This window comes from Streptosporangium lutulentum, assembly GCF_030811455.1.
Classification (GTDB): Bacteria; Actinomycetota; Actinomycetes; order Streptosporangiales; family Streptosporangiaceae; genus Streptosporangium; species Streptosporangium lutulentum.
In genome coordinates, this window is sequence record NZ_JAUSQU010000001.1 from 9,385,776 (window position 1) to 9,500,317 (window position 114,542).

103 protein-coding genes, 3 tRNA genes and 1 riboswitch (2 of these 107 cut by a window edge) are annotated in these 114,542 nt (G+C 69.8%); of the genes, 65 read left to right on the forward strand and 41 right to left on the reverse strand.

The features are described from left to right. Together J2853_RS42290 and J2853_RS42295 are read left to right on the forward strand one after the other, a co-directional pair. Positions 1-573 carry the 3' portion of a type VII secretion target gene (locus J2853_RS42290; RefSeq protein ID WP_307567232.1) on the forward strand. It extends 567 nt beyond the left edge of the window, so the window shows 573 of its 1,140 coding nt (coding positions 568-1,140); its start codon lies beyond the left edge, outside the window; its stop codon occupies positions 571-573. A 42-nt stretch (positions 574-615) separates the two neighbouring features. Then, the gene (locus J2853_RS42295) at positions 616-1,356 is read left to right on the forward strand and encodes a hypothetical protein (RefSeq protein ID WP_307567234.1); all 741 of its coding nucleotides are present in this window, start codon (positions 616-618) and stop codon (positions 1,354-1,356) included. A 95-nt stretch (positions 1,357-1,451) separates the two neighbouring features. On the opposite strand, the gene eccB is transcribed toward J2853_RS42295, so the two are convergent. The 3 genes from eccB to J2853_RS42310 are packed head-to-tail and all read right to left on the reverse strand — an operon-like array spanning position 1,452 to position 6,465. After that, positions 1,452-2,876 carry a type VII secretion protein EccB gene (gene eccB / locus J2853_RS42300; RefSeq protein WP_307567235.1) on the reverse strand — a complete coding sequence of 475 codons (1,425 nt, stop codon included), beginning with the start codon at positions 2,874-2,876 and terminating at the stop codon, positions 1,452-1,454. A gap of 59 nt (positions 2,877-2,935) precedes the next feature. Further along, positions 2,936-4,093, reverse strand: coding sequence for a type VII secretion-associated serine protease mycosin (gene mycP, locus J2853_RS42305; protein ID WP_307567237.1), 1,158 nt, complete (start codon positions 4,091-4,093; stop codon positions 2,936-2,938). A gap of 56 nt (positions 4,094-4,149) precedes the next feature. Beyond that, on the reverse strand, positions 4,150-6,465 hold the full coding sequence (locus J2853_RS42310) for a serine/threonine protein kinase (RefSeq protein WP_307567238.1): 2,316 nt from the start codon (positions 6,463-6,465) through the stop codon (positions 4,150-4,152). 366 nt (positions 6,466-6,831) lie between these two features. On the opposite strand from J2853_RS42310, the gene J2853_RS42315 reads away from it, so the two are divergent. The 3 genes from J2853_RS42315 to J2853_RS42325 all read left to right on the forward strand — a co-directional run bounded on the left by J2853_RS42315 (position 6,832) and on the right by J2853_RS42325 (position 12,448). Next, the gene (locus tag J2853_RS42315; RefSeq protein ID WP_307567240.1) at positions 6,832-7,845 is read left to right on the forward strand and encodes a methionine synthase; all 1,014 of its coding nucleotides are present in this window, start codon (positions 6,832-6,834) and stop codon (positions 7,843-7,845) included. A gap of 193 nt (positions 7,846-8,038) precedes the next feature. Further along, on the forward strand, positions 8,039-10,216 hold the full coding sequence (ligA, locus tag J2853_RS42320) for an NAD-dependent DNA ligase LigA (protein WP_307567241.1): 2,178 nt from the start codon (positions 8,039-8,041) through the stop codon (positions 10,214-10,216). A gap of 132 nt (positions 10,217-10,348) precedes the next feature. Beyond that, a complete protein-coding gene (locus tag J2853_RS42325) occupies positions 10,349-12,448 on the forward strand; it encodes a putative bifunctional diguanylate cyclase/phosphodiesterase (protein WP_307567243.1) in 2,100 nt (699 codons plus the stop codon). Positions 12,449-12,603: 155 nt separating this feature from the next. On the opposite strand, the gene J2853_RS42330 is transcribed toward J2853_RS42325, so the two are convergent. Beyond that, entirely contained in the window at positions 12,604-14,286 is a 1,683-nt protein-coding gene (locus J2853_RS42330) for an ISAzo13 family transposase (protein WP_307553887.1), read from the reverse strand. A gap of 135 nt (positions 14,287-14,421) precedes the next feature. On the opposite strand from J2853_RS42330, the gene gatC reads away from it, so the two are divergent. The 5 genes from gatC to gatB all read left to right on the forward strand — a co-directional run bounded on the left by gatC (position 14,422) and on the right by gatB (position 19,596). Further along, positions 14,422-14,721, forward strand: a complete 300-nt coding sequence (gene gatC / locus J2853_RS42335) for an Asp-tRNA(Asn)/Glu-tRNA(Gln) amidotransferase subunit GatC (protein WP_307567244.1) — start codon at positions 14,422-14,424, stop codon at positions 14,719-14,721. Further along, positions 14,718-16,208 (forward strand): Asp-tRNA(Asn)/Glu-tRNA(Gln) amidotransferase subunit GatA, encoded by a 1,491-nt coding sequence (gene gatA, locus J2853_RS42340; RefSeq protein WP_307567245.1) that lies wholly within the window; start codon positions 14,718-14,720, stop codon positions 16,206-16,208. Before gatC ends, gatA begins: the two co-directional genes overlap by 4 nt. Positions 16,209-16,255: 47 nt before the next feature. After that, complete coding sequence (locus J2853_RS42345) at positions 16,256-17,344, forward strand: AAA family ATPase (protein WP_307567247.1); 1,089 nt, start codon at positions 16,256-16,258, stop codon at positions 17,342-17,344. Next, the gene (locus J2853_RS42350; RefSeq protein WP_307567249.1) at positions 17,341-17,919 is read left to right on the forward strand and encodes a hypothetical protein; all 579 of its coding nucleotides are present in this window, start codon (positions 17,341-17,343) and stop codon (positions 17,917-17,919) included. The genes J2853_RS42345 and J2853_RS42350 overlap by 4 nt, the downstream gene beginning before the upstream one ends. A 171-nt stretch (positions 17,920-18,090) precedes the next feature. Then, on the forward strand, positions 18,091-19,596 hold the full coding sequence (gene gatB / locus J2853_RS42355) for an Asp-tRNA(Asn)/Glu-tRNA(Gln) amidotransferase subunit GatB (RefSeq protein WP_307567250.1): 1,506 nt from the start codon (positions 18,091-18,093) through the stop codon (positions 19,594-19,596). Positions 19,597-19,813: 217 nt separating this feature from the next. On the opposite strand, the gene J2853_RS42360 is transcribed toward gatB, so the two are convergent. The 4 genes from J2853_RS42360 to J2853_RS42375 all read right to left on the reverse strand — a co-directional run bounded on the left by J2853_RS42360 (position 19,814) and on the right by J2853_RS42375 (position 24,662). Further along, positions 19,814-21,418 (reverse strand): hypothetical protein, encoded by a 1,605-nt coding sequence (locus J2853_RS42360; protein ID WP_307567252.1) that lies wholly within the window; start codon positions 21,416-21,418, stop codon positions 19,814-19,816. A 251-nt stretch (positions 21,419-21,669) separates the two neighbouring features. Beyond that, on the reverse strand, positions 21,670-23,163 hold the full coding sequence (locus tag J2853_RS42365; RefSeq protein WP_307567254.1) for a tripartite tricarboxylate transporter permease: 1,494 nt from the start codon (positions 23,161-23,163) through the stop codon (positions 21,670-21,672). After that, complete coding sequence (locus J2853_RS42370) at positions 23,164-23,700, reverse strand: tripartite tricarboxylate transporter TctB family protein (RefSeq protein ID WP_307567256.1); 537 nt, start codon at positions 23,698-23,700, stop codon at positions 23,164-23,166. Continuing rightward, positions 23,700-24,662: a Bug family tripartite tricarboxylate transporter substrate binding protein gene (locus J2853_RS42375; RefSeq protein ID WP_307567258.1), complete on the reverse strand. Its 963-nt coding sequence runs from the start codon at positions 24,660-24,662 to the stop codon at positions 23,700-23,702. Before J2853_RS42375 ends, J2853_RS42370 begins: the two co-directional genes overlap by 1 nt. 168 nt (positions 24,663-24,830) lie before the next feature. Between J2853_RS42375 and J2853_RS42380 the strand changes: the two genes are divergently transcribed. The 8 genes from J2853_RS42380 (at position 24,831) to ilvC (ending at position 37,347) form a co-directional block, all read left to right on the forward strand. Then, positions 24,831-26,546, forward strand: coding sequence for an ATP-binding protein (locus J2853_RS42380; RefSeq protein ID WP_307567260.1), 1,716 nt, complete (start codon positions 24,831-24,833; stop codon positions 26,544-26,546). Next, on the forward strand, positions 26,543-27,214 hold the full coding sequence (locus J2853_RS42385) for a response regulator (protein ID WP_307567262.1): 672 nt from the start codon (positions 26,543-26,545) through the stop codon (positions 27,212-27,214). Before J2853_RS42380 ends, J2853_RS42385 begins: the two co-directional genes overlap by 4 nt. 249 nt (positions 27,215-27,463) lie before the next feature. Continuing rightward, positions 27,464-29,641, forward strand: coding sequence for a VanW family protein (locus J2853_RS42390; protein WP_307567264.1), 2,178 nt, complete (start codon positions 27,464-27,466; stop codon positions 29,639-29,641). A 173-nt stretch (positions 29,642-29,814) separates the two neighbouring features. Then, positions 29,815-30,723: a 2-hydroxyacid dehydrogenase gene (locus J2853_RS42395; RefSeq protein ID WP_307567266.1), complete on the forward strand. Its 909-nt coding sequence runs from the start codon at positions 29,815-29,817 to the stop codon at positions 30,721-30,723. A gap of 257 nt (positions 30,724-30,980) precedes the next feature. Next, positions 30,981-33,653 (forward strand): putative bifunctional diguanylate cyclase/phosphodiesterase, encoded by a 2,673-nt coding sequence (locus tag J2853_RS42400; RefSeq protein WP_307567268.1) that lies wholly within the window; start codon positions 30,981-30,983, stop codon positions 33,651-33,653. 289 nt (positions 33,654-33,942) lie between these two features. Next, entirely contained in the window at positions 33,943-35,736 is a 1,794-nt protein-coding gene (locus J2853_RS42405) for an acetolactate synthase large subunit (RefSeq protein ID WP_307567270.1), read from the forward strand. Positions 35,737-35,803: 67 nt separating this feature from the next. Beyond that, complete coding sequence (ilvN, locus tag J2853_RS42410) at positions 35,804-36,328, forward strand: acetolactate synthase small subunit (RefSeq protein ID WP_307567272.1); 525 nt, start codon at positions 35,804-35,806, stop codon at positions 36,326-36,328. A gap of 38 nt (positions 36,329-36,366) precedes the next feature. Further along, the gene (ilvC, locus tag J2853_RS42415) at positions 36,367-37,347 is read left to right on the forward strand and encodes a ketol-acid reductoisomerase (RefSeq protein WP_307569004.1); all 981 of its coding nucleotides are present in this window, start codon (positions 36,367-36,369) and stop codon (positions 37,345-37,347) included. A 104-nt stretch (positions 37,348-37,451) separates the two neighbouring features. Here the strand turns inward: ilvC and J2853_RS42420 are convergent, their stop codons facing one another. The 4 genes from J2853_RS42420 to J2853_RS42435 form a co-directional block, all read right to left on the reverse strand. Further along, positions 37,452-38,294, reverse strand: a complete 843-nt coding sequence (locus J2853_RS42420) for a CAP domain-containing protein (RefSeq protein WP_307567273.1) — start codon at positions 38,292-38,294, stop codon at positions 37,452-37,454. Positions 38,295-38,504: 210 nt separating this feature from the next. Then, positions 38,505-38,780, reverse strand: a complete 276-nt coding sequence (locus tag J2853_RS42425; protein WP_307567274.1) for a hypothetical protein — start codon at positions 38,778-38,780, stop codon at positions 38,505-38,507. 20 nt (positions 38,781-38,800) lie between these two features. After that, positions 38,801-40,249 (reverse strand): MFS transporter, encoded by a 1,449-nt coding sequence (locus J2853_RS42430; protein WP_307567276.1) that lies wholly within the window; start codon positions 40,247-40,249, stop codon positions 38,801-38,803. A 43-nt stretch (positions 40,250-40,292) separates the two neighbouring features. Continuing rightward, entirely contained in the window at positions 40,293-40,856 is a 564-nt protein-coding gene (locus tag J2853_RS42435; protein WP_307567278.1) for a nuclear transport factor 2 family protein, read from the reverse strand. Positions 40,857-40,925: 69 nt separating this feature from the next. Here J2853_RS42435 and J2853_RS42440 point away from each other — a divergent pair, with 69 nt between their 5' ends. Both J2853_RS42440 and J2853_RS42445 read left to right on the forward strand, forming a co-directional pair. Beyond that, entirely contained in the window at positions 40,926-41,822 is an 897-nt protein-coding gene (locus J2853_RS42440) for a LysR family transcriptional regulator (RefSeq protein WP_307567280.1), read from the forward strand. 107 nt (positions 41,823-41,929) lie between these two features. Beyond that, the gene (locus J2853_RS42445) at positions 41,930-43,024 is read left to right on the forward strand and encodes a M20 family metallopeptidase (protein WP_307567281.1); all 1,095 of its coding nucleotides are present in this window, start codon (positions 41,930-41,932) and stop codon (positions 43,022-43,024) included. Between the two features lie 327 nt (positions 43,025-43,351). Here the strand turns inward: J2853_RS42445 and J2853_RS42450 are convergent, their stop codons facing one another. The 3 genes from J2853_RS42450 to dacB all read right to left on the reverse strand — a co-directional run bounded on the left by J2853_RS42450 (position 43,352) and on the right by dacB (position 46,796). After that, positions 43,352-43,948: a CAP domain-containing protein gene (locus J2853_RS42450; RefSeq protein ID WP_307567282.1), complete on the reverse strand. Its 597-nt coding sequence runs from the start codon at positions 43,946-43,948 to the stop codon at positions 43,352-43,354. Between the two features lie 335 nt (positions 43,949-44,283). Further along, positions 44,284-45,108 (reverse strand): CAP domain-containing protein, encoded by an 825-nt coding sequence (locus J2853_RS42455; RefSeq protein WP_307567283.1) that lies wholly within the window; start codon positions 45,106-45,108, stop codon positions 44,284-44,286. Between the two features lie 143 nt (positions 45,109-45,251). Beyond that, complete coding sequence (gene dacB, locus J2853_RS42460) at positions 45,252-46,796, reverse strand: D-alanyl-D-alanine carboxypeptidase/D-alanyl-D-alanine endopeptidase (RefSeq protein ID WP_307567284.1); 1,545 nt, start codon at positions 46,794-46,796, stop codon at positions 45,252-45,254. A gap of 126 nt (positions 46,797-46,922) precedes the next feature. Between dacB and J2853_RS42465 the strand changes: the two genes are divergently transcribed. Together J2853_RS42465 and J2853_RS42470 are read left to right on the forward strand one after the other, a co-directional pair. Further along, positions 46,923-47,078 carry a hypothetical protein gene (locus J2853_RS42465; protein ID WP_307567286.1) on the forward strand — a complete coding sequence of 52 codons (156 nt, stop codon included), beginning with the start codon at positions 46,923-46,925 and terminating at the stop codon, positions 47,076-47,078. Between the two features lie 12 nt (positions 47,079-47,090). Continuing rightward, a complete protein-coding gene (locus J2853_RS42470; protein WP_307567287.1) occupies positions 47,091-48,281 on the forward strand; it encodes an MFS transporter in 1,191 nt (396 codons plus the stop codon). Here the strand turns inward: J2853_RS42470 and J2853_RS42475 are convergent. Continuing rightward, positions 48,262-48,807, reverse strand: a complete 546-nt coding sequence (locus J2853_RS42475) for an FHA domain-containing protein (RefSeq protein WP_307567289.1) — start codon at positions 48,805-48,807, stop codon at positions 48,262-48,264. The genes J2853_RS42470 and J2853_RS42475 overlap by 20 nt on opposite strands. 88 nt (positions 48,808-48,895) lie before the next feature. Here J2853_RS42475 and J2853_RS42480 point away from each other — a divergent pair, with 88 nt between their 5' ends. The 7 genes from J2853_RS42480 to J2853_RS42510 all read left to right on the forward strand — a co-directional run bounded on the left by J2853_RS42480 (position 48,896) and on the right by J2853_RS42510 (position 59,552). Then, entirely contained in the window at positions 48,896-49,423 is a 528-nt protein-coding gene (locus J2853_RS42480) for a PadR family transcriptional regulator (RefSeq protein ID WP_307567290.1), read from the forward strand. Continuing rightward, a complete protein-coding gene (locus tag J2853_RS42485; protein WP_307567291.1) occupies positions 49,420-50,124 on the forward strand; it encodes an ABC transporter ATP-binding protein in 705 nt (234 codons plus the stop codon). The genes J2853_RS42480 and J2853_RS42485 overlap by 4 nt, the downstream gene beginning before the upstream one ends. A 109-nt stretch (positions 50,125-50,233) precedes the next feature. After that, positions 50,234-52,864, forward strand: coding sequence for an FtsX-like permease family protein (locus J2853_RS42490; protein WP_307567292.1), 2,631 nt, complete (start codon positions 50,234-50,236; stop codon positions 52,862-52,864). A gap of 408 nt (positions 52,865-53,272) precedes the next feature. Further along, positions 53,273-55,882 carry an ABC transporter permease gene (locus tag J2853_RS42495; RefSeq protein ID WP_307567294.1) on the forward strand — a complete coding sequence of 870 codons (2,610 nt, stop codon included), beginning with the start codon at positions 53,273-53,275 and terminating at the stop codon, positions 55,880-55,882. A 170-nt stretch (positions 55,883-56,052) separates the two neighbouring features. Next, positions 56,053-56,223, forward strand: a complete 171-nt coding sequence (locus tag J2853_RS42500; RefSeq protein ID WP_307567296.1) for a hypothetical protein — start codon at positions 56,053-56,055, stop codon at positions 56,221-56,223. A 61-nt stretch (positions 56,224-56,284) separates the two neighbouring features. Beyond that, positions 56,285-58,912, forward strand: coding sequence for an FtsX-like permease family protein (locus J2853_RS42505; protein ID WP_307567297.1), 2,628 nt, complete (start codon positions 56,285-56,287; stop codon positions 58,910-58,912). A gap of 67 nt (positions 58,913-58,979) precedes the next feature. After that, positions 58,980-59,552 (forward strand): hypothetical protein, encoded by a 573-nt coding sequence (locus J2853_RS42510; RefSeq protein WP_307567299.1) that lies wholly within the window; start codon positions 58,980-58,982, stop codon positions 59,550-59,552. A 221-nt stretch (positions 59,553-59,773) separates the two neighbouring features. Here J2853_RS42510 and J2853_RS42515 read toward each other — a convergent pair whose 3' ends face one another. Then, positions 59,774-60,634, reverse strand: a complete 861-nt coding sequence (locus tag J2853_RS42515; protein ID WP_307567301.1) for a hypothetical protein — start codon at positions 60,632-60,634, stop codon at positions 59,774-59,776. Between the two features lie 205 nt (positions 60,635-60,839). On the opposite strand from J2853_RS42515, the gene serA reads away from it, so the two are divergent. Continuing rightward, entirely contained in the window at positions 60,840-62,429 is a 1,590-nt protein-coding gene (gene serA, locus J2853_RS42520) for a phosphoglycerate dehydrogenase (protein ID WP_307567302.1), read from the forward strand. A 656-nt stretch (positions 62,430-63,085) separates the two neighbouring features. Here the strand turns inward: serA and J2853_RS42525 are convergent. Beyond that, positions 63,086-63,817 (reverse strand): C40 family peptidase, encoded by a 732-nt coding sequence (locus J2853_RS42525; RefSeq protein WP_307567304.1) that lies wholly within the window; start codon positions 63,815-63,817, stop codon positions 63,086-63,088. Between the two features lie 2 nt (positions 63,818-63,819). Further along, positions 63,820-64,051, reverse strand: a riboswitch (cyclic di-AMP (ydaO/yuaA leader). Positions 64,052-64,194: 143 nt separating this feature from the next. Here J2853_RS42525 and J2853_RS42530 point away from each other — a divergent pair. After that, on the forward strand, positions 64,195-65,244 hold the full coding sequence (locus J2853_RS42530; RefSeq protein ID WP_307567306.1) for a 3-isopropylmalate dehydrogenase: 1,050 nt from the start codon (positions 64,195-64,197) through the stop codon (positions 65,242-65,244). A gap of 170 nt (positions 65,245-65,414) precedes the next feature. After that, positions 65,415-66,509, forward strand: a complete 1,095-nt coding sequence (locus tag J2853_RS42535; protein ID WP_307567308.1) for a branched-chain amino acid aminotransferase — start codon at positions 65,415-65,417, stop codon at positions 66,507-66,509. 150 nt (positions 66,510-66,659) lie between these two features. On the opposite strand, the gene J2853_RS42540 is transcribed toward J2853_RS42535, so the two are convergent. Further along, positions 66,660-67,313, reverse strand: coding sequence for an O-methyltransferase (locus J2853_RS42540; RefSeq protein ID WP_307567310.1), 654 nt, complete (start codon positions 67,311-67,313; stop codon positions 66,660-66,662). Here J2853_RS42540 and J2853_RS42545 point away from each other — a divergent pair. Beyond that, a complete protein-coding gene (locus tag J2853_RS42545; protein WP_307567312.1) occupies positions 67,312-67,554 on the forward strand; it encodes a hypothetical protein in 243 nt (80 codons plus the stop codon). The two genes, J2853_RS42540 and J2853_RS42545, sit on opposite strands and share 2 nt — an antisense overlap. Before the next feature lie 38 nt (positions 67,555-67,592). Further along, positions 67,593-69,170: a citramalate synthase gene (gene cimA / locus J2853_RS42550; RefSeq protein WP_307567314.1), complete on the forward strand. Its 1,578-nt coding sequence runs from the start codon at positions 67,593-67,595 to the stop codon at positions 69,168-69,170. 195 nt (positions 69,171-69,365) lie between these two features. On the opposite strand, the gene J2853_RS42555 is transcribed toward cimA, so the two are convergent. The 3 genes from J2853_RS42555 to J2853_RS42565 form a co-directional block, all read right to left on the reverse strand. Further along, positions 69,366-71,051: a heparinase II/III family protein gene (locus J2853_RS42555; RefSeq protein WP_307567316.1), complete on the reverse strand. Its 1,686-nt coding sequence runs from the start codon at positions 71,049-71,051 to the stop codon at positions 69,366-69,368. 173 nt (positions 71,052-71,224) lie between these two features. Then, entirely contained in the window at positions 71,225-71,728 is a 504-nt protein-coding gene (locus tag J2853_RS42560; RefSeq protein WP_307567318.1) for a cysteine hydrolase family protein, read from the reverse strand. A gap of 173 nt (positions 71,729-71,901) precedes the next feature. Next, a complete protein-coding gene (locus J2853_RS42565) occupies positions 71,902-72,915 on the reverse strand; it encodes a helix-turn-helix domain-containing protein (RefSeq protein ID WP_307567319.1) in 1,014 nt (337 codons plus the stop codon). A 71-nt stretch (positions 72,916-72,986) separates the two neighbouring features. On the opposite strand from J2853_RS42565, the gene J2853_RS42570 reads away from it, so the two are divergent. Continuing rightward, positions 72,987-73,583 carry an HD domain-containing protein gene (locus J2853_RS42570; protein ID WP_307567321.1) on the forward strand — a complete coding sequence of 199 codons (597 nt, stop codon included), beginning with the start codon at positions 72,987-72,989 and terminating at the stop codon, positions 73,581-73,583. 28 nt (positions 73,584-73,611) lie between these two features. On the opposite strand, the gene J2853_RS42575 is transcribed toward J2853_RS42570, so the two are convergent. The 7 genes from J2853_RS42575 to J2853_RS42605 all read right to left on the reverse strand — a co-directional run bounded on the left by J2853_RS42575 (position 73,612) and on the right by J2853_RS42605 (position 76,912). Beyond that, positions 73,612-73,974 (reverse strand): antibiotic biosynthesis monooxygenase family protein, encoded by a 363-nt coding sequence (locus tag J2853_RS42575; RefSeq protein WP_307567323.1) that lies wholly within the window; start codon positions 73,972-73,974, stop codon positions 73,612-73,614. Between the two features lie 60 nt (positions 73,975-74,034). After that, positions 74,035-74,628 carry a hypothetical protein gene (locus tag J2853_RS42580; RefSeq protein ID WP_307567325.1) on the reverse strand — a complete coding sequence of 198 codons (594 nt, stop codon included), beginning with the start codon at positions 74,626-74,628 and terminating at the stop codon, positions 74,035-74,037. Next, on the reverse strand, positions 74,625-75,278 hold the full coding sequence (locus tag J2853_RS42585; RefSeq protein ID WP_307567327.1) for a DUF6286 domain-containing protein: 654 nt from the start codon (positions 75,276-75,278) through the stop codon (positions 74,625-74,627). Before J2853_RS42585 ends, J2853_RS42580 begins: the two co-directional genes overlap by 4 nt. Positions 75,279-75,379: 101 nt before the next feature. Beyond that, a complete protein-coding gene (locus J2853_RS42590) occupies positions 75,380-75,946 on the reverse strand; it encodes an Asp23/Gls24 family envelope stress response protein (protein WP_307567329.1) in 567 nt (188 codons plus the stop codon). Beyond that, positions 75,943-76,131 carry a hypothetical protein gene (locus J2853_RS42595; RefSeq protein WP_307569061.1) on the reverse strand — a complete coding sequence of 63 codons (189 nt, stop codon included), beginning with the start codon at positions 76,129-76,131 and terminating at the stop codon, positions 75,943-75,945. The genes J2853_RS42590 and J2853_RS42595 overlap by 4 nt, the downstream gene beginning before the upstream one ends. Next, positions 76,128-76,415 (reverse strand): hypothetical protein, encoded by a 288-nt coding sequence (locus J2853_RS42600; RefSeq protein ID WP_307567330.1) that lies wholly within the window; start codon positions 76,413-76,415, stop codon positions 76,128-76,130. Before J2853_RS42600 ends, J2853_RS42595 begins: the two co-directional genes overlap by 4 nt. After that, positions 76,412-76,912, reverse strand: a complete 501-nt coding sequence (locus J2853_RS42605) for an Asp23/Gls24 family envelope stress response protein (RefSeq protein WP_370879493.1) — start codon at positions 76,910-76,912, stop codon at positions 76,412-76,414. The genes J2853_RS42600 and J2853_RS42605 overlap by 4 nt, the downstream gene beginning before the upstream one ends. A gap of 276 nt (positions 76,913-77,188) precedes the next feature. On the opposite strand from J2853_RS42605, the gene J2853_RS42610 reads away from it, so the two are divergent. Beyond that, positions 77,189-77,965 carry a fumarylacetoacetate hydrolase family protein gene (locus J2853_RS42610; RefSeq protein WP_307567331.1) on the forward strand — a complete coding sequence of 259 codons (777 nt, stop codon included), beginning with the start codon at positions 77,189-77,191 and terminating at the stop codon, positions 77,963-77,965. A gap of 28 nt (positions 77,966-77,993) precedes the next feature. Continuing rightward, complete coding sequence (gene gltX, locus J2853_RS42615) at positions 77,994-79,325, forward strand: glutamate--tRNA ligase (protein ID WP_307569007.1); 1,332 nt, start codon at positions 77,994-77,996, stop codon at positions 79,323-79,325. Here the strand turns inward: gltX and J2853_RS42620 are convergent. Then, entirely contained in the window at positions 79,219-80,586 is a 1,368-nt protein-coding gene (locus tag J2853_RS42620) for an MATE family efflux transporter (RefSeq protein ID WP_307567333.1), read from the reverse strand. The two genes, gltX and J2853_RS42620, sit on opposite strands and share 107 nt — an antisense overlap. 55 nt (positions 80,587-80,641) lie before the next feature. On the opposite strand from J2853_RS42620, the gene J2853_RS42625 reads away from it, so the two are divergent. Next, the gene (locus J2853_RS42625; protein ID WP_307567335.1) at positions 80,642-81,178 is read left to right on the forward strand and encodes a PadR family transcriptional regulator; all 537 of its coding nucleotides are present in this window, start codon (positions 80,642-80,644) and stop codon (positions 81,176-81,178) included. A 269-nt stretch (positions 81,179-81,447) separates the two neighbouring features. On the opposite strand, the gene J2853_RS42630 is transcribed toward J2853_RS42625, so the two are convergent. Then, on the reverse strand, positions 81,448-83,178 hold the full coding sequence (locus J2853_RS42630; RefSeq protein ID WP_307567336.1) for a carboxylesterase/lipase family protein: 1,731 nt from the start codon (positions 83,176-83,178) through the stop codon (positions 81,448-81,450). 242 nt (positions 83,179-83,420) lie between these two features. Beyond that, positions 83,421-85,400, reverse strand: a complete 1,980-nt coding sequence (locus J2853_RS42635) for a M3 family metallopeptidase (RefSeq protein WP_307567338.1) — start codon at positions 85,398-85,400, stop codon at positions 83,421-83,423. Positions 85,401-85,575: 175 nt separating this feature from the next. On the opposite strand from J2853_RS42635, the gene J2853_RS42640 reads away from it, so the two are divergent. From J2853_RS42640 to J2853_RS42650, 3 genes are all read left to right on the forward strand, one after another. Continuing rightward, positions 85,576-85,647 (forward strand) — tRNA-Gln (locus J2853_RS42640). A 62-nt stretch (positions 85,648-85,709) separates the two neighbouring features. After that, a tRNA-Glu gene (locus tag J2853_RS42645) sits at positions 85,710-85,785 on the forward strand. 16 nt (positions 85,786-85,801) lie between these two features. Then, a tRNA-Glu gene (locus J2853_RS42650) sits at positions 85,802-85,874 on the forward strand. A 124-nt stretch (positions 85,875-85,998) separates the two neighbouring features. Here the strand turns inward: J2853_RS42650 and J2853_RS42655 are convergent. Beyond that, complete coding sequence (locus J2853_RS42655; RefSeq protein WP_307567340.1) at positions 85,999-87,729, reverse strand: hypothetical protein; 1,731 nt, start codon at positions 87,727-87,729, stop codon at positions 85,999-86,001. A 276-nt stretch (positions 87,730-88,005) separates the two neighbouring features. Further along, positions 88,006-88,722 carry an IclR family transcriptional regulator gene (locus J2853_RS42660; RefSeq protein WP_307567342.1) on the reverse strand — a complete coding sequence of 239 codons (717 nt, stop codon included), beginning with the start codon at positions 88,720-88,722 and terminating at the stop codon, positions 88,006-88,008. A gap of 71 nt (positions 88,723-88,793) precedes the next feature. Between J2853_RS42660 and leuC the strand changes: the two genes are divergently transcribed. The 4 genes from leuC (at position 88,794) to J2853_RS42680 (ending at position 91,446) form a co-directional block, all read left to right on the forward strand. Continuing rightward, positions 88,794-90,170, forward strand: coding sequence for a 3-isopropylmalate dehydratase large subunit (leuC, locus tag J2853_RS42665; RefSeq protein WP_307567343.1), 1,377 nt, complete (start codon positions 88,794-88,796; stop codon positions 90,168-90,170). Positions 90,171-90,182: 12 nt separating this feature from the next. Further along, positions 90,183-90,770, forward strand: a complete 588-nt coding sequence (gene leuD / locus J2853_RS42670) for a 3-isopropylmalate dehydratase small subunit (protein ID WP_307567344.1) — start codon at positions 90,183-90,185, stop codon at positions 90,768-90,770. Then, on the forward strand, positions 90,749-91,003 hold the full coding sequence (locus J2853_RS42675; protein WP_307567346.1) for an SCO5555 family protein: 255 nt from the start codon (positions 90,749-90,751) through the stop codon (positions 91,001-91,003). The genes leuD and J2853_RS42675 overlap by 22 nt, the downstream gene beginning before the upstream one ends. Before the next feature lie 143 nt (positions 91,004-91,146). Next, positions 91,147-91,446 (forward strand): HU family DNA-binding protein, encoded by a 300-nt coding sequence (locus J2853_RS42680; protein WP_307567348.1) that lies wholly within the window; start codon positions 91,147-91,149, stop codon positions 91,444-91,446. A 288-nt stretch (positions 91,447-91,734) separates the two neighbouring features. On the opposite strand, the gene J2853_RS42685 is transcribed toward J2853_RS42680, so the two are convergent. After that, positions 91,735-91,938, reverse strand: coding sequence for a hypothetical protein (locus J2853_RS42685; protein ID WP_307567350.1), 204 nt, complete (start codon positions 91,936-91,938; stop codon positions 91,735-91,737). A gap of 94 nt (positions 91,939-92,032) precedes the next feature. Here J2853_RS42685 and J2853_RS42690 point away from each other — a divergent pair, with 94 nt between their 5' ends. Continuing rightward, on the forward strand, positions 92,033-93,265 hold the full coding sequence (locus J2853_RS42690; protein ID WP_307567351.1) for an MFS transporter: 1,233 nt from the start codon (positions 92,033-92,035) through the stop codon (positions 93,263-93,265). Here J2853_RS42690 and J2853_RS42695 read toward each other — a convergent pair. Further along, the gene (locus J2853_RS42695) at positions 93,180-93,944 is read right to left on the reverse strand and encodes a TetR/AcrR family transcriptional regulator (RefSeq protein ID WP_307567352.1); all 765 of its coding nucleotides are present in this window, start codon (positions 93,942-93,944) and stop codon (positions 93,180-93,182) included. The genes J2853_RS42690 and J2853_RS42695 overlap by 86 nt on opposite strands. A gap of 211 nt (positions 93,945-94,155) precedes the next feature. Here J2853_RS42695 and J2853_RS42700 point away from each other — a divergent pair, with 211 nt between their 5' ends. Continuing rightward, the gene (locus J2853_RS42700; RefSeq protein ID WP_307567354.1) at positions 94,156-95,610 is read left to right on the forward strand and encodes an MFS transporter; all 1,455 of its coding nucleotides are present in this window, start codon (positions 94,156-94,158) and stop codon (positions 95,608-95,610) included. 15 nt (positions 95,611-95,625) lie between these two features. On the opposite strand, the gene cofC is transcribed toward J2853_RS42700, so the two are convergent. Beyond that, positions 95,626-96,276 carry a 2-phospho-L-lactate guanylyltransferase gene (gene cofC, locus J2853_RS42705; RefSeq protein WP_307567356.1) on the reverse strand — a complete coding sequence of 217 codons (651 nt, stop codon included), beginning with the start codon at positions 96,274-96,276 and terminating at the stop codon, positions 95,626-95,628. Between the two features lie 66 nt (positions 96,277-96,342). On the opposite strand from cofC, the gene J2853_RS42710 reads away from it, so the two are divergent. The 4 genes from J2853_RS42710 to J2853_RS42725 are packed head-to-tail and all read left to right on the forward strand — an operon-like array spanning position 96,343 to position 100,464. Then, complete coding sequence (locus J2853_RS42710) at positions 96,343-97,050, forward strand: lysophospholipid acyltransferase family protein (RefSeq protein WP_307567358.1); 708 nt, start codon at positions 96,343-96,345, stop codon at positions 97,048-97,050. Between the two features lie 20 nt (positions 97,051-97,070). Further along, a complete protein-coding gene (locus tag J2853_RS42715; protein ID WP_307567360.1) occupies positions 97,071-98,081 on the forward strand; it encodes an NAD(P)H-dependent glycerol-3-phosphate dehydrogenase in 1,011 nt (336 codons plus the stop codon). Further along, entirely contained in the window at positions 98,078-99,304 is a 1,227-nt protein-coding gene (locus tag J2853_RS42720; RefSeq protein ID WP_307567362.1) for a trans-sulfuration enzyme family protein, read from the forward strand. Before J2853_RS42715 ends, J2853_RS42720 begins: the two co-directional genes overlap by 4 nt. 50 nt (positions 99,305-99,354) lie before the next feature. Further along, positions 99,355-100,464 carry a D-alanine--D-alanine ligase family protein gene (locus J2853_RS42725; RefSeq protein ID WP_307567363.1) on the forward strand — a complete coding sequence of 370 codons (1,110 nt, stop codon included), beginning with the start codon at positions 99,355-99,357 and terminating at the stop codon, positions 100,462-100,464. On the opposite strand, the gene J2853_RS42730 is transcribed toward J2853_RS42725, so the two are convergent. After that, on the reverse strand, positions 100,456-100,893 hold the full coding sequence (locus J2853_RS42730) for a DUF3515 domain-containing protein (RefSeq protein ID WP_307567366.1): 438 nt from the start codon (positions 100,891-100,893) through the stop codon (positions 100,456-100,458). The two genes, J2853_RS42725 and J2853_RS42730, sit on opposite strands and share 9 nt — an antisense overlap. Positions 100,894-100,909: 16 nt before the next feature. Continuing rightward, positions 100,910-101,143, reverse strand: coding sequence for an Lrp/AsnC family transcriptional regulator (locus tag J2853_RS42735; RefSeq protein WP_307567367.1), 234 nt, complete (start codon positions 101,141-101,143; stop codon positions 100,910-100,912). 51 nt (positions 101,144-101,194) lie between these two features. Here J2853_RS42735 and J2853_RS42740 point away from each other — a divergent pair, with 51 nt between their 5' ends. The 3 genes from J2853_RS42740 to thiD all read left to right on the forward strand — a co-directional run bounded on the left by J2853_RS42740 (position 101,195) and on the right by thiD (position 104,307). After that, on the forward strand, positions 101,195-102,151 hold the full coding sequence (locus tag J2853_RS42740) for a thiamine-phosphate kinase (protein ID WP_307567368.1): 957 nt from the start codon (positions 101,195-101,197) through the stop codon (positions 102,149-102,151). Between the two features lie 168 nt (positions 102,152-102,319). Then, the gene (locus tag J2853_RS42745; RefSeq protein ID WP_307567369.1) at positions 102,320-103,363 is read left to right on the forward strand and encodes a hypothetical protein; all 1,044 of its coding nucleotides are present in this window, start codon (positions 102,320-102,322) and stop codon (positions 103,361-103,363) included. Positions 103,364-103,503: 140 nt separating this feature from the next. Further along, a complete protein-coding gene (gene thiD / locus J2853_RS42750) occupies positions 103,504-104,307 on the forward strand; it encodes a bifunctional hydroxymethylpyrimidine kinase/phosphomethylpyrimidine kinase (RefSeq protein WP_307567371.1) in 804 nt (267 codons plus the stop codon). A gap of 85 nt (positions 104,308-104,392) precedes the next feature. On the opposite strand, the gene rpmB is transcribed toward thiD, so the two are convergent. Next, positions 104,393-104,578 carry a 50S ribosomal protein L28 gene (gene rpmB, locus J2853_RS42755; protein WP_089213390.1) on the reverse strand — a complete coding sequence of 62 codons (186 nt, stop codon included), beginning with the start codon at positions 104,576-104,578 and terminating at the stop codon, positions 104,393-104,395. A gap of 198 nt (positions 104,579-104,776) precedes the next feature. On the opposite strand from rpmB, the gene J2853_RS42760 reads away from it, so the two are divergent. The 10 genes from J2853_RS42760 to J2853_RS42805 all read left to right on the forward strand — a co-directional run bounded on the left by J2853_RS42760 (position 104,777) and on the right by J2853_RS42805 (position 112,371). Continuing rightward, entirely contained in the window at positions 104,777-104,911 is a 135-nt protein-coding gene (locus J2853_RS42760; protein ID WP_307567373.1) for a hypothetical protein, read from the forward strand. Positions 104,912-104,944: 33 nt separating this feature from the next. After that, positions 104,945-107,116, forward strand: a complete 2,172-nt coding sequence (gene recG / locus J2853_RS42765; protein ID WP_307567375.1) for an ATP-dependent DNA helicase RecG — start codon at positions 104,945-104,947, stop codon at positions 107,114-107,116. Between the two features lie 879 nt (positions 107,117-107,995). After that, entirely contained in the window at positions 107,996-108,565 is a 570-nt protein-coding gene (rsmD, locus tag J2853_RS42770) for a 16S rRNA (guanine(966)-N(2))-methyltransferase RsmD (RefSeq protein WP_307567377.1), read from the forward strand. Positions 108,566-108,580: 15 nt separating this feature from the next. Next, complete coding sequence (gene coaD / locus J2853_RS42775) at positions 108,581-109,057, forward strand: pantetheine-phosphate adenylyltransferase (protein ID WP_307567380.1); 477 nt, start codon at positions 108,581-108,583, stop codon at positions 109,055-109,057. A 66-nt stretch (positions 109,058-109,123) separates the two neighbouring features. After that, complete coding sequence (locus tag J2853_RS42780) at positions 109,124-109,675, forward strand: YceD family protein (protein WP_307567381.1); 552 nt, start codon at positions 109,124-109,126, stop codon at positions 109,673-109,675. 1 nt (position 109,676) lies between these two features. Next, positions 109,677-109,856: a 50S ribosomal protein L32 gene (gene rpmF, locus J2853_RS42785; RefSeq protein ID WP_012894381.1), complete on the forward strand. Its 180-nt coding sequence runs from the start codon at positions 109,677-109,679 to the stop codon at positions 109,854-109,856. Positions 109,857-110,079: 223 nt separating this feature from the next. Then, the gene (gene rnc / locus J2853_RS42790; protein WP_370879494.1) at positions 110,080-110,808 is read left to right on the forward strand and encodes a ribonuclease III; all 729 of its coding nucleotides are present in this window, start codon (positions 110,080-110,082) and stop codon (positions 110,806-110,808) included. Between the two features lie 39 nt (positions 110,809-110,847). Beyond that, entirely contained in the window at positions 110,848-111,714 is an 867-nt protein-coding gene (mutM, locus tag J2853_RS42795; RefSeq protein WP_307567383.1) for a bifunctional DNA-formamidopyrimidine glycosylase/DNA-(apurinic or apyrimidinic site) lyase, read from the forward strand. Continuing rightward, the gene (locus J2853_RS42800) at positions 111,711-111,986 is read left to right on the forward strand and encodes an acylphosphatase (protein ID WP_307567384.1); all 276 of its coding nucleotides are present in this window, start codon (positions 111,711-111,713) and stop codon (positions 111,984-111,986) included. Before mutM ends, J2853_RS42800 begins: the two co-directional genes overlap by 4 nt. A gap of 190 nt (positions 111,987-112,176) precedes the next feature. Next, positions 112,177-112,371, forward strand: coding sequence for a hypothetical protein (locus tag J2853_RS42805; RefSeq protein ID WP_307567386.1), 195 nt, complete (start codon positions 112,177-112,179; stop codon positions 112,369-112,371). Positions 112,372-112,422: 51 nt separating this feature from the next. Here J2853_RS42805 and J2853_RS42810 read toward each other — a convergent pair whose 3' ends face one another. Beyond that, positions 112,423-112,932, reverse strand: a complete 510-nt coding sequence (locus J2853_RS42810) for an alpha/beta hydrolase (RefSeq protein ID WP_307567388.1) — start codon at positions 112,930-112,932, stop codon at positions 112,423-112,425. A 452-nt stretch (positions 112,933-113,384) separates the two neighbouring features. Between J2853_RS42810 and smc the strand changes: the two genes are divergently transcribed. Continuing rightward, positions 113,385-114,542 carry the beginning of a chromosome segregation protein SMC gene (smc, locus tag J2853_RS42815; RefSeq protein ID WP_307567390.1) on the forward strand. Its footprint extends 2,526 nt past the window's final position, so only the first 1,158 of its 3,684 coding nucleotides appear in the window; the start codon lies at positions 113,385-113,387; the stop codon falls past the right edge of the window.

The following is a 114,542-nucleotide window of genomic DNA, read 5'->3' on the forward strand; positions in this document are numbered from 1 at the left end:
CTGAAGACCCCGGAGTTCCCTGACCCGGACACGAAAACCCCTCAGATGCCCGACATGCCGAAGCCGGACGACCTGGCGAACGGCCCTGGATCGAACATCCCGGGGTTCGATCGGAACGCGATCGAGGACAGCCTGTCCAATAAAAACGGGGCCGGCCTCGGAGGCGGAGACCTCGGTCTGCCGGACCCGCGACAGACGGACCTCTCGGCTTACAATCCGCCCAATCTCCCTAATGCTCCTAATACGCTTAACCTGCCCAATGTTCCGACGTCGCAGTCGAATATCCCGGATCTGAGGCCGTCCCTGGGCGATCAAACGGGGGCGGACATGTCGACCCGCGCCGGAGGCTCCTCGGGCGGATCGCCGGGCCCCGCGGGCCCCGCGCTGACCCGGGCCGCCGGTGTGAACGGCATGAACGGCATGCCCTTCATGCCGCCGATGATGGGCGGCGGCAGCCCTCCCGGTGGTGAGCAGCAGAACAAAGACGGTTCGAATATCGCCCTGTCCGAGGACGAAAGTGTATGGGACGGCGATGAGGATATCTCCCCCGCCGTGCTCGGGCGGGAAGCGTGACCGTGACCCGAATGCTGATTCGCCGGAAGAAGGGCACCCACCGTGGCCTATGAGAGCGACAGGTGGCTGTTCGAGTCGGCGGTGGTCACGACGGCCGTTGCGGCAGGGGTGCTCAAAAGCAAACAAGCGGGGCTTATAGCCGTAGGGCTCGCCGTCATGATGTGCAATCCCGGAAGCATACTGAAGGCGGCAAAAGAATGGATGGACGAAGGCCAGGAAATTCTCGAAACCGTGAGAGCCGGGCTGGTGAAGCTGGTAAAAGAGACCGAGGCGAACGGCTACTGGGGAGGTAACAACCAGGGGGCCTACAGCCTGTACTCCGAGGCCACGAACACACTTGACAAACTGATGGCCGAGCACGCGGAAAAGCGCCAGGGCTCAGGTGAGGCGCTCGAGCAGAAGGCGCTTCATGGTCACGGACTCACCGTTTTCGCCGTTTCCGTGGAAGCGACAATGGCCACGCTGATGAGCCTGAGCCTGGGCAGCCGCCTCCTTTCGATTCCTGCTCAACTGGCCGTGGGTCTTGCGATCGAGGGAATAGTCCGAAAAATCAACTCGACCGTCACGGCGGTTCTCAGGAAGGCGGGGTTGGCCACCGTCGTGGTCGCGGATATTTTCGCAACGGTGAGCTTCTCCTGCGGATCTCTGGTGAGCGAGCTGGAAAAAATGAAGAAACAGCCGGACTTCGCCGAAGCCGACATGAGGTACGTCAACGGTAAGGGCCTCACCATGAAGAACTCGGGCGCCACGACCGTGAAGGATCCCGGGATTCTGGGAGCATAGGCGACGTCGGATCCCGATGGATCGCCGGGCAGCAGGCCCGGACCGGAGGCCGTCCGGGCCAGGCTCGGATCACCGGTGAGGCCCGTGACGCGCCGTCAGCGACCGATGATCGGCACCGGGTTCTTCGCGGCGGCGGGGTCGAGGACCGGACCTTCGGGGATCAGATGCATGAGGTGCGCGGGAACCGGGGCGACGTCCTCCATCGTGTAGCCGAGGCTCTGCAGCGCCTCCGGAGACTGGATGGCGTATCGCCGCCCCTGGTCGTCGATCAGATACAGCGACTGGACCGAGTCCAGCCTGCCGTCCCCTGGCAGATTGCCCGCCAGGACACCGGTGCCGGGCGGGAGCACCACCTGGTCGACCGCCTCCGGGTTGAACCGGCCCGTCGGCGGCGGGGGAATCCGTACGGTGCTCTCGATCGTCAGCGTCGCCTTGGTCGAACCGCGCTCCGTGCCGGAGTAGACGGCGCAGAGCGGGTCCGTCGGATTCGGGACGATGATGTTCGGCAGGGTCGGGGGGAGTCCTTTGGAATCCATACGGGTGGCGGAGACCTTCATCGCGTTCGCGCTCGCCGCGTCCGTCTCGATCGGCTTCGCCGCAGCCTGTCCGTAGGCCTTCTTGATGTCGGGGTTCTGCAGCAGCAGGTCGGCCTGGAGGGGGGTGAGGCTCGCCAGCCCGTCGGAGAGCAGGACGTACAGCTTCTCGGGGGCGCCGATCAGCGGCGGCACCTTGTACACCCGGCCCACCACGGACCTCTTCCCGCCGGGCCCGTACGCCGCCCTGCCGAAGCCCGGGATCTCCGGCCTGCGGAAGTCGGAACCGACGGGCAGCGCGTTGAGCCAGGCCTCGGGAACCTGACGGCGCTGCCCGTCGGGCAACGCCCGCACGCTGTCGGCGGGTACGAGCATCCGCTGGTTCGACCAGAGCAGCCAGAGCTGGTCGCCCCCCTCGACGATCATGGCGCTGTCCTGCGTGACCGGGCGTCCGCCGACCTCCATGCCGCCGATCAGCGAGGTGTACGGCCTGCGCTCGCCGCCGGCGTCCGTACCCTCCACCACGCATGCGGACCAGGGGGCGCGGACCAGCTTGTCGCGGGCGGGCGGTGACTCGGGAGCGCCGGGGATGCCGACCTTCGTGCCGCGTTGGAAGTCCTTGAGGGAGGCCGAGCTGGCCGTGGTCACCGTCACCTCCTGCTCGCCCAGCAGGAGCCGGGCGGAGGTCAGGTTGGCGACGGGGATCATCTCCTTCTGCGGTTCGCTGTAGACGAAGGTCGCACCCGACTCCTCCTCCACGATCACGGTTCCCGGCTTGGTGAGCCCGGTCGCACCGCCGGGGAACAGCAGCCCGTAGATGCCGAAGCCGGCCATCACCAGCACCGCGGCCAGCACGCCGCAGAACATCGCCATGTTCAGCCTGCGCATCGGCGACTCGGGCAGGTCCGGCTCGCCCTGGAGCAGGGCCAGGTTCAGCCGCTGGACCATCATCTTGTGCGCCTGGTAAAGATCACGACGGGTCTGCATGCCACCCCCACCTCGCCGCTCCCGCCGGGGAACGGTGAATCCGGAAACTCATCGTGCTCTCACGCGCCGATCTCGGTCCGGTCCGGCTGCCATCCACGGCGGCGTCCCATCGGGACCACCAGCCTGCCCAGGAGGGTCAGGATCGCCGCGGTGAGCGAGAGCAGGGCGACCCAGATCGCGATCGTGATTCCCCGGACATCCTCCTCGGGGACCCGCCGGATCGCGTCGGCCGGCAGCGGACCGGGCTCGTCCGGTGCGATCGCCACCATTTCCGACTCCGACGGGATGATCGTCGACAGTGCCAGCAGCGGGTTGACCATCCCCTCTCCGGTCCCCGTCCCGGAGCCGCCGTCGGCGGTCATCTGGATGCGCCGCTGTATCGCCGTGCGGTCCAGCTTGGGATAACGGGCGCGCACCAGCGCCGCCACTCCGGTGACGTACGCCGCGGCGAAGCTGGTGCCTTCCAGGCCCTCGATGAAGGCTCCGCCCGGCGAGGTGGAGGTGAGGTCCACCCCGGGGGCGAGTACGGAGACCGGGCTGGACGTGTTGGAGGATTCGGCTCTGCCGCCGTCCGGTTTGGCCGAGCCGACGGAGATGACTCCGGGGTAGGTGGCGGGGTAGGCGGGGAGGGAGGGACTGTCCGGACGTTCGACGTTGCCCGCGGCGGCCACCACCACCACGTCCTGGGCCAGGGCGTAGCTCACCGCGGCCTTCAGATCGGGTTGGTCCGACGCCTTGGTCGACACGTTGATCACGTCGGCGCCGAGCTGGACGGCCTGGAGGATTCCGTGAGCCAGTCGCCCGGCCCCGTCCGACCTCTCCTCGTTGGTCTGCTTGATGGAGATCAGCTTGACCCCCGGCGCGACGCCGGCGAACAGTGCCCCCGGTTTCTCGGCCGCCGCGATGATGCCCGCCACCGCCGTACCGTGCCCGAGGCAGTCGATCTTTCCCGTGCCGGTCAGGTCGACCGGTCTGCTCACCGCCCTCAGCTGCGGGTGCGTGTTGTCCACCCCGCTGTCGACGACCGCGACCGTCACCCCCTCGCCCCTGCTCAGCTTCCACACCTCCGGCAGGTTGAAGCGTCGCTGGGCCCACGATTCCTTGATGCTCAATATCCCGCGAGGCGGGTTGCAGGAGGGTGCCTGAGCCGCCGCGACGGGGGTGGGAGCTGTGATCGTCAGTGCGAGCACTCCGGCGACAAGCTTCTCGCCGATCATTAAAACCCCCGAAACAGGTGTATGCCAGACAGCACCCTACTGAATGCGATCAGGTGTTATCCGCAGTTGGCCCAGCCGGTGCTGGCGCTGCCGCCGGGGCCACCGCCGGAAATGCGCGCGCACTTGCCCTTGCCCGGGAGGATGGCTCCGCCCGCGTAGTACTCGTAGCTGCCCCGGTCGGTTTTGGTGCCGCCTCCCTGGATTTCCAGGGTGACCCAGACCTGCGTCGCCTTGCCGACGTCGGCGCTCTTCATCGTGACCGCGCAGTTCTCGCCGGTGGAGGGGTTGTAGAGCTGGTAGACCGTCCCCCCGCTGAACGAGGCGGACTGCTGCACGGAGAAACCCCCTCCGCAGGCCTGCTGCGGGCTGTAGGGATTGGAGCGCGCGGCCGCCACCGGTGGCTTCGGAGCGGCCGTGGTCGGTTTCGCGGTCGTCGGTCTCGGAGCGGCGGTGGTCGGTTTCGCCGTGGTCGGCTTGGGAGCGGCGGTGGTCGGTCTCGCCGTGGTCGGCTTGGGAGCGGCGGTGGTCGGTCTCGCCGTGGTCGGCTTGGGAGCGGTCGTGGTCGGTCTCGCCGTGGTCGGTCTCGGAGCGGCGGTGGTTGGTTTCGCCGTGGTCCGCTTGGGGGCGGCGGTGGTCGGTTTCGCGGCGGGTGGCTTGGCCGCGGGCGTCGTCGGTTTCGCGGCCTTGGTCGCGGCCGTCGGCTTGGGCGCGGTCGTCGGCGCCGTGGTCGGTATCGGATTCGGCACCATGGGTACCGGGAGAGTCGGCATCGAGACCGTTGGCGAGGCGAGCGGGTTCAGCGTCGGGAGCGTGGGGACATCGGTGGACAGCTGCAACGGCCCGACGTCTCCCACCTGCGGTTCCTGCGTCACGCCCCACGGCACGGTCACCCGGTTCTCCGGATCGCCTGTGGCGCCCGGGGCCGGGGCCTCACTCCCCTGGCCCTGCCACTGGCTCGACAGCACCAGCGGGTCCTTCGCGGCGGCCTGCCCCACATTGCCGAGGGAGGTGTAGTTTCCGGCGGCCCAGATTCCGAGGCCGGACAGCAGGGCGACCACGCCGACACCGGCCACCAGTATGAGGGGGAGACCGGGGACGCTCCGCTTTTCCTTGACGGGCTCGGCGATCACGGTCCCGCTCATCGCGGGCGGATTCCCCGGCAGCGGCGGCGCGCCCCAGGCCGGTGGCGCCGGTGGCAGCACCGCGGCAGGGTAAAGGGCTCCGTCCTGTGAGACGGCGTTCGCGTCGCGTCCGTCCTGCGGGAGGGGGTTCCCACCGGCCTCGTCCTGCGGGAGGGGGTGCACGCCAGGTTCGTCCCGGGGGAGGAGGCTCGTGGCGGGTCCGTTGTGTGGGAGGGCGTCCGCGCCGGGTCCGTCCTGCGGGAGGGGGTCCGCGCCGGGTCCGTCCTGTGGGAGGGCGTTCGCGCCGGGTCCGTTGTGCGGGAGGGCGTTCGCGCCGGGTCCGTTGTGCGGGAGGGCGTTCGCGCCGGGGGTACTCGGACCGTCTCCGACGGGGAACGGAGGAGCCGGCGGGAATGATTGCGCGGGCTGCTCGCCGAGCAGTCGCAGCATGGCCGCTCTGGTGTCGGGCCGAGCCTCCGGTTGCCCGTCCAGGCAGGTTATGACGAGGGAACGAAGGGCCGGCGGGATGCTGCTCAGGTCCGCGGGGCCCTCCGGCGTCGTCTCGGGCCACGTGCTGAAGGGTGGTCGCCCGGTGGCCGCGTAGACGATCGTCGCGGCCCAGGCGAAGAGGTCCGCCGGCCTTCCCGGCATGGTGTCCGGAACCGGTGCCTGGCCGGGGACGGCGTCCGGAATCCCCACGGCGTCGTCGCCGGGCATGGACGCCGCACGGAGGTGCTCGGGGGCGCGATATCCCGATTCGGCGCCGCCGAGGCCGATGTCGCAGACACGGGGACCGTCGGGACCGAGGAGCACGGTGTCCGGGGTGAGGCCGCCGTGGACGAGACCGGACAGGTGGACGGCGGTGAGAGCGGTGAGCATGCCGACGGCGAGCCGTTCCAGCGCGTCTCCGCTGAGCGGCCCGTCGGTGGTCACCGTCTCGCGCAGTGAACGTCCTTCGACGTGCTCGCGGACCACGTAGGGGGAGTCGTCGGACCAGCCGACCTCGAGCAGCCGGGCGGTGTGCGCCCCGGATACCCGCCTGGCGGCGTGCAACTCGTTGGTGATCCGTTCGCGTACCTGTGGGTCGATGCCCGGGCGTGGCTCCAGCACGCGGATCACGCGGAGGGTGTCCTCGTCGGGAAGATGGCCCAGGTAGACGGCCTGTAGGGGATCTTCGAGGAGTCGTCCGACCAGGAGATGGACGCCGATGCGTTCCGGATCCTCAGGCAGTAAAGGGTGAAAATCGCCCATGGAATACCTTCCAGCTCAAACCTCGATACAGGCATCTTTAGCTTGATCGAGCACTATCCAATCAAATCTGGCTCACCCGAATCGCCGTTTTCACCCGTTTTTCACGCCTATTTCCCTACCGGGCGGGGTGGCCGGGTTCCATTTGCGCAATAGAGGAATGGCAAGGTCACTCATGGTGACGAGGGCGGCGGGCCTGGTCCGCCCGGCACGGCGGCTTTCGGCGCCCAAAATCGGCGGGTGAAGTCGTGCGAGGAGAGGCGGCTCAGGTGAGCACGGGATCCGGCGGTCCTAAGCTGGCCGGGGTGGGTGAGCCGGGAAGACACCGGTGGGTGTTACCCACGTCCCGACGCGACACCAGGAGCAGTCATGAGCCAGTACCCATGGGGCGAGGCGACCGCGACCGGCATCGGATCGCATCCGGGGGAGAACCACGCGGAGGCGATGAAGGTCGTCTTCGGCGAGTTGCCCGCACTGCCGTACCTGCCGGAGCTGCCCGCGCGCGGGGTCGGCGCCGACATGATCGGGCGGACGGCGTCGCTGCTGCTGGAGCTCCCTGTGGAGGTGCAGCCGTCCGGCTGGCGGTTCGCCGACCGGCCGGGGCGCGACTTCAAGCGCGCCCGCGACCATCTCGTGCGTGACCTCGACGCGCTGGAGGAGTCGGCACAGGGGTACGAGGGCCCCTTCAAGATCCAGGTGTGCGGGCCGTGGACGCTGGCGGGGGCGATCGAGCTCCGGTACGGCGACAAGACGCTCGCCGACCCCGGCGCGGTGCGCGACCTGGTGGAGTCCCTCGCCGAGGGGATCGTCGCGCACGTCGCCGACGTGCGCCGCAGGGTGCCGGGCGCCTCGGAGATCGTCGTGCAGCTCGACGAGCCGGGACTGCCCGGCGTCCTGGCCGGCACGGTGCCGACCGCGTCGGGCTTCGGGCGGCTGAACGCCGTCGACGTCCAGGTCGCCGCCGACCGGCTCAGGGCGGTGCTCCCCGCCGACGCGTTCCCGATCGTGCACTGCTGCGCCCCCGACGTGCCCTTCAAGGTCCTTCGTACGGCGGGCGTCAGGGGCATCTCCCTGGACGCCTCCCTGCTCAAGCGGCGCGACGAGGACGAGATCGGTGAGCTGATCGAGGCCGGGACGGCGTTCTTCCTCGGGGTCGTGCCCGGGGTGGACGCCTCGCTGCCGGACGTCGACGTGGTCGCCAGGCCCGCCGTCGAGCTCTGGCGCCGTCTCGGGTTCCCTCCCGCCGGCCTGGCCTCGCAGGTCGTGCTCACCCCGGCCTGCGGCCTGGCCGGAGCGTCGCCCGCCTACGCCAGGGCGGCCCTGGCCAAGTGCCGCAAGTCCGCCCAGGTGCTGGGCGAGGATCTCGACCGGCGGGGCGACTGACCTCCTCCCCGGAGCGGGCGCCGGAGGCCTCCCGCCGAACCGGGCGCCGGGTTCACGCCTCGTGGCCGTGCCCGGCGGTCGCGGGCCGCCGACGGCCCGGCGGCCTTGTTCATGTCCGGGTAAGGCGGACTCGCGATGTCGGTGCTCGGCGATAGCGTTTCCCCGGGTCGTTGTGACGAGGGGAGAGCGGGCGATGGGCGCCGAGGTCGAGGGTGTGCCGGTGGCCGCGTTGGAGCGGCATGCGAAGCTGACCGAGTTGGTCGAGGAGGCCAACCAGAACTACCACGTGCTCGACGCGCCGACCGTGAGCGACGCCCAGTACGACACGTGGATGCGCGAGCTGCGCGAGCTGGAGGAGGAGAGCCCCAGCCTGCGCACGCCCGACTCGCCCACGCAGAAGATCGGCGCGCCGATCTCCGGTGTCTTCGCGTCGGTTGAGCACCTGCAGCGCATGGAGAGCCTGGACAACGCGTTCAACGCCGACAACCTCGCCTCCTGGCAGGCGCGGGCCGAGCGGCTGGCCGAGCGCGACCCCGCCCCGTATCTGTGCGAGCTGAAGATCGACGGCCTGGCGCTCGCGCTGGTCTACGAGAAGGGCCGCCTGGTCCGGGGGGTCACCCGGGGCGACGGCCGCGTCGGCGACGACGTGACGGCCAACGTGCGCACGATCACGAACGTGCCGCAGCGCCTGACCGGTGACGACGTGCCCGACCTGGTGGAGGTCCGCGGCGAGGTCTACATCCCGGTCGAGGAGTTCAAAAAGCTCAACGAGCAACTGGTCGAGGAGGGCAAGGCCCCGTTCGCCAACCCCCGGAACGCCGCCGCGGGCTCGCTGCGGCAGAAGGACGCGCAGATCACCGCGCGGCGCCCGCTGCTCATGATCGTTCACGGCGTCGGCGTGTGGAGGGGGGCCGCGAAGCCCGCGACCCAGTCCCAGGTCTACGAGCGGCTCAGGGAGTTCGGCCTCCCGGTCAGCGATCTCTACAGGGTCGTCGACGACCTCGACGGGATCAACGCCTTCATCGAGTTCTACCGCGAGCACCGTCACGACCCGGCCTACGAGATCGACGGCGTCGTGGTCAAGGTCGACCGCATCGAGCTCCAGAACAACCTGGGTTCCACCAGCCGGGCGCCGCGCTGGGCGATCGCCTACAAATACCCGCCGGAGGAGGTCAACACCAAGCTTCTGGACATCCAGGTGGGAATCGGCCGCACCGGCAGGGTCACGCCGTACGGGGTGATGGAGCCGATCCTGGTGGCCGGGTCCACGGTCGAGCGGGCCACCCTGCACAACGGCTCGGAGGTCGCGCGCAAGGGCGTGCGCATCGGAGACACCGTGGTGCTGCGAAAGGCGGGCGACGTCATCCCCGAGATCGTCGGTCCGGTGGCGGCCCTGCGCGACGGCACCGAGCGGGAGTTCACGATGCCGACGCACTGCCCGGAGTGCGGCACCGAACTCGCCTATGAGCGGGAGGGCGACGCCGACCTGCGCTGTCCCAACGCCAGGGCGTGTCCCGCCCAGCTCCGCGAGCGCGTCTTCTTCGCCGCCGGGCGCCAGGCCTTCGACATCGCGGGGCTGGGCTACGTGGCGGCCACCGCGCTGACCCAGCCGCTGCCGCCGCAGGAGCCGCCGGTCCGCACCGAGGCCGACCTGTTCGACCTGACCATCGAGCGGCTGCTGCCGATCAGGTCCGTCGTCCGCGACCCCGACACCGGCCTGCCCAAGACCGACCCGGAGAGCGGCGAGCCGAAGGTCGTCACCTTCTTCGCCAACCAGAGCGGCGAGCCCAGTAAGAACGCCGAGAAGATGCTGGAGGAGCTGGAGAAGGCGAAGGACCAGCCGGTCTGGCGGGTGCTGGTCGCGCTCTCCCTCCGGCACGTCGGCCCGCCCACGGCCCGGGCGCTCGCCGACGAGTTCGGCTCGATCGACGCGATCGCCGAGGCCTCGGAGGAGGAGCTGGCCGCGGTCGAGGGAGTCGGTCCCCGGGTCGCCGCGGCGATCCGTGAGTGGTTCGAGGTCGACTGGCACCGGGAGATCGTCGCTCGCTGGAAGGCCGCGGGGGTCCGGATGGTGGACGAGGAGCCGGCGGAGCGGCTCCCGCAGACCCTGGCCGGGCTGACCTTCGTGGTGACCGGCACGCTGGCCGACTTCACCCGCGACGAGGCCGGTGCGGCCCTGACGAGCCGGGGCGGCAAGGTCTCGGGCTCGGTGTCGAAGAAGACCTCCTTCGTGGTGGCCGGCGAGAACGCCGGCTCCAAGTTCGACAAGGCGGTCAAGCTCGGTGTGCCGATCCTGGACGAGCCGGGCCTGCGGGTTCTTCTCACCGAGGGGCCCGAGGCGGCCGCGGGAACGGCGATGAGACCCGAATAATAGTCGGTCAACGCCGGACGTATTGGAGCAAAGTCAGTCAATATGCCAGTGACGGAACGTGCGCAACCGGTTTCGCGAAGTGGCCCATAGGCCGTACTCTCCCATAGTGAACTAATGGGGGTTTTGTTACTCATGGCCGACCCAAACGACACACGCGACGCCGGTCCGCGCGCCGGCTCGCCCCTGTGGTCCTATCTCGCCACCGTCATCGCGGCGGGGTTCACCGTTCTCGTCGCGACACAGTGGCTGATCGGTCAGGAGGAGCTGGCGGGGCTCGCCCGCAGCCCGCTTTTCTGGATGCTGTCGGTCCTGGTCGTGCTGGGCGAGCTGCGGCCGGTGCTCCTGTCGTCGTCGACGACCGTGGGCGGCACCTATCCGTCGACCATGTTCACCTTCGCGGCGCTGCTCCACTACGGACTGCCGGTCGCCGCGCTCGTGCAGACGGTCGCCATCGTCGTCAACGGCGTCGTCACCCGTAAGGCGTGGCACCGGGTGATGTTCAACATCGCGCAGGTGACGCTGGCCGCCGCCGCGGCCGCGGCGGTGCTCGGGATCTTCGTCGACCGGCCCTCCCCGGTGACGGGCTGGGTGCCCAAGGGGTCCGACCTGCTCGCGATCGGGCTGGCCGGGGTCGCCTACTTCGTGGTCAGGGCGATGCTGGTCTCCGGCGCGGTGGCGCTGCACGAGCGCAGGTCGATCCACCGGGTGATCAAAACCACGATCGGCCATCAGAGCCTGGTCTACGCCGGGCTGCTCGGCCTCGCGCCGCTGGTCGTGGTGGTGATGAACCACTCCCCGGCGCTGGTGCCGCTGTTCCTCGCGCCCGTGATGGCGGTTTACTTCACCGCCACCATGTCGGTCCGCCGCGACCACCAGGCGATGCACGACGGGCTCACCGGACTGCCCAACCGCAAGATGCTCGTGCTCAGCACCGAGGAGGCGCTCGCCGAGGCGCGGGAGGGCGAGCGGGTCGGCCTGTTCCTGCTCGACCTCGACCGCTTCAAGGAGGTCAACGACACGCTCGGGCACCCGGTCGGCGACCGCCTGCTGCAACTGGTGGCGCACCGGCTCACCCACAGCGTGCGGCCGGGTGACGTGGTGGCCCGGCTCGGCGGTGACGAGTTCGCGGTGCTGCTGCCCTCGATCAGGGACGCGGCGGCGGCCAGGGAGGTGGCCGCGCGCCTGCGGGTGGCCCTGACCGAGCCGGTCCGCCTGGAGGGGATGGCCTTCGACCTGGACGCCTCGTTCGGCATCGCCCTCTACCCCGATCACGCGCCGGACTTCGAGATGCTGCTCCAGCGCTCCGACGTGGCGATGTACCTGGCGAAGGAGGGCAGGACGGGAGTCGAGATCTACGCCGCCGACAAGGACCGCAACAGTCCCGAGCGGCTCAACCTCCTCGGTGACCTGCGCAGGGCCATCGACCGCTCCGAACTCCGGCTGCACTACCAGCCGAAGCTCGACCTGGCCGGGGGGCAGGTGCGGGGGGTGGAGGCGTTGCTGCGGTGGCGCCACCCCGACCGCGGGATGATCCCCCCCGCCGAGTTCGTGCCGATGGCCGAGCAGTCGTATCTGATGCGCCAGCTCACCGGATACGTCATCGACACCGCGCTGGCGCAGGCCGCGCACTGGTGGCACACCGGCCTTCACGAGCAGATCTCCGTCAACGTCTCCGCCCGCGACCTGCTCGACTCCGCCCTCTCCGACCGGCTGGAGGCGGGCCTGGCCCGATACCGGCTGCCGCCCATGGCGATCCAGCTGGAGGTCACCGAGCGGATCCTGATGACCGACCAGGCCTACACCGCCGACGCGATCCGGGCCCTGGCCTCGCTCGGGGTGCCGCTCGCGCTGGACGACTTCGGCACCGGCTACTCCTCGCTGGTCCGCCTGCAGCGCCTGCCGGTCGCCGAGGTCAAGATCGACGCCTCGTTCGTCCGCCGGATCGGCGAGTCCAAGGACGACGAACGGATCGTCCGCTCCATCGTCGACCTGGTCCGCTCCCTGGGGCTGCGCTCGGTCGCCGAGGGCGTCGAATCCGCCGAGGTGGCCGCCCGCCTGGCCGACATGGGCTGTGATCTCGGCCAGGGCTGGTTGTTCGCCAAGCCCATGTCCGCCGCCGACGCCACCGTCTGGCTGCGAGAGCACCGCGACCCCGCCAAGCCCGGCTTCGGCTTTCTCGATCCCATCGACTCCCTTGACCCCGCCGAGGTCTTCGATCCCCAGACCGCCTAGCCCGCGACCCGGACGGGCCCTCTGAGCCCGTGCCCGCCGGGGGTCCCGGTGGGCCGTACGAAAGGCTCCGCCCCACCTCGCGCGCCGCGGTGCGGGCGGACAGGCCCCCTAACAGATCTTGACTTGGTTACCGGGGCGTTAGGGCTCGCAGATTATTAACACGCAGCTTTGATCTTCGGTAGCGGAATGATGCCTTCCACCGCGGCCAGATCGTAGAGAGCCTCCAGCGTTGGCAGGCGATGAGGACTGGGCTGGATGGTGTACCCGGCCTGCTGGAGGAGTTGCCGGGTCTCACGCATGCGCCGGTTGAGGGTTTCGGGCCGGACGGTGAACAACTCGGCGATGGCGACCTGGGGTAAGCCGAACCGGTAGTGGACAAGGGCGCTCAGCAGCCGGTCGGCGAGGGTGAGGATGGGACGGCGTCCGGTGCCGGGAGCGGCCATGCGCGGACGGTGCCCGCGTCGCTTGTCCAGGTGTGCTTCGCGCTGCTGGTCATGCAGCGTCAGCAGGGTGGCGATCAGGGTGTCCCAGCCCGGGCCGGTCAGTCCGGTCAGGGCAGGGTGACAGAGCCAGGCCAGGTCGGGGCTCGGCTGGTCGAACGGGTCCGGGACATCGTTGACCTGGGCGTAAGCCTGCGGACGCAGCGTGTAGTTCCAATCGCCGTGCCAGTCGTGACGCTGCAACGGTAGAGCGTCCATCTGCCTGTCGCTGATGGTGATGCCGGTCGGGTAGATGCTGATATCGAGGTCGGCGTGCACGCGAAGCCCGGTGCGGGTGGTGGTGGAGGCGATGGTCTGCATGATGACCTCGTGGCTGCTCAGCGGTCGGCCCCGCCAGTTCATGGTGATGTGCGAGAACAGCCGATGCTCGACCTTGTTCCACTTGGAGGTGCCGGGCGGAAAATGGCACACGGTGATCTCCAGCCCGGTCTCCACCGCCAGTGCGGCCAGCTCAGACTTCCAGGCTCGGGTGCGATACCCGTTGGATCCTCCCGCGTCGGCGGTGATCAGCAGGCGTGTGGCCAGCGGGTAGTCGTTGCTGCCGGTTGCTTTCCACCAGCGGCGGATGGACTCCACGGCGAAGGCGGCGGTGTCGTGGTCGGTGCCGACGTTCACCCAGCCGGCATTCGCCGTGAGGTCGTAGATGCCGTACGGCACCGCTTTGCCCAGGCTCTGGTCGAGGAAGTCGTGGGTGCGGGTGGCCGTCGGTTCGCCCACCGGCCGCCAGGTTCGGCCCGCGTTCTTGAACTCCCCGACGAGTTCCTTCTTCTTGGTGTCCACGCTGATCACCGGATCGCCCGTGTGCTGATAGCTCGTGACCTGCTCGTTGATGTAGCGGAACTGGCCATCGCGGTCCGGATGCTGCTTGCCTTCGATGGTCTTGGCGTTGGCCTGCAGGCTGAATCCTTCCTCTCGCAGGAGGTCGGCGATGACATCGGCGCTGACCCGATGTCCTTGCTGCGTCAGTTCGGTGGCCAGGGTGCGGGTGGACTTGGTGGTCCACCGCAACGGCGACATCGGATCGCCCCGTTCGTCCGGTTCAACCAGGGCCAGCAGCGCTGGCCGCAGCCCGGGGTCCAGATCGACCAGGCGTTTGCGGCCCCCACCCCGGCGGCGCGCCCGCCCCAGCGGCTCGGTACCTGAGTCCAGCTCATCGACTCCTAACGACACCGTCGCCTCACGGACATCCGCAGCTCGGGCCACCGCCCGGATCCCGCCATGCCCCAAGGCACGAGCTTCGGCCCCCATCAGCAGCCGCCGCTGCCGTTCATCCAGATGAGGAAAAATCGTCCCGAACTTCAGCCTCAGCGTCTCCACCGTTTCCTGCGTCACGCCCATACCATCTCAACGAACGCAAACCCGGCAAGCTACGGCTTATTTCTCTGCGAGCCCTTAATGAGTCGGGCACGTTAGGTCACGAGCCATAGGATGACAGGGTCCAATTGCCATTCCACGAAACGGGTTCAACGACTCATGTCCGCCATAACCCGCGACGAGGTCGCTCACCTCGCCCGGCTGTCCCGGCTGGCGCTGGCCGATGAGGAACTCGACCACTTCGCCGCCCAGCTCGATGTGATCATCGGTGCGGTCGCCCGTGTCGCCGAAGTGGCGGCCGACGACATCCCGCCGTCCTCGCACGCGCTCCCGCTCACCAACGTCTACCGCCCCGACGAGGTTCGGCCCTGCCTGACGCCGGAACAGGCACTCTCCGGTGCCCCGGCGGTCGAGGACGGCCGCTTCCGTGTCCCGCGCATCCTTGGGGAGGAAGCATGAGTCTCATCCACAAGTCCGCCGCCGACCTGGGCGCGCTGATCGCGAGCGGCGAGGTCTCGGCCGTCGAGGTCGCACAGGCCCACCTCGACCGGATCGCCGCCGTCGAGCCGCAGGTCAACGCATTTCTCCACGTCGACACCGAGACGACACTGGAGCAGGCGCGGGTCGTCGACGCCCGCCGGGCCGCCGGGGAGGACCTCGGCCCGCTCGCCGGCGTGCCGATCGCGCACAAGGACATCTTCACCACCGTGGACATGCCGACCACGGCCGGATCCAAGATCCTTGAGGGCTGGCGCCCGCCGTACGACGCGACCGTGACCCGCCGCCTCCGTGCGGCCGGGCTGGTGATCCTCGGCAAGACCAACCTCGACGAGTTCGCGATGGGCTCCTCCACCGAGAACTCGGCCTACGGCACGACGCACAACCCCTGGGATCTCTCGCGGATCCCCGGCGGCTCCTCGGGCGGCTCGTCCGCCGCGGTCGCGGCCTACGAGGCCCCGCTGTCCACCGGCACCGACACCGGCGGCTCGATCCGCCAGCCCGCCGCGGTCACCGGCATCGTGGGCATGAAGCCGACCTACGGCGGCTCGTCCCGCTACGGCCTGATCGCCTTCGCGAGCTCCCTGGACACGCCGGGCCCCTTCGCCCGCAACGTGATGGACGCCGCGCTGCTGCACGAGGCGTTCTCCGGCCACGACGTCATGGACTCCACCTCCGTCGACGCCCCGGTGCCCTCCGTGGTCGAGGCGGCGCGCAACGCCGAGGTGGCGGGGCTGCGCATCGGCGTGGTCAAGGAGTTCGGCGGCGACGGATACCAGCCGGGCGTGCTCGCCCGCTTCCACGAGACCGTGGAACTGCTGGAGTCGCTGGGCGCCAAGGTCTTCGAGGTCTCCTGCCCGTCGTTCGACGTCGCGCTTCCGGCCTACTACCTGATCGCCCCGTCGGAGTGCTCGTCCAACCTGGCCCGTTTCGACGCCATGCGGTACGGCCTGCGCGTCGGCGACGACGGCACGCGGAGCGCCGAGGAGGTCATGTCGCTGACCCGGGCCCAGGGCTTCGGTCCCGAGGTCAAGCGGCGCATCATCCTCGGCACGTACGCGCTGTCCAGCGGCTACTACGACGCCTACTACGGCCAGGCGCAGAAGGTCCGCACGCTCATCGCGCGCGACTTCGAGTCGGCGTTCCAGCAGGTGGACGTGCTCATCTCGCCGACCACGCCGACCACGGCGTTCCCGATCGGGGAGCGCGCCGACGACCCGCTGGCGATGTACCTCGCGGACCTGTGCACCATCCCCGCCAACCTGGCGGGCAACGCGGCCATCTCCGTGCCGTGCGGCCTGGCGGACGAGGACGGGCTGCCGGTCGGTCTGCAGATCATGGCTCCGGTGCTCGGCGACGACCGCTGCTACCGGGTCGGCGCGGCGGTGGAGCGGGCCCTGGAGGCCCGCTGGGGTGGCAGCCTGCTGTCCAAGGCCCCGGCGCTGTAGAAACTTTCAAGGAGAACGGAACGACAGGTGACAGGGAGAACGGCGGCATGATCACTCGGATCGAGATCGACGGGTTCAAGTCCTTCTTGAACTTCGATCTCGATGTGCCGCCCTTCCTCGCGCTGGTCGGTCCCAACTCGAGCGGCAAGTCGAACCTGTTCGACGCCGTCGGGTTCGTCGCGGACGAGGTCGCGGGCTCCGGCGGGCTGCTCGACGCGGGCAGGGGCCTGCCGGGCGAGCAGTTCCACCGGGTCGCGCAGGGGGCCGCGATCGGCGGGTTCGCCGTCTCGGTGGAGGCCCTGGTCTCCCCGGAGCCCGGCGCGCTGCTGCCGATCCGGTTCGACGTGGGCGCGGAGATGGTGCTCAGGATCCCCAGGTCCAGCGGCGTCGTCGTCAGTCATGTGGCCCATCAGCTCCCCGAGGAACTGCTGATCCACATGGTCGAGGATCCGGAGCCGGAGATCACGCCCCGCCGTACGGTCCAGTCGTGGCGCCGCCACGTCCCCTCGCCGCAGGCCATGCGCCGGCGGTCATCCTCGGCCGACACGGGGCCGCTCGCGGCCGACGGCGCCAACCTCGCCGCCGTGCTCGGGCGGATGGCGGGATCGGAGGCGCTGACCGATCTCACGGTCGACCTCGCCGGGGTGGTTCCCGACGTGGTCGCGCTGGTGCCCCGCACCGATCGTGAGGAGTGCTCCTTCGACGTGGTCGTCGACGGTCAGGGAACGGTGCCGGCCGCGCTCCTGTCGGACGGGATCCTGCGGGTCCTCGGCCTGCTCACGGCCCTGCACGACCCCGACCATCCGGGTACGCTCCTGGTGGAGGAGATCGAGAACGGCGTGCATCCCAGCCGTATCGGCGAGCTGCTCCGGCGGGTCCGGCAGCGGATCGCCACGCCGGGAGGCGTGAGGCCGTTCCGGCAGGTGATCTTCACCAGCCACTCCCCGGTGGTGGTCGCCGAGATCTACCGGACCGAGCCCGACGCGCTCACCTTCCTGGACGCCGTGGTCCGCGTCGATCCCGACAACGACCGGGTGTCACGGGTGACCGTGGCCAAACAGGTCCAGCCGGACGGCGAGCCCGGCACGTTCGTCTCGCCCCGGCAGGTCCGCAAATACCTGGGCGCGGCGGCATGAGCCGGCCACTGGTGCCGGGGCTGGTCGCCGAGGGGGAGGCCGACGAGGGCTTCCTCGGCATCGTGATCTCCCGGCAGTTGCGCGAGCTCACCTGGATGTCGCCGCACGCGGTCGACGTTGAGGCGACGGAGGTCGTCTCCTGCGATCGGGAGCACATGGTCACGGCGCTGGAGGAGCTCGCCGCCGACTGCCATCTGCTCTTCACGCACGACGACGAGAGGGAGCGCGGCAAGGCCGGTGGCAAGGCCGACGGGGTCCGCTATCACTCGCACTACCTGGTGCCGGTGATCGGTCTCGGCGAGACCGAGGCCTGGATGCTCGCCGATCCCGCCGTGTGGTCGGGGCTGGAGGGCAGCGACCTCAGCGGGCTTCCTTCACGGCCGCGTGACGTCGAGAGGATCACGGACCCGGTCGGCCTCCTGGCCGCGACGGTCCCTCGCCGGGGCAAGCCGATCCGCGACTATTTCGAATACGTGGGACGCAACATCGACCTCGCCGTCCTGGCCCAGGTGCCCGCGTACGCGGACTGGGTCGCCGAGACGAGGAACGCATTGAAGGGACTTGGTTATCTATGAGCGGAGAGAACCCGGCGCGGTGAGCAAGTGGCGTACGAGAGACGAGCACTCCGCGGAGCGAGCGGGGAGTGGTGAACGACTGATGAGCGCGGAGAGAACCCGCCGCGGTGAGCGTAGTGGCGTGCGAGGAACGAGCGCTCCGCGGAGCGAAAGAGGAGCGGTGAACGACCGATGAGTACTGACACGCTGATGCCGTACGACGAGGCGCTGGAGCGCTTCGAGCCGGTGCTGGGGCTGGAGACGCACGTCGAGCTGGGTACGGCGTCGAAGATGTTCTGCGGTTGCCAGGTCTCGTTCGGCGCGCCGCCGAACACCAATGTCTGCCCGGTCTGCCTGGCGCTGCCCGGATCGCTGCCGACGGCCAACGCCATGGCGATCGAGTCGACGATCCGCATCGGCCTGGCCCTGAACTGCTCGATCGCCGAGTGGTGCCGTTTCGCCCGGAAGAACTACTTCTATCCGGACATGCCGAAGAACTACCAGATCAGCCAGTACGACGAGCCGCTCTGCTTCGACGGCTACCTCGACGTCGAGGTGGACGGCAAGACCGTGCGGATCGAGATCGAGCGCGTCCACCTGGAGGAGGACACCGGCAAGTCCACCCACGTGGGCGGTGCCACCGGTCGCATCCAGGGCGCCGACTACTCGATCGTCGACTACAACCGCGCGGGCATCCCGCTGGTGGAGATCGTCACCAAGCCGATCCCGGGGACCGACAGGCTCGCCCCCGAGGTCGCCCGCGCCTACGTCACCGAGCTGCGCGAGGTCCTGCGCACGCTGGGCGTCTCCGACGTGCGCATGGAGGAGGGCTCCATGCGCAGCGACGTGAACGTCTCCCTCATGCCGCGCGGTTCCTCGGAGTGGGGCACCCGCACCGAGACCAAGAACGTGAACTCGCTGCGCAGCGTCGAGCGTTCGGTCCACAGCGAGATCGAGCGCCAGGCCGCGATCCTGGCCGGCGGCGGCCGGATCATCCAGGAGACCCGCCACTTCCACGAGGACACCGGCACCACCACCTCGGGCCGTTCCAAGGAGGAGGCGCAGGACTACCGCTACTTCCCCGAGCCCGACCTGGTGCCGATCGCCCCCGACACCGCGTGGGTGGCCGAGCTCAAGGCCGCGCTGCCCGAGCTGCCGCGCCTGAGGCGCAAGCGGCTCCAGCAGGAGTGGGGCGTGTCCGACCTGGACATGGAGGCGATGCACAACAACGACGCCATCGGCCTGGTCGAGGCGACGGTCGCCGCCGGAGCCCCGCCCGCGGACGCCCGCAAGTGGTGGATGGGTGAGCTGTCCCGCCGCGCCAACGAGGCCGCGATCCCGCTCAACGAGCTGCTGATCACCCCGGACCAGATCGCCAGGGTGTGCGCGATGGTCGCCGGGGGAGCGCTGAACGACAAGCTGGCCCGGCAGGTGCTGGAAGGCGTGCTGAACGGCGAGGGCTCCCCGGACGAGGTGGTGGCCGCGCGCGGTCTGCAGATCGTCAACGACGAGGGCGAACTGCTGGCGATCATCGACCAGGTCCTGGCCGGTAACGCCGACGCGGCCGACAAGGTCCGCAACGGCAAGATCGCCGCCGTCGGCGCCCTGGTCGGCGGCGTCATGAAGGCCAGCCGCGGCAAGGCCGACGCGGGCCGGGCCAGGGAGCTCCTGCTGGAGAAGCTCGGCGTCTCCGAGTAGCTCGCGCGCGGGGTTTCCGGGAAGCCCCACGCGAAGGCCCCGCCGCCTCGGCGGGATCCGGGCCTGTTTCCGGGTGGGCCCCGCACGTTTCCACGACGGTCTCGACGACCTCGGGCCGCGTGCGGGGCCTTCGCCATGTCAGGCGAACGCCCCGCCGACCGGCCGATCACCGATGGCCGGTGAACGACGCCGGTTCGTGCAGGAACATCCGCGCGGGTCAGGCCTGGTCACATAGCCCGGCGTCGCACATTCGCGTTCGGCGGCGCCGTAGGAAATCGATCATCTCGGTTCGGGTCCCCTCGTGCGGTTCGACGGATGCGGCCCGCCGTATCCAGTGCCCCGCCTCGTCCGGTACGGCTGAGGCCGGCCAGGTGCTCAACACCTCCAGGGCGGCGCGCCGGGTCTGGACGGCCCGGTTGCGCAGCGCCACGTCGATCAGCGGCAGCCCGAGGCCGGGGAAGGCGCCCAGCCCGCTCACGACGGACTCCAGCGCTCGATCCGGTCTGTACTCGTCGCCGAATCCGGGGCGGTCGTCCGGCCCGTTCGCCGGATCGGCCGGCGGAAGGAGCCGTTCGGCCAGGTGGCCGAGCTGTTCGGCCTCCTCGGCGGTGGCGAGCCGGATGGCGTGGTACCAGGCGAACTCGTCCAGCGGGTCGATCTTCAGGCGGGCGATGATCTGCGGGACCACCGGCAGCCGGAGCCGGTGGGCAAGTCGCATCGCGTGATCGAAATCGACATGGTGCGGATCGGCCAGGTGTCTCAGCACGAGGCTGTTCCACCGTGGCTGGGCGGTGATCTCCTCATAGCGGCGGCGGAGCCGCGCGATCACGCCGGGCGGCCAGGGCGAGTCGTCGCCGGTCCCGCGCAGGAAGGCCTGGATCCTCAGTACGGCGTGCAGCCTGCCGAGCGTGTCCCGCCGGTCGATGAGGAGGTCGGCGAGGCGATCCATGGCCGGTACGGCGTCGGCGTAGTCGCCCATGTCCTCGGCCGGGCCGCCCAGCGCCAGGGCGGCCAGGATGTCCCCGGCGCCGTCGAGCAGGGCGTCGTCGACGTCCGGCTCCAGCAGGGCCGAGTACAGGCCACCGGTTGTGGCCGCGAGGTGGGCCAGGTATTCGTTCATGATCCCGTTGCGGAAACCGTCCCGCAGCAACCAGGCCTTGATCTGTGGATCGTCGCAGTCCTTGAGCCGCTCCACCGCGTGGATGCGGCCCCAGCCCCGCACCCGGCGGGCCAGTTCGTAGACGGCACGGTGGCGGTCGGGCTGGGTGTGCCGCAGGGCGATCACCGCGTACAGGGTGAGCTCCTCCAGCGTGCCGAGCAGGAGCAGCAGTTCCCGGTCCCGCTCGTCCCCGCAGGCGCCGAGCAGCACGATGCCGATCTTGACGGCGTTGCGGTGGCTGCCGTGCCCGGCCAGATACCGTCCGACCTCGCCGACCCGGTCCTTGGGGAGCAGCCGCCGCCGGATCCGGTCGACGAGGTCGTCGGCGATACCGAGCGCCGAGACGGTGGCGAGCCGATCGTGCAGCCGTAGAAGATCGTCGCGAGCGGGATCGCCGGTGACGAGCCCGCCGATCAGGTCGGTGACCTCTGCGACGCCGTCGTCGCGCTCGACACCGAAGTGATGGCTCCGAATGCCGTCCATGACGACACTGGGGATGAACGGCTCGCCGGAGGTACGGCGAGGCGGGTCGTCGGGGAGTTCGCAGGCGTCCTCGGGCCACGGGCCGGGCCCGTACCGCAGGGACATCGTGAGTGCGTGAGCGAGGAAGGTGGGGCGATCGTCGAGAGGATCGTCGCCCAGCTTCCACGTGTCGGGGTTCACCGACCGGGGCGGTGGCCGCCCTTCCCATAGGTCATGCCCGCCATGATGGCCCATCGTGCGTCCGGAACGCAATCATGGGCCGCCCCTCCGTTCGGGCCGATCGCAAGAACCGAGGACGGCCGCTCCTCCGTTCGGGCCGGTGTTCCGCGAAGACGGCGGGGGAGCCCCGCGGGCACCGGGCCCGGGGAGGCTCACCCCACCTCCGCGGACGCCACCGCCCGGACGTCCGCCAGGTCCGCGCCCGGGTTCGGTCAGGCGCTCCGGCGGGCGGCCAGCTTCCTGATGAGGGGAGCGAACAGCGCGAGGAACGCCACGCCCAGCAGCACCGCGGCCACCGGGCTCCTGACCAGGGTCGTCACGTCGCCCGCGCTGATGGCCAGGGCCCGGCGGAGCTGGACCTCGGCCATCGGCCCGAGGATCAGGCCGATCACGGCCGGGGCGATGGGCAGGCCGAAGCGGCGCATCGCGAAGCCGAGCATGCCCAGGACGTAGAGGATGACCATGTCCACCCAGGAGGAGTTCAACGCGTAGACGCCGAGCGCGGCGAACAACACGATCCCTGAGTAGAGATAGGGGCGGGGGATGCGCAGCACCCGCGCCCAGAGAGGGGCGAGCGGCAGGTTGAGCACCAGCAGCATGGTGTTGCCGATGAACAGCGAGGCGATCATGCCCCAGACCAGCGCCGGGTTGTGGTCGAACAGCTGGGGACCGGGCTGCAGGCCGTACTGCTGGAAGGCGGCGAGCAGGATCGCGGCCGTCGCGGAGGTGGGCAGGCCCAGGGTGAGCAGCGGGACGAGGGTGCCCGCGGCCGAGGCGTTGTTGGCGGCCTCGGGACCGGCGACCCCCTCGATGGCGCCCTTGCCGAACTCCTCGCGGGTGACCCCGCGTCCCAGGTGCTTCTCGATCGTGTAGGACAGGAAGGTCGGGATCTCCGCGCCGCCTCCGGGCAGCGCCCCGAAGGGGAAGCCGAGCGCGGTGCCGCGCAGCCACGGCCGCCAGGAGCGGGACCAGTCGGAGCGGCCGAGGAACGGCCGGCCGACCGGGATGACCTCCGGCTCGCCGTGCCGCAGCCGGGAGGCGACGTAGAGCACCTCGCCCAGCGCGAACAGGCCGACCGCGACGATGACCACGTCGATGCCGTCGAGCAGCTGCGGGACCCCCATGGTCAGCCGGGCCTGCCCGGTCTGCTGGTCGATGCCGATCAGCCCGATGACCAGGCCGATCCCCAGGGACGCCAGCCCGCGCACGACCGAACGCGACAGCACCGACGACACCGCCGTGAAGGCCAGGACGGCCAGCGCGAAGTAGTCCTCGGGGCCGAAGGAGATGGCGAAGTCGACCACCAGCGGCGCCGCGACGACCAGGAGTCCGGTGGCGATCGTGCCCGCGACGAAGGAGCCGATCGCGGCGGTCGCCAGCGCCTGGGCGGCCCGGCCCCGCTTGGCCATCTTGTTGCCCTCGAGCGCGGTGATCATCGAGGAGCTCTCGCCGGGGGTGTTGAGCAGGATCGAGGTGGTCGACCCGCCGTACATGCCTCCGTAGTAGATCCCGGCGAACATGATGAACGCGCTCTCCGGGGGGACGGTGAAGGTGATCGGCAGCAGCAGCGCCACGGTCATGGCCGGGCCGATGCCGGGCAGTACGCCCACCAGCGTGCCGAGGGTGACGCCGACCAGGGCGTAGAGCAGGTTGACCGGGGTCAGCGCGCTCGCGAACCCGTCCATCAGAAGCTGGAACGACTCCATCTAGATCACCCCGGACAGCAGCCCGGCGGGCAGCGTCACGCCCAGGCCCTTGACGAAGGTCAGGTAGGTGACGGTGGACAGCAGGACGGAGATGACGCCCGCGCGCAGCCGGTGCTCGGCGCCGAGCGTCAGCGACAGGCCGAAGAAGAGCAGCGCGCCCGCGATGATCCAGCCGAGCAGGTCCAGCAGCCCGGCGAAGGTCAGGAAGATCACGCTGACCAGCGCGACCGTCCGCCAGTCCGCCGGCGCCTCGGTGTCGGCGTCCTCGGTCTGCTCGGGATCGCCGTGGCCGCCTCTGACCACGTCGAGCACGTAGAACAGTCCGATCAGCAGCAGCGCCGCGCCGACGATGATCGGGAAGAAGCGGGGCCCCAGCCCGAACGTGGAGCCCGCGGCGGTGACGTCCGCGGTGCCCACGATCACGAACGCGCCCAGCGCGAGGACGACCAGGGCCAGGACGAGCTCGGGCCGTCGCCAGGAGTACGCCGGACCGGCGCCACGATCGGTGGCGCCGCCCGGCTCTTCGGGGAGGGACATCAGGAGACGAGACCCATTTCTGCGATGACGGCCTTGATCTTGGCCTGCTCGGCCGTGAGGAAGTCGGCGAACGGCTGGCCGGTCTGGAAGACGTCGGTCCAGCCGTTCTTGGTCACCTCGTCCTTCCACGTCTGCGAGGCGTGCATCTTGGTGACCAGGTCGGTCAGGTTCTGCTTGGCGGCGTCGTCCAGCTCGCCGGGCGCGACGAAGCCCCGCCAGTTGGCGAGCTCGACGTCCACGCCGGCCTCCTTCAGCGTGGGGGCGTCCACGTTGCCGAGCCGGGCCGGCGAGCTCACGCCGAGGGCGCGCAGCTTGCCGGACTTCACGTGCTCGGCGAACTCCCCGATGCCGGAGATCCCCACCGCCACCTTGTTGCCCAGCAGCGCGTTGAGCGCCTCACCGCCGCCGGAGTGGGCGATGTAGTTGACCGACTTGGGGTCGATGCCGCCCGCCTTGGCCATCAGGCCCGCCACGATGTGGTCGGTGCCCCCGGCGGAGCCGCCCGCGATGGCGATCTTCGCGGGATCGGCCTTCCACGCCGCCATCAGGTCGGCCAGCGTCTGGTACGGCGATTCCCCCGGAACCACGACGAGCTCGTACTCCTCGGTGAGCTTCGCGATGGGAGTGGTGTCGGCCAGGGTGACCTTCGACTTGTTCTGCTCCAGCGCCCCGACCATGACCAGGCCCATGGTCATCAGCAGGTCGCCGTTGCCCTTCTCCCCGGCGAGCTGGGCCAGGCCGATGCTGCCGCCCGCGCCGGGCACGTTGTAGACCTCGATCTTGCGGGACTGGTCGACCGACCTGAGAGCCTGCTCGGCGATGCGCGAGGTCTGGTCCCAGCCACCTCCCGGCGCGGCCGGAACCATGATCCTCAGCGCGGTGGTGCCGGATCCTCCACCCGAGCCGCAAGCGGTGAGGGCGAGGGACAGGGCGGCGAGGGCCGCCAGTCTCCGAAGACGCATCGTTAACTCCCAACAACATAAAGAACCTGTGAGGATGCTGAGGCTAAGGGATCATCGTGTCGATGCTTTGCGTGTTTGCCGTCGTATCGGTCGTATTGGTCACGGTGGTCGCGACCCCGCCGTTATCTCGGGCTGCTTTCATGAGGTCCCTGACCAGGGAGCCGACTCGTGCGACGCATACACAACGCCTCGCTTGGCACCCAGTTGTTCGTTCTGCAGATGGTGATCGTATTTCTCGCGGTCGGTGGTACGGCGGGCGTCTGGGTGGAGCACACCCGCGATCAGCTCGACCAGCAGTACCAGCAGCGGGCGTTGGCGATCGCCGAGTCCGTGGCCGGGCTGCCCCAGGTGCGTGAGGCCTTCGCCCAGGACCGGCCCGAGCTCAGCCTGCAACCGATCGCGGCGGGGGTTCAGGCCGCCACCGGCGCCGACTACGTGGTGATCGCCAACCGCGAGCAGATCCGCTACGCGCATCCCAACACGCTCCTGATCGGCAAGAGGCTGTCCACCGACGGCTCGGAGGTCCTGGTGAGCGGACGCCCCTGGACCGGCATCCAGACCGGCACCCTCGGCCGTTCGGTGCGCGGCAAGGCCCCCGTCTTCGACACCTCCGGCACCGTCATCGGCCTGACCTCGGTCGGCATCCTGGAGGGAACGGTCGCCGACCAGCTCGCCGAGGCGCTGCCGCCGTTGCTCTGGACCGTGCTCGCCGTACTCCTCGCCGGATCCGGCGCCACCGCGCTGATCGCCCGGCGGGTCCGCCGCCAGACCTTCGGCCTGGAACCGGGGGAGATCGCGGCCCTGCTCGAACAGCGCGAGGGCGTGCTGCACGGCGTCAAGGAGGGGGTGCTCGCCCTGGACCTCCAGAGCCGGGTGACGCTGATCAACGACGCGGCCCGTGACCTGCTCGGCCTCTCCCAGCACGATGTGGGCCGTGGCCTGAGGGAGATGCCCCTGTCCGACCGGATGCGCGACGTGCTGGACGGCGTCGACTCCGGCGACGACCGGGTGGTGCTCCACCGCGACCGGGTGCTGGTGCTCAACCGCACCCCGGTGGCGGTGCGCGAGCAGCAGAGCGGCTGGGTGGTCACCCTGCGCGACCGGACCGAGCTGGTACAGCTGGCGCGCGAGCTCGACCAGGCCAGCACCACGACCGGCGCGCTGCGCGCCCAGGCCCACGAGTTCGCCAACCGGATGCACACCGTGGTCGGCCTGCTGGAGCTCGGCGAGTACGAGACGGCGGTCAGCTACATCACCCAGACCACCGAGGCCTACAGCAGGCACGCGTCCGGCATCAGGGAGAAGGTGGCCGACCCCACCCTGGCCGCGCTGCTGCTGGCCAAGTCCGCCGAGGCGGCCGAGCGCGGCGCGTCCCTGGTCCTCTCCGAGGACTCCCGGGTGGAGGAGGGCATGCTCGGCGACCCGCATGACGCGGTCCTGGTCGTCGGCAACCTGGTCGCCAACGCCCTGGACGCGTTGCAGGAGACCGGCGGAACGGTGGAGGTCTCGGTCCGCACCGAGACGGACGGCCTGCACGTCAGGGTCGGCGACTCGGGCCCCGGGATCACCCCCGCCCTGGCGGGCGAGGTGTTCCGCGAGGGTTTCACGACCAAGGTGGCCCACGCGGGGCCGCGTGGGCTGGGCCTGGCCCTGACCCGCCAGGCGTGCTCACGCCGCGGGGGCTGGGTGCGTGTGCACAACGCGGGCGGCGCCGTCTTCACCGCCCTGCTGCCGACGGGAGCGGACCCGGCCGGCGAACCAGACGGATCCGGCGGACCCGGTGGGCCGGGAGGGTCCGGCAGGGAAGCCGGAGACGCCGGGGGCGGCGAGAGCGTGGGGGCGGCAGGGCAGGGCGGGGTCACGGACTCGGAGACGTCGGAATGATCCGCGTGCTGGTGGTGGACGACGATTTCATGGTGGCCAGGATCCACAGCGGCTACGTGGCGCGGATGCCCGGATTCACGGTGGTCGACGCCGTGCACACCGGAGGCGCGGCGATCGCGGGGGTGGCCGCGCACCGGCCGGACCTGGTGCTGCTCGACATATACCTGCCTGACATGTCCGGACTCGACGTGCTCATGGCGCTCAGAGGCGCCTCCCACCCCGTCGACGTCCTGATGATCACCGCCGCACGTGACGTGACCACGGTCCGGGCGGCCATGCGCGGCGGCGCGGTGAACTACCTGATCAAGCCGTTCACCGCCCGGGCGCTCGCCGAACGCCTCGAACAGTACGCCGACACCCGCATGAGGCTCGCCAGGATCGGCTCCGAGGCCTGCCAGGACGAGGTCGACCGACTGTTCGGCCTGGTCAAGGGCGGGCCGCCGCCGCTGCCGAAGGGGCTGTCCGCCCCCACGTGCGCCCTGGTCGCCGACGCGCTCAGGGAGAGCGACACCGATCTGTCGGCGACCGAGGCCGCCGTGCTCACCGGCCTCTCCCGGGTCAGCGCCCGCCGCTACCTGGAATACCTGTGCGCGGCGGGCCAGGCGGAGCTCCGGCCGAGGTACGGCACCGCGGGACGGCCCGAACACCGCTACCGTTGGACGGGTTGATCGAAAACCCCGGGCGTTCGGCATACCCTTGTGCCGTGCACCGGCCCCGGGCGGCTCCCGCGCCGATCCTGGGGTGACCACCGCGCCGGTGTGGCGGTCCCGGGGACGACTCCGCGGCCTGATGACCGAGATCACCCGGTTTCAGTTGTGAGAAGAAGTCAATTGTTATTGCTTTGCGGGTGTTGTCTGACGGTTGTGGTTTAGGGTTGCCGAAGCATAGAAGCTGCGAAGCAGGAGGAGCCGGAGGCCGTGCGGAACGCCGGAGCGTCGATCGACCCGCCGACGGATCCCTTCGAGGCGATACCCCTGCCCTCGCGTCCCGTCCCACCGGGTGCCCGCGGTCCCAAGCCCCCTCCGGGCGCGCAGCCCCAGGGAGGGTCGCGACTGCCTCCGGGGGTCTCGCCCGACATCTTCGGTTCCTCGGGTTTCGGCTCCCCGTCCGCGCCGGCGGGGAGGTCGACCGGGCTGCCGCCCGCGGCCCAGCCGCCGCAACCCTGGCAGATGCCCGCCGCTCCCGAGCCCGTTGTCCCGCAGCGCTCCCTCCGTGACGAACCCGGGCTCATGCCCGGCGGCGACGGGGGCTCGTCGAAGCTTGAGCCCCTCCGCTACGAGGAGCCGCCCCCTCGCCGGCGCCGGGGCAGGATGTTCGCCCTGGTCGTCCTGGCCGTCGTGCTGCTCGCGGGCGTCGCCTACGCGATACCCGCGGTCGTCATGTCGGGCAAGATGCTCCCCGGCACCCAGGTGCAGAACATCGACATCGGCGGACTGACCGCGACGGAGGCGGCCGACAAGCTCAGGGAGCAGTTGGGCGACAAGGCCGCCCGCACGATGACGCTCCTGGCCGCGGGCAAGAAGTACGACATCGATCCCGACAAGTCCGGGCTGGAGTTCGACGTCGTCGCCACCATCAACCAGGCGCCCAGTGACTTCCCCGCACCCATGGAGGTCTGGCGGGCGCTCACCGGCACCCTCAAGCTCGACCCCCAGATCTCGGTCGACTCCGATCTCCTGGAGAGCACGGTCACGTCCCTGGCCAAGAAGATCGACGTCAAGGTCCGCGAGGGCAAGGTCGCGTTCGAGGGCGTCAAGCCGGTCGTCGTGACGCCCCAGGACGGCCGCATCCTGGAGCAGGAGGCCGCGGCCGCCACCATCAGGAAGGCGTTCCTCGGGCCCGAGGCCGAGATCCGGCTCCCGGTCTCGGTGATCAAGCCCAAGGTCACGGCCGACGTGGTCAAGAAGGCCGCGGCCGTCGCGGGCAAGGCCCTGCCCGGCCCCGTCACCCTGACCTACGCGGGCAAGCAGGCCCAGTTGCCGGTCGAGACCCTCGCCGCGCACCTGTCCTTCGAGCCCGACGACTCCGGGGGCATGAGCCCGTCGTTCGACGCCAAGAACGCCATCGCGACCGTGGAGAAGAGGCTCGTCGACCCGTCCCTGGCCCCCCTCGAACCGACCTTCCAGATCGTCGGCGGAAAGCCCAAGCTGGTTCCGGGGCACAAGGGCAAGGGCATCGACGACAAGAAGCTCGCCGACGACGTGGCCGAGATGGTCGCCGAAAACGGCAGCCGGACCATCCCGGTCACCCTCGCGACCGTCCAGCCGCGGATCTCCGAAGCCGAGGCGCGCGGGTTCGGCATCAAGGAGAAGGTCAGCGAGTTCACCACGCCGTACGACTGCTGCCTCCCGCGGGTGACCAACATCCAGACGATCGCCAAGCTCCTCGACGGCTATCTGGTCAAGCCCGGTGAGACCTTCTCGCTCAACGGCGTCATCGGCCAGCGCGACACGGCCCGCGGTTTCGTCCCGGCACCCATGATCCAGAACGGCCGGCTGGTCGACTCGGTGGGCGGCGGCATCTCCCAGTTCGTCACGACCATGTACAACGCGGTCTACTTCGGCGGGTTCGAAGAGGTCCAGCACATGGCGCACGAGTTCTACATCTCCCGCTACCCGGCCGGACGCGAGTCCACGGTCTCCTGGCCCGAGCCCGACTTCCGCTGGAAGAACGACTCCAAGTACGGCGTGCTGGTGAAGACCTCCTTCACGAACAGCGGCGTCACGGTCGCCTTCTGGAGCACCAAGCGCTACGACATCGAGTCGATCTCCTCCGAGCGCTACAACATCACCCCCTTCAAGCGCGAGACCGACAGCGGTCCGGACTGCATCCCGATGGTCGGCCAGAACGGTTTCACGATCGACGTCTGGCGCGTCTTCAAGCAGAACGGCAAGGAGATCAAGCGCGTCAAGGAGACCACGGTCTACCGCCCGGAGGTCGACCTGAAGTGCGTCCCCGCCGCCGCGGCCAGGACCCCTGATCCCCCCGCCCCTCCGGCCAACCCCGACGACGCCACCAACGCCGACCTCCCCGGCGCGGTGGACGCCGCCGACGCCACCAACGCCACCGACGCTGCGAACGACGTCGACCAGTAGGCCCCTCCCCGGTCCCGTTCACATCGGTGGCACGGCGACCGGCCACGGGCGTGGGCGGGCGTGGTCCCGTGACCTCTCCTCGCGGCGCCTCCGCGGAGGCGACTCCGTCTCCGTGGGATGGCGCGGGAGATTACCGGATGATCCCGTGGATGGCGCGGCTGGATAATGCAGCCATGAAGATCTGGGTCCCCTCCGAAGCCGCCGTCGATGTCCTGCGCGATCTGCCCGATGTGGAGTGTGTCGTCTACGACGGCACGAAAGCCGCGCCACCGGAGGCGGAGAAGGTGGAGGTCTGGATCCCGCCGCTGCTCCCGGTGGCGCGGATTCCGGAACTGCTCGCCGAGATGCCCCGGCTGCGGCTGCTGCAGACCGTCACGGCCGGTGTGGAGCCCTACCGGCCGCACCTGCCGGAGGGGGTGACGCTGTGCAACGCGCGGGGAGTGCACGACGCGGGCACCGCCGAATGGGCGGTGGGAGCCATGATCGCCGTGCTGCGGGAGTTCCCGGGGTTCGCCGCCGCGCAACGGGAGGGAAGGTGGACCTACCACCACACCGGCGTGCTGGCCGACTCCACGGTGCTGATCGTCGGTTACGGCTCGATCGGTGAGGCGCTGGAGCGGCGGCTGGACGGTTTCGAGGTGAACGTCGTCCGGGTGGCCAGGACCGCGCGGCCGAACGTGCACGGACAGGACGAGCTGCCGGAGTTGCTGCCCCAGGCTGACGTGGTGGTGCTGCTGGTCCCGTCCACGCCCTCCACCGCCGGTCTCGTGGACGCGGATTTCCTGTCGGCGATGAAGGACGGCGCCGTCCTGGTGAACGCGGCCAGGGGAACGGTCGTGGACACCGGCGCGCTCGTCGCCGAACTGCGGAAAGGCCGCATCCTGGCCGCGCTCGACGTCACCGATCCCGAGCCGCTGCCCCAGGACCATCCCCTGTGGACGGCGCCGGGAGTTCTCATCACCCCGCATGTCGCGGGGAGCAGCCCGGCCTCGGAAAGGCGCATGCTCAAGCTGCTCCGCTCGCAGCTCCTGCGTTACCTCGCAGGTGAGCCGCTCAAGAACGTGATCACGGATTCTTACTGACCGGCAAAGGAATCCGGACCGTGGCTGCCTCGTGACCTGGGGTGCGTACGGTCGGTTACCGCGGTTGTTATCGTCCGCGTGGTTATCAGATCGGTGACGACTATGGCGTTGTCACCACTCAGACCGGCGGAACGGCACACACTGGCCATGTGGCGTTGCCGACGCGGAGAACGACGCGCCGGCAACGGCAACGCGAGCGCAGTGAAATAAGGGATGCTGCAGCAGCGAGACGAATCGACACCGATGGGCAGACGACATTGATCCGCTGGCGTGACCCCCGGGTACCGCTGACCACCGCCGCCGTCATCGGTGTGGTGGGGCTCGTCGCCGCGTTTGTCAGCGGCGCTTCCGCCGTGGTCGTCGGAGCGGTGGCGGGTGTCATCGCCGCCACGGCCGCCGCGATCTCGTTGTTCGCCGCGGCCGCCAAGGTGGCCGACCGGCGCAGGGCGATGGCCTGGCGATGGCTGGCGAGCGGCTCGCTCACCTGGATGGTCGGGATCGGCGTGCGGCCGCTCGCCGACGGCACGCCCTTCGCGGTGACCTTCGCCGACCTGATGCTTCTCGTCGGCACCGCCATGATCGCTGTCAGCACCGGACTGTGCGCCACCCGGCCCGCGCACGGGCACGCTCTGTTACGCGACCTCGCCGACGGTTACGTGTGCGCCGCCTCGGTCTTCGTGATCACCTGGGTCCTCCTGCTGGACCCGGTGTACCGCGAGGGCGGGGGCGGGTTCGTGGTCACCTTCGCCTCACCGCTGTTCTGCCTGATCCTCACCTGTGTCGCCGGTCCGGCGGTGGTGCCGATCCGGCGGTCCGCCTGGCCGGTGGGCCTGGCCGCGCTGGCCGTGCTCTCCGCCGTCACGGCGGCGGAGACGGCCACCGCTCTGGCCCGGGCGACCGGTGACGCGCCCTCGCTCACCTGGATGTGGCCGGCCCCCGCCGCCTTCCTGCTCCTGGCGGCGGTTCCGTGGAGCGACCGCACGACCCGCGCGGCGAACTCCGAGGAGGGCGACGACGAGCTGGGCGAGCTGTCCGTCCGCCAGAGCACCTCCTCCTTGATCGCCTCGGTGCCGTTGATCCTCGCCGTCGTGGCCACGGGCGTCGTGCTCTTCCGCGTGATCGAGAGCGGGATGCAGGGGCCGGTGCAGGTCCTGGCCGTCGTGTCCGCGTCGGTCGTCGTCCTCCTGGCGGCTCGCCTGTTCCTGATGCTGCTGGAGATCGGCCGGATGCGGCGTCTGGTCGACCTCGGCGAGCGGCAGCTGCAAGACCTCGCCGAGAGCGTCGGGGACGTGGTCCTGATGTGCGACTACGACGGTGTCGTGCGGGAGATCGGCGAAGGCGTCGAGATCACGTACGGTTACCGCCCCGGTGACCTGGTCGGCAGGACGATCTTCGACTACATCCACCCCGAGGACATGCCCGGCCTCCAGGTGGCGCTGCGCGCGATGGGCCCGGACGAGGAGCCGGGCGAGGGGGCGGGCGCCTGCATGGTCGCCTGCCGGGTCAGGGCGTCCGACGGCACCTGGCGGCCCACCGAGTCGGTGGCCACCCGGCACGTGCGCGGCGAGGAACTGCTGCTGATCACCACGCGCGACATCAGCGACCAGGAGGCCCTGCGCAACCAGGTCACCCACCTGACCTTCCACGACGGCGTCACGGGCCTGCCCAACCGGGCCTATTTCGAAGAACGCACCCGGGAGGTGCTGGCCCGTCCGGGCGCGAGCAGCGCCGTCGTGATCTTCCTGGACCTGGACGGTTTCACCGCGGTGAACGACTCGGTCGGCCACGCCAGCGGCGACTACCTGCTCGGCCAGGCGGCCCGCAGGCTCCGCGCCGCCGTACGGGCCGACGACACCCTGGCGCGCTGGGGCGGCGACGAGTTCGCGGTGCTGCTGGAGTCGACGGTGGACGCCCAGACGGCGGTGGATCTGGCCGAGCGGCTGGTCCGCACGGTCTCGTCCGAGCCGTTCCGGGTGGCCGACCGTGACATCGCGCTGACCGCGAGCGTCGGAGTGGCCTTCGCCGACGACGACGTGTCCTCCGCGGACCTGATCCGCAACGCCGACGTGGCGATGGCCAGGGCCAAGGAGCTCGGCGGGCGCCGGGTCGAGGTGTTCGCCGCGCACATGCACGCCGACGTGGTCCGCCGTCTGGAGCTCGCCGCCGACCTGCAACGGGCGCTGCTGGAGAACCAGTTCGCCATCGAGTACCAGCCGGTGGTGGACCTGGCCACCTCGCGGGTCACCGCGGTCGAGGCATTGGTGCGCTGGGTGCGGGGAGGCACGTTCGTGCCGCCGGAGCAGTTCCTCGGCCCGGCCGAGGACACCGGCCTGATCGTGCCGCTGAGCGAGTGGATCCTGCGTGAGGCCTGCCGGGAGGTGGCCGCCTGGCGCGCGTCCTCCTGGGACATCGGGCTCTCGCTCAACCTGTCGTCCCGGCAGATCATGGCGCCGCGCTTCGTGGAGACCGTCGAGTCGGCGCTCACCGAAAGCGGCCTGCCCCCCAGCGCGCTGACCCTGGAGGTCATCGAGGAGATGCTGGTCGAGGACGCCGAGGAGACCATCACCCGGCTCTCGGAGCTGCGCAGGCTCGGGGTACGGCTGGCCATCGACGACTTCGGCACCGGTTACGCCTCGCTGGCCCTGCTGCGGCAGCTCCCGGTGGACATGATCAAAATTGATCCGTCGTTCGTGTCCGGCCTCGGCCGCGACGAGACGCTGACGCTGCTGACCCGCACGATCGTGCGGCTCGGTCACGATCTGGGTCTGATCGTGGTCGCCGAGGGCATCGAGCGGCCGGAGCAACTGGAGCTGCTGCGCGAGATGGGCTGCACCCGAGGCCAGGGCTTCCTGGTCGCGCGGCCGATGGTCGCACGCGGTGTCGACACCCTGATGAACACCAGCCTCTCCAGCCTGCACAGCGGGGTCTGACGGCGCTCGTCCGCCCACCCGGCTCGATCTTCGCGCGACGGCTCGGGAGACAAGGGACGGGAAGGCCGCCCGACCTCCGGATTCCCGCTGGGAGAGGCCCCCGCGCTCATTCTCGCCATCTCGGACTCTGAGATATGTGTCCCATGAATTTGACGTGGGGACGCTCTGTCGGCCAAGGTAGAGCCATGCAGCATCACCGTGGGATTCTCGTAGTACTTCGCCGGCGCGCAGGCCGATAACGCGAAGTACCACGACCTGCGCGCCGCCCCAGCTCCGCCTCCAAGGTGGAATGGGGCATTTTTTATGTCGTCAAACATGCTCAGCCACAAGGAACGAGCCGATGACCGAACAGATGACAGGAGCCCAGGCTCTCGTGAGGGCGCTGGAGCAGGTCGGGGTCGACACCGTGTTCGGGATTCCGGGCGGTGCCATCCTCCCGGCCTACGACCCTCTCTACGACTCGGCCAAGGTCCGGCACGTGCTTGTACGGCACGAGCAGGGCGCCGGTCACGCGGCCCAGGGGTACGCGCAGGCCACCGGCAAGGTCGGGGTCTGCATGGCGACCAGCGGTCCCGGTGCGACCAACCTTGTCACCCCCATCGCCGACGCCTACATGGACTCGGTCCCGATTGTCGCGATCACCGGCCAGGTGGTCAGCAGCGCCATCGGCACCGACGCCTTCCAAGAAGCGGACATCTCCGGCATCACCATGCCGATCACCAAGCACAACTTCCTGATCACCGACCCTGAGGACATCCCCAGGACGATCATGGAAGCCTTCCACATCGCCTCGACCGGGCGGCCGGGGCCGGTGCTGGTCGACATCGCCAAGGACGCGCTCACGTCCACCATGACCTTCCAGTGGCCTCCGGTGATGCAGCTTCCGGGCTACCGCCCGGTGACCAGGCCGCACTCCAAGCAGATCCGCGAGGCGGCCAAGCTCATCGTCGAGGCCAAGCGGCCGGTCCTCTACGTCGGCGGCGGCGTGCACCGGGCGGGGGCGTCGGCGGAGCTGCGGGAGTTCGCCGAGCTGACGGGCATCCCCGTCGTCACCACCCTGATGGCGCGCGGCACCTTTCCCGACAGCCACCCGCAGCACATGGGCATGCCCGGCATGCACGGCTCGGTGTCCGCGGTCGGCGCCCTGCAGAAGTCGGACCTGCTCATCGCGCTCGGCGTCCGCTTCGACGACCGGGTCACCGGCCAGCTGTCCACCTTCGCCCCGCACGCCAAGGTCATCCACGCCGACATCGACCCGGCTGAGATCTCCAAGAACCGGTACGCCGACGTCCCGATCGTGGGCGACTGCAAGGAGGTCCTCACCGACCTCCTCGCGACGATGCGAGGCGACGGCCGCAAGGGCGACTACACCGAGTGGGGGACGGCGCTCAACTCCTACAAGAAGACCTACCCGCTGGGCTACGTCGAGTTCGAGGACGGCTCCCTCGCCCCGCAGCACGTCATGGAGCGGTTGAGCGAGATCGTCGGTCCCGACGCGATCTACACCGCCGGTGTCGGTCAGCACCAGATGTGGGCCGCCCAGTTCATCGGCTACGAGAGGCCGGGCACCTTCATCAACTCCGGTGGCGCCGGCACGATGGGCTTCGCCCTCCCGGCCGCGATGGGCGCCAAGATGGGCTGTCCCGACAGAGTGGTCTGGGCCATCGACGGCGACGGCTGTTTCCAGATGACCAACCAGGAGCTGGCCACCTGCACCATCGAGGGTGTGCCGATCAAGGTCGCGGTCATCAACAACGGTAATCTCGGCATGGTCCGGCAGTGGCAGACGCTGTTCTACAACCAGCGCTACTCCAACACCGACCTGCAGACGGTCCGGCGGATCCCGGACTTCGTGAAGCTGGCCGAGGCGTACGGTTGTGTCGGCCTTCGGTGTGAGCGTCCCGAGGATGTGGACGCGACCATCCAGAAGGCGATGGAGATCAACGATGTGCCGGTCGTGATCGACTTCGTCGTGCACCAGGACGCCATGGTCTGGCCGATGGTCGCGGCGGGGACCAGCAACGACGAGATCCAGTTCGCGCGCGACATGGCGCCGGTCTGGGACGGCGAGGACCGGACGTGAGCGAGCGGACGGACAGGCACAGCGGCTCGGCCCGCGCGAGGGCGGGCCGCCAGGCGAGGGAGAAGGCATGAGCAGGCACACGCTCTCCGTGCTGGTGGAGAACAAGCCCGGCGTGCTCGCGCGCGTCGCGTCGCTGTTCAGCCGCCGCGGATTCAACATCGACTCGCTGGCGGTCGGGCCGACCGAGCACGAGGACATCTCACGGATGACCATCGTGGTCAACGTCGCCGACCTGCCCCTGGAGCAGGTCACGAAGCAGCTCAACAAGCTCGTCAACGTGCTGAAGATCGTGGAGCTCGACCCGGTGCAGTCCGTGCAGCGTGAGCTCACCCTGATCAAGGTGCGTGCCGACGCCGAGAACCGCTCGAGCGTTCTGGAAATGGTCACCCTGTTCCGCGCCCGGTGCGTCGACGTCGCCCCGGACGCGGTGACGATCGAGGTCACCGGCACGCCGGACAAGCTGCAGGCGTTCATCAGGGTCCTGGAGCCGTACGGCATCAAAGAACTCGTTCAGTCGGGCATGGTGGCCATCGGCCGCGGCGCTCGTTCCATCACCGACCGTTCTCTGCGGGCCCTCGACCGGACCGCGTGAATCGCATAGGAAACCGAAAGGTCAAGCAAGTGACTGAGATCTTCTACGACGACCAGGCCGATCTGTCGATCATTCAGGGCCGGCACGTGGCCATCCTGGGCTATGGCAGCCAGGGTCACGCCCACGCGCTCTCCCTGCGTGACTCCGGGGTGGATGTCCGGGTCGGTCTGCCCGAGGGTTCCAAGAGCCGCGAGAAGGCCGAGGCCGACGGCCTGCGCGTGCTCTCCCCGGCGGAGGCCGTCGAAGAGGCCGACCTGACCATGATCCTGGCGCCGGACCACATCCAGCGTCACCTTTACGCCGACCACGTGGCCCCGAACCTGGTCGAGGGCGACGCCCTCTTCTTCGGTCACGGCCTCAACATCCGCTACGGCCTCATCGAGGCTCCCGAGGGTGTGGACGTGGCCATGGTCGCGCCCAAGGGTCCCGGTCACCTCGTCCGCCGCCAGTACACCGCGGGCCGCGGTGTTCCGGTGCTCGTCGCCGTGGAGAAGGACGCCAGCGGCAGCGCCTGGGACCTCGCGCTCTCCTATGCCAAGGGCATCGGCGGCACCCGCGCCGGCGCGCTGAAGACGACCTTCACCGAGGAGACCGAGACCGACCTCTTCGGCGAGCAGGTCGTCCTCTGCGGCGGCCTGGCCGAGCTGATCAAGACCGGGTTCGAGACCCTGGTCGAGGCCGGCTACCAGCCCGAGGTCGCCTACTTCGAGTGCCTGCACGAGATGAAGCTGATCGTCGACCTCATGTACGAGGGCGGCATCCACAAGATGAACTGGTCGATCTCCGACACCGCCGAGTACGGCGGCTACACCCGTGGCCCGCGCATCGTGACGGCGGAGACCAAGAAGGAGATGCAGCGCATCCTCGCCGAGATCCAGTCGGGCGAGTTCGCGAAGGAGCTGGTGGAGGAGTTCGACGGCGGTCAGAAGAAGTTCACCGCCTACCGCGCCGAGCTCGCCGAGCACCCGATCGAGAAGACCGGCGCCAAGCTCCGCCCGATGATGAGCTGGCTGAAGTAGCGGAACCCGCCGCGAGCCGATCCGGGCACCCAGCGGTGCCTCGACGTGTACGGCCCGCGCTCGGCGCGAAGTGAACCTTCGCGCCGAGCGCGGGCCGTACGGGCTCAGTGCTTGGCGAAGACCAGAGTCCAGTAGGGGACCTTCTGGGCGTTGTAGGCGAGACCCGCCCCGGCGTGGGTGTAGGCGCAGTTAAGAATGTTTTCCCGTTGGGTGGGAGTTTCGTCCTCTTTCATCCATTCATCGATCACCTTGTTCGGGGTGGAAAAGCCCCATGCGGCGTTTTCCCCCCAGACCGACATCGGTGTGAAGCCGCTCGCCCTGATGCGACCGAGCGCGTTCTCGTGGTCGGGGGCATTGGTGGCGGCCATGTGTTTCGAGTGGTTCTGGGCGACCGAGTGCAGCTGTACGTCGTGCGTGAGCGGACCGCAGCCTTTCTCCTGTCGCGTGAGGTTGGTCAGCCGCACCACCTCGGCCTCTTCCTTGGCCGAGGGCCACTGGGCGGAGCCGGGGGCGGCCGACGTGGGTTTGAGGGCCGTGCCGGCACCGGGAGCCGGTGTGGGCGCAGGGATGTCCGTGGTGCAGGACAGCCGGACGGCCTTGGACCTGTCCTCGTTGCCCCGGTGGTCGGTGGCGGCGGTGTAGTAGACGCCGGGGATGCACCGCAGGTTCGCGATGCCCCGCCCGTTGGCTCTCCTCTGGGTCGCGCTCTTGACGACCGGGTCGGTCCCGGCCATTGCGCGTTTGATGTGGATGCGGAGCAGCGCGATGTCGTCACAGCCCATGCGGGAGGCGGAGGCCTGGATGGTTCCGGTGGCGGTGACGAAAGGCTTGGCGGCGTACACCCGGCACGCGACCTGCGGGGCTGCCGCGGCATGGGCCGTGGCGATCGGTGTGCCGAGTGCCGTCAGGCTCCCGAGGCACAGCAGTGCCCCTGGCGGTCTACGCATGTCGGCTCCTCCGGATGTGGTTGAACGCTGGCTGGATCTCGCATTCTGTAGACATAGATCGCTCTTACTGCGGAACGCCGGGCGTTGTTGTGATTTCCGGGTAGACCAAGGTGGTTCAAGTGATGCGTAGGAGAGACTGCGTTGGGTTCATTGAGCCGCGTCGTCGCTCCTTGGCGTACGTTTCCGGCCCATCGTTCCTCGCCCCCCGGATCAGGCGAGGACGGGGAAGTTGCTGCGCAGGAGGATCACTCCGGCCACATCACCCGTGGCGCCGTGGCCGCTGGGCTGGGCCGACACCCGCAGTCCCGCGTCGCGGGCGTACCGCACCAGGGCCGCCACGTCGGCGGCGTCGGCGGCGTCGACCACCGCGCCCACCGGCTGCTCGACGGCCAGGTTCCACGGTCGGCGGGCCTGGTCGAAGCCGTCGTCTCCGGGCGTCAGTACGCGGCCGCGGAGGACGGACCGCAGATCGTTGAGGTTGTTCATGTTCTCTCTTCTTCCGGATGTCAGGCCGCGGCCTGAGAGACTTCGGGGGAGATGATCGCCCTGCGGGCGGGGGTGAAGCCGATGGCGACCAGGGCGGTGACGGCGATGCCGCCGGCGGCGACGAAGACCGCGGTGCGCAGGCCGTCGGTGGTGACGGCTCGAAGTGCGGCGCCGGTCAGGCCGTGGGTTCCGGCGTTGGCGACGGCGACCAGGGCGGCCAGGCCGACCGCCCCGCCGATCTGCTGGGCGGTGGAGGCCACCCCGGAGGCGATGCCCTGCTGGTGCGGGTCGGTCCCGGCGGTCGCCGCGCCGAACATCAGCGTGTAGCCGGCGCCCTGGCCCAGGCCGAGGACCACCAGCCCTGGGATCAGGGCGAGATACGAGGCGTCCACGGCCAGCGTCGCGCCGAGCAGGACGGCGCCGGCCAGTCCGACGACCAGACCGGCGATCATGGTGGTGCGGGTGCCGCGGGTGGTCGCCAGCCTCCCGGCGGCCTGGGACCCGGCGACGATCGCGGCCATCGGGACCAGGAACGCCAGACCGGTGCGCAGGGCGTCGTAGCCGTGGACGACCTGGAAGTAGACGGTCAGGAAGTACAGCAGGGTACCGAAGGTCCCCATGTAGAGGAACGTGACGATCAAGCCGGTGCCCAGGTCACGGCCGCGCAGCAGCCCCAGCGGCAGCAGCGGGTCGGCGCTGCGCCGCTCGATCGCGACGAACACGACCAGCGACAGGAGGCCGACCGCGGCGGCGGTGACCACCGGCGGCGAGGACCAGCCGGACTCCGGGCCCTGCACCAGGGCGAACACCATCAGCGTTGTGCCTGCGGTGACGGTCAGCGCCCCGGCCAGATCGAAGCCGCGGCCCCTCACCCGGGCCACGGCGGCGGGCGTGATCAACGGGAAGGCCAGCAGTGCCGCGGCCGCGGCGAGCGGCACGTTGACGTAGAACACCGCAGGCCAGCCGAACGCCTGGGTGAGCACTCCGCCCAGCAGTGAGCCCAGGATCATGCCGCTGCCTCCGGCTGTGCCCCACACCGCGAACGCCCGGTTGCGTTCACGGCCCTCGGCGAAGCCGGTGCTGATCAGGGTCAACGTCGCGGGGAACAGCAGCGCCCCGCCCAGGCCCTGCACGGCCCGCGCGGCCACCAGCGGCCAGGGCGCGTCGGCCAGTCCGCCCGCCAACGAGGACGCCGCGTACAGCGTCAGGCCGAGCACGAACATCCGGCGTGGGCCGAACAGATCGCTGGCCCGGCCGCCCAGGAGCAAGAACCCGCCGAACGCCACCGCGTACGCGCTGACCACCCACTGCAGGATCTGCGCCGAGAAGCCCAGGCTGCCGCCGATCTCCGGCAGCGCCACGTAAACGATGTTGTAGTCGATCGAAATGATCAGCTGGGCGAACGCCAGCAACGCCAGCGTCAGTCCGGGGCGCCGGAACCCGCCCGCCGATCCTTGAACGTCGAGCATGCGGAATACCTTCGTGGAATCACCTGACAAAGGTGCTGCGGTGTCAGCCACCGAAGACGGCGGCGGGGTCGCCGGTGAACCAGACGTTGTCGATGCGGATCCGGCGCATGACCCAGCGGTCGCCGTCGCGGACAAGGTCGACGTCGTAGAGGTTCTTCAGCAGGGCGTGCCCGCTTCGGTCGGCGGTGAGCAGGTGCTGGGCCTCGACCAGCGCGGTGAGGCGGGCAGTGTCGCCTTCGACGGCGATGCGCGGGTTGGTGACCTGGTGGGTGGTGTCCACCCGGCCGGCGAACATGCCCAGGACGGTGGTGACGATCGTGTCCCGGCCGGACAGCAGCGGCGGCTTCGAGCCCCACCTGGCGGCCGCCGAGCGGAAGTCCAGCTCGGCGTCTTCGGCGAAGGACGAGGCGAACAGGTCCTTGTCCTTCAGGTCTTGGCCGAGGCCGAAGCGGTACAGCGCGTCGGTGATCTCCGCGCGGTCCCGCAGTTCCCCGGCGACCGTTCCGGCGTCCGCGGCCGGGACGGACATCGCGTGATGACGGGTGACGTACATGGTGGGCTTCCGTTCAGGTCGAGTGGTGTTTGCGAGCCCCTCCACCTTCGTCATGGCCGAGTTCGTGATCAATGCGAGCCTGTGCAAGGATCGTGAACCCTCGCTTAACGATGGGAGGCAGGCATGCTGGAACGGCACGAGCTGGAGGCGTTCGTGACCCTCGCCGAAGAGCTGCACTTCGGCCGTACCGCCGAGCGCCTGCGCGTGTCCACGGCCCGGATCAGCCAGACGATCAGGAAACTGGAGAGACGCGTCGGCGTCCCCCTGTTCAACCGGACCAGCCGCCGGGTGGAGCTGTCCCCGGTGGGACGGCAGCTCTACGAGGAGATCCAGCCCGCGTGGACCCAGATCGGCACCGCGCTCAAGCGGGCGATCGACTCCGGCCGGGGCATCACCGGCACGCTGCGGGTCGCCTTCATCGGCGCGGCGGCGGGCCAGCTGCTGGTCGGCGCGACCGAGCTGTTCCGGGACCGGCAGCCCGGCTGCGACGTCCAGATCCGGGAGGCGCAGATCGGGGAGATCCTGCCGTGGCTCCGCGACGGCAAGGTGGAACTCGTCCTGGGCAACTTCCCCATGGACGAACCGGGCATCGTCACCGGGCCGGTACTGGTGCGGGAGGCACGTATGCTCGCCGTGCCGTCCGGGCATCCCTTCGCGCGCCGGACGTCCGTCTCCGTCGAAGACCTGGCCCGCACCACGATGCTGCAGCTACCCGACACGCTGCCGGAATCCCTGCGCCACGACCGCACCCCCCTGCGGACACCCGCCGGCCGGCCGATCGAGCCCGGCCCGTCGGCAGAGACCTTCCAGGAGATGCTCACGCTCATCGGCACCGGACAAGGCGTCTTCCCCGTAGGAGCCCAGGTCAGGCGCTACTACATCCGCCCCGACGTCACCTACGTCCCCTTCAGCGACGCCCCGCCCCTGGAATGGGGCCTCCTCTGGCGCGCCGACGGAGCCACCGCCCGTGTCCGCGCCTTCAACCAGGCCGCCTACGACCTGGTGAACAGCCACCGCTGAGGCGTCGCCCTCACGGCTGTGGCGGGAGGCGAGGGTGGAAGCCGGTGGGAGTCAGCGTCTCCGCGCCCGGGGTGCATCCGGGGCACGTCGTGGGAAAGGCTTGGGGCATGGATCTCCGATCGTTCCTGGTGACCGCGCGAGAACTCCTGGCGGTGCCGTCGACCGCTGAGCGGCCGGAGCGGTTGCGGGAGGCCCTCGAGATGGTTCTGGCGTTCGTCGGGGAGGGGTTCACCGTCGAGCGGTTCGAGTCGGGTGGCAAGCCCAGCGCGCTCGTCTACCGCGGTGCCGTACGGCCGCGCTTCCGGATGATCCTCAACGCCCACCTCGACGTGGTGCCGGCGCCCGAGCGGCAGTTCCGGCCGCGGATCGAGAGCGACCGGCTCTTCGCCCGCGGTGCCCAGGACATGAAGGTGTCGGGGCTGGTGATGGCGCAGGTGTTCCGCGAGGCCGCCGGGCGCCTGCCGTACCCGCTGGGCCTGCAATTGGTCACCGACGAGGAGGTGGGCGGCCGCGACGGCACCCTGCACCAGCTCGAACGCGGGGTGGAGGGCGACTTCGCCGTCATCGGGGAGCAGAGCGGGCTGCGCGTGGTCACCGACTCCAAGGGGGTGGCCACGGCCGACCTGCGGGCCGAGGGGCGCTCCGCGCACGGCGCGTACCCGTGGCTGGGCGACAACGCCCTGACGAAGCTGTTGCGCACGCTCGACAAGGTGCTGGCGAGGTACCCCGACCCGGCCGAGGAGACCTGGCGGACCACCGTCAACGTCTCCAGGGTCGAGACCCCCAACCGGGCGCACAACCAGATCCCCGCCCTGGCCGGGGCATGGCTCGACATCCGCTTCCCGCCGGGTGACGCCGACTTCGACGGCAGGGCCGCCGAGGAGGCGGCCGCGTACCTGGCGGCCTTCTGCGAACCCGGCGTCACCGTCACGGTGGGCCGGATCGACCCGCCGCACCACGCCGGCCACGACAGCCGCGAGGTGCTCGCCCTCCAGCGGGCCGCCCGCGACCAGGGGTTCTCCGGCGACCTGTTGCGCAAGCACGGCTCGGCCGACGGGCGGTTCTACTACCAGCGCGGCATCGACGCCGTCATCTTCGGCATCGGCGGCGACGGCCAGCACGGCCCCGACGAGTACGCCGACCTCACCACCGTCGAGCCCTATCACCGGGCGTTGCACGCGTTCCTCGCCGAACTGGAGTGAGCGGGGTGCCAGGGCCTGTCCCGGAGTCGTGATCAGATCGGGGCGATCGGCCCCGGGAACGCCCGGGATGGTAGAACGCTGTCTTGACGCGCTTTACCTGCCTGGTTCGCTCCGGCCCGGGATCCCGCGGACGACTTCCGATGGGTCCCGACGGACTGAGGAGGGGCGGCCGGTCGAGTGACCCGTGGCGGCCTGACCGACGGTGAAGGGGGACGCGACGTGTCCTCGCCGAGATCCGGTCGGGCGAGCCGGTGGAGAAGTCGGCCTCACCCCGTACGGCCCACGCCCCCTGAACGTTCGTCTCACGGGGGCGCGGGCCGTACGGGTTCAGCGTCCGGCGAATATCAGGGTCCAGTAGGGGACGCCCTGACGGCTGGAGGCGTGGCCCACCCCGGCGAGGGTGTAGGAGCAGTTCAGGATCCTGTTCCGGTTGGCGGCGCTGTTCATCCAGCCCGCGACCGCCGCGGCCGGGGAGGAATAGCCCGATCCGAGGTTCCCGCCCCAGGCCGCCAGTGGAGTGAATCCGCCGGCCTTGATGTCGTCCGTGGTCGGGAGGATGAGTTTGTTCGCGGCGGCCATGTCGTCGGAGTGGGCCTGGGCGGTCGAGCGCAGCCGCGGGTCGTGGGTGAGCGGGCCGCACCCTCCCCTCCGCCGTTCGGCGTTGGTCAGCCGCAGCACCTCGTCCACGGTGGTGGACCTCGGGACGGGAGGAGCCGCGGTGGGTGTGGGAGCGGGTGTGGCTCTGGGGGGAGGCGGGGGGACTGGGATGCCCGCGGAGACGCGGGACGGCCGGACGGCGGTCGCGGACGTGCCCGTGTCGCCACGGGCGAGCTGCGGGTTCGCCGCGGCGTGGGCCGTGGCGATCGGCGCGCTGAGTGTTGCCAGACTCCCGAGGCACAGCAGTGCCCCCAGCGGTCTACGCATATCGGTTCCTCCGGATTTGGTTGGACGCTGGATGGATTCCGCACTCTGTCGAGACAGACCGCCGTTGTCGCGGAATGCCGGGCGTCAATGCGGGTTCCAGGTCAACCAAAGTGCTTCCGGAGAGGACTGGGAGGGACGGCGTTGGGCCGGCGCTCCACGGGCTTCGGCCGGGAGAACCCGGGGAACGTCGATCAGGAGCATTCGAGCTCGGAGGCCTCCACGAGCCGAACGGGGCCGGGACGGGGCCGCCTCGTACGACGACGCCCCCGCGACGGTCATCCGTCGCGAGGGCGTCGCCGTGTTCTCCGCCGTCACCCGGGGGGAAGGGCCGGGGTCTACCTGGCGGCGAAGTTCTGGGTCCAGTAGGTCTTGTATCCCTGGGTGCCCTTGGCCAGACCGACACCGATGAGCGTGAACGTGCAGTTCATGATGTTGGCCTTGTGAACCGGGCTGGTCATCCAGCCGTTCATCACGGCGGCCGGGGTGGCAGAGCCCCCGTCGATGTTCTCCGCCAGGCGCGACCAGCCGGTGAAGCCGGTCGCCCGGAGGCGGTCCGCGAGGTCACGGCCGTCCGGGGAGTCGTGATCGAAGTAGTTCCGGGCCGCCATGTCGGCCGAGTGGTCGAAGGCGGCCTTGCGGAGCTGCGCGTCGTGCTTGAGCGGCTGGCAGCCGCCCTTCGCCCGCTCCGCGTTGACCAGCCGTACGACCTCGTTCTCCTCGGCCGTACCCACGGTGCCGGTCGGCGGGGGTGTGATGGGAGGCGCCGTCGCGGTGGGGGTCACCATGGGGGTGCAGGACAGCCGGACGGGCTTGGACGTGCTCGTCTTGCCCCTGTAGTCGGTGACGGTGGCGTAGTAGACGCCGGGGGCGCATCCGAGCTTCACGGTGACCCGCCCGTTGACCCCCTTCTGGGATGCGCTCTTGACGACCGGGTCGGTCCCGGCCACCGCACGCTTGATGCGGATGCGGACCAGTGCGGTGTCGCCACAGCCCAGCCGGGCGGCGGAGGCCTGGATCTTCCCGGCGGCGGTGACATAGGGCTTGGCGGCGTACACCCGGCACGCGACCTGCGGCGCTGCTGTGGCGTGAGCCGTGGCGATCGGCGTGCTGAACGCCGCCAGGCTCCCGAGACACAGCAGCGCCCCTAGCGGTCTACGCATGTCGGTTCCTCCAGATTGATTGACGCTGGATGGATTCCGCATTCTGTCGGCATAGACCGCTCTTGTCACGAAATTCCGGATATTAACTTGAGTTTCAGGTAAACCAGAGTGGTCCCAGAGGCGTCAGGGAGCTCGACGACCGGTCAGCACTCCACGGGCTTCAGCCAGGAGCACTCAAGCTCCGGTGCGTCCACCGCCGCCTTCCTGAGCTGGACGTTCGGCACGTCGGCGGGCGCGGTCCTGCTGAACTGGGCGAGACGGATCGCGATCTTGTCCTCGATGTCCTTGGGGGAGGCGGACAGATACTGGTTGAGCAGCACGGAGAAGACCAGCGGCTCGTTGTCCGCGCTGGTCACGTAGCCGGACAGGGCCGAGACGCCGGTCAGGGAACCGGTCTTGCCCCGGACGTTCCCGGCGGCGGGGGTGCCGGCCATCCGGCTCCGCAACGTGCCGCCGACCATCCGCTCCGGCGCGCCCGCGATCGGCAGCGAGGCGTACCAGGTGGCGAACCAGGGCTTGGACCGCAGGGCGATCAGCAGGTCCGTGATGCCGCCCGGCGTGAGGCCCTCGCCCCGGGACAGGCCCGAGCCGTCCCGCATGCGCAGGGCGGGCATGCCGTTGGCCTGACCGAAGGAGGAGGCGGCGGCGAGTCCGGCGCCCCACGTCCCGGCTCCGGAGACCTTGCGGCCGATCGACTTGATCAGGATCTCGGCGTGCATGTTGTTGCTGAGCTTCATGAACGGGACGAGGAGCTCGCTCAGCGGCATCGACTGACGGGAGGCCACGGTGGCCGCGATCTGCGGGGTCGCGTCACGAGTGGTGGAGCCCATCACGCGCACGCCGTGATTGGTCAGCGCCTTGCGGAAGAGGGAGGCGGCGTAGCCGGTGGGGTCGTCCACGGTGACCCACTCGTCGTAGCCGCCCGCGACGGTCCCCGTGATCAGTACGGTGTTGGTGCCGTGTTGCCGCTCGATCGACACGTTGGTCGTGGTACCGGTGGTCGCGTTGTTGACGATCTTCAGGTAGTCGGTCTCGGGGGTGGTGGACACCTTGGCGGGCTTGCCCGCGGCGGATCCGGGGGCGACCGAGACGATCACGGAGCCGGCGTCGTAGTCCGTGTTCGGGGAGGCGGTCAGCGCGGAGATCTGCGCCGAGTAGTAGTACGGCTCGTCGTCCCAGGCCCAGTCGGTGCCCAGCGGCACCGCGTCGAACCAGGTGTCGTCGGCGACCAGTTTGCCGGAGACCGTCTTGATCCCCGCGTCGGCGACGCGGGCGGCCAGCGCGTCGTAGTCGGCGGCGAGCATGGTCGGGTCGCCGGTGCCCTTGAGGTACAGGTCGCCGGCGAGGGTGGATCCGGCCTTGCGGCCGGTGGACAGCACGCTCGTGGTGAAACGGAAGTCCAGGCCGAGGGAGTCCACCGCGGCGGCGGAGGTCAGCAGCTTGGCGTTGGAGCCGGGGGTGAGGATCTTGCCGGCGTCCTGGCCGTAGAGCTGCTCGCCGGAGGCGGCGCTCTTGACGACCACCCCGGCCTGCGCGGGGGTCAGCCGCGCGTCGCTGAGGATCTGGTCGAGGTCTTTGACCAGATCGGTGACGCCGGATGTGGGTTCGAGCGCGCTCGCCGGGGCGGAGCTCCAGGTGAGACCGGCGAGCAGGAGGATTGAGATCGTTGCTTTGCGCGAAGGGCGCACAGGCTTCTCCAGGTGTTAGGGGATCTGCGATGATCATGATGGAGAATCGCAAATCTCGCAGCAATACGGAAATATCCGTATCTTTCTGGGCCTACCAGGCGATCACTCGCTGCGATTGAATGGGTCATGATCAAACCGGCGCTCACCCCCGCCGTCGTCACCGTCCCGCGCAGCGTGCGTATCGGCTACGGTGTCGGCTCAGTCTGCACCGCGACGTTCAGTACCGTCCCGGGATTGCTGCTGTTGTTCTACATGACCAACGTGCTGGCCGTCCCCGCCTAGATCGCGGGCATCGTGCTCTTCCTCCCCAAGCTCTGGGACGTGTTCATCAATCCCTGGGTTGGCCAGCGCTCCGACCGCACGGCCTCCCGTCTCGGCCCGCGCCGTCCGTGGATGCTCCTGGGCGCGCTCACCCTTCCCGTGACGTTCGCGCTCACCTTCGCCGGCCCGCCGCTCACCGGCATGCCCGCCGCGCTGTACGTCGCCGTCTTCTACTTCCTCACCGCGACGGCCTACGCCTTCTACGAGGTGCCCTACAAGGCGATGGGCACCGAGATGACCGAGGACTACCACGAGCGCTCGGCGATCCTCCAGTGGAAGATGGTCTTCGTCGGTCTCGCGATCCTGCTGTCCGGGGCTCTCGCGCCGGCGCTCGCGGGCGACGACGCCTCCGGCTACCGGATGATGGGCCTGGTCATCGGGGCCGCGCTGCTGGCGTCGATGCTCGCCACCTTCTTCGGTACGGCCCGCGCCCCGATGGTCGTGCGGGCCACGGCGGAGCCGTCGATCAGGGCCCAGTTCGCCGCGGCGCGATCGAGCAGGCCGTTCATGGCGCTGCTCGGCCTGAGCTGCGCCCAGATGTTCGCGGCCGGAACCATGCTGGCCGGAACGCCGTACCTGGCCACCTACATTCTCAAGGAGCCCTCGGCCACCACCACGCTCCTGCTGTGCATCGTCGGTCCGCTGCTGGTCACGATGCCGCTGTGGGTGTGGTTGTCCAGGCGTTACGACAAGCGCGGGGCGATGTTCCTCGGATCGGTCCTGTTCCTGGTGGGCGCGATCGGGATGGCCTTCGCCGGCCAGTTCGGCTCGGTGTACGCGCACCTGTGCGTGCTGGTCATCGGCATCGGCTACGCCGGGTGGCAGATGCTGCAGTTCTCGATGCTGTCGGACGTGATCGTCTACGACGCGATGGTCACCGGCAAGCAGCGGGCCGGGGTCTTCACCGGGCTCTGGACAGCCGCCGAGACCGTGTTCTTCGCGCTCGGCGCGCTGGTGCTCAGCTGGCTGCTCGGCGTGGCCGGATTCGTCGAGTCCGATCCCTCCGCGCCGGTCGCGCAGCCGGACGCGGCGATCACGGCCGCGCTGTACGGCACGACGCTGGTGCCCGCGCTCGTCGTCGTGATCAGCGTCGTGCTGACGACGCGCTACCCCCTGACGGCGAAGAAGCTCGAATCGGGAGACGTCAGATCAGCTGAGGGGTGATCACCACAAAGCCGCAGTCGCCGAAGGAGATGACGTCGCCCGGCCGGACCCTCGCCGGTCCGACCAGGCGCCAGTCGTTCAGCCGGGTGCCGTTGAGTGAGCCGAGGTCGACAAGGATCCAGTTCTCCTCGTCGCGGCGGAGCTCGGCGTGCACCCGGGAGACGGTCAGGTCGGCCAGGACCAGGTCGCAGGCGGAGCCGCGGCCCACCACGTAGCGGGTGCGGCCGTCGCCGGGCAGCGCCAGCCTGGGCAGTCGGGGACGTCGCCAGGCGGACTCCACACGCTTGGTGAAATCGGAGGCCGAGGAGACGACCTCGGTGACCATGCGGCGGAACCGGCCGCGTTGCGGGAGGTCGGCGACCAGGTTGTCGAGCTCGCCCTGGCTGCGTGCGCGCAGCGCCATGTCGATGCGACCGAGGAACGTGTCATGTGACAGATGCCCCTCGACGGCACGGTCGCGGAGCTCGTTGATCGCACGATCACGATCCCCGTCGGATGCGCGGGACGGAGGATGCGTCGAGCTCATCCTCTGAGTATCAGGCCCAACTATGGAACCTGTCCAGAATATGCAGATCTCTTGCGAGGGGGATACTGAGTATGCATACTCAGTATCCATGGCGATCCGACAGGGACTGCTCGCTCTGCTGAGTCAGGGACCCCGCTACGGCTACCAGTTGCGCGCCGAGTTCGAGGCGTCGACAGGGGCGTCCTGGCCGCTCAACATCGGCCAGGTCTACACGACGCTCTCCCGACTGGAGCGCGACGGTCTGGTGAGTCCCGGCGAGCAGGACGAGCAGGGCCGGGTCGTCTACGCGATCACCGAGGCCGGTCGAGCCGAGATGGAGCGATGGTTCGGCACCCCCGTCGCCCAGGCCGACCGGCCCCGGGACGAACTGGTCATCAAGCTCGCCATGGCGGTCACCGCGAGGGCGGACGTGCGGCCGGTCATCCAGGCCCAGCGCACCGCGACCATGCGCACGCTGCAGGAGCTCACCCGCGCCAAACGCGCGAACGACGGCGGACCGGCACAGCGGCTGGTGCTGGACTCGATGATCTTTCAGGCCGAGGCCGAACAGCGCTGGCTCGATCACTGCGAGGCCGTACTGGCGGCCTCCCCCCACACGCAGGAGACACAACAATGAGTTTCGATCCGGTTGTACGACTCGCGGACGTGACCCGCGTGCACGGTGACGGCCCGCAGGCCGTGTCGGCACTGCGGGGCGTGAGCCTGGACGTCGCGGCCGGCGAGCTGGTGGCGGTGATGGGTCCGTCGGGGTCGGGGAAGTCGACCCTGCTGAACCTGGCGGGCGGCCTCGACCTTCCCACCTCGGGTGAGGTCGTGGTGGAGGGCACGCCGCTGGCGGGTTTGAAGGCCGCCGCGCTGGCCGCGTTGCGCCGGCGTCGAGTGGGTTACGTCTTCCAGGATCTCAACCTGATCCCGTCGCTCACGGCGGCGGAGAACGTGATGCTCCCGCGCGAGTTGGACGGGATCAAGGCGAAGCAGGCCCGCCGCGATGCCCTGGAGGTGCTCACCGAGGTCGGTCTGGCGGAGGTCGCCGACCGGTTCCCCGACGAGATCTCCGGTGGCCAGCGCCAGCGGGTCGCGATCGCCCGCGCGCTGGTCGGGGACCGGCGGCTGCTTCTGGCCGACGAGCCCACCGGCGCGCTGGACACCCCGACCGGCGACGACATCCTGCAGCTTCTGCGCGCCCGTTGCGACGCGGGGGCGGCGGTGTTGCTGGTCACCCACGAGCCGCGTTACGCCGCCTGGGCCGACCGGGTGGTCTTCCTGCGCGACGGCGAGATCGCCGACTCCACCGCCGCCCTGGAAAGCGTCCGATGAGCGAGCGAACGGACCTGCGGATCGCTGCCATCCGTCCGCGATACCGGAGAACGAACCTCCGGTGGCGGGGAGACGGAACGGACCTCCGGCCACGAGGCGGGATGAACGCGTGAGCGCTTTTTTCGCCGCGCTCCGGATCTCCCGCCGGGGGATCGGGCAGGCCAGAGCACGCAGCGCGCTCATCATCGTCATGATCGGCCTGCCTGTCCTGCTGCTCACGGCGAGCGCGACGTGGCAGGCCACCGGGGACGTCACCCTCAAGGAGGGGCTGAACTGGAACATCGGCGCGGCCGACGCCCACGTCCGGGAGGCGGCATCCACCAAGCCGGTGAAGCAGAGCGTCGACGGAGCTCACTCCGTCGCCGCGAAAGGCCGCACCGCCAAGTACAGGAACCTGACGGAGCAGGAGATCCTCACCCTTTTCGGGCCGGGCAGTCGTGCGGTCCCCACTCGCGTCTCCCTGACCGGCTACCGGACGGCCGGTGTCTACCGGGAGGCCGACGTCCGGGAGATCGACCTACACGACCCGATCACCACGGGCATGTACAGGCTTCTGTCCGGGCGCCTGCCGCGGACGGCGGGGGAGGTCGTGGCGAGCCCCGGTCTGAAGCTGCCGGAGGGAAGCACCCTCACGGTGAACGGCAGGGGAGCCGCCGTCGCCGTGGTCGGCGTCGTCGAACCCCGGCGCGCGCCCGAAGAGCTGGAGATCGTCGCGCCTCCGGGGGCCGTGTTCGACGGGAGCAGTCGGGTCAGCACGGCCTGGCTCATCGACACTCCCGCTCCCGTCTCCTGGCAGCGGGTTCGCGAGATGAACCGGCAGGGCGTCACGGTCCTCTCCCGAGGGGTGATCGACGCTCCGCCTCCCTCGGGGAACGGCCCGGAGGATCCCCTCCCCCATGCCACGGGAGGGACTTCCCGCATCGTGATGGCGGCCCTTGCCGCGGTCGTCGTCGTGCTGGAGGTCGTCTTCCTGGCCGGACCGGCGTTCGCCGTGGGCATCCGGCGCCGCCGGCGCGAGCTCGCGCTGATCGCCGCGCAGGGCGGTTCGCCCCGCCACCTGCGCGGCGTCGTCCTCGCCGACGGGCTCACCCTTGGGCTCGCGGCCTCCCTGATCGGAGTCGCGGGCGGGATCGGGGTCGGCGCGGCCGTCACGCCGTTCGTCCACCGGGGACCGTTCGAGGTGCCTGTCGGCTGGGTCGCGCTCGCCGTACTCCTGGGAGTGGCGAGCGCGCTGCTCGCGGCGGTCGTCCCCGCCGTCCAGGCGTCGCGGGCGGTCGTCCCCGCCGCCCAGGCGTCGCGGGCGGACGTGGCCGAGGTGCTGGCCGGTCGCCGGGGCACGGTCAGGGAACGCCGTGGTCTGCCGGTGCTGGGCCTGGTGCTGCTGCTGGGGGCGGTGGCGGTCGTCGTCGCCGGCACCGCCCTGTCGAGACACCCGTCCATGCGTTTCCTGGGACTGTACGAGGTCGGCCTGCTGGCGAGCGCGGTGCTCGGGCAGCTCGGGCTCGTCCTGCTGACGCCGTGGCTGATCGGCGCCGCGGCGCGCCTGGCCGCGCGACTGCCGCTGCCGTTCCGGATGGCCGCCCGGGACGCCGCGCGCAACCGGGGCCGCACGGCCCCCGCCGTGGCCGCGGTGCTCGCCGCCACCGCGGTCTTCGCCACGGTGGCGGTGATGAGCTCCAGTCAGAACGCCCGGGTGAGGGAGCAGTACATGCCCTCGTATGTGATGGGGAGCACGGCCGTGACCTCTTACGAGCCCGATCCCGCACTCTGGAACGAGATCAAACGAACCACCGCCTCCACCCTGCCGGGGGTGCCGCTGATCGAGGCCGGACAGCTCGCCGGGCCCGATTCCCGAACTGTCAACGTCGTGGTCCAGCGTGACTGCGTGGGGCACTGCCCGCTGTCCTTCATGAGGCGCTGGGACGTGCGGGTGGGCGGGACCGACCTGCTCCGCTATTTCCTGCGCGGCCCCGACCCCGCCGCGGAGGCCGCCCTCGCGGCGGGCAAGGCGGTGGTGTTCGATCCTCAGGCGCTGCGCGACGGGATGCTGGTCTTCACCGCCGAGCTTCACAAGCGCACCTCGCACTCGGTGCCCGCCGTCGTCCGGCGCCCCCCGGACGGGCCGCTGGTGACCGCGGTACTGCCCGTGTCGCTGGCGGCGAAGCTCGGCCTCACCGTCAGGTATGACACCCTCATCGCCGATCCGGCCGTGCTGCGCACGACGCCGGAGCAGGAGGAGCGGCTGCGGGCCGCCGTACGGTTCGCCGGCTCCTCGGCCTCCGCCGAGGTCGAGCGGGGCTTCCCGAGCAACCTCGGCGTGAGGTTGCTCACCTTCGTTCTCGGCGCCGCCGTTCTGGTTCTCGGGGGCACGTTCGCCGCGACGGGGCTGGCCGCGGCGGAGGGGCGCCCCGATCGGGCCACGTTGGCGGCGGTGGGCGCGCCGGGCCGCGTCCAGCGGCTTCTCGTCGCGGGGCAGGCCGCGTTCATCTCCCTCCTGGGCGTGGCGGGAGGAATCCTCGTCGGGCTGATCTTGGGCGTGGCGGGTGTCATCGGTGACCATGCTCGTAACCGGATTCCCCCGATGAAGCCGGTGATCGGCATGCCGCCCCCGATGCCCGTCGTGCTCGACGTGCCCTGGCTCATGTTCGGGAGCGTGCTGGTCGGCCTGCCGCTTCTGGCGGCCCTGGTGGCGGGGGCCCTCACCCGGACGAGGGCGGCGCTCACCCGCCGCCTCACCTGACCCCCGGCTCACGTGGGCTCGCCGCCCGGTCACCGTCTTCCCGTCCGACCGCCGCCGTCCGTTCGGGCCGCCTGGCCGATGCGTTCAGCCGGTGACGCCGGCGCCGGCCACGTGGGCGCCCCGCTCGATGACTGCGAGGCCGTGTCGGCGGCCTCCCCCCAACACAGGAGACACAACAATGAGTTTCGATCCGGTCGTACGGCTCGCGGGCGTGCCCCGCGCGCACGGCGACGGCCACCGGGCCGCACCGGCGGGCCTCCTCCTCACCCGCGAATCCCGCCGTGCGGCCCGGCCCGGCCCGGGTGGTCTTCCCTCACGACGGCGAGATCACCGCCATCCCCCGGGAGAGTGGCCGACGAGCGGGCGACACGTGTTCATGGGCCCCGGACCGCGTGACGGGAGAACGGCATGAGCGCCTTCCTCGCCGCCCTGCGCGTCTCCCGCCGGGGCGCCTTGCGTGCCAAGGGACGCAGCGCGCTGATCATGGTGATGATCGGCCTGCCCGTCCTCGTCATCACGGGACTCCTGACCTTCTCCGCGACCGCGAGTCTCACTCCACAAGAGCGCCTCACCGCGAACCTCGGAGCGGCCGACGTCCGTATCAGGACGACGGAGACCCGCGGCGGGCTGGAACAGGACTTCCAAGGCGAGTGCTGCCCATCCGGTGCCGGTCCCGCCTCCACCACGCCGTGGACATCGGTGGAGCTGGCGGAACTCCTCGGACCCGGAGCCCGGCTCCTTCCCGCGAACGAGGGCAGCGCCGACTTCCGGAGCCGGGACGAGCGCGGCCATGTGGGCGTGCGCGAGCTGGACCTGCGAGATCCCCTGACGACGGGCATGTATCGCCTGGTGAGGGGCCGCTTCCCGGCCTCGGCCCAGGAGATCGCGGTGACCCCCGCGATGCTGGAGAGGGGAGCCCGCCTCGGCGCGCCGCTGGCCGTCATGCGGGAGGAGAGGCCGCTGCGAGTCGTCGGAGTGATCGAGCATCCGCACCAGACCGACAGCTCGGAGATCGTGGCACTGCCCGGCACCCTGCTCCTCGACAGGCGGGACGGTCACGGTGCCGGCTGGCTGGCCGACACCGCGGGGCCGATCACGTGGTCTGACGTCCAGCGGCTGAACGCCGTCGGGCTTCTGGTCACGTCCCGTGCCGTCATCGAGGATCCCCCCGCTGTCGACGCGATGTACCGCGGTTCGACCGAGGTGAACGAGCTCGTCGGGATCGGAACCGCGGCGGTCATGATCGTGCTGGAGGTGGTGCTGCTCGCCGGTCCCGCCTTCGCCGTCGGGATCCGGCGGCGCCGCCGCGAGCTCGCGCTCATCGCCGCGCAGGGGGGCTCCCCGGGGCATCTGCGCATGATCGTTCTTGCCGACGGCGTCGTCCTCGGCGGCGGTGCGGCGGTGATCGGACTGGCCCTCGGCGTCGGCCTGGCGTCGCTCTCGGCCGCGCTGGAGGCAGGCCGGCTGATCGGAGGCGTCGGTCCACTGGAGATCCCCTGGGTTTCGGTGGCGGCCGTCGCCCTGCTCGGCGCGGGTAGCGGGATCATCGCGGCCCTGGTGCCGGCCGTGCAGGCCGCCCGGCAGGACGTGGCGTCGGTGCTCGGCGGGCGCAGAGGCGAGGTGCGCGATCGGGTGGGGCGTCCCGTGCTGGGCCTGATCCTGCTCATCGCCGGGATGGCGGCCGTCGTGTTCGCCGTCAGGATCGATCAGGCCTGGGTCATCGCCGCCGCCCTCCTCGCTCAGCTCGGCCTGGTCGCGCTGGCGCCAAGGCTGGTCAAGGAAGCCGCGCGACTGGCGGCCCGGCTTCCGCTGCCCTTCCGGCTGGCCGCCCGTGACGCCTCCCGCCATCGTGGTCGTACGGCCTCCGCCGTCGCCGCGGTCATGACCGCGGCGGCCGCGGTCGTCGCGGTGGGGATCGCGGGCAACAGCGACTTCGCCGCGAGACGGGACGCCTTCCAGGCAGCCGTCCCGGCCGGAACCACGATGATCAAGGCCGGCGGCCTCGCGGACGATCAATGGGCCGGGCTGAGGGCGGCCACCGAGCGGAAGCTGCGAGGAGTGCCGCTGATCGAGGCCGCCGAGATCCGGAACACCAGAGGCGCCACCCTCCAGCTGACCCCCCTGAGAACCTCCGGGAGCAGGCTGCGGTTCTTCGGCCACTCCGGCGGCCCCAGATATCTGCCGATCGGGGACGAGCGACTGCTCACCTTCGTTCAGGGGCGGCGGGACCCGGTGGCGTCAGCCGCGTTGGCCTCGGGAAAGGCCGTGGTGTTCGACCCGGACCTGGTTCAGGACGGACAGCTGGCCCTGCTCGCGTCATCGTTCAGCGCGGAAGAGGAGACCGTCAAGATCACGATTCCCGCCGTCGTGGCCAGGGCCGCCGATCCTCAGTACGCCATCGCGGTGCTGCCTGTCTCCGTCGTCCGGGGCACCGGGCTGGAGACGAGGCCCGGCAGCCTGTACATCGACCCGATCTCCTACCGGCCCACCCCTCAGCAGGAGCTTGAGCTGGTATGGGACCTGAGAAAGGTGGCCCCCGGGGTCGGGATCCAGGTCGAGGGCGGATTCCAGGAAAATATCGACCCCCAGCTGTGGCTGCTCCTGGGGGCGGCCCTCGTCCTGGTGCTGGGCGGGACGTTCGTCGCCACCGGGCTCGCGGCGGCCGACATGCGGCCCGACCTCGCGACGATGTCCGCCGTCGGAGCGCCGTCGGGCACACGCAGGCTCGTCGTGGCAGGGCAGGCCTGCTTCATCGCGGGACTCGGCGTGCTGATCGGGGCTGTGGCGGGATCCATGACCGGGGTCGCCCTGCTCTGGTCGACGATGAAGGACCGGATGCTGGGATACGAGACGGTTCTCACACCGACCAGCCATACGGAATCCTTCCCCGAGCTGACGACGGTCGAGATCCCCTGGCTCTTCCTCGCCGCGGTGGTGATCGGACTGCCGGTGCTGGCCGCGCTGGTGGCGGGGGCCTTCACCCGGACGAGGGTGGAGCTCACCCGTCGTCCCACTTGACCCCGGCTCATGGCTCCGGAGAGAACCGTGAGCTCGCTGCCCGGTTGTGGTCTGCCGGGCCACCCGACCGGCGTGTTCAGCCGGTGACGCGGGCGCCGGTCACCTGGGCGCCCTGCTTGATCGCTGCGAGGCCGTGCTGGCGGCTTCCCCCTAACGCAGGAGACACAACGATGAGTTTCGATCCGGTCGTACGGCTTGCGGACGTGAGCCGCGTGCGCGGTGACGGCCCGCGGGCCGTACCGGCGCTTCGAGGGGTGAGCCTGGGCGTCGCCGCCGGGCCGGACGCGTCGCGCCGCCGTCACGACGGCGAGATCGCCCCCTCCCCGGAGGTCGCCCGATGAGCATGCGAACGGACAGGCGGCGCGCGTTCGCGAACCTTGGCCCGCAGGGCGGGAGGACCGCATGAGCGCCCTTTTCGCAGCTCTGCGCATCTCCCGCCGCGGAATCGGGCGGGCCAGGGCGCGCAGCGCGCTCATCATCGTGATGATCGGCCTGCCCATACTCGCCCTCACCGCCGTGTTGACCGTGGACGTCACCCGGGACATGAAGCCAAGGGAGCGGCTGACCATGGACCTGGGCGCGGCCGACGCCAAGGTGACGGACAGGGCCGCGGAGCCGATCCGGCAGGACGTGACAGGCAACGCCTGGGAGCCCCAACGTGACAGGCCGCTGCGAGAGCGGTCCCAGGCGGAGATCCAGGCCGTGATCGGATCCGGTCGGCTCATCCCGATGAGTGAAGATTTCACGGAGTACCGGAACGGGACCGACTACGCCAGCGTGGGAGTCAGGGAGGTGGATCTGCGCGACCCGATGACGGCAGGGATGTACCCGCTCCTGCGGGGGCGCCACCCGCAGACCGTCGACGAGGTGGTCGTCACCGCCTTCCTGAAGGTAGAAGTCGGCTCGACGATCCGCTACACCCGCGACGATGTGCCCAAACGGGTGGTGGGGGTGGTGGTCAAACAGCCGGATCGCTTCAACATTGAGATCATCGGACTGCCCGGCTCACTGATCCCCGTCCGCACCACGACCCCTGTCGAAGCATCTGGGGCGGCCGAACGGTCCTGGCTGGTGGACACCCCGGCGCCGATCACCTGGAACGAGACGCGTCGGATCAATCGGGCAGGTGTGACCGTGCTGTCGCGAGCGGTGCTGGAGGACCCGCCGTCCGTGGGTGACGGGCCGGCGCAGGCCATCAGGGAATGGCTGGACAGCAGGGGGGTCAACGGTTTCCTCGTAGGCGTCATGGGAGTGACGCTGGCCGTGATCGAGGTTGTGCTGCTGGCCGGGCCCGCCTTCGCCGTCGGACTGCGGCGCCGTCGCAGGGAACTCGCGCTCATCTCCGCCCAGGGCGGCTCGGCCCGCCACCTCAAGCTGGTCGTGCTGGCCGACGGGCTGACCCTGGGATTGGCCGCCGCGGTGCTCGGCATTACTGGAGGAGTCGGCACCGCCAGAGCGATCACGTCATACCTCGGGGTCTGGCCGCTCGGCGAGATGGGGCCGTTCGAGGTGCCCGCCGTACAGATCGCACTGGTCGCGGTGCTCGGCGTGTTCAGCGGGGTGGCGGCAGCCGTGGTGCCCGCCGTGCAGGCCGCTCGGGCGGACGTGATGGCGGCGCTCACCGGGCGGCGGGCTGAGGTGCGCGACCGCGCCGGATGGCCGCTGCTCGGTCTGATCCTGCTGGTGGTGGGGCTCGGGGCGATGATCTACGGGATCTGGGTAAGTGACGCGGTGGTTCTCTTCGGTGCGGTGCTCGGGCTGCTCGGCCTGGTCATGGTGACGCCCCGGCTGGTCCGGCTGATCGGCGGGCTGGCCGGAGGGCTCCCGCTGCCCTTCCGGCTGGCCGCCCGCGACGCCTCCCGCAACCGCGGTCGTACGGCCCCCGCCATCGTGGCGGTGCTGGCCGCCGCGGCGGCGTTCAGCGCGTTCGCCGTCGGCATCGCCAGCGAGCGGAGAGCGTTCGAGGAGCACTACCGGATGCTCTATCCGATGGGCGCCACGGCGGTCTTCGGAAAAGACGTCACCGAGGAGTCCTGGAAGAAGATCCGGCCGATCGTCGAGGGGGCGCTCCCCGGCGTGCCGCTGATGGAGGCCTACACCGCTGTCGACGCCGACGACAGGGGGGTGGCGTTCCAGCAAATGGACGGAGCGTGCAGCCGCTGCACGACCTCGACATCGGGGTTCGGCTACCTTCCGGCTGGCGGGCCCGACCTACTCCGCCTCCTGCTGGGCCGTACCGATCGGGCGGCCGAGACGGCGTTGGCGGAGGGGAAAATGGTGATCTTCAATCCGAAGGCGGTCAGGGACGGCATGATCCGTCTCAACCTCTCGACGTGGACGTCGGACGAGCTGAAGGAGCGGATTATCGCCGTGCCCGCGGTGGTGGCCACAGTCAAGGGGCCGTTCAACGTGCTCGGCGTGATGCCGGTCGAGGTGATCACCAAGGAGGGGTTCACCGCCAAGCTGAGCCACCTCATCGTGGATCCGGCGGTCGCCCGCCTGACCCCGGAGCAGGAGCAGCGTCTCAGCGGGCCGGTGCGCGCCGTCACCCCCAAGGTCGCGGTCCAGACCGAACGGGGGAGCCGGCGGGATGACAGGCCTGACCTCATCCTGTGGGTCATGGCGGCCTTCGCCTCCGTGGTGGTGCTCGGCGGCACGTTCACCGCCGTGGGGCTGGCCGCGGCGGACGCCCGGTCCGACCTTGACACCCTCTCGGCGATCGGGGCGAGGCCCGGGACCCGCAGGCTGGTGGCGGCCGGGCAGGCGGCGTTCATCGTCGGACTCGGCGTGCCCCTCGGCCTGCTCGTCGGGCTGGTCCCCGGGTTCGCGCTGGCGAGCCAGGCGAGCCTGCGACGTGACGCCACGCAGGAGATCGGGCTCAACGGGGTCCCGTTCGAGAAGATGGGCGTCATCCTCAGCGTGCCGTGGCCGAATCTCCTCGCCGTGGGCATCGGCCTGCCGCTGGCGGTGGCACTGATCGCGATGGCGTTCGCCAGGACCAGGACCACGCTGACCCGCCGGATGGGGTAGGCGGAGTTTCCGGCCGGGCGACGGCGAGGGTACGCCGGGCAGGGCGGGTGGGCTGGTAGGTGTGGTGGTGTCCCAGTTCACGGCAGCGAGCGAGACGATGGCCGACAGCACCGAACCTCTCAGATCCCCCAGGCGCTCGGGCAGGCTGGGCCGGATCCGGCGGCGCGAGCCGTCCGAGCGGCTGCTGTCCGGCGCCGTCTACGGCACCGTTCTGGCCAGTAGCCTGGCGGCCGCCCTGGACCAGACCGAGACCCCTCCCAATCCCGGATACGACGCGGTGTGGGTGCTGATCTCCGTGCTGGTGGCGGCCGTCGCCCACGGTTACGCGCACACACTCGCCCACCACACCGTGACCGGCGACAGGCCCCTCGTCCACGCGGCGCGTTCGGTGCTGACCGAGTGGCCGCAGGTGGCGGCCGCTCTGCCGACCGTGGGCGTGCTCCTCGTGGCCCACCTGGGGTGGTGGAACCAGTCCACCGCCGTCAGGGTCGTCCTGGTGTTCAACACGGTCACGCTGTTCGGCTGGGGGATGTGGGCCACCAGGACCTCCGGCGGCTCCTGGCCGGCCGCCTGGAAGGTGGGGTGCGTCGACATGCTGCTGGGCCTGGCCATCGTCATCGCGAACACCTTGATCAAATAAAACCGGGGCCGCGATTCGCGGGGCGGCCGGGGCCGGGAGCCGCGGGACGGCCGGGGTCGTGGTCCGCCGATTGGGAGCATGGGAAGGACGGCACACGCCCCGATGACCCGTGAAGGCGCCCCGGGAGTCGAGGCGCTCCCCGGTACGGACCCGGTCGGGGCCGCAGAGGCGGGCTTGAGCACCTCTTCTCCGTCCGACGGGATCTCCCGCCGGTGATGTCCTCAGTCGGTGACGTCGGCGCAGACCACGTGGGCGCCCAGTTCGACCATCCGCTGCTCGCTGCGCGCGTCGGCGACCCTCGCCATGAGGATCGGCGCCTCGCTCGCCGCGAGTTGCGGCAGCCGGGCGCGCACCCCTCGGTGGATGTCCCTGACCACGTCCTCGGCCGCCGACATGTGCACCTTGACGTGCAGCATGATCCCCGGGGCGCCGGAGGAGGTCCGGGCCTCGGAGATCCACACGTGGTGGACGAGCGGGTAGCCGGAGAGCAGGTGCGAGATCGCGGCGCGCAGGGCGGGCAGGATCGGGTGGTCACACCGCCGGTAGCCGGGGTCCACCATCTGCATCGGCCCGGACAGATGGGGCCGGGGCGCGGGGATCCACGGTTGCGAGGGCGCGGCGGGCACCGGGATCTTCGGGCGTGCCGTCGAGGGACGCGAGACGGTGGCCATCGCCCCGGTCGCGTACGCCGTCGGGGTCGTCGGGGTCGCGCTCGACAGCACGGGTGCGGGGCCGCCGCGTGTCGAGAGCAGATACCGCTGGAGATCCTCGATGGGCACGGCCGCCGCCGCAGGTCCAGCCGCGTCGATCACGATTTCCCGCACACCGGTGACGCGCTGGATGTCGAGGATGGTGTCGGCGTCGCAGGCCGACAACGAGTGGCTGCCACGGTGCCGTGCGTAGGTGCTCTCCGAGGTGTACCCGAGCAGCACACGATCACCGGCCTGGGTCGTGCCCAGCACGACGGAGCGGTCCGGTCGCACGGCAACCAGGAGTCCCCATTCGGCAAGCGCCGCCAGCAGCCGGTGCGGGCCGCCATGCTGCGCGAGCACTTCGCCGAGAGCGGGGTTCCCGATGCTCATATGAGGAACGATAGGTAGTGAACCACGGCTTATCAGGGTAATAGCGAAGTTTTGTGGTGAGCAATACCAAGTTGAATTTTGTACGCATGGGATCCGTAGGGATTGGGTAGCGTCTCGGATCCCGGGACACTCGTGAAGCCGTTCACAAGCGCAGATAGACTAGGTGAGGTCCGTGCAGCCTCCCCGTCTCAGAAGGATCCAGACTGTGAACAAGCCCGTCGTATTGGTCGCAGAAGAACTCTCCGAGGCCGGTCTGGCGGTTCTGGGCGCGGACTTCGAAGTCCGTCACACCGACGGTGCCGACCGAGCCCAGTTCCTGCCCGCACTCGCCGGAGTCGACGCGCTCATCGTGCGCAGCGCCACGCAGGTGGACGCCGAAGCCATCGCTCACGCTCCCAAGCTCCGTGTCGTCGCCCGCGCCGGCGTCGGACTGGACAACGTCGACGTGGAGGCCGCGACCAAGGCCGGCGTCATGGTCGTCAACGCGCCGACCTCCAACATCACCAGCGCCGCCGAGCACACCGTGGCCCTGATCCTCGCCTCCGCGCGCAACGTCGCCCAGGCGCACTCCGCGCTCAAGGCCGGCGAGTGGAAGCGCTCGAAGTACACCGGTGTGGAGCTCGACGAGAAGGTCATCGGCATCCTCGGCCTCGGCAAGATCGGCCAGCTGGTCGCGCAGCGCCTGCAGCCGTTCGGCGTCGAGCTGATCGCCTACGACCCCTACCTGCAGCCGGCCCGCGCCGCTCAGATGGGCGTCCGGCTGGCCTCGCTGGAGGAGGTCCTGCGCGAGTCCGACTTCATCACCGTGCACCTGCCCAAGTCCAAGGAGACCATCGGGCTCATCGGGGACAGGGAACTCCACACGGTCAAGCCGTCGGTCCGTCTGATCAACGTCGCCCGCGGCGGCATCATCGACGAGAACGCCCTCTACTCCGCCATCAAGGAGGGCCGCGTCGCCGGCGCCGGCATCGACGTGTTCCCCAAGGAGCCCGTCACCGACAGCCCGCTGTTCGAGCTGGACCAGGTCGTCGTCACCCCGCACCTGGGCGCCTCCACCCACGAGGCCCAGGAGAAGGCCGGCACCCAGGTCGCGCGCAGCGTGAAGCTCGCCCTCGCCGGCGAGTTCGTGCCTGACGCGGTCAACGTCCAGGGCGGTGTCGTCGCCGAGGACGTCAAGCCGGGTCTGCCGCTGGCCGAGAAGCTCGGCCGGGTGTTCACCGCCCTCGCGGGCGAGGTCGCCACCAAGCTCGACGTCGACGTCCGCGGCGAGATCGCCGCCCACGACGTGCGGGTGCTGGAGCTGGCCGCCCTCAAGGGCGTCTTCACCGACGTGGTCGAAGACTCGGTCACCTACGTCAACGCCCCGCTCCTGGCCAAGGACCGCGGCGTGACGGTCGAGCTGATCACCAGCTCGGAGAGCCCCGACTGGCGCAACGTCGTGACCGTTCGCGGTGTCCTCGCCGACGGCCGTACGGTCTCGGTCTCGGGCACCCTGTCGGGGCCGCGCCAGATCACGAAGATCGTCGAGGTCAACGGCTACCAGATGGAGATCGAGCCGACCGACCACCTGTCGTTCTTCACCTACACCGACCGCCCCGGAATCGTCGGCGTCGTCGGCCGGATCCTCGGAGATCACAGCATCAACATCGCCTCGATGCAGGTGGCCCGTGACGTGAAGGGCGGAAAGGCCCTCATCGCGCTCACCGTCGACACGGCCATCCCGCAGAACGTCGTCGACCAGATCGGTGCCGAGATCGGCGCCGACAGCGGCCGCTCGGTCGATCTGGCCGAATAAGCGGACAGATGATTTCTCCGGCTGCGGCCGCCGCCCCGACGACCCGGGTGGCGGCCGCAGCCGCGTCTCAGCATCTGAGAAGTGTGTACGGCGGGCGAGACGGCGGTTCGACGGCCAGGTAACCTTGACATCAAATGCGTCAGGTTCTTGTACTCCTTACCTGCCGCGGCGGGGCCTGACAGGGGCAGGCCGGCAGCTCGCCGCGGTGTGATGGCGCTCGCCGGCCCCAGCCTCCCGCCGCCGATCCGTGACCCGGATCTGCGGCATCAGGCTCGATTCGGATTCGTGACCGGAGTCCCGATCACCTCTCCTGCTCGCATGCGACCGAGACGAGAATCGCCATGTATGAGATGTATTCCTGGGACCGTCCCGACGAGACCGAGGACGAGGCCGCCCAGGCTCTCCAGACCGCTCTGGACCGCCGCGACAACGGCGGGGCTCCCACCGACCGTTAGCCACCCGTCGCTCCGTTCCGGAGAGGCGGAGTGGGCGAGGGCGCCCGGCGAGGGCGCGTCGTCCACGAACCGGGCGGCCCTGAGCTGCCGGCCGGGCATCGACCGTGAGTGTGAGCGGCGGGCCCCGCACCCTGGACGGTGAGGGTGGGTGCGGGGCCCGCCGGCCGCCGGCCCCAGGGGCAGGGCCGGTGAGGGGATGGCTCAGGAGGCGGTCAGGAGTCCGGCCGCGATCGCGGCCTTGACGCCCTTGGGGTCGGGGCGGACGGCGCCGGCGAAGGAGGCGCGGCGGCCGGAGTCGAGTTTCTCCACCTTGACCACGTCACCGGTGTGCGGGGCGTTGACCATGTAGCCCGGCTTGCTGACCATGCCGACGTGGCCGAGGCCGTCGAAGAAGACCAGGTCTCCCGGCTGGAGGTCCTTCCAGGCGATCTTCCTGGAGAACGCGTTGTACTGGTCGGCGGCGACGCGGGGCAGCTTGATCCCGGCGGCGCCGTAGGCGCGGAGCATCAGGCCCGAGCAGTCGAAGCCGCCGTGGCCGGTGCCGCCCCAGACATAGGGAGTGCCGCGCTTGGCCATGGCCCACTGCAGGGCCTTCTTCCAGGCGGGCTTCGGGGGCTTCGGGGGCTTGGGAGGCGTGACCGGCGCGGCGGGCGCGGCCGTGGGCGCTTGCGAGGGCTCGACGGCGCCGGGCACGAAGGGCGTGGCCGGGGCGCCGGGGGTGCCGGGTATGCGGAGTGTGCCGGGCGTCGTGGATTCGGGGGCGGGTGTGACGGGCGTCGCGGGCACGGGAGCGGGGGCTTCCCCTCGGGCGACGGAGACGGAGACGTCGGCGGGGGAGAGGCGGGAGTCGGCCAGAGCGACGGCCTGAGTCCCGAGCACGGCGGCGCCGGCCACGAACAAGGACAGGACGCGGGGGTAAGTCTTGCCGGACAAAATGGTTCCTTCCATAAGGCCGGCCGGGTGAGCTGTCGGACTCGGACGTGGAGGTCGCCCTACGGCGCGATGGATGCGCCGATTCGCCCCTAGGGATCGCATGAGGACAGCGAGGAACGGCTCCGGGGGTGGAGCGAGGTTCCAGTCGTCCGGCGGATCCCGAAAAAAGTGGTTCCCCGGCCCCGCGCAGGCCGATGTAGGGGATGACCTGTGCGGATTAGGCGTCAGTACGAATGCTGAGGACCATAACGAAAGTCAACGAAACGGTCAATACCTCGCAAAAATGGACAAAACGATCAGGCGTGCCGTACGCTCAGATTTGTCCGAAGAGTGAGATCGTTGTTCGATCACCGAGACGGGACCGGTAAGGTGCGTTCATGGATTCGCGCAACATTCGCCTGGCTGTCATTCCCGGAGACGGGATCGGTGCCGAAGTCGTCACCGAGGGCCTGAAGGTTCTGGAAGCGGTCGTCGGCACGAAGGTGGAGACCACCACCTACGATCTCGGAGCCAAGCGGTACCACGAGACCGGTGAGACCCTGCCCGACCCTGTCCTGGACGAGCTGCGCGGATACGACGCGATCCTGCTCGGCGCGGTCGGCGACCCCAGCGTGCCCCCGGGCGTCCTGGAGCGCGACCTGCTGCTCAAACTCCGTTTCCAGTTCGACCACTACGTGAACCTCCGCCCGGTCAAGCTCTTCCCCGGCGTGGAGACCCCGCTGGGCGGCGCCCGCCCCGAGGACATCGACATGATCGTGGTCCGCGAGGGCACCGAGGGGCTGTACGCCGGGACCGGTGGCGTGATGAGGCGTGGCACATCCCACGAGATCGCCACCCAGGAGTCGCTGAACACCGCCCACGGCGTCGAGCGGGTCGTCCGCTACGCCTTCGAAAAAGCGCTCGGCCGTCCCCGCAGGAAGCTGACACTGGTCCACAAGACCAATGTGCTCACCTACGCCGGTGACCTCTGGGCCCGCGTCTTCGACCGGGTCGGCCTGGAGTACCCCGACGTCGAGACCGACTACTGCCACGTGGACGCGGCCTCGATGTTCTTCGTCAGCCAGCCCGAACGGTTCGATGTGATCGTCACCGACAACCTCTTCGGCGACATCATCACCGACATCGGCGCGGCCATCGCCGGCGGCATCGGCCTGGCGGCCAGCGGAAACATCAACCCCGACCGCACCGCGCCGAGCATGTTCGAGCCGGTCCACGGAAGTGCCCCCGACATCGCGGGCCAGGGCAAGGCCGACCCGACCGCGACGATCCTGTCGGTCGCCATGCTTCTGGACCACCTCGGCCTGGCCCAGGAGGCCGCACGGGTCGAGCAGGCCGTGGCCGACGATCTGGTCGAACGGCTGACCGGCTGGGCCGGCCGGACCACTCACGAGATCGGTGACGACATCACCGCCCGAGTAACCGGCTGAGGAAGCCGCCCCCTCACTTCAGACGCGCCTGGCGGCTCCTACGAGCCGCCAGGCGCGTCTTCGTTGTACCGGCACTGCCGGGTTTCGGTGTCGATGCAGTAGTTTTCCCGTTACCTGTTCCGTCGCAAAATGGATTCAGGGTCGCCCTACGCCAAGAGAAGGATCTCGCCATGACCACCGCTCAGAAGCTCAGCTTCGACGTGCAGCTCTCCGACCACGCGCGCACCGCGGCCGAGCGCGAGCAGGTACTGGCGAGCCCCGGATTCGGGCAGGTCTTCACCGATCACATGATCTCGATCGACTACACCGAGGGCGAGGGCTGGCACGACGCGCGGCTCATGCCGTACGGCCCGCTGAGCCTGGACCCCGCGACCGCGGTCTTCCACTACGCCCAGGAGTTCTTCGAGGGCATGAAGGCCTACCGCCAGGAGGGCGGGACGATCGCGACCTTCCGCCCGTACGCCAACGCCGCCCGCTTCAACAACTCGGCGCTGCGGATGGCCATGCCGGAACTGCCGGAGGAGACCTTCGTCGAGTCGCTGGAGCTTCTCGTCCAGACCGACAGGGAATGGGTCCCCACGACGCCGGGTCACAGCCTCTACCTGCGCCCCTTCATGATCGCCACTCAGGCCGCGCTCGGGGTGAACTACCCGTCCAGGACCTACAAGTACATGGTGATCGCCTCTCCGGCGGCGGCCTACTTCGGCGCCGGAAAGCCCGTCTCGGTCTGGCTCTCCACGGAGTACACCCGCGCGGCCCCCGGCGGAACCGGCGCCGTCAAGTGCGGCGGCAACTACGCGGCGGCCTTCGTGGCCCAGCGCCAGGCCGTCGAGCAGGGCTGCGACCAGGTGGTCTGGCTCGACGCGGGTGAGCACCGCTACGTCGAGGAGATGGGCGGGATGAACCTGTTCTTCGTCTACGGCGACCGCCTGATGACGCCGGCGCTCACCGGCACGCTCCTGCCCGGCATCACCCGCGACTCGATCCTCGCCCTCGCCGCAGACCTCGGTCTGACCCCCGAGGAGGGCCGTCTGTCGATCGAGGAGTGGCAGGCGGGCTGCGAGTCGGGCGAGCTCACCGAGGTCTTCGCCTGCGGTACCGCGGCGGTCGTCACCCCGGTCGGCTCGGTCAAGGGCGCCGACCGCGCCTGGACGGTCGGCGACGGCGACCAGGGCCCGGTCACGTCCAGGATCCGCGAGGAACTCGTGGGAATCCAGTACGGTTCCCGCCCCGACCCGCGCAGCTGGGTGCACAAGATCTGCTGATCCCTCACTCGGGGAAGCCCGGCCTCCTGGGGCAGGGTTTCCCCGAGAACGGAACCGTCCCTTCCGTACGGAAGGGACGTGACTCTCTCGACGCTTTACTTAAAGTGATGGCAAAATTTTGTGGCCGTCCGGGGCTCGGGAGAGCTCTCGTCAGTGCTTTCGAATCATGGTGAGGCCGTCGGCGATGGGCAGCATGACCGAGTCGACCCGGTCGTCGTTCATCACCATGTCGTTGAAGTCGCGGATGAACCGGGTGGTCTCGTCGTCGTTGGTGGGATCGGCGACGTGCCCGCCCCACAGGGTGTTGTCGACGAGGATCAGGCCGCCGGGCGCCAGGCGGGGCATGAGGATCTCGTAGTAGACGGGATAGTTGACCTTGTCGGCGTCGATGAACGCCAGGTCCACGGCCAGCTGGGCGGGAAGCTCCTTCAGCCGCTCGGCCGCCGGGCCGATCTTCAGCTCGATACGGTCGGCGACCCCGGCCTTGTCCCAGTAGCGGCGGGCGATCGCCGTCCACTCCTCGCTGACGTCGAAGCAGTTCAGCCTGCCGCCCGCTCCGAGGCCCCGGGCGAGGCAGATGGACGAGTAGCCGGTGAACGTGCCCACCTCCACCACGTGCCGGGCGCGGCTGATCTGGGTGATCATCGTGAGGAAACGTCCCTGATCCGGAGAGACCTGCATCCGCGCGCTGTCCCCGGTGAACTCGCGCGTCTCGACGGCGAGCGCGTCGAGGACCTCGTCGGACCAGGTGCTGTGCGCGAGTAGATACTGCCCGACTGCGGAATCGAGATAGGTGGCCTTCATGCTGGCCATTCTCACCCTTGGCCGCCGGTTCGGGGCGGAAATCCGGGGTTGCGTCCGCGCGCCGTACATCTCAGATCTTGAGATCGATGTGTCAGATGCTGTCGGTGTGTGGCAGACTCCTGGACATCATGTTCTACGCTCTGCTCATTATCGGCAGGCGCGCCGGCTGAAAAGGGACACCGCCGGCGCGCAGACCTCTCACGTCCGTGAGGGGTCATTTTTGTTTCTCAATGCCGACTGAGCGCGCGGCGGATCGTCAAACCCGCGAAGGAGACCGACATGAACGATGATCGCTTCCATGTGTACGACACCACGCTCCGTGACGGTGCCCAGCAGGAGGGCCTCAACCTCACGGTGGCCGACAAGCTGGCCATCGCGCGTCACCTGGACGATCTGGGCGTCGGCTTCATCGAAGGGGGATGGCCCGGCGCCAATCCCAAGGACACAGAGTTCTTCAGGCGGGCTCGCACAGAGCTCGACCTGAAGTACGCGCAGCTTGCCGCGTTCGGTGCGACCCGCCGAGCAGGTACGAAGGCAGCCGACGACCCATTGGTGGCCGCGCTGCGCGAATCCGGCGCGCCGGTCGTGACTCTTGTCGCCAAGAGCCACGACCGGCACGTGGAGCTGGCCCTCCGCACGACTCTCCAGGAGAACCTCGCGATGATCCGCGACACGGTTTCTCACCTTCGTGCGGAGGGACAGCGAGTCTTCCTCGACGCCGAACACTTCTTCGACGGCTACACGTCCAATCCAGCCTATGCGCTGGAAGTCCTGCGCACCGCCGCCGAGGCGGGGGCGTCCGTCATCGCCCTGTGCGACACCAACGGCGGCATGCTTCCCGACGAGCTCGCCGAGGTCGTCCACGTCGCGACCGGGACGTCCGCCAGGATCGGCATCCACTGCCACGACGACACCGGCTGCGCGGTGGCCAACACCCTGGCCGCGGTGAAGGCGGGCGCCACCCATGTGCAGGGCTGCGCCAACGGCTACGGCGAGCGGTCGGGCAACGCCAACCTGTTCACCGTCGTGGCCAACCTCCAGCTCAAGCGGGGCTTCGACCTCGTCCCGAAGGAGACGCTGGCCGACATGACCAGGATCGCTCACGCGATCACCGAGGTCACCAACATCACTCCCAACTCCCACGCCCCCTACGTGGGCGTCTCCGCCTTCGCGCACAAGGCCGGGCTGCACGCCAGCGCCATCAAGGTCGACCCCAACCTCTACCAGCACATCGATCCCGCCGAGGTCGGCAACGACATGCGCATGCTCGTCTCCGACATGGCGGGCCGCGCCTCGGTCGAGCTCAAGGGCCGGGAGCTGGGCTACGAGCTGTCCGCGGAGACCTCGCGCGAGCTGGTCAACCGGGTCAAGGACCTGGAGTCCAAGGGCTACACCTTCGAGGCCGCCGACGCCTCCTTCGAGCTGTTGCTCCGCGACACCGTGTCGGGCGAGCGCAGGCGCCACTTCGAGGTCGAGTCCTGGCGGGTGATCGTCGAGCGGACCCGCGGCGGCGAGCTGGTCAGCGAGGCCACGGTCAAGCTGTACGCCAAGGGCGAGCGGATCGTCGCCACCGGAGAGGGCAACGGTCCCGTCAACGCCCTGGACAGGGCCGTGCGGCTGGGACTGGAAAGGCTCTACCCCGAGCTGGCGGAGGTCGCGCTGATCGACTTCAAGGTGCGGATCGTGGAGGGCAGCCACGGCACCGACGCGGTCACGCGCGTGCTGATCACCTCCAGCGACGCGACCGGCGGGTGGTCGACGGTCGGCGTCGACGAGAACATCATCGAGGCCTCCTGGCAGGCCCTGGAGCAGGCCGTCACCTACGGCCTCCTGCGCGCGGGCCACGTCGCCGACTAGATGGGGGTACGGCTCGGCCGTACCCCCGGGGGGCGTCCCCGTGCGGCGGGGGATCCTCCGGAATCCGCTGTGAAGACCTCGGGGGAGGTTCGCCGCCGGTTCTCGGAGGGCCGCCGGATCCGCGAAGGGCCTGATCCGCAAAAAAGGTCCGCCGCCGGGATCCCGGCGGCGGACCTTTGTCAGAGCGTCAGGGCGTCAGGAGAGATCCGCGCCGTTGACCCGGAAGCTGACCGCGCCCTGCGACGTCTCCAGGCTGACCTTGCCGCCGGAGCACGAGACCGAGGGCTTGTCGGTTCCGGGCACCACGACCGTCAGCAGCGGGCCGTCGGACGCGGGGGAGACGACCGCGGGGGCGGCCTGCTTCTGCAGGTAGGCGGCTGAGACCCAGCCCTGGTAGGAGGGGCTCTTCTGGCCGCTGACCACCTTCAGCCCGTTCACCGGCTTGCAGGAGGGCATCGAGACCTGGACCAGCGTCGCCTTCCAGCCCGCCTTGTCCTTCACCACGACCCGGCCCCCGGAGTTCGACACGGTGGAGAGCTCGCGGGCGAAGTGCCAGACGTTGCGGACCTGGGAGCCCTTGGGGACGGTGTCCAGCACGGCCATCACGTCCTCCCGGTGGTTGACCAGCACCGAGCGGGTCCGGGGCACGCCGTAGGCCTTGTCGGTCAGCCGGTAGCTCTGCCGGTCCTGCCCTATCGAGGACCTGCTCAACGTGGTGGCCGTCTTGCTGCGGAACGCCGCCCCGACCACGGCCGGCGTGTTGTGCGCCTCCGGGGACATGGTCCACCTGCGGTAGCCGCTGTTCTCGTAGGAGTCGAAGCCCACGTCGACCAGGACGTCGCGGCCCTGGGCGTAGTAGGTGACGCCGAGGTGGTCCTCATGGCCGTGATACTTCGTGCCGGGGCCGAAGCGGATGGAGTAGAACGCCGACTCGGGCTTGTCCCAGGCGGTGCGCCCGTAGACGTAGCCGTTGCCGAACACCCGCACGTTCTTCGAGGGCTGGTCGTAGCCGACCGGCCGCACGTCCGCGGTGCCGTCGCCGATCGGGACCATGAACCCGTTGGGCTGGGTGGAGTGGGAGATGAAGCCCTCCAGCGACTTCCACCGCGAGGAGATCTCCCCGGGCACCTTCCGCCCGCACGCCTTCATGTTGTCCATCGCGACCTTGAGACGCTCGTGAACGTAGATCGCGTAGCGCGGGGCCTGCTCGCGCAGCACGCCCTGGGAGTCGACGTCGAGCTTCACGGTCTCGATCAGCCGCTTGATCGCGAGGTTGGACCACTCGTCGCGGTTGTAGCGGCAGCCGATGCCGAGCAGGGCGATGTCCTGGTCGATGCCGTGGTTGTGGCCCTTCTCGTACAGCCTCGGGTCGGACAGCATCTTCGCGTGCTCGGCCAGGCTGCGGGTCAGCCAGGACGCGCTGACGTGCTTGCTGAGGCAGATCAGCGCGGGGGCGCGCAGCGCGATCGGGTGCTCCTGCCAGGCGTAGGGGCTGGCCTTGGAACTGCCGCGCGGGTTGTCCTCCACCCAGTCCTTGGCGATCTCGGTGGCCCGGTCCAGATACGCCTTCTCCCCGTTGTTCTCGTAGTCGGCGACCAGGCGGCCCATCCAGCGCAGCGAGTGGAAGACCATGCTCCACGAGCGGTTGCGGTAGGGGTCGGTACGCCAGTTGACGTCCTTGGCCACCTTCACCGGCGACAGGTCCAGGAACTCGACCTCACCTGCCATGATCTCCGGTCCCGTCGGCGTGGCCGGCAGCCAGTCGCCCTGGCACTCGGAGGTGCGTTTGACCTGCTCCGCGCCCTCCGCCGTGCCGACCGTCGCGCCGCAGGTCGCGAAGAGGATGAGTGAGAGGACGAGTGCTTGTGTGCGGCGGCGCACGCCAGTTCCTTTCGGGCCGAACGAAGAGGGTGGATCATGGTGCCCAAATCCCATCAAAGCGGTCAAGCTGGGATGACCTCTTCCGGCACATCGTTAGCAACTAGATGCGGGCCACTGGTTTACCGCCCCCTCACGTGTTGTCCGGCGACGCCGCGCGTCCTCACGGCGCGTCCTCAGTCCATTTCGCTTCCTCGCGTGCTCGCCCAGATGTTCGGGCGTGGCAGGGGCTCGCCCGACCTGACCGCGCCGGCCCACTCCGCGGTGGTGGACACCGAGGCGAAGTTGGAGTCCATCACCACCAGCACGTGGTTGTGCAGTTCCTTCGCGGTCGCGCTGCCCGCCCGGGTGGACAGGGCGAGCGTGCCGGTCGCGTCCGACAGGAACTCCACGGCCATGCCCCGGTGGAAGGCGTCACGGGCGGTGGACTCGTCGCAGTTCTGGGTCATGTATCCGGCGACGGTCAGCGTGTCGATCCCCTGGGCGTCCAGCCACCCGGCCAGGTCCGTCTTCGCGAAGGCCGAGGCCATCGTCTTCTCCACCAGATGGTCGTACGGCCTGCGCCCCACCTCCTGGTGCAACTCCCACGAGTGGCCGCCGGCGGCGAACAGCGGGGAGTCCGCGGGCGAGGTGTGCTGGACCAGGATCACCGGGACACCGTGCTCGCGCGCGGTGTCCATGGCGGTGAGGACGTTGGCCAGGCTCTCCTCGCGCGGGGGGGTAGGAGATGGGCAGGTCGCCGGTGAAGTACTCGTTCTGGACGTCGATGACGATCAGCGCTCGTTTCATGTCCCCAGTCTGGTGGCGCGAGCCGTACCACCGTGAGAGTTCTTCCGGCCACGCACCGCGAGGTTCACGCCAGTTCGGGGGCGGCCCGCCGGGTCTCGTCCGCGGCGCGGGCCGCGTTCGGCGCGTCGGGTCCGCCGAAGGTCTCCCGGTAGGCGGTGGGGGAGACCCCGACCTGGCGGCGGAAGTGGGGCCGCAGCGTCACCGCCGAGGCGAAGCCCACACGGCGTGCCACTTGCTCGATCGGCTCCCGCGTGGTCTCCAGGAGCCGCTGGGCGTGCAGGATGCGCTGGTGGAGCAGCCACTGGGTGGGCGTGGTGCCGGTGACCTGGCGGAATCGCCGGTCGAAGGTGCGGCGGCTCATCAGGGCCCGGGTGGACAGGGCGTCCACGGTGATCTCCTGGTCCAGGTGGCGCAGAGCCCAGTCGAGGGTCTCGCCCAGTGGGTCGCCGTCGACGGGCGCCGGCACCGGGTGGTCGACGTACTGGGCCTGTCCACCGGCCCGGTGGGGCGGCACCACCAGGCTTCTGGCGATGTCGCCCGCCGTCTGCGGGCCGTACGTCCGGCGGACGAGGTGAAGGCAGAGATCGATGCCGCCCGCGCTTCCCGCCGAGGTCAGGATGTCGCCCTCGTCCACGTAGAGCACGTCGGGCTTGACCTGGATCCGCGGATACGTCGAGGCGAGCAGCGGGGCGTAGCGCCAGTGCGTCGTGGCGGTGCGCCCGTCCAGCAGCCCGGTGGCGGCGAGCACGAACGTGCCGAGACAGAGGGCGACCACCGTCGCCCCACGCTCGTGAGCCCGGCTCAGCGCCTGGAGCGCCTCCCGCGCCGGCGGGCGTCCGAGGGGGTGTCGCCAGGTCGGCACGATCACCAGATCCGCGTCGTCCACGGCGTCCAGACCGTGGGGCGCGGCGAGGGTGATGCCGGCGTCCGTTCGTACCGGCCCGCCCTCGGCGGCCACCGCGCGCACGTCGAAGTCCGGCAGCCCGCTCCGTCGCTCCCCGAAGACCGCGATCGGCACCGAGGCCTCGAACAGCGGAATCTCATCGAAAAGCATCACCGCGACGGTCGAGAACCCCATGGCGGGATCCTATCGATGGCTGGCCTCCCGGCCACTCGTAGGTGGTTCTCCCACCGGGGCAAGCTGGACGCATGAGATTCGCCGACATCGTGATCCCCGACACCTCCGCCTCCCGCGCCGCTCTGGAGGTCGCCACCGCCTACTGCTCACCCGCCCTGCTGAACCACTCCGTGCGGGCCTACCTGTGGGCGGCGGCCTACGCGGCGATGAACGACATCTCCTTCGACGCCGAGCTGCTGTACGTGTCGTCGATGCTGCACGACCTCGGCCTGGTCAAGGAGTTCGACAGCCACACCGTGCCGTTCGAGGAGGCCGGCGGCCACGTCGCGTGGGTCTTCGGCGCCGCCGCGGGGTGGCCGGTCGAGCGGCGCGTGCGCGCGTCGGAGGTGATCGTGCGGCACATGTGGGACACGGTGGACGTGGCCCAGGATCCCGAGGGACACCTGCTGGAGCTGTCCACGGCGCTGGACGTCTCCGGGCGAAGGCCGGAGGACTTCCCCGCCGGGCTGCGGGCCGAGGTGCTGGAGCGCCACCCCCGGCTGGGACTCGGCGAGGAGTTCGTCGCGTGTTTCAGGGATCAGGCCGAGCGGAAGCCGGACAGCCTCGCGGCCGTGTTCGTCCGCTCGGGCTTCGCCGAGCGCGTCAAGGCGAACCCGCTGGACCGCTGACGGGGCCGGCGGGGGGACGGCTTCCGGTTCAGGCCCCTGACGTGGGACCGGCGCTCTGAACCACCTCGAACGACCAGAGCTGGGATCCGGACGCGGCCGGCCCCTGGCCGTGTCCGTGCCCATGGCCCTGACCTCCGCCGGCTTCGGCGGCGGCCTGGGCATGGCCCTTCTGGAAGGACTGGCTCTCGGTCCAGCGCTTGAAGTCCTCGTCGGACCGCCAGCGGGTGTAGACCAGGTACTGGTCGGTGCCCTCCACGGGGCGCAGCAGCTCGAACCACTCGAACCCGTCGGCGGACTCCACGACCCCGGCCCGCCCGGAGAACCGGCGCTCCAGCTCCTCGCGCATCTCCTCGGACACCGTCAGCACATTTATCTTCACAACCGAAGGCACAGCTTCTCCTCGAAGTCCTCGAAGCGTTGGTTTCCCGATCAATATACGATCGGCGCTCCGTCAGGCGACGGCCCTCCGGGGGTGTGGCGACTCCAGGCTCACCTGGGCGACCGCCGGAACCCGGTCGGTCTCCAGCGCCTGGCGCATGTGCGGGAGGGCCCGCCCGCCCAGCTGCTCGCGGATGGCGTTCATCGGGACGGTCTCGGCGACCGCCATGCGCAGCCGTACGGCGGGATGCGCGTTGGTGCCGACCAGCGCGGCGCTGGCGCCGAGGACCCCGGGTTGCGAGCCGACCTCGGTGGCCATCGCGTCGGCCACGCGGTCGGTGTGGACCTCGGTGATACCGGTGGGGCCCCTCTGCAGGCGGATGCCGCTCAGTTTCTGGCTCCGCCCCTGGACCAGCAGCCAGCGCAGGCCCAGCAGCGCGAGCGCGATCGCCGCCCCGGCGACCATCCACCACAGCATCGGGTGGTCACGGACGAAGGCCGAACGCACCGAGTCGGTGATGAGCGGTGCGTTCGCGGGGGCGAAACTCTGAGGGAACAGGCGTGCGCCGCGGGCGATCACGAGGCCGCCCAGGATGATCAGCAGCAGCCCGATGAGCAACAGTCCCAGCCGGTTGCCCCTCGAGGTCTTCCTGTCCATGCGGCTCACGAACGCTCACCTTTTTCTCGCAGTTTCACGCGTACGGGATGGTCGCGCACCGGGCCGAGCGTGGCGATCCGCGCGGTCACGGCCTGCCGTACGGCGTCCGCCAGGCCGGTCGTGTCATGCAGGAAGCTGTCCGCCCTCACATGCGCGGTCCTGCCGAGCAGCTTCACCCTGGCGTGGTCGATGCCCGGGACCTCCTCGGCCGCGTGGGTCAGGGCGTGGGCGAACCCCTTGGGGCGCATACCGATGATCAGGTCCTTGTCGCCGGTTCTGACCGGGATGAACCGAGGCCGTCCAGGTATGAGGGCGAGCAGCACCAGCAGCAGGCCCAGCAGGGCGGGCACGAGGGCGCCCATGAGCACCGACGGGTCGCTCCACGGCGTCGACGACGCCCAGCCCGAGATCCGGTCGTAGGGCACCAGGCGCAGCGGGTCGCCGAGGAGCGCGCTGATCACCTCAGCCGCCACCAGGCCGCCGATCACGAGCATCAGGAAGGCGGTGATCACAGAGGGGACCACCCGGCGCGGACGGAAGGCTCTGACCGCCGCCCGGTCCGCGGAGGCGTTCCGCGGTACTTCGGCCGTCACGGGCGGTACGGACTGTTCCGTGAGCTCCGCACCGGGTGCGGTCGGCATCTCCTGGGTGCTTCTCATCCCGGGGACCATGTCCGGCGGGCCGGACGCGGGTACGTCCGGCGGGCCGATGTCCGGTCGGCCGGGTGCGGGAGTGTCCGATGGGCCGGACGGGGGAACCGTCATCGGTTTTCCCCCTCCGGGAGTTCGGGGTGACGGTCTGTCCGGGAACAGGTCGCCGAGTAGCCGGGGGAAGGGGTCGCCGGGGAACGGGTCACGGAGTACTCGGGGTACTCGGCAGGAAAGGCCGTCCGGGGAGGGACCACGTTGGTCACGTCGATGTCGATGTGGCCGACGGCCAGGCCGGTCAGCCGGTGAACCCGTTCGGTGACGTGCCGCCTGACCTCCTCGGCCACGTGCAGGAGCGGGGCGGGATACTCCACCGTCAGGTCCAGGCGCACCGCCGTGAGCTCTCCGTCGACGATGGCGCGGGTGCCCCCTCGGAAGGTCAGCGGCCCCCGCTCGCCGACCTTGCGCACCCGCGCCACCTCCTCCGCGGCCCGGGTCGCGATGCGTGACACGACTCGCTCCGCGATGTCGGTCCTGCCTCGCTGCTCGATCGGTACGGCCTGCCGTACGGGCTGGGCGGACCACGCCGCAGCCGCGGAGGTACCGTCTTCCGGCAGGGCCGGAAGGTCACCGGAGTCCGCGGGCGTCTCCGTGGAACGGGGTTCGACCGGCGTGGTCACTGCCGGCCTCCCGACCACCTGAACGTGCCGATCTCGCCACTTTCGGCGATGCGGCCGACGAGGAATCCGACGGCGCCCAGAACGAGCACCAGAAGAAAGGCGCCGAGACCGCCGAAGGCGGCCGCGAAACCCAGCGCGATGCCGAGGATCAGCCCCATTACGGACCACATTGGGAAAGTGTTCATTGCATACCTCCGATATGAACATTCACCGGACGATCGCCCACCAGAGAGGCGATCGCCGCGCGCACCTCGTCGGCGACCTCAGGCAGGGGTCGTCCCTGCCTGGCGACGATGGAGATCTCCACCTCGTCGTCGCGTAGCGCGACGCCGGGCACCTTCCTGCCGGGCAGGTAGGTCGCCACTGTCGCGAACGGCCCGCTCGACAGATCGACGACGTCCGGGCATCGCCGGACGGCGTCGGCCACCTCGTCCGCCAGGTCGGCTGTCTCGTGCGTCGGCTCGTTCACTGGACGCGCGGCCCCGACTCGGGCTGCTGCCCGCCCCGGTCCCCGTCGCCGTCCTGGCCGGGCATGTGAACGTCGGCGACCTTGATGTTGACCTCGGTGACCTCAAGCCCGCACATGCGCTCGACAGCCGTGATCACGTTGCGGCGCACGGCGGTGGCGAGATCCGGGATGGCCACGCCGTAGTCGACGACCAGCTGGAGGTCGGCGGCGGCCTGCCGCTCGCCCACCTCGACGGACACCCCCTGCATGATGTTCTTCTCGCCGCCCACCATGCCGCGGACCGTACCGAGCGCGCGTGCGGTGCCGGCGCCCATGTCGTACACCCCGGGGATCTCCCTGGCCGCCATGCCCGCGACCTTCGCCACGACGCCGCTCTCGATGCTGGTGGTTCCCTTGGAGGTGATCAGGCCCCCCGGAGTTCCCGGTCCCTCGGTTCTGGTGCGTGGTACCGCGCCCTCGTCGCCCTTGGTCTTGTTTACCGTGCTCGCTTCGGTCACGTCTTTTCCTTCCCCCGAGGGAAGACCGTCTGGCTCCCCGATGCTGCTACAGGGCGTAATACCCTCCACATCCATAGCAATCAGCACATACCTTTTATTAGTCGTATAATGGGTATTAATTGGCATGATTAGGTCGATATCCGGACGATTTGCATAGTTGGGATTTTTGCTCGCGGAGGTTTGCGCGGCCCGTGCGAACGGACGTTCCCCCGGGCGGGCGTTCCCCGAGACGGTGGGGCGGTCCGGCGGGAGTCCGACCGCGACTAGCCTTGTCGTGTGCGTATAGCCAGGTTCTCCACAGGTGAAGGTGTCGGATTCGGCGTGGTCGAGGGCGGTCCCGGAGAGGAGTTCATCGCCGGGATCTCCGGGCACCCGTTCGGGCCGATCCAGTTCACCGGCGAGCGTTACTCGCTCTCCCAGGTCAGGCTGGTCGCGCCCATGCTCCCGAGCAAGGTGGTCGCGATCGGCAAGAACTACGCCGACCACGCCCAGGAGATGGGCGGCGAGGTGCCCGACGAGCCCCTGGTCTTCCTCAAGCCGTCGACCTCGGTGATCGGCTCGGGAGAGGCCATCTCCTACCCGACGGCGCTGTCCCAGCGGGTCGACTACGAGGGAGAGCTGGCCGTGGTCATCGGCAGGCTCTGCCGGGAGGTCCCCCGGGAGCGGGCCCACGAGGTCATCTTCGGCTACACCTGCGCCAACGACGTCACGGCCAGAGACCTGCAGAAGAAGGACGTCCAGTTCACCCGGGCCAAGGGGTTCGACACCTTCTGCCCGCTCGGCCCGTGGATCCAGACCGAGATCGACGCGAGCGACCTGGCCATCACCACGTCGGTGAACGGCGAGGTCAAGCAGAACTCCCGCACCTCCAAGCTCATGTACGACATCCCAACGCTGATCGCCCACGTGAGCGCGGTCATGACCCTGATCCCCGGTGACGTCATCCTCACCGGGACGCCCGAGGGGGTCGGCCCGCTCGCCGTCGGCGACGAGGTCAGCGTCTCCATCGAAGGAATCGGCACTCTCAGCAACCGGGTGGTCTCGCGTGATTAGGGTTCGTTTCGCTCCCTCGCCCACCGGCATGTTCCATGTGGGCAGCGCCCGTGCGGCGCTGTTCAACTGGGCACTGGCCGAGCAGTCCGGCGGACGGTTCATCCTGCGCATCGAGGACACCGACGCCACCCGCAACCGTCCCGAGTGGACCGAGGGCATCATCTCGGCCCTCGCCTGGATCGGGATCAACGGCGACAACCCGGTCTTCGAGGGCCCCTACTTCCAGTCGGCCTACGAGCCGCAGCACCGCGAGGCCGTCGCCAAGTTGCTCGCGGACGGCAAGGCCTACCACTGCGACTGCACCCGCGAGCAGGTCCAGGCACGGACCGGCTCCGAGCACAGGGGCTACGACGGCTTCTGCCGCGGCAGGGGACTGACCGAGGGCGCGGTGCGCTTCCGTACCCCCGACGAGGGCGTCACCGTGGTCGACGACGTCATCAGGGGCAGGGTGGAGTTCCCCAACGACGCGCAGGAGGACTTCGTCGTCGCGCGCAGCGACGGCTCCCCGCTGTACGTCCTGGCCAACGCCGTCGACGACATCACGCAGCGGGTGACCCATGTGGTCCGCGGCGAGGAGCACATGCCCAACGCCGCCCGCCAGGAGCTGCTGTGGCCCGCGCTGGGCGCGCGGCCCCCGGTCTGGGCGCACACCCCGGTCATCGTCAACGAGCAGCGCAAGAAGCTGTCCAAGCGCCGCGACAAGGTCGCCCTGGAGTCCTACCGCGAGGAGGGCTACCTGCCGGAGGCGATGGTCAACTACCTGATGCTGCTCGGCTGGGGCCCCGGCGGCGACCGGGAGATCATGCCGTGGTCGGAGATGGTCCCGCTGTTCCGCCTGGAGGATGTCATCTCCTCCAACGCCTTCTTCGACGAGAAGAAGCTCCGCGCGTTCAACGGCGAGTACATCCGGGCGCTGCCCCTCGCGAGCTTCGTCGCCCGCTGCGAGCCGTGGCTGGAGCCCGGCTGGGACCGCGAGACCTTCGCCAAGGTCGCCGAACTCGCCCAGACCCGCATCGCGCTTCTCTCCGAGATCACCGCGAACGTCGACTTCCTCTTCCTGGAGGAGCCCGTCTTCGACCAGGCGTCCTGGGACAAGGCCATGAAGAACTCCGCCGTGGAGATCCTCACGGGCTATCTCGCCCGCCTGGAGACGGTCGACATGGACCCCGAGTCGCTCAAGACCGCGCTGGAGGAGGTCGGCCTGGAGCACGGCCTCAAGCTCGGCAAGGCGCAGGCCCCCGTCCGGGTGGCCATCACCGGCCGGACCGTCGGCCTGCCGCTGTTCGAGTCGATCGAGGTCCTCGGCCGCGAGCGCTCGACGGACCGGCTCCGCGCCGCCGTCGCCAGGCTCCAGGGCTGAGCGAGAACGGCCGGGCCGTGCCCGGCGGGGTGGGGTCGGGGCCCCGTGACCGGCGAGATCCCGTGGCGAGCGCGAGCGCGACCGCGGCTCCCGCCGCCATGGCCGGCCAGACACCGGTGACCCCGAGCGCGCCGCCGAGCAGGTAGGTCAGGGGCAGCTGGACCGCGAAACCCGTCAGGGTCGCGGCCAGCAGCCTGCCGCCCCTCCCGTTCGCCTGGAGCACCCCGCCCACGGCGATCAGCCCGCCGAACGGGACGAGGTAGAGCGTCATCCAGCGCAGGAAGTCCACGGCTTCGGCGGCCACCGCGGGGTCGCCGGTGAACAGGCCCGCGACGGGGACGGCGACGACGTTGAGCACGGCGGCGACCATCAGGCCCGCGGCCAGGCCGTACCGGAGGGCGGATCCCGCCTCGCCGGAGCGGGCCGTCCGGATCATCGCGGCCTGCCGGAGCGCGTAGAAGGCCATCACCCCGGCGAGCATGATCTTCGTCCCGATGCCGTAGCCCGCCAGCGCCGCCACGCCGAACCCGCCGACCACCTCGACCAGGAGCATGCCGACGAGCGCCCTGGCCAGGAAGTCCCCCGACATGGGCAGGCCGATGCGGACGATCTCCACGGCGTCCGTACGGCTCGCCCGCGCGGGAGAGTCGCGAGGAGTCCGCCGTCGCAGGAGGGTCAGCGCCACGACGAGAGTGATCGCCCGCGCGATCAGGTTCGCCGTGGCGGCGCCCTGGACGCCCAGGTCCAGCCCGTAGATGAACAGCGGGTCGAGGACGATCACCAGCGCGTTGCAGAGCAGGGCGGTGCGCATCGGAGTCATGGTGTCCCCGCGCCCCTTGAAGATTCCGTCCGTGACCGTCTGGGCGAAGAAGACCGGGATCCCGGCCAGGGAGATCAGGTAGAAGTCGGCGATCAGGCCGGCCGTCACGGCGTCGTCGGTGAAGAGCCGGGCCAGCGGCTCGCGGAGCAGCACCCCCGGAACCGTCACCGCCAGGCTGACCGCCGCCCAGAGCAGCCACGCCGTACGGATCACAGGCGTGATCGGCTCCCTGCCGTCGCGCCTGCCGACCAGGACGGTCGTTCCGGTCCCGACGGCGAGGACGACGCCCAGGGCGAACTGCTCGGTGGTCGTCGCGACCGTCACCGCGGCCACGGCCCGGCTGCCCAGGCCGGAGACCCAGAGCAGGTCGATCAGGCCGACCGCGACCACGGCGGTCAGCAACTCCACGTAGATGGGCAGGGCGAGGCGGAGCAGCTTCACGAATTTACCTCGTTTCGATATATATCGTTTAGAGGTATAGCGATAAGATGCTTCCATGGCAAGCGGCGACCTGACCCTGTCGATCCTCGGGTTCCTCGGCCAGGGGCCGATGCACGGCTACGAGTTGAAGGCCCGGATCCTGGCCCTGAGCGGTCATCTCCGCCCGGTCAGCGACGGCGCCCTCTATCCGGCGATCGCCCGGCTGGAGAAGGCGGCGCTCGTGGAGCGTCACGAGGAGGAGGGGGCCGGGGCGGCCCGCCGCCAGGTTCTCACCCTGACCGAGGCCGGAAGGACGGAGCTCCTGCGAAGGCTCAGGGAGCCCGCGGAGCTCGACATCAGCGATCAGACGCGCTTCTTCGGCCTGCTGACCTTCCTGTCGCAGCTCTCCGACCGGGGGGCACAGGCGCGGACGCTCCGCCGCCGCCTCGGCTTCCTGGAGACGCCCGCCAGCTTCTTCTACCGGAACGGAGAGCCGCAACGGGCCGAAGACGTCCCCGACCCGTTCCACCGCGGCATGCTCCTGGTCGCCCGGGCCACGGGCGACGCCGAGAAACGGTGGCTCAGGGAAGTCGTCGCCGAACTGGAGTCCTAGACCGGCCGGCTCCGTGCCCTGTCGCGAGCCCACGGCCGAGTACGGTTCCCGCCATCGTCGCCAGGCTCCAGGGCTGACCGGACCCTCGCCGATCAGGAGGGGCTTCCGGGCCCGGTCGACCACGTCGACCGGGACGGGTTTCCGGGCCTGAGCGGGCCTTCGGGGCAGGACGGGCTTCCACGGCCCGCCCCCGGGTTCTCACCCGGGGGCGGGCCGTCACTTTCTCGCGCCGGTTCCCGACGGCCGCGGACGAAGCCGCGGGAGGGATCTCAGGAGGGGGAGCCGGAAGGGCGTCCCTGTTCCGTTCCCCGCCCGGCGAGACCGTCCCAGAAGGCGAGGTTGTGGGCCGAGGCCCGGTCGAAGGACCCGACGCCGCCCCGCCCCGGGGCCAGCCCCTGCACGTACGGCGTGCCGTCGCCGGGGCGCACGCGCTTCCAGGAGGGCAGGCCCGGCCGGTTCGGGTCGCCGACGGCGGCGAACCGGGACCAGTAGTCGATCATCATGTCGCCGAGCCGCCGCTGCTCGGGGGTGAGCGGGGCGGACTCCCAGCCCACCCCGAACAGGAACGACAGCTCGGAGCCGTGTGCGGCCAGCGGCCTGATGCCGTGCTTCAGCGGGAAGAGCGCGGGCGCCGTACGGTCGGTGAACTCGTAGGAGAAGGTCGGCACGTGCCGGGCGAACTGCCGGTCGGTGTTGCGCGCCTCCCAGGCCCAGTCCAGGTCACTCATGATGGCCGCCACCGCCTGGAGGGGCGGGCCGTCGTGGGCGTCCAGCGGATATCGAGCCAGGACGTCGGGGCTCGCGGCGCCGAACTTCTCGTTGAGGGCGGGCTCGTACCCCTCCGCCGGCATCGGCTCCCCGAAAATCATCGACGTGAACATCGTGCCCTCGTCCCGGGTGATGCCCGTCAGCACCGGCACCCGGTGGAAGCGGCCCTCCTGGAGTACCTTCGCCGGGTCCTCGGGCAGCACCGCGTTGCCGTACCCCGGGAGCGGGAGGGCGGGCTGGGCGAGCAGGTCGGCCACCGGCTTGTCCCGCAGGCAGGCGGGCGCGGTCTCCGGGTCGGCGCATCCCACCAGGGTGGCCAGATACTGCCCGTGGCCCTCGTAGGAGGCCCTGGGCAGCCATAAGGGGATGTCCATGACCGGCCGCAGCGGGGTGCCCTCGAAGCTTCCCGCCCCGCACGGGTTGCTCTGGGTGATCGCCCGGTGGAACAGCCCCGCCGCCGAGGGGGAGGTGAGCTGGGCGCACACCGAGTGTGACCCCGCGGACTCGCCGAACAGGGTGACGTTGCGCGGGTCGCCACCGAACGCCGCCGCGTTGCGCCGCACCCAGCGCAGGGCCGCCTGCTGGTCCTCGATCCCGAAGGCCCCGGAGTTCTCGAACCCGGGGTACCCGAAGAACCCGAAGATCCCCAGCCGGTAGTTGACCGTCACCACCACGACGTCGCCCCGCACGGCCAGCCTGCGGGCGTCGTAGTCGCTGCCCGCCCCCTTCGTCAGGCTTCCGCCGTGCAGCCACACCATGACCGGCTTGGGACGGTTCCCGGCGCTTCGCGCGGGCGTGGTCACGTTGAGATAGAGGCAGTCCTCCGCCTCGCTTCCGGGCAGCCCCCAGTCGTCGGCGGTCTGCGCGCACCGGTTGCCGGGCGCGCCGGCGTCGCGCACCCCCTGCCACGGGGCGACGGCCCGCGGCGACCGCCAGCGCAGCTCCCCGACCGGCGGCGCGGCGTACGGGATGCCCTGGAAGAGCCGGTGGTCTCCGGCCTCCACGCCCTTCACCCACCCGGCGTCGGTACGCACCGTCACGCCCCCGCCCGTCCCGCCCGTCCCGGCCGGAGAAGCCGGGGAGGTCGCGGCAGGGGTGGCCTGTCGCGTGTCGTGCCCTTCCCGCCCCGTCGTCTCCCGCTGTGCCGTCGCCGGGCTCGCCGTTCCCAGCAGCAGGGCGCCGGCCAGACCGGCGACGAGCGCGGCGCCCGTCCTGTTCCATGGTCGTCTCATGACGTCCATGATGTTCGCCGGACACCGGACCTGCGTTCCGGCCGGGGTACGGGAAACCGCACCCCGGCGGTGCACCGAGGCGTACACCGGCACGTCGCGCCCCTCGCAGGCCCCCAATGCCCCTCACGGGCACCTCGGAGAACCGACGAAGAGGTTCGGCGAACGCGGCGTCGCACCGGGCGGGGAGACGGTCTCGAAGGACGACCCCCGAGGGGCGTGTCGAAGGACGACGCCCCGGCGGGCTAGGCCAGCAGACCCCGGCGCTTCAGCAGGGGCTCGATGCGGGGGTCGCGGCCGCGGAAGGCGCGGAAGGCGTCCATCGCGTCCTTGGAACCGCCGACCGACAGCAGCGTGGACCGGAAGTGGTCGCCGTTCTCGCGCTTGAGGCCACCGTTCTCCGTGAACCAGTCGACGCTCTCGGCGTCCAGCACCTCGCTCCAGATGTAGGAGTAGTAGCCGGCGCTGTAGCCGCCCACGCCTCCGGAGAAGATGTGCGCGAAGTAATTGGTCCGGTAGCGCGTGCGCACCAGCCTGAAGGCTATTCCCGCCCTCTCCAGGGCGGCGTCCTCGAACGCCTCGGCGTCCTCGACCACCTCACCCGGCGCCAGCTTGTGCCAGGCCCAGTCGAGCAGTGCCGCGGAGAGATACTCCACGGTCCCGAAGCCCTGGTTGAACTTCTCGGCGGCCTTCATCTTCTCCAGGAGCTCCGCCGGGACCGGCTCGCCGGTCTCGTGATGCTTGGCGAAGTTGGCGAGAACCGACGGCCAGGTGGCCCACATCTCGTTGACCTGTGAGGGATACTCCACGAAGTCGCGGGGCACCGTGGTGCCGGACACGCGTGGGAAGCGAACGTCGGAGAACAACCCGTGCAGGGCGTGGCCGAACTCGTGGAAGGCGGTGTTGACCTCGTCGAAGGTCAGCAGCGTCGGTCCTTCGGCGGGCTTGGTGATGTTGAGGTTGTTCATCACCACGGGCAGCTCGCCGAACAGGTGCGACTGGTCCACGAGGTTGTTCATCCACGCGCCGCCACGCTTGGTGGGCCGGGCGTAGGGGTCGAACACGAACAGCCCGAGCTTCGAGCCGTCGGCGTTGAAGACCTCGAAGACCCGCACGTCCGGGTGATATCCGGCCAGGTCGTCCCGGTCGGCGAAGGTGATCCCGTACAGCTCGCCCGCGGCGTGGAAGACGCCGTCCCGCAGCACCCGGTCCAGCTCGAAGTAGGGACGCAGCTCGGCGCCGTCGAAGTCGTAGCGGGCCTTGCGCACCTTCTCCGCGTAGAACGACCAGTCCCACGGCTCGATGGGGAACCCGGCCTGCTCGCTCAGGGCCTCGGCCTCCAGACGGGCGTTGGCGACCGCCGGGCCCACCAGCTTGCCGAGCATCTCCTCCACGGCGCCGGTCGTCTTCGCGGTCTGGTCGGCGACGGAGTAGGAGGCGTGGTCCGGGTAGCCGAGCAGGGCCGCCCGCTCGGCGCGGAGCGCCGCCATTCTGGCCGCCAGCCCGAAGTTCTCTGGCGCCCGCCCGACGGAGAGCTCGTACAGCTTCCTGCGGGTCTCCCTGTCGGTGAGCTCGGCCAGGGCGGGCTGGTTGGTGTAGTTGAGCAGCGGCAGGACGTACGTGCCGTCCTTCTCGATCGCCTTGATCGAGCTCTCGGAGAGCCCGTCGAGCCGCTTGGCGTCCTCCACGACGAGTGCGGAGCCCGTGGAGGCCGTCAGCAGGTTCTGCGAGAAGGTCGTGGCGAGTTTGGTCAGCTCCTCGTTGAGCCCCCTGAGACGCTCCTGGTCGGCTTCGGACAGGTCGGCGCCGGCCCGGACGAAGTCGACGCGGTATTTCTCCAGCAGCCAGGCCTCCTCGGGGTTCTCGGTGGTGACCTGCTTGATCCGGGCGTACAGGGCGCGGTTCAGGTGGATGGAGTCGCTGTGGTTGGTCAGCCGGGGGAAGACCTCGGTCTCGATCTCCCGGATGCCGTCGGTCGTGTTGGAGGAGGCGATGCTCATGAAGACGGTCGCGGTCCGCTTCAGGATCTGGCCCGAGCGCTCCAGGGCCTCGATGGTGTTGGCGAACGTCGCGGGGCCGGTCTCGTTCGCTATCTCCTCCACCTCACGCAGCTGGTCGGCCATGCCGCGCTCGAACGCGGGAAGGTAGTGCTCCTCCCTGATCTCGGCGAAAGGGGGCAGTCCGTAGGGCAGCGTGCTGGGGGCGAAGAACGGGTTCTCGGTCAAGACGGGGACTCCTCATGGAAGGGCGGGATCTCTCCAGCAGCGTTACACAGAGGCCTCACGGATGGCACTCCGGTGTCACGGCGATTCGGCTGTGGTCAATCGTTTTGGTCTTGACCCCCAACCTGGGCTATTCTTTCGGAGTCGCCAGGGAAACCCGCAAGGGGGTCCAGTGCGGTGGGGTATGGTGTAATTGGCAACACGGCTGATTCTGGTTCAGTTGTTCTAGGTTCGAGTCCTGGTACCCCAGCTGCGTCTTCTCAGGAAGACGTTGCGGATTCAGCTCCCTCCGAATCCGGTGACAGTGTGTAGGGTCCCGTCGTCTAGTGGCCCAGGACGCCGCCCTCTCAAGGCGGTAGCGCCGGTTCGAATCCGGTCGGGACTACCACTGTCCTCTCGTGCAAGGTCCCGTCGTCTAGTGGCCCAGGACGCCGCCCTCTCAAGGCGGTAGCGCCGGTTCGAATCCGGTCGGGACTACATCGCAAAACCCTCGAAAGCATTGGCTTTCGAGGGTTTTCTGTATTTCCGGAGAAAAACGCATCGTGATTTCTCCGGCTCGCACGAGGGCCGGCGCCGGTTGCCCGGACGCCGGCACCCCGCGCTAGTTGTGGTTGGAGCGGGCCTTGAACAGGGCGCGCTTGGCGGCCTTGCCCACCTGCTTGTCCGGGTGGGCCTTGCCGATCGCCTCCAGCAACTCCTCAAGGTGCGGGTGCGGCACCTTCCAGATCACGTCGAGCAGGTTGACCAGGTCGCCGATGTCGTCGAGGCTGCTGACGAACTCCGGCCGGCCGAGACCGGCGGAGATGGTCAGCATGTCGAGGATCAGCCAGTGGGTGTCCGCCTGAGTGGGCGAGGGAGCGTCGTCGACGCCGAGCTGGGCCAGATGGGTGGCCGCGTAGGGGCGCAGTGACGGCTCGTCGAGGGCGTCGCGCCAGGCGGGCTCGGCCTCCTCGCCGAGCGAGCCGACCATGCTGGCCGCCTGGACCCGGATCAGGGCGTCCGCGTCGTCCTCGGCCGCGGCCTCCAGCAGCTCCTTGGCGGCCTGGGCGGGGGCACGCAGCTCCATCCAGGCGGCGAACTCGGCGTCCGCCTCCTCCTCGGGCAGCTCCGCGCTGAAGGAGAGCAGGTCCAGGGCCGTCATCGCGTCGATGGCGGGCCGGGCGTCCAGCTCGATGTCGGCGTCGTCCACCAGGTGGACGAGCCCCTCCATGCCGAGCGGTGTCAGCCGTACCTGGTCGTGCTCGACCTCGACCATGCCGTAGCCGGTCAGCCAGTCGAGCACCGGGTTGAGCGGGTCGCCGTACCGCGCGGAGGCGGCGGCCCAGGCGTCGGCGCCCAGATCGTCGTATTCGGCGGCGGCCTCGGCCAGCTCGGTGCGGAGCTCGGCCAGGGGTTTGGAGCCGGTCGCCAGGAGCACCCGGATCAGCAGCGCCCTGGTCAGCCCGGACAGGGCGATCGTGGCTTCCTCGTCGTCGAGCTCGGGATCGCCATAGTCGATCGAGTGCAGACCGGCCATCCAGACGTCCAGGGCGTCGTCGTCCTCCTCGAAGGGCCACTCCGCGGTGTCGGCGTCGGCGCTGACGGTGTCTTCGCCCTCGGGCTGGAGGAAGTCCAGGTCGATCGCGAGGTTCCAGATGTTCCAGAGCGCGGGCACCGAGTCGGCCAGCGTCTTGTCACCCGGCTCGGGCGCCGCGAGCCCCAGGGCGGCGAGGGCCTCGGAGATCTCGGCGTCGCTGAGCAGGCTCGTCTCGCCCACCCGGCGCTCGGATCCGACCCAGACCGCGAGGTCGCGGGCCTTGGCGATCAGAGTGGTCCTCCGGGTGGCCGCGGCGAGCTCGGCGTCGGGGCGGAGCCGGATCGTCGGCAGCTCGGAGAGCTCGTCAGCGAACGGCTCGAAGTCGCCCAGCCCCTCGGACTCCTCCTCGTCGTCGTCCTCGTACTCGTCCTGCTCGACGACGAGCTCTTCCATCGCGTCGACGAAATCGTCTTCGAGACGGTCGAGCTCGACGAGCAGGTCGTCGAGCGAGGCGGAGCCCTTGGTCAGGTGATTCGACTCCGACAGGAAGGTCAGATAGGCGCGGACCGCGGGCATCATGCCGTCGGCGGCGGCGTCGGGATCCTCCACGACCTGCGGCATCCGGTCGAGAAGCACTGTGCGCAGATCGGCCTGCTTCCACCGGCCGACGTCGTCGGAGGCGATCAGCCGGTGCCACAGGGCAACGGAGCCGACCAGGTTGGCATCGCTGCCGGGCGCGTTGTCGCGCGCCCAGAGGATGAAGCTTTGGAGCAGGGGACGCAGTTCAGCGGCGGCTGCCTCGATGCGATCTGTCACCTACCCAGCCTAGGGGGCCGCAAGGGTGCTCGCCTCCTCATATCGCACGGGTCAGTCCAACCGGTGTCGCGTGAGGAGGCGCGGCGGGGTGCCGCCGGCGTCGCCGGGCGGGTGTGAACGGCTCCGCGGGCCCGGCACGAGGAGGCCCGGCCGGTTCGGCCGGGCCGTGAGCGGACGGCTCCGCGGGCCCGGCCGGCTCCGGCGTCCAGGGGTGGATGCGGGGCGAGGAGGCTCAGACGGCTCCGGCGTCCAGGGGTGGATGCGGGGCGAGGAGGCTCAGACGGCTCGTCGCATCGACTCGGTGATGCGCTCGGCCGCGGTGACCACGGGGGCGGCGTGCAGCCGGCCGGGGGTCCGGGTCAGGCGCTCGATCGGCCCGGAGACCGACACCGCGGCCACCACCTTGCCCCCCGCGCCGCGGATGGGCGCCGAGACGCTGGCCACGCCCTGCTCGCGCTCGCCCACGCTGTGCGCCCAGCCCCTGCGCCTGACGCTCGCCAGCGTGGCCGCGGTGAACTTGGCCCCGCGCAGCCCCCGGTGCAGGCGGTCCGGCTCCTCCCACGCCAGCAGGATCTGCGCCGCCGACCCGGCGAGCATCGGCAGCGCCGAGCCGACCGGCACGGTGTCGCGCAGCCCGCTGGCGCGCTCGGCGGCGGCCACACACACCCGTTCGTCTCCCTGACGTCGGTAAAGTTGTGCGCTTTCGCCCGTTGTGTCGCGAAGTTGGGTCAACACGGGAGAGGCGACGGCCAGCAACCTGTCCTCACCGGCGGCCGTGGACAACTCGGACAGGCGCGGACCCAGCACGAATCGGCCCTGCGTGTCGCGGGAGACGATGCGGTGATACTCCAGCGCGACGGCCAGCCGGTGGGCCGTGGGGCGCGCCAGGCCGGTGGCCTGGACGAGTTGTGCCAGAGATGCAGGGCCCGCTTCAAGTGCGTTGAGCACGAGGACGGCCTTGTCGAGTACGCCGACTCCGCTAGAGTTGTCCATGCACCGATACTGCCGTCTCGACATATGAGAAAGCAAGTTGGATGCGGAATAGGCGATCGCAAGGAGGCGACATGGGCCGCACGCTGGCGGAGAAGGTTTGGGAGCAACACGTCGTACGACGTGCCGAGGGGGAGCCCGATCTGCTCTACATCGACCTTCACCTCATTCACGAGGTGACGAGCCCGCAGGCGTTCGACGGCCTGCGCATGGCGAGCCGGCCCGTTCGGCGGCCCGAGCTGACGATCGCCACCGAAGACCACAACGTCCCGACCATACGGGGTCCCATCAGCGATCCCGTGTCGCGGGTGCAGGTGGAGACGCTGCGCAAGAACTGCGCGGAGTTCGGCATCAGGCTGTACCCGATGGGCGACGCGGGACAGGGCGTCGTGCACATCATCGGCCCGCAGTTCGGCCTGACCCAGCCCGGCATGACGATCGTGTGCGGCGACTCCCACACCTCCACGCACGGCGCCTTCGGCGGCATCGCCTTCGGCATCGGCACCTCCGAGGTGGAGCACGTGCTGGCCACCCAGACGCTGCCCGCCTACCGGCCGAAGACGATGGCCATCGAGGTCTCCGGCACGTTGCCGGTCGGGGTCACCGCCAAGGACCTGATCCTGGCGATCATCGCCAAGATCGGCACCGGCGGAGGCCAGGGCTACATCGTGGAGTACCGCGGTGAGGCCATCCGGGCGCTCTCCATGGAGGGCCGGATGACGATCTGCAACATGTCCATCGAGGCGGGCGCCAGGGCGGGCATGATCGCTCCGGACGAGACCACGCTCGAATACCTCAAGGGCCGTCCCCACGCGCCGTCCGGCGCGGACTGGGACGCCGCCGTCGAATACTGGAAGACGCTGACGACCGACGAGGACGCCGTCTTCGACGCGGTCGTGGAGATCGACGCCACGACGCTGACCCCGTTCGTCACCTGGGGCACCAACCCGGGCCAGGGCGCTCCCCTCGGGTCGGCCGTGCCGGACCCCCAGGACACGGACGACCCGGCCGCGGCCGGGCGCGCCCTGGAGTACATGGGACTGACCGCGGGCACCCCGCTCCGCGACGTGCGGGTGGACACGGTCTTCGTGGGCTCCTGCACCAACGGCCGGCTGGAGGACCTGCGGGCCGTGGCCGAGGTGCTGCGCGGCCGCCAAGTCGTCACCCGCACGCTGATCGTCCCCGGTTCGATGCTGGTCAAGCTCCAGGCGGAGCAGGAGGGGCTGCACGAGGTCTTCAAGGCCGCGGGCGCCGAGTGGCGCGAGGCCGGGTGTTCCATGTGCCTCGGGATGAACCCCGACACCCTCGCCCCCGGCGAGCGCAGCGCCTCGACCTCCAACCGCAACTTCGAGGGGCGCCAGGGCAAGGGCGGCCGTACGCACCTCGTCTCCCCGCAGGTCGCCGCAGCGACCGCCGTCACCGGCAAACTGACCGCGCCCGCCGACCTGTAAGGAGTTTTCGCGATGGACGCCTTCACCACCCACACCGGCCGGGCCGTGCCTCTGCGCCGTGGCAACGTCGACACCGACCAGATCATCCCCGCCGTCTGGCTCAAGCAGGTCAGCCGGACCGGATTCGAGAAGGGCCTGTTCTCCGCCTGGCGCGAGGACCCGACCTTCGTCCTGAACGACCCCGCCTACGAGGGCGCCTCGATCCTCCTCGCCGGGCCCGACTTCGGCACCGGCTCCTCGCGCGAGCACGCGGTCTGGGCCCTGCAGCAGTACGGGTTCCGCGTCGTGATCGCGGCCCGGTTCGGCGACATCTTCCGCAACAACTCCACCAAGATGGGCCTGCTCCCCGTCGTCCTGCCCGCCGCCGTCGTGGAGGCCCTGCAGAGCGCCGTGGAGGCCGACCCCGCGCTGGAGGTCACCGTTGACCTGGAAGGACGCCAGGTCCGCTGGGGCGGCGAGACCGTCGGATTCGAGATCGACGACTACACCCGCTGGCGGCTGAGGGAGGGCCTGGACGACATCGGGCTGACCCTGCGCAACGCCGACGACGTGACGATGTACGAGAATGGTCGGCAGCCATGGCTGCCGACGACTGTCTGACACATTCAGAGAACGAGCTGGCGTGGCGGTTGCGCGAGGCGCACCGCCGCGTTCGCGCGCTGTCCATCCCCCTGTCGCAGCGACAGCGCCTGTCCAGACGTCTGCTCGCCATCTGTGACGTGGCCAAAATTGATCTTGGTCATGCCTCAGGGCGTCTCGATTTATTCCTTCTAGACCTTGATGTTCTGGTTTCAGATACGCCGAGTGCTGGAAACATTGCGGAAGGTGATTGAGTCATACGGCTCTGTCCCTTAATTTCAAGCGGGCAAGGGGTTTCTCTCTGTGTTGAGACCCCTCGTCATAACAAATCGGGTGAGACGGGTTTTCTGCCTCATGACCCACTCCCGGACATCGGTAAGACAGGGGGAGCAACCTTATGAACAAAAAGGAACTCGTCGACGCCATCGCGGATCGGGTAGGCGACAAGAAGACAGCCACCGAGGCTGTGAACGCGGTGCTCGACACCATTCAGTCGGCGGTCGCCACCGGTGACAAGGTTTCCATCACGGGCTTCGGCGCCTTCGAGATGGTGCACAAGCCGGCCCGTACGGCCCGCAATCCTTCGACGGGCGCCGAGATCCGTGTCGCCGAGAGCTGGGGGCCTAAGTTCCGTCCCGGCTCCGACTTCAAGGAGCTCGTCAACGCGGGTGGCAAGAAGGCCGGGAAGAAAAAGTAATCTTCACGCGAACACCCGGATTCCCTGAGGGGGTCCGGGTGTCCGGCTTCTCCTCACGGGGAGGGTTTCGCCGGGTGGGTGGAGGGGCCTCGTGCGGGGAGATCGGCCGGGGGCCTGTCCCCGGGCACGGGGCCCGTCCCGGCTTCGGCGCCGTCCGGCCCGAATCGGAGGCCCGGACGGGGCCGCCGAGGTGAGAGCCCGGACGGGGTCCGCCGGGGCGAAGGGCCGGGGGCGGGGGTGTCCCGGCCGGGTTCGGGGGTCTCGCCGGCTCGGGGGCGGTGGGGAGGTCTACCGGGGCACGGGGAAGGTCGAGAGCGTGACGTAGGTGACGTCGTCGCCGTCCATGACGAGGTTGACCCGCTGGCCGGATCTGAGCAGTCTCAGCGGCCCCGCGTCGAACGCCGCCGCGTCGAACGGGATCTCGGTCCCGTTGTCGAGGAACACCGACCCCGACCGGGTCGCCGGGTCGAAGGTCCGCACCGTTGCCTGCACCCGATCAGCGTAACCCGCCGGAAAAGCGATTGACCGGCTTCGCGGGTGACCGCCACGCTGCCTCAGCATGCACGTAGGAGGCAAAAGAGCCGGTATGTGGCAAGACGCGTCGTTCCGACTTTTTCTGGGGGCCGACGCGATCAGCCAGTTCGGGAGCCAGATCACGCTCGTGGCCCTGCCGCTCGTGGCGCTGCTCACCCTCGACGCGAGCCCCTTCCAGATCGGTGTTCTCACCGCGGCCGAGACGGCCGCGTTCCTGATCCTGGGGCTGCCCGCGGGGGTGTGGGCGGACCGGCTGCGCCGCCGTCCGATCCTGATCTGGAGTGACCTGCTCCGCGGCGTCGCGCTGCTGTCCGTCCCCGCCGCCGTCGCCCTGGACGCGATGACCCTGCCCCACCTCTACGCCGTCGCCCTCCTCATGGGGGTCGGCGCGGTCTTCTTCGACGTCGCGCACATGAGCTTCCTGCCCTCGCTCGTCGGCAAGGACGATCTGCTGAGGGGGAACGGCACTCTGGAGACGATGCGCAACACCGCCGTCCTGTCGGGGCCCGCCCTGGGCGGCTGGCTGGTGCACGCGCTGACCGCGCCGGTCGCGCTGCTCGCCGACGCGGTCAGCTATCTGGTCTCGGCGCTGTTGCTCGGCGGGGTTCGCGCGAAGGAGACGATCACGCCGGTCGCGGAGCGTCGCAGGCTCAGGGAGGAGATCGGCGAGGGCGTCCGTCACGTCGCGGGACACCCGGTGCTTCGCCGTATCGCCGGGGTCGGCGCGCTGGTCATGCTGTCCAACGGCGTCTGGTTCGTGGCCCAGCCGCTCTTCCTGATCAAGATGCTCGGAGTGAGTCCGGGGATCTACGGTCTGCTGCTCTCCGGCGGCGCCGTCGGAGGGTTGATCGGCGCGATGCTCGCGTCGCGTGTCGCGGTCCGCTTCGGCGTCGGCCGCGCCATGTACGGCGGAGCCGCCCTGGCGGCCCTGGCCATCCTGATCTCCCCGCTGGCGGCCGAGGGCTGGCGGCTGGCGCTGTTCCCGCTCGGCTTCCTGCTGAGCGGCATCGGCGGCGCGGTGTTCAACATCAACCAGCTCAGCTACCGCCAGCGGATCACCCCGGAGCACCTGCTCGGCCGCATGAACGCCAGCATGCGCTTCCTGATGTGGGGGGCCGCACCGGTCGGCGGGCTGCTGGGCGGGGCGCTGGGAGAGGTCTTCGACGCGCACACCGTGCTGTGGGTCGCCACGGCCGGCATCATGATCGCTCATCTTCCGGTGCTGGCCTCCCGGAAGATTCTCCGGCTTCAGCCTCCTCCACGAACGACGCCAGCCCTCGAATGATGATCTCGATGCCGAGGTCGAACCGGTCGTCGTTGGAGCTGTCGAACATGGAGCCGGAGAGCGCGACCAGGTTCGGGAAACGGTCGGGCGGCAGATCCTTGAAGTACCGCTCAAGCGTCTCCCGCATCTCCCCCCAGGTGTTCTCGCCGGACTCGAGACGCCGGCTCTCCCACATGCTCTCCTCAAGGGCGAAGCCGTCGATGAACGTGGAGATCATGTCGCCGGCCGCCCCGGCGACGCGGTCGGGCAGCCCGCCCGCGCGGAACACGCCGAGGATTTTGTCCACGTGCGGCAGCGTCTCGGGCTTGAAGGGGACGCCCCCCATCGAGATCCGGGCCAGGTCGCGGTGCTCGCGCAGCCTGGCGCGTCCGGCGCGGGCATAGTCTTTGACCTGCTCCTGCCAGCGCTCCGGATCGGGCTCGGGCAGGCTCCAGCCTTCGAACATCCGGACGTACATCAGTTCGAGCAGCTCGTCCTTGCCGCTCACGTGCGAGTAGAGGGCCGAGACCGCGACGCCCAGTTCGGCCGCGACCTGGCGCATGCCCAGCTTCTCGTAACCCTCCCGGTCGAGCACCGCGTAGGCCGCGTCGACGATCCGGTCCCGGGTGAGAGGAATTCGCGTGGGGCCCGGCCTGCGGCGTGACCGTTCCCAGGGCAGCGCGGGCAACTCGTCACTCATGACGCCAGTGTAACGCCGTGGCGAACGGTGATCGGTGCGACGAACAGCGCTCATTTTCGCGATATATCTTGTCACGCGAATCAATGCGACATATCTTGAGAACGACGAACGGTCTGGCGAACGGCGTTCTTTTAGAGAACGTCGATCGTATATGGTGAACGTCGTTCATCCGAGGAAACACCCTTCCCCCGAATCCCATGAGGAGAGCACCATGACCAGTGACGTGGCGACCGTGGCCGACGCGCCACCCGAACCCCCGCTCTACCGCTGGCGTTGGGCCGCCCTGTTCGTGATCCTGGCCGCGGAGGTGATGGACCTCCTCGACGCCATGGTCACCAACATCGCCGCGCCCACCATCCGGGCCGAGCTCGGCGGCACCGCCGCCGTCATCCAGTGGCTCGGCGCGGCCTACACGCTCTCCATGGCGGTCGGCCTGATCACCGGCGGGCGGCTCGGCGACATCTACGGCCGCAAGAGGATGTTCCTCATCGGCGCCGCCGGATTCACCGTGGGCTCACTGCTGTGCGCCGTCGCGCAGTCGCCGGAGTTGCTCGTCGGCGCGCGGGTCGTCCAGGGCCTGTTCGGCGCGGTCATGTTGCCGCAGGGGCTCGGCATGATCAAGGAGATGTTCCCCCCGAAGGAGATGGGCGCCGCGTTCGGCCTGTTCGGGCCGGTCATGGGTCTGTCCTCGGTGGGCGGCCCGATCCTGGCCGGATGGCTGATCGACGCGGACTTCTTCGGCACCGGCTGGCGCATGATCTTCCTGATCAACCTGCCGCTGGGCCTGGCCGCCATCCTCGCCGGACTGCGCTACCTTCCCGAGTCGCGCTCACCACACCCCCTCAGGCTCGACTTCGGCGGCGTGCTCCTGGCTTCCCTGGCCGGACTGCTCCTGGTCTTCCCCCTGGTCCAGGGCCGTGAGAGCGACTGGCCCGCCTGGTCCTTCGTCATGATGGGCGCGTCCGTCGTGGTCTTCGCGATCTTCGGCTGGTTCGAGTCCCGCAGGAGCCGAGCGGGTGGCGACCCGCTGGTCGTGCCCAGCCTCTTCCGCAAGCGGGCCTTCACCGGCGGCCTGCTGACCGGCCTGGTCTTCTTCTCCTCCATGTCGGGCTTCGCCCTGGTGTTCAACCTCTACACCCAGGTCGGTCTCGGCTACTCCACGCTGAAGGCCGGTCTGGTGATGATCCCCTGGTCGCTGGGAATGGTCGTCGGCTTCGGCCTCGCCCAGGCGGTGCAGCGGTTCGGCCGCAAGGTCCTGCAGGGCGGCGTCCTCGTCATGGCGCTCGGCACGCTCGGCGTCCTGCTGACGGTCGTCCGCGCGGGGACGGAGGCCACTCCCTGGCAGTTCGTCCCCGCGCTGGCGGTCACCGGAATCGGCATGGGCCTGTTGATGGCGCCGTTCTTCAACATCGTGCTGGCCGGGGTCGAGCAGCACGAGACCGGCTCGGCCTCCGGCACGCTCACCGCGGTCCAGCAACTCGGTGGGGCCTTCGGCGTCGCCCTGCTCGGCACGGTCTTCTTCGACCTGCTGGGGGTCGGCGTGAATCCCGACGTCATCGGGGCGACGCAGGTCGTCCTCTGGGTCGTCGCCGGGATGCTGCTGGTGACCTTCCTCGTCGCGTTCCTGCTGCCGAAGCAGGCCGCGGAGGAACCCGCCGGGCATTGAACCCGAGGAAGCGGATCACCTGATCCTCTCCACCACCGCCAGAGTGCGGGGGCCGACGCCGAGGGCGAGTGCCGCCCGGAGGTCGTCGGGAGTGTCCACGTCCCGCCGGACCGAGTCGATCCCGTCCAGGCAGAGCTCCTTCGCGCCACGCCGGAGGTGACGGTCCCGTGACTCGCCACCGAACCCCGGGGTGAACGGCACGCCGGGCCGTACCCCGTAGAAGGTCGTGCCGACCTCGACGGCGTCGGGCAGGAACATCTGGTCGAACTCCGCGGAGGCCGTGAGCACGAGGGCCAGCTCCGCCGGGCGCAGGGCGGGGAGATCGGCCTGGAGCGCCCCGACGGCGTCGCCGGGCGCCAGCCGTACGGCCTCCAGGGCGCCGCGGCGGAGGGCGGCGTTCAGCCCCGCCTCGGGGTCGCCGACCACGTGGGCGCCGACCTCGCCGAGCGCCTCGGCCGCCACCGGGTCACCCGTCACCACGACGACCCGCGAGACGAGCACGCAGCTCAGCGCCGCCTCGACGGTGTCGCAGGCGATCGCCACGGCGAGCGCGGCCCGGTGCGGGCCCGCCGCCGCAGACAGCCGGGTCTTGGCGGCGACCAGTGTCTTGACCGGTACGACGAGGGTCCAGGTGAAACTCTCCGGAGCAGACATAACCTTAAGCATCCCGCCTCGACATCTCACAGAGTCAACCGGGAGACTTGGGAGGCACCCGCTCACCTGGAGGAGCCCGTGAGACGTCCTGGATGGCCTTCGCGATTCTGGGTCGGCGTGGCCGTCGCGATCGTCAAACCGATCTCCTGGCTCCTGGTCAAAAAAGACTGGCGGCGCAGCGACCGCCTGCCCAAGACCGGCGGGATCATCCTGGTGACCAACCACCTGTCGTGGCTGGATCCGATCCTGATCGCGCACTACCTCTACAACAACGGGCGCTGGCCGACGATCCTGGCCAAGTCGGGGCTGTTCTCGGTTCCGGTGCTCGGGCACATGGTGAGGGAACTGCAGGCCATCCCGGTCTACCGGGGGAGCGCCGACGCGGCGCGGTCGCTGGAGGAGTCGGAGCGGCGGATCGCCGGCGGGGCGTGCGTGATGTTCTACCCGGAGGGGACCTGCACCCGCGATCCCGAGTTCTGGCCGATGGAGGGCAAGACCGGTGCGGCCAGGCTGGCGCTGGCGACCGGCGCGCCGGTGATCCCCGTCGCCCACTGGGGAGCCCAGAGGATCCTTCCCTACGGGAGCAAGAGGCCCAGCCTCCTTCCGCGCAAGACCTTCCACGTGCTGACCGGGCCGCCGGTCGACCTGTCGAAGTACGAGGGGCGGTCGCCGCAGGCGGACGTCCTGCGTGACGCGACCGCCGACATCATGGCGGCGATCACACTTCAGCTCGCCGAACTGCGAGGAGAGAAGGCGCCAGAGCCACCGAAACCCGCTGACAACTGACTTCGGCGTACGGTGATGAAATGACCAAGGCGGCTGTATTCGGCACGGGCTCGTGGGGCACTACCTTCGGCATGATCCTTTCGGGGGCGGGCACCCGGACGACATTGTGGGGACGGCGGGCGGAGGTGGTCGAGGCGATCGACCGCCGCCACGAGAATCCCGGCTATCTTCCCGGCGCGGTGTTGCCCGACACGCTGCGTGCCACGACCGATCCGGCCGAGGCCCTCGACGGCGCCGACTTCGTGGTGTTCGCGGTGCCCGCCCAGACCCTGCGCTTCGAGTTGAGCCGCTGGAAGGCGGATCTGCCGCCCGACGCGGTGCTGGTCAGTTTGATGAAGGGCATCGAACTGGGCACCACCAAGCGGATGAGCGAGGTGATCTGCGAGGTCGCGGAGGTGCCGCAGGAGCGGGTCGCGGTGGTGTCGGGGCCCAACCTGGCCGGTGAGATCGTCCGGGGCCAGCCCGCCGCGACCGTGGTCGCCTGCACCGACGAGCGGGCCATGGAACGGCTCCAGGCGGCCTGCTACCTGCCGCCGTGGTTTCGCCCCTACACCAACCCCGACGTGGTGGGGGTGGAGCTCGGAGGGGCGATCAAGAACGTGATCGCCCTGGCGGTCGGCATCTCGGCGGGGATGGGGCTCGGAGACAACGTCGGGGCGATGCTGATGACGCGCGGGCTGGCCGAGATCTCCCGGCTGGGCGAGGTGCTCGGCGCGGATCCGCACACCTTCGCGGGCCTGGCGGGCATGGGCGATCTGGTGGCGACCTGCACGTCCCCATTGTCCCGGAACCGTACCTTCGGTGAGAATCTTGGACGGGGCATGACCCTGGCCGAGGTCATCGCCGCCACGAAACAGACCGCCGAGGGGGTCAAGTCCTGCGAGTCGGTCCTCGAACTGGCCAGAAAGCACGACGTGGAGATGCCGATCACCGAGGTGGTGGTGGCGGTGGTCCATGACGCAATGCCACCAAGCGAGGCCGCGGTGCTGCTGATGTCGCGGACTCCCAAAGCGGAACGGTACGGTCTGTGAACAGACGCACACGCAGAAGGCAGGGTGAGAACACCCGATCGGTGCACCTGCCCTCTCCGCCGGCGCTCGAGCGGACCCCCTTCGGATTCCCGGTGTGGCGCAGTTCCGCGTGGAGCGTCGGCGACCCCCCCGAATACGCCGACGCGCTGGAGGAGAAGAGCTCGGGCTTCGCCGACGACCGGATCGACAACCCCACCACCGCCGCCTTCGCCGCGGCGGTGGCCTCCCTGGAGGGCGCCGCCGCGCCCGAGGACGTGGCCGGGCAGGCGTTCGCCTCGGGGATGGCCGCGGTCAGCGCCGTCCTGATGACGTTCCTGCGCGCGGGCGCGCACATGGTGGCCCCGACCCCGTTGTACGGCGGGACCCGCTCACTGATCACCAACGTGCTGTCCAGGTTCGGGGTCAGCGCGGACTTCGTGGACTACGGCGACCTCGCCCGGGTGAACGCGGAGGTCAGGCCCAACACGAAGATCATTTACGCGGAGACGCTCTCCAACCCGACGATGGCCGTCTCCGACATCCGCGGCCTCTACCGGATCGCCCGCACGGCCGGGGCGCTGCTGGTGGTCGACTCCACCTTCGCCACCCCGATCGTGTGCCGTCCCCTCGAACACGGCGCCGACCTGGTGATCCACTCCGCGACCAAATACCTCGGCGGCCACGACGACTGCACCGGCGGCGTCGCGGTCGGCCGGCCCGATCTGGTCGCCCAGCTGCGCGAGGTCAGCGTCGACACGGGGGGCACGCTCTCTCCCGACGACGCGTTCCTGCTGCGCAGGGGACTGGAGACCCTGCCCCTGCGGGTGCGCCGGATGTGCTCCACCGCGATGGTGTTCGCCGCCGCCGTGGCCAAGCACCCCGCCGTGCGCCGGGTCGACTACCCGGGACTGCCCGGACACCCCGGCCACCAGCTCGCCAGGCGCCTGTTCGACTCCGGTCCCGAGGGCACCAGGTACGGCGCCTGCGTGACGATCACCCCGCACGGCGGTTACGGCGCGGGCGTGGCTCTGGCCGGCGCGCTCAAACTCGCCTCGGTCGCGACCTCCGCCGGAGGCACGCGCACCAAGGCCGCGCACGTGGCCTCGATCACCCGTCGAGGGGTCGGCGGGGGCTCCGGAGTCGACGCGGGAGCGGTCCGTTTCTCCATCGGGCTGGAGGACGCGGAAGACCTCATCATGGACGTGACCAAGGCCCTGGACTCCCTCCCCGTATCAGGTAGATAGGCGCGTCTAACAGGCAGATTGCCCCCTAAGAGGGGGTAGATTCGGTCTTCATGAGTGAACAGCACGAACCCCGGCCGCGGGTCGCCGTCGTCTTCGGCGGTCGCAACTCCGAGCACGCCGTCTCCATCCTTGGAGCGGGCAGTGTGCTGGAGGCCATCGATCGATCCAAATACGAGGTGGTTCCCGTGGGGATCGCCCGCGACGGACGGTGGGTGCTCGCCTCAGGGGACCAGCGTTATGAGATCGACGGCGGTGAGTTGCCGGCCGTCGACGCCCAGGGGTCCGGACTGGCGCTGCCGTCCGGCGGAGGGCCGCTGGTGGCCTACGACTCGGGGAGCATCCCGGTTGAGCTCGGCCGTGTCGACGTCGTCTTCCCCGTGATGCACGGGCCGTTCGCCGAGGACGGCACGATCCAGGGACTGCTGGAGATGGCCGGGGTCCGCTACGTCGGCTCCGGGGTGCTCGCCAGCGCGGTCGGCATGGACAAGGCCTACATGAAGATCGTGCTCGCGGCCGCGGGCCTGCCCGTCGGCCCCTACGTCGTCGTCCGCGACCGCGACTGGCGGACCGACCGCGACCGGATCCTCAAGGAGGTCCAGGAGCTCGGCTGGCCGGTGTTCGTCAAGCCCGCCCGTGCCGGGTCCAGCCAGGGCATCTCCAAGGCCCGCGGCATGGAGGAGCTGGAGCGGGCCATCGAGTTCGCCCGCGAGCACGACCCCAAGGTGCTGGTCGAGGCCGCGATCACGGGCCGTGAGATCGAATGCGCCGTGCTGGAGTCCATGGGCGACGAGGCCGCGAGGGCCAGCGTGCCCGGCGAGGTGCTGGTCCGCGGCGACCACGAGTTCTTCGACTTCGAGGCCAAGTACATCGGCGACGACATGTCCCTCTCGGCGCCCGCGGACATCCCCGAGGACATGGCGGAGAAGCTGCGGGCCATGGCCGTCCGCGCGTTCGAGGCGCTGGGCTGCGAGGGGTTGTCGCGCGTCGACTTCTTCTACACCCCCGACGGCGAGCTGATCCTCAACGAGATCAACACCATGCCGGGCTTCACCGCGATGTCGGTCGCGCCGCAGCTGTGGGCCGCCACCGGGCTGTCCTACCCCCAGCTGGTCGATCGGCTGATCCAGCTCGCGCTGCACCGCTCGCCCGGCCTACGGTAGCGCCGCCTTGACGGGTGCCGCGAGATCGACGAGCACCGTCTGCGGGGTGTGTTCCCGGCCGATCGTCACCTCGACGTAGGCCTCCCGTCCGATCGACGTGAACAGCGTCGGCCGGACGGGGTCGGGGAACCACGCCACTCCGTCGATCTCCGGAACCTGGTCGGTGGCGGCCATCGCCGCCGGCCGCGGCACCCCGCAGCGCAGCGCGATCTGGCCCGCTCCCCACACCGCGACGTACGGCGAGGCGGGGGTGGACTCCACCCGGTCCGCGCCGTCGAGCTTCTGCGGGAGTCGCTCTCCGAGCTTCTCGCAGGCGGCCGCGGCCGCCCCCTCGGGGACGGGCGGGTCCACCCGGACGGCGCCGCCGCATCCCGCCAGGATCAGCAGGGCGCAGGCGCACCCCGTCCAGCGGGCGAACCGGAGATGCATCTCACATTCCTGATGGTCAGATATGAACGATGGGACACGTAAGGGTACGTGTGATTCCCTCCACCGCCTGAATCTGCGCCACCACGAGCTTGCCGAGCTCGTCCACGTTGCGGGCCTCGGCCCGCACGATCACGTCGTAGGGGCCGGTAACGTCTTCGGCCTGCGTGACACCGGGGATTCCGGAGATCTCGCCGGCCACGTTCGCGGCCTTGCCGACCTCGGTCTGGATGAGAATATAGGCCTGCACCATAACGTCCTCCCGGGCGATTGGATCAGTGCCGAAAGGTCACCGTACCCTGTCATGAACGGGAGGTGCGCCATCACAGTCGGAGATCTCGGCGAATTCGGGGTTATTGCACGTATTGCCGGACGTTTGCCACAAGGTAGGACCGTGTTGCTCGGTCCCGGGGACGACGCCGCGATGTTGAGCGCTCCTGACGGTCGGGTCGTCGTGACAACGGACCTGTTGATCGAGGGTAGGCACTTTCGTCGTGATTGGTCTAGTGGTTACGACATAGGTCGTAAAGCCGCGGCGCAGAATCTGTCCGACGTCACGGCGATGGGCGCCGTCCCCACCGGCATCGTGGTCGGCCTCGGACTGCCCGCCGACGCCGGCCTCACCTGGCTGGACGATCTCACCGACGGCTTCCGCGACGAGTGCGACCTCGTCGGCGCCAGTGTGGCGGGCGGGGACATCACCCGCTGCGACCTGGTCGTGATCGGTGTCACGGCTCTCGGCGACCTGGGCGGGCGCGCGCCGGTCACGCGCTCGGGGGCGCGCCCCGGAGACCTGGTCGCGGTGGCCGGGCGGCTCGGGTACGCCGCCGCGGGGCTCGCGTCGCTCCGTGAGGGCCTCGGCGGGCCGGCGGAGCTGATCGAGGCCCACCGGCGTCCGCACCCCCCCTACGCCCAGGGGCGTGAGGCGGCCGAGCTCGGCGCGACCTCGATGCTCGACGTCAGCGACGGCCTGGTCCAGGATCTCGGGCACATCGCGAAGGCCTCCGGGGTCGCCCTCGTGCTCGACCCGGAGGCCTTCGCCCTCCCCGACCCGATCAGGGAGGCGGCCCGGCGGCTCGGCGCCGACCCGCTGGAGTGGGTGCTCTCCGGCGGGGAGGATCACGCCCTCGCCGCGACTTTTCCCGCTCACGCACGGCTTTCGCCGGCCTGGACCGTGGTGGGCCACGTGATCGACGGGGAAGGCGTGCAGGTCAAGGGCATTTCGCTGGACCGCGGCGGCTGGGACCACTTCCGGGAGTGACGTTTCCCACCTGTTGTGACATCAGTGAAATTTGCGACAAACGGTTATGGAACTGGTATGAAGATGGGCGGTCGAGATTCCCTAGAGGAAAGGGGCAGTATGGGCCGCCATGCGGAACACGGGGAGGACGCCTCCCCCAGCCGGGAAAAACGGAGGTCGAAGCCCACTGTGGAACCCGGCACCTATGACGAGCCGATCGGGCGCCGGCTCCGTCCTGAGGAGTCGGCGGTCACCCAGCCCCAAACCGGATTCCTGGGATCGGGATGGTCCGCCGAGTCCGAGCTGTCCGATCCGGTCTGGCCCAAGAAGGAACGGCGCTCCGGCGGGCGGACGAAGATGACGCTGCTGGCCGTCGCGGCGGTGGCCGTGGTCCTCGGCGGAACCGTGGTCGGCGTCCAGGTGATGACCAGCCCCGCGGGGTCGAGCACCGACTGCCCGCCCGGCGGCTGCGTCGTGGCCGCGTCGAACCAGCCGGCGCCGCAGGCCGAGACCACCGAGCCGGACGGAGAGCCCACCGAGCCGGACGGCGAACCCGCCCTCGCCGAGGAGCCCGAGGAGGAGCAGGCGAAGGGGGAGACCGTCCCGACCCCGGAGGCCACCCGCCGCGGCGGCGCCGCGACCTCCGACCCGAGTCCGACCCGCGTGCCGAAGGCCACCCGCGCCCCCCGGCCCACCACAGACGCCACCGCCGACGACGGGCCGCCCGCCGGCTCCCAGGTGCTCGCCGACGAGCCGGAGCCCGTTGACGAGCCGGAGCCCGCCGGCAGGCCGGAGCGCGCGGACAGCAGCCCCGAGCCCTCACGGAGTCCCGTCTCCGTGCCCCTCGGCGACGACGGGCCGCAGGCTCCGACGCAGCCCCCGGTGGACAACGCCCCCGAGCCCGCCCAGCCCTCCGAGGCGCCCGCTCCGGACGGAGCCGCGGCGATCAAGGTCGGCGTCGACCTCGTGAGGGACAGGGCGCTGACCTACACCGTCAGGGTCGTGGTCACCGCGGACGAGAGCCTCAGCGGTCTGAGGCTGAGCCTGCCGGTGAACGGAAAGGTCTCCTCGGTGGGCGGAGCCGGCGGGAAGCAGGTCGGCGACACCCTGGTGATCGAATCGGGGAAGAACCTGAAGGCGGGCGAGAAACTGGTCGTCGACTTCACCGCGTACGGCAGGGCGGAGCTTCCCCGGACCTGTGAGAGTAGCCAGGGGGAGTGCTCGGTCGCCTGAGCCCGGACGACCGAATCCCGTGAGAGCGGGCCACGGGGAGCGCGCGGCCGCTTGAGAGAGCGGCCGCCCGAGGCGGGGCCGGTCGAATCCCGGGAAAGCCGCCGGGGGAGTGCGCGGTCGCCTGACCTGAAACTGGTTGGATGGGGGACATGACCGATTTGACCCCTCCTCGCGTGCTGACCGTCGCCGGTTCCGACTCCGGCGGTGGCGCGGGCATCCAGGCCGACCTGAAGACGATGCTGGCCCTCGGCGTGCACGGCATGAGCGTGATCGCCGCGGTGACCGCCCAGAACTCGCTGGGCGTGCAGGGCTACTGGGAGCTTCCTCCGGAGGCCGTCCGCGCCCAGCTCGACTCGGTGCTCGGCGACATCGGCGCCCAGGCGGTCAAGACCGGGATGCTGGCCTCGCCCGTGCTGGTGGAGACGGTCGCCGAGGCGCTCGTCCGGCTGGACGTGCCCGTGGTGGTGGACCCGGTGGGAGTGTCCAAGCACGGCGACGCGCTGCTCGCACCGGAGGCCGTGGAGACGATGAGGTCGCGTCTGCTGCCGGTGGCCACCGTGGTCACCCCCAACCTGTGGGAGGTCTCACAGCTCGCCGGGGTGAAGGTCGAGGACGAGGGGGACCTGCGCCGGGCCGCCGACGCGGTCCTCGAGTTCGGCCCCACGTGGGTGCTGATCAAGGGCGGTCACCTGCCCGGCGCCCCGGTGGACCTGCTGACCGACGGCACGCGGGAGTTCCGCTTCACGGCCGAGCGCCACGACAACCGCCACACCCACGGCACCGGCTGCACCCTGGCCTCCGCCATCGCCTCCCACCTGGCCCTCGGCGAGGACGTCCCCTCCGCGGTGGAGAAGGCCAAGGCGTACGTCACCGGCGCGATCGCGCACGGCTTCCCGCTGGGAGCGGGCATCGGCCCGGTGGACCACGCCTGGCGCACGCGCTAGAGGAGCCCCGGTGGACCCGGGAGACGGGAAAAAGCAGCAGCCCGCCGTCCTCTTCCCGAGACGGCGGGCTGCTGCGTGAGTCTGACTAGCGAGTGACCTTGCCGGCCTTGATGCAGGAGGTGCACACGTTCAGCCGCTTCGGCGTGCCGTTCACCACTGCGCGCACGGGCTGGATGTTCGGGTTCCAGCGGCGACGGGTGCGGCGGTGCGAGTGGGAGATGTTGTTGCCGAAGGTCGGCTTCTTAGCGCAAACGTCGCAGACGGAAGCCACGGTTCGCTCCTTCATATCAGTCGAGAGGCCCGGTCCGCCGCGTTAGCGGGCGGTCATCGGGCACGCCGGGACGACCGGCTGGCCATAAGAGGATATCCGATGTCCGGCCATGCGTGGCAACGCGAGCCGCCATGACTGGTCGAACGGGGATAATCTTCGATGGCAACCGTAGCGCATCCCGGAGGGGGAACGGCAGACATGCCGCAGGTCCCCGACCCCGTGGCGGTCCGGCGAGCCGTACAGGATCGTCCGGGCGGGAAGAGGCCCGGCATCGAGGCGGTCCCGGACGAAGGCGGGCGGGGCGGTTACCCGCCGTGCGTCGGCGTCGAGTGAATTCTGTCGCCCGGACGCGGTAGAAACATTCGGGTGACGAGCTTCGACGAGCCGCTGACGAAGGCGCTGGACCCCAAGACGGCCAAGCTGCTGGAAGGCGTTCTCGACCTGCGCACCGTCGGCGATCTGCTGCGGCACTACCCGCGGCGCTACGCCGAGCGGGGTGAGCTGACGAACCTCGACGACCTGCAGATCGACGAGCACGTGACCGTGGTGGGCGAGGTCACCAGGGCCATGCGCAGGCCGATGCGCAACAAGGGCGGCACCTGGCTGGAGGTCGAGGTCGTCGACGGCCGCGGCAGCAAGATCTACCTGTCCTTCTTCGGCAAGACGTCGCACATCGCGGAGACGCGGCTGCGGCCGGGCAGGCGGGGCATGTTCGCGGGGAAGGTCGGCGCGTTCGGCCAGGGTGACAAGCGCAGGTGGCAGCTGTCCCATCCCGAGTTCGAGATGTTCGAGGAGACCGAGGCGGGAGCCGAGGAGTTCGCCGCCGCGCTGGTGCCGATCTATCCGGCGGGCAAGGACGTCACGCCCTGGGCCATCCGCAGGGCGATGGGAGTCGTCCTCGACACCATGGGGGAGCTGGAGGATCCGCTTCCCGCGGACCTGCGAGCCCGGCACAGGCTCCCGGGCCTGGCGGAGGCGCTTCTCGCGATCCACCGGCCGCGCGACCACGCCGACGTGACCAGGGCGCGCAAGCGGCTCAGGTTCGACGAGGCGTTCCTGCTCCAGTCCGTGCTGATCCAGCGCCGGATGGCCGCCGCCTCCTGGCCCGCCACGCCCCGCCCCCCGCGCGGCGACGGGCTGCTGGCCGACTTCGACGGACGGCTGCCGTTCGAGCTCACGGAGGGGCAGCGGGGCGTGGGGGAGGAGATCGCGGCCGACCTGGCGCTCGCCCATCCCATGCATCGGCTGCTCCAGGGCGAGGTCGGCGCGGGCAAGACCATCGTGGCGCTGCGGGCCATGCTCCAGGTGGTCGACGCCGGAGGTCAGGCCGTGCTGCTGGCGCCCACCGAGGTGCTCGCCCAGCAGCATCACCGATCGATCTCCGGCATGCTCGGCGAGCTGGCCACCGGAGGCATGTTCGGCGGCACCGTGGTCGCCCTGCTGACCGGTTCGCTGGGCGCGGCCGCCCGCCGCTCGGCCATGCTCGACGCCGCCTCGGGCGCGGCGGGGATCGTCGTCGGCACCCACGCGGTGCTTCAGGAGCGCGTGCAGTTCGCCGATCTCGGCCTGGTCGTGGTCGACGAGCAGCACCGGTTCGGCGTCGAGCAGCGCGACGCGCTGCGCGAGAAGGCCGGCGGCGGGCGCCCGCACGTGCTCGTCATGACCGCCACCCCGATCCCGCGCACGGTCGCCATGACGGTCTTCGGCGACCTCACGGTCTCCACCCTCTCCCAGCTGCCCTCCGGGCGCGCCCCGATCACCACCCACGTGGTGCCCGCCGCGGAGAAGCCGCACTTCCTCGACCGGACCTGGACGCGATTGCGCGAGGAGATCGAGCTGGGCCGGCAGGCCTACATCGTGTGCCCGCGCATCGGCGATCTGGAGGGCGACGAGGGCGACCTGTCGAAGGACGACGACGAGCGGAGGCCGCCGCTGGCGGTGCTCGATGTGGCGGAGACGCTGTCGGAGGGGCCGCTGCACGGGCTCCGTACGGCGGTGCTCCACGGCAAGCTGCCGCCCGAGGAGAAAGACGCGGTGATGAGGGCCTTCACCAGGGGCGAGATCGACGTCCTGGTGGCGACGACGGTCATCGAGGTCGGCGTCGACGTCCCCAACTCCTCGGTCATGGTCATCATGGACGCCGACCGGTTCGGGGTCTCCCAGCTCCATCAGCTCCGCGGCCGGGTCGGGCGAGGCGGGCTGCCCGGCCTGTGCCTGCTGGTGACCGAGTCCCTGGGCGGCACACCCGCCAGAGGACGCCTCGACGCGGTGGCGGCGACCCTGGACGGCTTTGAGCTGTCCCGTGTGGACCTGGAGCAGCGCAGGGAGGGTGATGTGCTGGGTGTGGCCCAGTCGGGCCGCAGATCGTCTCTGAAGATGCTCAGGCTTCTCCGCGACGAGGACGTCATCCACGCCGCCCGCCTGGACGCCGAGACGATGCTGACCGCCGACCCCGATCTGACCGGGCATCCCGTCCTCCGAATGGAGATCGACAGGCTTCTCGCCGACGAGCGCGCCGAATACCTCGAGAAGACCTGAGGCCGGACGTCCCGCTCGGAGGGGCGATGCCGGATCTCCCCGTCCGCCGGAGATGTGAGGCCGGTCACCCTTGTCCGGGCGCCGGAGGGGCGGGGGTCCGCCCGCCGGGAAACGGCTGTCCGGCTGCTGGAAAGGCGGGAGCCCGCCCTGCGGGGAAACGAACTGCTGGAAAGGCGGGAGTCCGCCCGTGGGGAAACGAAACGGTCGTCCGGATGCCGGAGGGGTGGGGGTCTGTCCGCCGGGAACGGATGTCCGGGTGCTGAAAGACGGCTGTCCGGGTGCTGAAAGACGACTGCCCGCCCGCTGGGAAACCTGCGGACCCAACTGCGGGGACGGCCTCCCCCCGAATGCCGTCCCCGCTTGGGCCCACTCTCGGGTCAGGTGCCGAGAGCACCGGCGTGCGGAAGGGCTCACGATCACGCCGGTCGGCCTCCCCCTGGGTCACTTGGAGGCCGCAGGACTCATCATGCAAGGCACCGGCACCTGGTGGAACGACCCTTGCGCTTTCGTCGCCACTCCTTGCCCACTCTTGACCTAGATCACCTGTCAGGACCCTTTTGACCTGCGGTTATGTGATGCGTCGCGACACGCCGCGCTGCGAAAACACGTTGGTCCTCCAGGTTGTGGAGCGGTGATTCGGGAGGGTTGTGGGGAGATGATCAACTATGTGAATCGAGTGGGGATTCGTCCGTATCAAAGAGGGATCATCCGCCCAAACCATGAGACGGGGCCGACCCGAGATCCCAAGATCCGAGGTCCGGAGCCCGGGGGCTGGGGTCCGGAGTCCGAGGTCTGGGTCCGGAGCCTGGGTCCGGAGTTCGAGGTCCGGGCGGCACCGGCCCCGGATCGGCATCCGGCCGGCACTGAGAGGATGGGCGGGTGAGTCGAGTCATCGCGGGAATCGCAGGAGGACGGCGGCTGGCGGTGCCGCCGGGACGGGGGACCCGCCCCACGAGCGATCGGGCCCGGGAGGGGATCTTCTCCACCGTGGGGTCGCTGTTCGGCTCGCTGGAGGGGAGCAGGGTGCTCGACCTCTACGCGGGATCGGGCGCGCTCGGGCTGGAGGCGCTCTCGCGAGGGGCCTCCCACGCCCTTCTGGTGGAGTCCGAGGCCAAGGCGGTCCGGACGATCAAGGAGAACGTCGCGGCACTCGGGCTGCCGGGAGCCGAACTCGCGGCCGACAGGGTCGAGAGGGTGCTGGCCAGGGGCACCGGCGAGCCGTACGACCTCGTGTTCGCCGATCCGCCCTACGCGATGACCGACGAGGCGGTGGACGCGGTGCTCGGGCAGCTGAGGGACCACGGCTGGCTGGAGGAAGACGCGCTGATCGCGGTGGAACGGGAGAGCAGGGGGAAGGACCTGGTCTGGCCTCTCGGGTATGAAGAGGAGAGGGTCCGTCGTTACGGCGAAGCGTCCGTTTGGTACGGTCGCGCCGCCGGGAATCCATAGAGCAGGGGGTTCACCTTGCGTCGCGTTGTCTGTCCGGGATCGTTCGATCCCGTCACCAACGGCCATCTGGACATCATCAGCCGGGCTTCCCGGCAGTATGACGAGGTCGTGGTGGCCGTACTGATCAACCTTGAGAAGAAAAGCCTGTTCACGGTCGAGGAACGCATCCAGACCCTCCAGACCGTGACCAAGGAGTACGGCAACGTGCGGGTGGACAAGTTCCACGGTCTGTTGGTGGACTACTGCAGACAGCAGGAGATCCCCGCCATCGTGAAGGGCCTGCGCGCGGTCAGCGACTTCGACTACGAGCTCCAGCAGGCCCAGCTCAACTATCGGATGTCCGGGGTGGAGACCCTGTTCATGGCGACCGCCCCGGAGGTCTCGTTCCTGTCGTCCAGCCGGATCAAGGAGATCGCCAAATATGGCGGGAACGTGTCCGGCCTCGTGCCTGATCTTGTGCAGGAACTCCTGGTCGAACGGCTCAGGGGCTAAGCCCTGCTATTCTCTTAATTCGGCCTTGCACGACGGCGTCGATGCGCCATGCCTAGTGAGAGCGGAATGACTCAGCACCTGAACCCCCGAGCCCCCTGGGTGGTCTCCACCCACGAACTGGGGCGGCGACCGGGGCTCATGCGCACGATGAAGCTCGTTCTCCCGGCCCCGGCGGACATCGGCGTCGACATGATCGGTGTCCCCAAGGACGCCGATGTCGAGCTGGACGCCCGGTTTGAAGCGGTCATGGAAGGTGTGCTCGTCACGGGCACTGCGCGAACCCCGCTGCGGGGGGAGTGCGCACGCTGCCTGGAGCCGGTCATCTCGAACACCGAGGTGAACTTCCAGGAGCTGTTCTTCTACTCGGCAGAGGATGCTGCCGAGGATGACTCGCTTCTCGACGGCGACCTGCTCGATCTCGAACCCGTATTCCGCGACGCGGTGGTGCTCACACTGCCGCTGAGCCCGGTCTGCAGTGAAGACTGCGCGGGGCTCTGCGTGGAATGCGGAGTCAGGCTGGCCGACGCGGGGCCTGGCCACAAGCACGAAGTGGTCGACGCCCGTTGGGCCAAGCTGCAAGGTCTCATACCCGAACATAACAACGATCAGGAGAGCTGACGTGGCTGTCCCCAAGCGCAAAATGTCGCGGAGCAACACCCGCTCCCGCAGGTCGCAGTGGAAGGCTGCCGCGGTTTCGCTCGTGAGCTGCCCCCAGTGCCGCTCGCCCAAGCGTCCGCACGTGGCGTGTCCGACCTGCGGCACCTACAACCGCCGTCAGGTGATCGAGCCCTCCGCCTGATCGCATTCTGACCGACGGACGCCGGCCGGGTCCCTTTCCGGCCCCGGCCGGCGTTACCGTTTGCACTCCCCATGCGATGGCGGTCCGCCCGCGGCTGTGGTGGACGCCGGGGTTCGCGTGTGATCGCGTACCCTCCCGGCGCCCACCACGTCTTCGGGCACTTCTCGTTCTCCCCTTCGCCATCGCGCCTTCGATGAGAGCCGTGCGAGGAGAAGCCGTGGGTATGAGCAGCATCAAACCGGTGGCCGTCCAGATCGTCAAAGACGAGCTGGAGCGGGTCCTGTCCGTGGCGATGGACGTCGCCATCCTGGAGCGGGCGCTGACGCACCGCTCCTACGCCTACGAGAACGGCGGCCTGCCCACCAACGAGCGCCTGGAGTTCCTCGGCGACTCGGTGCTGGGCCTGGTGGTCACCGACACCCTCTACCGCAACCACCCCGACCTGCCCGAGGGGCAGCTGGCCAAACTCAGGGCCGCGGTGGTCAACATGCGCGCCCTCGCCGACGTGGCCCGCACCCTGGGCCTGGGCAGGTTCCTGCGGCTCGGCCGTGGCGAGGAGGGCACCGGAGGACGCGACAAGTCCTCGATCCTCGCGGACACCCTGGAGGCGCTGATCGGCGCCGTCTACATCAACAGGGGCCTGGACGAGGCGTTCCGCGTGGTCCACCTGCTCTTCGACCCCCTCATCGTCCGCTCCGCCTCGCTCGGGGCGGGGCTCGACTGGAAGACGTCGCTCCAGGAGCTCACCGCGTCCGAATCGCTCGGTGTGCCCGAGTATCACGTCGAGGAGAGCGGTCCCGACCACGCCAAGTCCTTCACCGCGATCGTTCGCGTCGGCGGAGAGGAATATGGTTCGGGTTCCGGACGCTCGAAGAAGGAAGCCGAGCAACAGGCCGCCGAGGCGGCCTGGACCCGGATCCGACAGAACCGGGACCGGCGCGAAGCCAGCTGACCCGCCCAAGGGCCGGCCGGCCTGCTCAAGGAGGGGTGCATGCCCGAGTTGCCCGAGGTCGAGGTCGTACGGCGGGGCCTGGAGCGCTGGGTGTCCGGGCGGGTGGTCGCCCACGCCGAGGTGCTTCACCCACGGGCGATCCGGCGACACGTCCCCGGCGCCGAGGAGTTCGTCTCCCGGTTGAGGGGTCGCACGATCGGCTCCGCCGAGCGCAGGGGCAAATATCTCTGGCTTCCTCTCGACGGCTCCGACGCGATCCTGGCGCATCTGGGGATGAGCGGTCAGCTGCTGGTGGTGGAGCCGGGCTCGGCCCCGGAGAAGCATCTCCGCGTCCGGATCGGCTTCGCCGACGGCGGTCCCGAGCTGCGCTTCGTCGACCAGCGGACCTTCGGGCACGTGCTGGTGACCGCGATGGCCCACTCCGGTGGCCGTCCCGTGCCGGAGCCGATCGTCCACATCGCGGCCGACCCGTTCGAGGACCACTTCGACGACGAGAAGTTCGCCGGTCGCCTGCGCGCCAAGCAGACCGAGGTCAAGCGGGCGCTCCTGGACCAGTCGCTGATCAGCGGCGTCGGCAACATCTACGCCGACGAGGCGCTCTGGCGGGCCGGTCTGCACGGCGTCCGGCCCACCGGGACGCTGACCAAGCCGAAGATCGCCGAGTTGCTGGCCGCCGCCCGTCAGGTGATGTCCGCCGCGCTGTCCGAGGGCGGCACATCATTCGACAGTCTCTACGTGAATGTCAACGGCGAGAGCGGTTACTTCGACCGGTCACTCGCCGTGTACGGCAGGCGGGACGAACCCTGCCGGAAGTGCGGCGCCCCGATCATCAGGGAGTCGTTCATGAACCGTTCTTCCTACAGTTGCCCTCGCTGCCAGCCTCGCCCGAAAAGGGCTGGATTGTGACGAACAAGCGGCTGACCGCCTGGGTCAGGGGCCGTGTGCAGGGGGTCGGTTTCCGCTGGTGGACTCGGGCGCGGGCCCTGGAACTCGGCCTGACCGGCTGGGCGCGCAACATGGTGGACGGCCGGGTGGAGATCGTCGCGGAGGGCCCGGAGGAGTCGTGCGCCGCGCTCCTGGGCCTGCTCCGAAGCGGTGACACGCCCGGTCTGGTGGACGGAGTCTCGGAGTACTGGAATGACCCGAAAGGCGGTTTGGTGGGCTTCGTGGAGCGCTGACCACTTCCACAAAACCCCCAAAATAAGGTATAGTTATCTGTCGAGAGTGCCTACTGGTGCATCCACCTGGAGCGTTCAACTTGACCGTCTCCCTCACCGGTGCGACTCTTGATGAGAACCGCGCGCACCCCTCCCGCGGCAAAGAAGTGCGCGAACCAGTCTGGTCACTCAGCGTGGAGGACCCTTTACCATGGCGAAGGCTCTACTCGGCCACGTCGGCGGTCCCGACCCTCGAATGGTCTCGGAAATGCGTCGTCTCCAGCAGCGCATCCGTGATCTCGAGGGAGAGCTCACCCGGCTCCAGGCCCAGAACGACGAACTCGCGGCCAACACCCGCGACGAGGCGTTCAACCGTCTGCAGGATCGCGAGCCGGCCCTTACCTAGAGGCCGGGACGGAACACACTGTCCAGGGGCGCCTCTACGGGGCGTCCCTTGTCATATATGGCGCGAAAGGAAGGCCAGCTGCTCGGGTAACACCCGGCGGCGGTAGGCCACGTCCTGGCATCCGGAGGTAACCCTTCCCTCGGTTGTGGCGCCCAGCGCTTTGAGGCCCTTCAGCATCGTCTGAGTCTGCAGGGCCCAATCGTCGTGCTCGCCGCAGCCCAGCCACACCGGGATGTCCACGAGCTCGCGCAGCGGCGCCTGTGACGCGGTGACGGCGGGTGACGCCGCGGCGACCGCCCACACCCGTTTCGGGCCCAGCTCCGCGGCCAGCCTCAGCGCTCCGGCGCCACCCGACGACCAGCCCAGCAACCCGATCCTCTCGGTGTCCAGCCCGTTCGCCCGAAGGTAGGGCAGGATCGCCCCGGTGATGTCGGCGGAGGGCCAGTCGTCGATGGAGGCGACCGCGAACCGCCCTCCGCTCGCGGCCAGGTGGCGATCGGCCGCATAGCGGTCGAACGGGGTGCACGCGTTGCCCGCGGGCCCGTGAAGCATGATCACCACAGGAATCTCCCCCCGGACTCCCGGCGGAAATCCGATGATCACTCGACGGCGGTCGACCCTGCTCTGCAGGCGTGCCCCGGGGTGCGTCGCCGGCGGATCGGGAGCCGCACCGCAGACGATCTGTGCATACGCGTCCCGAATGCCCTCAGGACCGGCCATCAGTGCGGCCCCGCCGAGGCCCAACATGGCCAGCCCCCCTCCTATGAGAAAAGTGCGCCTTTTAAGAAGAGTTTCCCCACTTGAGGGGGTTGATGGAGCTTCGCCCTCACCGCGTTCCGCATCCATGCACCGCACCATAGGCCGTGTACAGGCGAGCGCGGGTGAAGAACGGTAGTCTTCCCCCACACGAGAGTCGAGCAACGGACTGACGAGGGAAGACACCGGAAATTTGCGCCCGAACCGCCGGGCGCGGCGCCCCGGTGGACGGGGGCGCACGAGGAACAGGGGGGCGGATGTATCTCAAGACCCTGACCCTGCGTGGTTTCAAGTCCTTCGCCTCGGCCACCACCCTCCGTTTCGAGCCGGGGATCACCGCGGTCGTCGGTCCCAACGGATCGGGCAAGTCCAACGTGGTCGACGCCCTGGCCTGGGTCATGGGTGAGCACAGCGCCAAGTCGCTGCGCGGCGGCAAGATGGAAGACGTCATCTTCGCGGGCACCTCCTCGCGAGCTCCGCTGGGTCGCGCCGAGGTCACGCTGACCATCGACAACACCGACGGCCTGCTTCCGATCGACTACACCGAGGTCACGATCAGCCGCCTGATGTTCCGGGCCGGCCAGAGCGAATACGCCATCAACGGCGACATCTGCCGCCTGCTGGACATCCAGGAACTGTTGTCGGACTCCGGCATCGGCCGCGAGATGCACGTCATCGTCGGGCAGGGCCAGCTCGACCAGGTGCTGCACGCCGGTCCCGAGGAGCGCCGGGCGTTCATCGAGGAGGCCGCGGGCGTTCTGAAGCACCGCAAGCGCAAGGAGAAGGCGCTGCGGAAGCTGGACGCGATGCAGGCCAACATGACCCGGGTCCAAGATCTCACCACCGAGCTGCGCCGCCAGCTCAAGCCGCTGGGCCGTCAGGCCGAGATCGCTCGCAAGGCCGCCGTCATCCAGGCCGACCTCCGTGACGCCCGCCTCCGGCTGCTCGCCGACGACGTGCTCACCCTGCGGACCACGCTGGAGCGGGAGACCGCCGACGAGGCCGCCGTCCTCGCCCGCCGTGCGGCGGTGGAGGTCGAGCTGGAGCAGGGCCAGGTCGCCGAGTCCGAGCTGGAGGCAGCGGAGGCCGAGGCCCAGCCGCGCCTGGCCGCCGCGCAGGAGACCTTCTTCCGGCTCTCCTCGTTGCGTGAGCGCCTCAGGGGCCTGGGCGGGCTGGCCGCGGAGCGCCGCCGCCACGCGACCGACACCGCAGTGGAACGGCGCGGGCGCGATCCCGAAGACTTCGAGCGCGAGGCCGAGGAGGTCCGGGAGCAGGAGCGGGTCCTCGCCGAACTGCTCGCCGACGAGCAGGAGTCGCTGGCCATGGCCGTGGCCCGGCGCACCGAGACCGAGGGCGCGCTCGCCGCCGAGGAACGGCGGCTGGCCGCCGCGGCCAGGGCCGCCGCCGACAGGCGC

Bases quoted from the DNA above. Each gene is read 5' to 3' on its own strand.
- J2853_RS42690 (WP_307567351.1), top strand. From the start codon at position 92,033: ATGTGGCAAGACGCGTCGTTCCGACTTTTTCTGGGGGCCGACGCGATC.
- J2853_RS42495 (WP_307567294.1), top strand. From the start codon at position 53,273: ATGAGCGCCTTCCTCGCCGCCCTGCGCGTCTCCCGCCGGGGCGCCTTG.
- J2853_RS42595 (WP_307569061.1), bottom strand. From the start codon at position 76,131: ATGAACACTTTCCCAATGTGGTCCGTAATGGGGCTGATCCTCGGCATC.
- mutM (WP_307567383.1), top strand. From the start codon at position 110,848: ATGCCCGAGTTGCCCGAGGTCGAGGTCGTACGGCGGGGCCTGGAGCGC.
- J2853_RS42540 (WP_307567310.1), bottom strand. From the start codon at position 67,313: ATGAAGGCCACCTATCTCGATTCCGCAGTCGGGCAGTATCTACTCGCG.
- J2853_RS42425 (WP_307567274.1), bottom strand. From the start codon at position 38,780: ATGAACAACCTCAACGATCTGCGGTCCGTCCTCCGCGGCCGCGTACTG.
- eccB (WP_307567235.1), bottom strand. From the start codon at position 2,876: ATGCAGACCCGTCGTGATCTTTACCAGGCGCACAAGATGATGGTCCAG.
- J2853_RS42760 (WP_307567373.1), top strand. From the start codon at position 104,777: ATGCCGCAGGTCCCCGACCCCGTGGCGGTCCGGCGAGCCGTACAGGAT.
- J2853_RS42450 (WP_307567282.1), bottom strand. From the start codon at position 43,948: ATGCGTAGACCGCTGGGGGCACTGCTGTGCCTCGGGAGTCTGGCAACA.
- J2853_RS42630 (WP_307567336.1), bottom strand. From the start codon at position 83,178: ATGAGACGACCATGGAACAGGACGGGCGCCGCGCTCGTCGCCGGTCTG.
- ligA (WP_307567241.1), top strand. From the start codon at position 8,039: ATGGGCGCCGAGGTCGAGGGTGTGCCGGTGGCCGCGTTGGAGCGGCAT.
- J2853_RS42530 (WP_307567306.1), top strand. From the start codon at position 64,195: ATGGATTCGCGCAACATTCGCCTGGCTGTCATTCCCGGAGACGGGATC.
- J2853_RS42515 (WP_307567301.1), bottom strand. From the start codon at position 60,634: ATGAGCATCGGGAACCCCGCTCTCGGCGAAGTGCTCGCGCAGCATGGC.
- J2853_RS42405 (WP_307567270.1), top strand. From the start codon at position 33,943: ATGGGGCATTTTTTATGTCGTCAAACATGCTCAGCCACAAGGAACGAG.
- J2853_RS42660 (WP_307567342.1), bottom strand. From the start codon at position 88,722: ATGGACAACTCTAGCGGAGTCGGCGTACTCGACAAGGCCGTCCTCGTG.
- J2853_RS42475 (WP_307567289.1), bottom strand. From the start codon at position 48,807: ATGAGCTCGACGCATCCTCCGTCCCGCGCATCCGACGGGGATCGTGAT.
- rnc (WP_370879494.1), top strand. From the start codon at position 110,080: ATGAGCAGCATCAAACCGGTGGCCGTCCAGATCGTCAAAGACGAGCTG.
- J2853_RS42430 (WP_307567276.1), bottom strand. From the start codon at position 40,249: ATGCTCGACGTTCAAGGATCGGCGGGCGGGTTCCGGCGCCCCGGACTG.
- gatC (WP_307567244.1), top strand. From the start codon at position 14,422: ATGTCCGCCATAACCCGCGACGAGGTCGCTCACCTCGCCCGGCTGTCC.
- J2853_RS42345 (WP_307567247.1), top strand. From the start codon at position 16,256: ATGATCACTCGGATCGAGATCGACGGGTTCAAGTCCTTCTTGAACTTC.
- cimA (WP_307567314.1), top strand. From the start codon at position 67,593: ATGAACGATGATCGCTTCCATGTGTACGACACCACGCTCCGTGACGGT.
- leuD (WP_307567344.1), top strand. From the start codon at position 90,183: ATGGACGCCTTCACCACCCACACCGGCCGGGCCGTGCCTCTGCGCCGT.
- J2853_RS42395 (WP_307567266.1), top strand. From the start codon at position 29,815: ATGAAGATCTGGGTCCCCTCCGAAGCCGCCGTCGATGTCCTGCGCGAT.
- J2853_RS42570 (WP_307567321.1), top strand. From the start codon at position 72,987: ATGAGATTCGCCGACATCGTGATCCCCGACACCTCCGCCTCCCGCGCC.
- J2853_RS42435 (WP_307567278.1), bottom strand. From the start codon at position 40,856: ATGACGAAGGTGGAGGGGCTCGCAAACACCACTCGACCTGAACGGAAG.
- J2853_RS42680 (WP_307567348.1), top strand. From the start codon at position 91,147: ATGAACAAAAAGGAACTCGTCGACGCCATCGCGGATCGGGTAGGCGAC.
- J2853_RS42385 (WP_307567262.1), top strand. From the start codon at position 26,543: ATGATCCGCGTGCTGGTGGTGGACGACGATTTCATGGTGGCCAGGATC.
- J2853_RS42740 (WP_307567368.1), top strand. From the start codon at position 101,195: ATGAACGGGAGGTGCGCCATCACAGTCGGAGATCTCGGCGAATTCGGG.
- gatA (WP_307567245.1), top strand. From the start codon at position 14,718: ATGAGTCTCATCCACAAGTCCGCCGCCGACCTGGGCGCGCTGATCGCG.
- J2853_RS42375 (WP_307567258.1), bottom strand. From the start codon at position 24,662: ATGCGTCTTCGGAGACTGGCGGCCCTCGCCGCCCTGTCCCTCGCCCTC.
- mycP (WP_307567237.1), bottom strand. From the start codon at position 4,093: ATGATCGGCGAGAAGCTTGTCGCCGGAGTGCTCGCACTGACGATCACA.
- gltX (WP_307569007.1), top strand. From the start codon at position 77,994: ATGTTCCATGTGGGCAGCGCCCGTGCGGCGCTGTTCAACTGGGCACTG.
- J2853_RS42465 (WP_307567286.1), top strand. From the start codon at position 46,923: ATGATCAAACCGGCGCTCACCCCCGCCGTCGTCACCGTCCCGCGCAGC.
- J2853_RS42695 (WP_307567352.1), bottom strand. From the start codon at position 93,944: ATGAGTGACGAGTTGCCCGCGCTGCCCTGGGAACGGTCACGCCGCAGG.
- J2853_RS42350 (WP_307567249.1), top strand. From the start codon at position 17,341: ATGAGCCGGCCACTGGTGCCGGGGCTGGTCGCCGAGGGGGAGGCCGAC.
- J2853_RS42420 (WP_307567273.1), bottom strand. From the start codon at position 38,294: ATGCGTAGACCGCCAGGGGCACTGCTGTGCCTCGGGAGCCTGACGGCA.
- gatB (WP_307567250.1), top strand. From the start codon at position 18,091: ATGAGTACTGACACGCTGATGCCGTACGACGAGGCGCTGGAGCGCTTC.
- thiD (WP_307567371.1), top strand. From the start codon at position 103,504: ATGGGGGACATGACCGATTTGACCCCTCCTCGCGTGCTGACCGTCGCC.
- J2853_RS42480 (WP_307567290.1), top strand. From the start codon at position 48,896: ATGGCGATCCGACAGGGACTGCTCGCTCTGCTGAGTCAGGGACCCCGC.
- leuC (WP_307567343.1), top strand. From the start codon at position 88,794: ATGGGCCGCACGCTGGCGGAGAAGGTTTGGGAGCAACACGTCGTACGA.
- ilvN (WP_307567272.1), top strand. From the start codon at position 35,804: ATGAGCAGGCACACGCTCTCCGTGCTGGTGGAGAACAAGCCCGGCGTG.
- J2853_RS42725 (WP_307567363.1), top strand. From the start codon at position 99,355: ATGAGTGAACAGCACGAACCCCGGCCGCGGGTCGCCGTCGTCTTCGGC.
- J2853_RS42500 (WP_307567296.1), top strand. From the start codon at position 56,053: ATGAGTTTCGATCCGGTCGTACGGCTTGCGGACGTGAGCCGCGTGCGC.
- cofC (WP_307567356.1), bottom strand. From the start codon at position 96,276: ATGCTTAAGGTTATGTCTGCTCCGGAGAGTTTCACCTGGACCCTCGTC.
- J2853_RS42310 (WP_307567238.1), bottom strand. From the start codon at position 6,465: ATGGGCGATTTTCACCCTTTACTGCCTGAGGATCCGGAACGCATCGGC.
- J2853_RS42325 (WP_307567243.1), top strand. From the start codon at position 10,349: ATGGCCGACCCAAACGACACACGCGACGCCGGTCCGCGCGCCGGCTCG.
- J2853_RS42445 (WP_307567281.1), top strand. From the start codon at position 41,930: ATGGATCTCCGATCGTTCCTGGTGACCGCGCGAGAACTCCTGGCGGTG.
- J2853_RS42455 (WP_307567283.1), bottom strand. From the start codon at position 45,108: ATGCGTAGACCGCTAGGGGCGCTGCTGTGTCTCGGGAGCCTGGCGGCG.
- J2853_RS42735 (WP_307567367.1), bottom strand. From the start codon at position 101,143: ATGGTGCAGGCCTATATTCTCATCCAGACCGAGGTCGGCAAGGCCGCG.
- J2853_RS42365 (WP_307567254.1), bottom strand. From the start codon at position 23,163: ATGGAGTCGTTCCAGCTTCTGATGGACGGGTTCGCGAGCGCGCTGACC.
- J2853_RS42440 (WP_307567280.1), top strand. From the start codon at position 40,926: ATGCTGGAACGGCACGAGCTGGAGGCGTTCGTGACCCTCGCCGAAGAG.
- J2853_RS42330 (WP_307553887.1), bottom strand. From the start codon at position 14,286: ATGGGCGTGACGCAGGAAACGGTGGAGACGCTGAGGCTGAAGTTCGGG.
- J2853_RS42560 (WP_307567318.1), bottom strand. From the start codon at position 71,728: ATGGACACCGCGCGCGAGCACGGTGTCCCGGTGATCCTGGTCCAGCAC.
- J2853_RS42780 (WP_307567381.1), top strand. From the start codon at position 109,124: ATGACTCAGCACCTGAACCCCCGAGCCCCCTGGGTGGTCTCCACCCAC.
- J2853_RS42535 (WP_307567308.1), top strand. From the start codon at position 65,415: ATGACCACCGCTCAGAAGCTCAGCTTCGACGTGCAGCTCTCCGACCAC.
- J2853_RS42315 (WP_307567240.1), top strand. From the start codon at position 6,832: ATGAGCCAGTACCCATGGGGCGAGGCGACCGCGACCGGCATCGGATCG.
- J2853_RS42370 (WP_307567256.1), bottom strand. From the start codon at position 23,700: ATGTCCCTCCCCGAAGAGCCGGGCGGCGCCACCGATCGTGGCGCCGGT.
- J2853_RS42675 (WP_307567346.1), top strand. From the start codon at position 90,749: ATGGCTGCCGACGACTGTCTGACACATTCAGAGAACGAGCTGGCGTGG.
- J2853_RS42585 (WP_307567327.1), bottom strand. From the start codon at position 75,278: ATGAGAAGCACCCAGGAGATGCCGACCGCACCCGGTGCGGAGCTCACG.
- J2853_RS42485 (WP_307567291.1), top strand. From the start codon at position 49,420: ATGAGTTTCGATCCGGTTGTACGACTCGCGGACGTGACCCGCGTGCAC.
- J2853_RS42700 (WP_307567354.1), top strand. From the start codon at position 94,156: ATGACCAGTGACGTGGCGACCGTGGCCGACGCGCCACCCGAACCCCCG.
- J2853_RS42730 (WP_307567366.1), bottom strand. From the start codon at position 100,893: ATGCATCTCCGGTTCGCCCGCTGGACGGGGTGCGCCTGCGCCCTGCTG.
- J2853_RS42565 (WP_307567319.1), bottom strand. From the start codon at position 72,915: ATGGGGTTCTCGACCGTCGCGGTGATGCTTTTCGATGAGATTCCGCTG.
- J2853_RS42505 (WP_307567297.1), top strand. From the start codon at position 56,285: ATGAGCGCCCTTTTCGCAGCTCTGCGCATCTCCCGCCGCGGAATCGGG.
- J2853_RS42715 (WP_307567360.1), top strand. From the start codon at position 97,071: ATGACCAAGGCGGCTGTATTCGGCACGGGCTCGTGGGGCACTACCTTC.
- J2853_RS42545 (WP_307567312.1), top strand. From the start codon at position 67,312: ATGCTGGCCATTCTCACCCTTGGCCGCCGGTTCGGGGCGGAAATCCGG.
- J2853_RS42625 (WP_307567335.1), top strand. From the start codon at position 80,642: ATGGCAAGCGGCGACCTGACCCTGTCGATCCTCGGGTTCCTCGGCCAG.
- J2853_RS42805 (WP_307567386.1), top strand. From the start codon at position 112,177: ATGGCGAAGGCTCTACTCGGCCACGTCGGCGGTCCCGACCCTCGAATG.